The organism is Streptomyces sp. NPDC006012 (assembly GCF_042871185.1).
Taxonomy (GTDB): Bacteria; Actinomycetota; Actinomycetes; order Streptomycetales; family Streptomycetaceae; genus Streptomyces.
The window spans coordinates 1-104495 of record NZ_JBIAIE010000029.1 but is presented as its reverse complement, the minus strand read 5'-3'; the positions used below and the strand labels follow the sequence as shown (position 1 = coordinate 104495).

The window sequence follows — 104495 nt, the reverse complement described above, 5'->3', positions numbered from 1 at the left end:
CCCTCTCGGGCTTTCCTCCGGGCGCTTCCCTTCGGTGTTTCCGACTCTATCAGATCCTTTCGGCGTCTGATTCCCAGTCAGAGGGGGTTGTCTTCTCGGCCGTTGGGCCGTTCCGACGTTTCAAACCTTAGCGGATCCTCTCGGCGATTCCCAATCGGGTCTTGCGTCCCGAGTTGAGCTTGCCGAGTCCCTGAAACGGAGCGAATTGAATTCGGGCACGCCGAAATCGACCCGTTCGGGAGATCGTGCTGGTGGTTTGGTGCCGCTTGCGCGGCGGGAGGTGGTGTCGCTGGACTGTTACGGCCACGCGACAACCCGCAGAACATTACGGGTCCGGTAGGGGGCTGTCAACACCCCTCTGTCAAGATCTTTTAATCGAGGTCGCTCAGGCGTCCGCCCGCGTCCGGCTGGGCGTGCTCCACCCTGCGCAGGAGGCGGGTCAGCACCTCGCCCAGCACGCCCCGCTCCTCCGTCGACAGGTCCTGAAGCAGGTCGGCTTCGAAGACCGAGGCGCGGTGCATGGCTTCCAGCCACTTCTCGCGGCCTTCGTGGGTCAGCTCCACGATGACCCGGACGCGGTTCTGCTCGTCCCGCTCCCGGGTGACCAGCCCCTCCGCCACCATCCGGTCGATGCGGTGGGTCATGGCGGCCGGCGTCAGACCGAGCCGCTTTGCGAGATCGCCGGGGCCCAGGCGGTAGGGGGTGCCGGAGAGAACGAGGGCCTTCAGGACCTCCCACTCCGCGTTGCTGATGCCGAGGGCGGCGGTCTGGCGGCCGTAGGCGACGTTCATCCGGCGGTTCAGGCGGGACAGCGCCGAGACCACCTTCTCGACCTGCGGGTCCAGGTCGTGGAACTCGCGCTGGTAGGCCGCTATCTGCTCGTCGAGGCTCGGCTCGTTGCCGACGGCCGGGCCGTCGGCGTCGGGGGTGTCGGGGTTGTCGCCCATGGTCAGCAGTATCGCACGATGACGCTTGGGCTTAAAGTCCTTGGGGGTGTAGTGTTTACCTTCGAAATTTATCTTCGAAGTCTTCAGTTCTGAGTACTGGGCCGGAGCTGACCGGCCCTACGACTTGAGAGAGGTGAACGTGACCAGGGCGATGGGCGCAGCGATGCGCCGGATACACGTGGGCAACGCACTCAGCGCGTTCGGGCTCGGCTTCACCGTCCCGTACCTGTACGTCTATGTGGCGCAGGTGCGGGGGCTCGGTGCCATGACGGCGGGGACGGTTCTCGCCGTCTTCGCCGTGGCCGCGTTGATCGTGCTGCCGTTCGCCGGCCGGGCGATCGTGCGGCGCGGACCGCTGCCGGTGTTGCTCGGCGCCCTGGTCGTGGCCGCGCTCGGGGCGATGGGACTGGGTCTCGCCGCTGACGCGACGGCCGTCCTGGCCGCCGCGACCGCGCTCGGGGCCGGGCAGGCCGTGATGCAGCCGGCGCTGGCGACGATGATCGTGGACTGCTCGACGGCACAGACGCGGTCGCGGGCGTTCGCGACGCAGTTCTTCCTGCAGAACCTGGGGCTCGGCGTCGGTGGCCTCATCGGCGGTCATCTCGTCGACACCACGCGCGTGTCGTCGTTCACGCTGCTGTTCGCGATCGAGGCGGCGATGTTCCTGTTGCTGGCCGCGGTGCTGTCGACGGTGCGGATACCGCACTCCTCGCCGGCCGGTGGCGGGGCGCAGCCATCCGCGCGGGGCAGCTGGCGGCAGCTGCTGGGCAACCGGGCCATGGTGCAGCTGGGCGTACTGGGCTTCGTGCTGTTCTTCGCCTGCTACGGGCAATTCGATTCGGGGCTGAGCGCATACGGCGTGGAGGCGGCCGGGGTGTCGACGTCCGCGCTGGGTACGGCGCTGGCTGCGAACACGGCGATGATCGTGGTGGCGCAGTTCGCCGTGTTGAAGTTCGTGGAGCGGCGCAGGCGGTCCCGGGTGATCGCCGCCGTGGGGCTGATCTGGGCCGTGGCCTGGATCGCGGCCGGGTACGCGGGGCTGGGGCACGGCAGCCAGGAGGTGGCCACGGCCGCGTTCGTCTCGACGTACGCCCTGTTCGGGCTGGGTGAGGCGATGCTGTCGCCGACCGTCGCGCCGCTGGTGGCCGATCTCGCGCCGGAGGGGATGGCCGGGCAGTACAACTCGGCCTTCGCTCTGGTCAAGCAGCTCGCGCTGGCGGTCGGTCCGGCGGTGGGCGGGCCGATGGCGGCTGCGCTGCACGGGCCGTACATCGTGACGTTCCTGGTGTTCTCCCTGGGGATCACGGTGCTCGCGGTGCGGCTCGGGCGGAGTCTCACGGAGGTCCAGGACCGGCCGTGGATCGCCGCGAGGAGCCGGGTGGTGGCCCAGGGTGCCGCGCAGCACGAGGCGGCGCGGTCCAGTCCGTCCGGTGTGTGACATCCGTGACCGCGGCGGACGAGGCTGCGGTCACGGGAAGTGGGGTGGTCGGGTCGGGATAAGGGGGACGGTCGGGTCGGGAGCGGCTTCGGGTCAGGGGCAGGGGAGTGCGAACTCGCACCAGACGGCTTTTCCGCCGCCCGGGGTTCTGCGTGATCCCCAGCTGGAGGCGATCGTCGCCACGATGGCGATGCCCCGGCCCGACTCGTCCCCCGGTTCGGCGCGACGGCGCCTGGGGAGGTGGTCGTCGCCGTCGGTGACCTCGACGATGAGGCGGCGGTCGGTGCGGCGCAGGCGCAGCCGCATGGGCGGAGTGCCGTGCTGGAGGGAGTTGGCGACCAGTTCGCTGGCCGCCAGGACGCCCAGGTCATGCAGGTCGGTGGGGAATCGCCAGCTCGTCAGGACGCCGGACGCGAACGCACGCGCGCGTGCTGCCGCTTCCACTCCGCCGAGGAGTTCCAGGGCGGCGTTGCGGAAGAGTTCGCCGTCGGTGCCGGTGCGGGCGGGGTGCTGGAGGACCAGGACCGCGACGTCGTCGTCGTGGTCGGCCATGACGCCGGCCGAACGGACCAGGCGGTCGCACATCACCTGAGGGGTGCCGATGGCGCCGGCCAGAGCATGTTCGAGCGCGGCGATCCCCTCGTCGAGGTCCGCGTCCCGGCGCTCGACGAGGCCGTCCGTGTAGAGGACCGCCGTGCAGCCCGGGCCCAGCGGGACCGAGCCGGAGGCGTGGATCCAGCCGCCGGTGCCGAGCGGTGGGCCGGTCGGTTCGTCGGTGCGCAGGACGGTGCCGTTCTCGTCGCGGACCAGGATCGGGAGGTGGCCCGCCGAGGCGTACACCAGCCGGCCCTCGTTCGGGTCGTGGACGGCGTACACACAGGTGGCGATCTGGTTGGCGTCGATCTCGGCGGCAAGGCCGTCGAGGAGCTGGAGGACCTCGTGCGGGGGGAGGTCGAGGCGGGCGTACGCGCGGACCGCGGTGCGCAGCTGGCCCATCACCGCCGCCGCCCGCACCCCTCGGCCCATCACGTCGCCGATCACCAGCGCCGTACGGCCGCCGCCCAGGGTGATGACGTCGTACCAGTCGCCGCCGACCGCGGCCTCCGTGCCGCCGGGCTGGTAGGTGGCCGCGATGCGCAGGTCGTCGGGTTGCTCCAGCTCCTGCGGGAGGAGTGAGCGCTGCAGGGTCACCGCGGTCTCGCGCTGCCGGCGTTCACTGGCGCGAAGGCGTTCGGCGGCCTCGGCGTGGTCAGTGACGTCGGTGGCGAACACGAGGACGCCGGCGCCGTCGCCGTGCTCCGCGGCGGGGGTGCAGGTGAACGTGTAGGACCGGCCGTCGACGGCCTTGCGGGACTTGAGCGTGCGGGGCTTGCCGCTGCGCAGGACCTGGTCGAGGAGGGGCAGCAGGCCCAGTTCGGCCAGCTCCGGGAGGGCTTCGCGGGCCGGCTCCCCCAGGGGGCGGCTGCCGAAGGCGGCGACATAGGCGTCGTTGACGTACGCGATGCGGTGGTCGGTGCCGTGCACCAGGGCGACGAGGGCCGGGACGCGGTCGAGGACGTCGCGGGCGGGGAGTCCGTCGACGGCGGGCACGGGGACCGGATCGTCGGTCAGCTGTTCGGCACGGGCCGCGGGCACGGAGCCTTCCCCCCGCCGGTCCTGGGAGACCGCGTGTTCGGTCCGCGCTGCCGCGCGGCGCTGCGTTCCGGGGAGCCGGGCGCTCCAGCGCGTGAAGTTCACTTGGGAAGAAGCCTCGTGGGTGCTGAGGACGGGCGGGTGCCCGTCCGAGGTCGTGGGGCAGTCTGACAGTGTCTCGGACCGCGGCGACATCCGTCAGACGCCGGGGCGGGCCGTGGAGTTCCTCAGTCCGGTCAGTTCGACCCATTCGGGTCGTCCGAGGGGTCGGGGTGAAGCTTTCCACCGGCCGCGAGTTCGAACTCGGCTCGGGGATGTTCGAGCGAGCCGAGGGAGACGATCTCCCGCTTGAACAGGCCGGAGAGGGTCCATTCGGCGAGGACCCGGGCTTTGCGGTTCCAGGTGGGCACCCTGCTGAGGTGGTAGACGCGGTGCATGAACCACGCAGGGTAGCCCTTCAGCCGGCGTCCGTAGATCTGGGCGACGCCCTTGTGCAGTCCGAGGGAGGCGACGGATCCGGCGTACGAGTGGGCGTACGTCTGCAGGGGTTCGCCGCGCAGGGCGTGGACGATGTTGTCGCCGAGGACCCGGGCCTGGCGGACCGCGTGCTGGGCGTTGGGGGCGGTCAGGGCGCCCGGTTCGCGGGCGGTGACATCGGGGACGGCCGCCGCGTCGCCCGCGGCCCACGTGTGCTCGGCGCCGTCGACGGTCAGCTGGGCGGTGCACTTCAGGCGCCCGCGTGCGGTGCGGGGGAGGTCGGTGGCGTCGAGGAGGGGGTGCGGCTTGACGCCGGCGGTCCAGACGACCGTACGGGTGGGCAGGCGCTGGCCGTCGCTGAGGACGGCGACGCGGCCCGCGCAGGATTCGAGGCGGGTCTCCAGGAGGACCTGGATGTTGCGGCGGCGCAGTTCGGCGACGGTGTAGCGGCCCATCTCCGGGCCGACCTCGGGGAGGATGCGGTCGGCTGCCTCGACGAGGATCCACTTCATGTCCTCGTGCCGGACGTTGTGGTAGTAGCGCGCGGCGTAGCGGGCCATGTCCTCCAGTTCGGCGAGCGCCTCGACGCCTGCGTAGCCGCCGCCCACGAAGACGAAGGTGAGGGCGGCGTCGCGGATGGCCGGGTCACGGGTGGAGGAGGCGATGTCCATCTGCTCGATCACGTGGTTGCGCAGGCCGATGGCCTCCTCGACGGTCTTGAAACCGATGCCGTACTCCGCGAGGCCGGGGACGGGCAGGGTGCGGGAGACCGAGCCGGGGGCGAGGACGAGTTCGTCGTAACCGATCTCGTCGGCGCCGTCGCCCTCTTCGTCGGTGGCGAGGGTGGTGAGGGTCGCGGTGCGTTTCGTGTGGTCGATGGCGGTCACCTCGCCGACGACGACGTGGCACCGGTCAAGGACACGACGCAGCGGTACGACGACGTGACGAGGGGAAATCGAACCGGCGGCTGCTTCCGGCAGGAACGGCTGGTACGTCATGTACGGGTCGGGCGTGACCACAGTGATCTCGACGTCACCCTGCCTGAGCTCCCGTTTCAGCTTCTGTTGCAGGCGCAGGGCGGTGTACATCCCGACGTAGCCGCCGCCGACAACGAGAATGCGCGCACGTTCCTTCACCACCCCATGACGCACCCGGCGCTGGTGTTTGTCCACAGCCCCGGCAATTTGTGTGACCGGCGGTTCTGCGGGCCTGCGCTCGGTCCGGGCCTCGGCCTGGAATGCAAGCGGGCAGGTCAGCGGGGGCGTGCGGGAGGGCACGGGGGTGTGCAATCCGGACGAATGTGCGCCGTACTCCGATCGGGGGGCGCTCCGTGCGGAACCTCCCTCTTCTGAATTGACCCCCTCTCAACTATGTTCGTGTCGACGGGGTGTAGGGGATGTGGTCGAACGGAGCCGCGACGGGCGGTCACGGTCGTGCCACAGTGCCCGTTCCGAGCACTCCGGAATCAGTGGCGCGGTGTCTCCGGGGGGAGACGTCATTAACCGGGGGAACGCTATGCATATTCAGGACACGCATCATTGGTCATCCTCGTCAGCCGTCGCGCCCGGGGGCGCGGCGGGCGGCGGGACGGCGAACGGCTCCACGCTGGGCGGCTCAGCAGTGGGTGGCTCCGCCGTGGGCGGCTCGGCCTTGGGCGCCGGACGTGCGGACGTGCAGCGGACGGCTCCGCTGCGGGTGGACGCCCAGCGCAATCTGGAGCATGTGCTGCGAGCGGCGCGCGAGGTCTTCGGCGAGCTGGGCTACGGCGCTCCGATGGAGGACGTGGCGCGGCGCGCGCGGGTCGGCGTCGGCACGGTGTACCGGCGCTTTCCCAGCAAGGACGTCCTGGTCCGGCGGATAGCCGACGAGGAGACGTCCCGGCTGACCGACCAGGCCCGGGCGGCGCTCAGGCAGGAGGACGAGCCGTGGTCGGCGCTGTCGCGGTTCCTGCGCACGTCGGTGGCCTCGGGCGCGGGACGGCTGCTGCCGCCGCAGGTGCTGCGGGTCGGAGTTCTGGACGAGGCCGCGGCCACGAGCGACGAGGCACGGGTGCCGCAGCAGCGGAGCCAGCCGGGCACGGGTGAGCTGCGGTTGGTGCCGGAGGATTCGGCGGTCGCCGAGGACTCGGGGGCGGCGGCGCTGCTCGATGTGGTGGGCCAGCTCGTGGAGCGGGCACGCGCGGCGGGCGAGCTGCGGCCGGACGTGTCGGTGTCGGACGTCCTGCTGGTGATCGCGACGGCCGCACCCTCGCTGCCGGACGCGGCTCAGCAGGAGGCGGCCTCCGCACGACTGCTGGACATCCTGCTGGACGGGCTGCGATCGCGGCCTGCGTGACGGTCGGGGCTTGCGGGGTTTCGCAGGGTGCGGTCGCGGTCCGGGTGACGGTCGGCGGTTCGCGGGGTTTCGCGGGGCGCGGTCGCGATCCGGGTGACGGTCGGCGGTTCGCGGGGTTTCGCGGGGCGCGGTCGCGATCCGGGTGACGGTCGGCGGCTCATGGGGTGCGGTCGAGGCTCGTGGAGGGGGCGGCTGCACCCGGGCTGCGGTCGAGGCCCGCGTGACGGCCGGTGACTCACGGGGGTGCGGTCGCGGGTCCGTGGCCGGCGATCCATGGGTTGCGGTCGTGATCCGTGTGCGGCCGGAGGCCGTGTGGCGGCACCGTCGGTCGGCTGGAGGGGGAGGCTGGAAACGGAGCGCCAGGACCGGGCAAGTCCCCGTCGAATCAAGCAAGTTGAGTCTGTCCCAGCGGGGGTACGGTCAGTACCACGGGTCGCCAAGTCCGCTCGGACGAGTGGATGACGCGAACCGAGGGTTCTGAGCAAAAGCCAATATGGCACTCTGACCCGGTGATCGGGTCGGGCTGGGCAGGCTGCGGGGGCTTTCCACAATGAGCGTTGACGGGCGGGACGAGTCACGCGCCGAGGGCGACACGGGATCGGAGGGGCCGGACTCGCCGAAGGTGCCGAGCCAGGGCGGCCGGGCGGACGCCAATCGGCCCGTACCCGGGCGAGTCGGGCCGGTGGCGGGCGGTGTCCCGGCGCAGCGCGAGGGCAGCGTCCTGCCGCCGCGGGAACTGCCGCCGGCCGACGGCGAACTCATCGCGCTGATGCGCTCGGGCGACGACAGCGCGTACGAGGAGCTGTACCGCAGGCACGCCGACGCGGTGCGCCGCTACGCCCGGACCTGCTGCCGCGACGCCCACACCGCGGACGACCTGACCGCGGAGGTCTTCGCCCGGATGCTCCAGGCGGTGCGCGGCGGCTCCGGCCCCGAGTACGCCGTGCGCGCCTATCTGCTCACCTCCGTCCGGCGGGTCGCCGCGCACTGGTCGAGCTCGGCCCGGCGTGAGCAACTGGTCGACGACTTCACGGTGTTTGCCGCACAGGCCGCGCGGACGTCCAAGGTCTCCGACGACGACACGCTGGACCTGGGCGCCGATGTGCGCGCCATGCACGAGGCCGAGCAGTCCATGGCCATGCAGGCGTTCCGCTCGCTGCCCGAGCGCTGGCAGGCGGTGCTGTGGCACACCGAGGTGGAGGACGAGTCACCCAGCGATGTCGCCACCCTGTTCGGCCTGGACGCCAACGGCACGCGGGTGCTCGCCAGCCGTGCCCGTGAAGGACTCAAGCAGGCATATCTCCAGGCCCACGTCAGCGCCGCTCTCGTCGGTTCCGAGGGGTGCGCCCGCTATGCCGACCAGCTCGGTACCTACGCCCGGCGCAAGCTGCGCATCCGCGCCGAGCGGGGGCTGCGCAAGCATCTGGAGGAGTGCGCCAGGTGCCGGCTGGCCGCCGCGCAGATCGAGGAGGTGGCGAGCGGTATCCCGGCCGTCGTCCCGGTCGCGGTCATCGGCTGGTTCGCCACCGCCGGGTACGCCAAGGCGCTCGGGCTCATCGCCGGTGGCGCCGGAGTGGGCGCGGCGGGCACGGCCGCGGCGGCGACGAGCGGTGGCTCCGCGGGCGGGAGCGCGGCGGCCTCGGAGGGGGCGAGCGCCCCGATCAAGGCCGGTATCGCGGCGGGTGTGGTCGCGGTGGCCGTCGCCGCGGTGGCGCTCGCGCTGACGAACAGCAGCCATCCGGCGAAGGAGGTGGCCAAGCCGTCACCGTCCCCGTCGGTCGTGCAGCCGGAGCCGCCGACGCCCGACACGCCCGAGCCGAAGCCCGCGCCCAAGGTGCCCGTCTCCCTTCCCCGGCCGGTCCCGACGCCCACGCCCACACCCACGCCGACACCGACACCGACCCCGTCGCCGACACCCAAGCCGAGTCCCAGGCCGACGCCCACCCCCTCCCCCACGCCCACTCCTACCCCCACCCCGACTCCGACTCCGCCGCCCACGCCCGCTCCGCCGCCCGCGCAGACCGTCTACCAGTGGAGCGAGCTGCGCTACGACATCACCGGCGACGGCACCGAACCGGAGATGCGGCTGTTCGGGAGCAGCTGGGTGTGGCAGCGGAACAGCGTGTCCGTCGCCGATCGGACGTACGCGCACGGCGTGACCGTGCACGGCAGGTCCTCCGCGACCATCGACCTCAACCGCACGTGCTCGGCCTACGACGCGTCGGCCGGTGTGGACGACCTGACGCTCGGCACCGGCAAGGTCTATTTCTCCGTCTACGCGGACGGCGTCCGGCTGTGGAAGTCCGGGCTGGTCGCGGGCGGCGACCCGGCCGTCCCCGTCCATGTGAACCTGACCGGGCGCAAGACCGTACGACTGGTGGTCGAGCCGCAGACCGGTGCCCTCGACGCCCTCGCGCTGGCGGACTGGGCCGATTCCAAGCTCACCTGCCAGTAGGGGCGGTGGGGGCGAACACGTTCACCTGACGGTGGGGTCGGAACGCGTTCAGTTACCGCTCGGGGCGGGTCGCTCGGTGGTGGTGGGATGTGCGCGGAGTTGGTCCAGGGCGTCGTCCACGGTGAGCGAGGCGCCACGGGTGCGCTCGGCCGCGCAGCGGTCCTCAGGCAGGTTCTCCCGAGCGGCGGCCTCGATCCGCTCGGCCCGGGCGCGCTCCGGCAGGGGACGGGGCCGGCCGGCCCGCCAGTGGTCGGACGCGGTGAGCAGCCGCAGTGCGCCCGGCAGGTCGCCAAGGGCGGCCAGCAACTGCGCCCCGATGTCCGCGAGCCCCGCGGTGACGGTCTCGGCGCACCGCTGTGCAACCGCCTCCCGCAAGGCATCGACCAGGATCGGCAGGCCGCGTCCGGGCCCGGACTCCGCCGTGGTGATCAGGGCGCCGAGGGCTCCCAGCGCACAGATGAACTGGGGTGGCGGGGTACCCCGCACCGCCCCTGCGCGGGCCGCGTCGCACAGTTCGCGCGCGCGGGCGGCGTCGCCGTCGTCCAGCGCGATGTGCGCCCGCAGCATCAGCGTGAACGCGCGAGCGTCCGCCACCCCGTACCGTTCGGCCGTCTCACCCGCTTCGTCCAGGGCGGCCAGGGCGCCGTCACGGTCGCCGGAGCGGTAGGAGATCTCCGCGAGCCGGGTGAGGAGGAACGGCGACTCGGCCCAGGCACCCACCTCATGGGCGAGCCGCAGTGCCTCCTCGTACTCGCTCCTGGCCTCCTCGAACCGGCCACGGGCCAGAGCCGCCTCCCCGGCCGCGCCGCACACCTGCGCGCGCATCCAGCGATCGCCCACGCGGCGGCTGAGGATCCGCAGCTCCGCCAGGTCGTCGTCGACGCCTCGCAGGTTGCCGGGCGAGTCGACGACCATGTGGGTGCGGAACATCAGGACGACGCCGACCTCCCAGTCACCGCCGTACGCACGGCAGTTGGCGAGTGCCGCGTCCAGGGTCGGCCGGACGCCGACCGGATCGAACTGCGCGGTCAGCGGCCAGACCAGGCCCGGCATCCGGGCCGCCCGCGGACCCCCGTGCCGGAAGGCGTCCCGTACCCGGGTGACGTAGGCCGGCGTCCGGTCGTCCGTCGCGAAGTCCGCGGTGCCGGACTCGCTGACCAGGAACACGTACAGCATCCGCAGGTCCGTGCGCAGGTCATGCAGCGGGTGCGGGGCCTGCCCGTCGGACGCGGCGAGGAAGGCGCCCACCGGGTCGGCGCGCTCGACGAGCCGGGGCAGTTCACCCGCCGGGGCGCCGTCGGCCACGGCGTCCAGGGCGACACCCAGCCGCAGCACGAGACGCGCCCATGCGGCCGCTTCCAGACGGTAGTTGCGCAGCCACCAGAACCAGCCGATGGCGACGACGATCGCTCCGGCGTCCTCTTCCCGGCCGTCGCGCACCGCACGCCGCAGAGCCGCGCGAATGTTGTCGTGCTCGCTCTCCAGGCGGCCGATCCACGGCAGTTGCTCCGCCGAGCGCAGCATCGGCTCGGCCCGCTCGACGAGGTCGTGTGCCCATGCGCAGTGCCGCAGTTCGGCCGCCGCACGCTGTTCGGGTACCTCGTCGGCGCGCTCGACGGCGTACTCGTGGATGGTCTCCAGCATGCGGTAGCGCATGCCACCGGTACTGGTGCCGGTGCCGCCGGTGCCAATACTTCTGCCACTGGTGCCGGTACCTCTGGCGTTGGTGCTCTCCCGGTTGGTGAGGCCGGCCGGGTCCGCGGGGGCGTGCGGGTGGCCGAGGGGCTGGGGGCCGTCGGGGGTGGCCACGATCAGGGACTTGTCGACGAGTGCCCCGATCAGGTCGGCCGCCGGGCCGGTGCACACGGCCTCGGCCGCCGTGAGGTCCCAGCCGCCGGCGAACACCGAGACCTCGCGCAGCATCGTCCGCTCGGCCTCGTCCAGCAGGTCCCAGGACCAGTCGACGACCGCGCGCAGGGTCTGCTGGCGGGGCAGGGCCGTACGGCTTCCGGAGGTGAGGAGGCGGAAGCGGTCGTCGAGCCGGTCGGCGATCTGCCGGGGGGTGAGCAGCCGCAGCCGGGCGGCGGCGAGTTCGACGGCGAGGGGCAGTCCGTCGAGGCGCCGGCAGATCTCGGTGACCGCGTCCTCGTCCCGGAGCGCGGCGGCCGCGTCGGAACGGACGGCGGTCGCGCGCTCCGCGAAGAGGCGGCACGCCTGCTCGGGGGTGAGAGGTTCGACCGGGCGCACCGACTCACCGGGGACGCCCAGGGGTTCACGGCTGGTGGCGAGGATCGTGAGCCCCGGGCAGCGGGTGAGCAGCGTCTCGGCGAGGGTGGCGACGGCGCCGACGACGTGTTCGCAGTTGTCAAGGATCAGGAGTTGGCTGCGCGGGGCGCAGTACTCGACGAGCAGGGCGACGGGGTCGCTCTGCGGGGTCACCAGGTCGTTGGTCATGAGCACGGTCTCGCGCAGACCGAGCGCGCTGACCACCGCGCCGGGCACCGCCTCCGGCTGGTCGAGCGGGGCCAGCTCGACGAGCCACGCCTGCGGAAGCCCCACGGCGGCTTCCTCGGCGAGACGGGTCTTCCCCGAGCCGCCCGGTCCGGTGAGGGTGACGAGGCGGGCCCTGTGCAATTCCGAACGAACGGCTTCGAGTTCGGGTTCCCGGCCGACGAACGAATTCAGCCGGGGGCGGATGTTGCCGGCGCGCTCGGGGGGCTGGGCGGGGGCGGCGGCGGACACGGGCCGCGCCGGTACCTCCGCCGGCGGGCTCTGCGTCAGCAACGTGCGGTGCAGCTCGCGCAGTTCCCGGCCGGGGTCGGTGCCGAGCCCGGCGGAGAGGGTGCGGCGGGCCGTCTCGTACGCGGCGAGGGCGTCACCGCCGCGGCCGGCGTCGCGCAGGGCGCGGACGAGGAGGGCGTGCAGGGACTCGTCGTACGGGTGGGTCGCGGTCAGCTCGCGCAGTTCCGGTACGACGTCGTGGGCGCGGCCGAGCCGCAGCGCCGCCTCGGTCCGGGCCCGGACCGCCTCCAGGCGCAGGGCCTCGGCCCGGGACGCGGCGGTGCGGTCGGGGAGGTCGGCGAGGGCGGGGCCGCGCCAGAGGGCGAGGGCTTCGGTGAGGGTGCGCGAGGCGGCGGCCGGTGCGCCGGTCTCCAGGGCGGCGGTGCCGTCGCGCACCAGCCGTTCGAAGACGAACAGGTCGATGTCGCCGCGGGCCGATTCGAGGCGGTAGCCGCCCGGTACGGACGTGACGGTGTGCCGGCCGAGGGCACGGCGGAGGCGGCCGACGAGGGCCTGGAGAGCAGCCGGGGCGTCCCGGGGCGGATCGTCCGCCCAGACCTCGGCGATCAGGGTCTCGGCGGTGACGGTGCGGCCGGGGCGCAGGGCGAGGGCGGTGAGCAGCGTACGGAGCCTGGGGCCGCCGACGGGGACGCTGCCGCCCGCCTCGTCCGTCGCTTGGGCCACTCCCAGGATTCCGTACCGCACCGGGCCATTGTCCCCGGGCGGCGCCGCCCGGGGCACGGGGGTTTCGCGCAGCAGGGCGGGCGGCTGCGCCGCGCCCATGGGCCGGCACCCATGGGCCGGCCCCAGGCGCACCCCGCCACCCGGTCGCCCGGTCGCCCGGTCACCCGGTCACCCGCCCGAGGCCAGCGCCCCTCGTCTGGGTGCGATCCCCGCCGGGACCGCACGCGCGCGTGCCGGTGTGCCGGTCCAGCAGGTGCCGCGGCGGGCCAGGAGGCGGCGCAGCCACAGCTCCAGGGAGACCAGGTCCGCGAGGCCGTCCAGGGGCAGCGGTTCACCGGCCGCCGCGCCGCGCAGCGCCTTGCGCACCACCCTGGCCTCGATCAGGCCCGCCTCCGCGAGCAGCGGGTCCGTGAAGAGGGAGATCAGCGAGTCCGCGGCGACCCGCAGGCCGGTGCGGGCGGCGGCGGCCGAGGAGGCGTGGGAGGGGGCGCCCCAGCCGGGCGGGAGGTCGGTGACGCCGGCGCCCTCCAGGACCGTACGGAGGATCTCGGCGCGGGCGCCGGGCTGGACCCGCAGGGCCTCGGGCAGGGCGCGGCAGGCGCGGACGACCTGGTTGTCGAGGAAGGGGGCGTGCAGGCGCTGGGAGCGGACCTCGGCGGCCTGTTCCAGGACGCGCAGGTCGGCGGCGTGCCGGGCGAGGGCGGCCCGCGCGCGGTAGTCGCCGGGGCGCTGGCCGGGGCCGACTCCGGAGCGGTTCGCCGCGCTCTGGAGGAGAACCGATACTTCAGCCAGCGCCTCGCCGGTCAGCCAGCGGGCCGCCGGCCCCGGTCTGGCCCAGGTGAGCGCGGCGAGGGAGGCGCCGACCGCGCCACCCGGGTCCTCGAAGCGACGGCGCAGCAGGCGGTCGGCAAGCGTCTCCACGCCCGCGTGGTAGGGCGTCCGGGCCAGCCGCCGGGCCGCGCTGTACACGCGCGCGGGGACCAGCACCGAGCCGTCCGCCTTGGCCAGTGCGGCGACCGGGCGCACCAGGTGGCGCCGCTTGCGGTCCATCAGCAGGTCCGCGAGGCGCGCGGGATGTGCGTCCAGGACCTGCCGGGCGCCGTAGCCGGTGAAGTGGTCGGCGCTGCCCGCGGCCAGGCGCACGCGGTGCCGGGCGGCGGACACCAGGGACGGCCCCGGCTCGTCCGTCAGCGGGCCGTCCAGCTCGCCGTACGGGAGCAGTTCCTCGCCGCCGGTCACCACCACGTGGTGCAGGCGCGGGTTGGCCGCGAGCGTCCCCGCCCGTTCCAGTTCGGCCTCCCGGCCGCGGACGGCGAGGTCGTTGAAGGTGACGGCCAGCAGGCGCTCGCCCGCGCCCGTGCCGTGGCCCAGCAGCGTGCCCGGCCGGCCGGGCAGTCCGGCCGCCAGCAGCGCGAGCGTCCCGGAGGCGGGACCGCCGGACAGGTCGGCGCCGATCCCCGGTACGGGCATCCCGCGCGCGGCACGCCGTTCGGCGGGCCCCATGCCGGGCACCGGGCCCGGGTCCATGTCGAGGCCGGGTACGTGCCGGGGTGCGGCCAGGCGGGTGCGCACGGCCTCCACGAGCGCGTCGCGCACGGCGTCCACGGCGCTGTCCGGGTCGGCGGGCGGCGCCGCCACCGCGAGGGAGGCGACCGGCTCGTACCCGGCGACCTCGTGCGCACCGGCGCGCAGGACCAGCGCATGCCCCGGCGGTACGCGGCGTACGCCCTCGTACGGGGTCGAGTCGTGCAGCGCGGCCGGTACGTCCGGGGCGGCGAGCAGGGCCGCGAGGTGGCCGAAGTCGAGGTTGGCCTCGATGAGATCGGCGAGCGGCAGGGCGGCCGTGGCGTAGGCGGTGCCGCCTGCCCAGGGGGTGCGGAACACCGGGCGGGCGCCGGCGAGGTCGCCGCAGACGGTGATGCGGCGGCCGGCCTTGACCACGGCCGTGTAGCTGCCCGGCCACGCGGTCAGATGGCGCAGTGCGCCTCCGCGCGCGGTGAACAGAGCGCGCCGCAACTCCTCGTCGGAGGCCCCGCAGGTGCCCAGTACGGCGATCCGGCTCTGCGCGTCGGCCTTGACCACGCGCACCTCGTCGGGCCGCCAGTCGCCGACCGCCCACAGCGGGTCGGGGTCGCCCCACAGGAGCTGGGAGCCGATCGGGTGCAGGGTCTCACCGTCGTATCCGGTGGCGCCCGCGGAGCCGGGCCCGGAGATGCCCGCGGCGGCGCTGCTCCATCCCACCAACCACCGCATCGCCGCCTCCACAGGCTGTGGACAACCAGTGCCCCGTACGAACCGGTTCACCATGCTGCCATGAACAACGCGGCCCCGAGGGGCGGTGGCACGGCCTTCGATCGGGGGAACGCAACCACGCGCGCGTGCCCGCGCCGAAGCGGATCCCCAGCGAATCTCCGTGCGGTACAAGGCGGTTGCGACGCGAATGCGCCCCCAAATGCTCCCCAAAAAACGACCTAAGCGCCCCCAACATCCATGGTGGGAGCGGTAGTCACCCACAGGGAATCGGGGTCGAGAATCAGCCAATTCCCTGGCATGGGGACAAGCTCGCGCACGCTCCGTACAGGCTCTGCGCAGCGCACGAGCGGCGCAGCGGAGCGCACAGTCCGGGAGGCGGGCATCGCCTCCCGGACCGGTCCGCCACCCGCGGGGATGTAGGCGGCGGTGTCCCCCAGCCCACTGGATCCAGTACAGCGGGCCGACCCACGCACCAGCCATGGAACCCCTGCCGGGGTGGCCGGAGTAGAGCGCACGCACGGGCGCACGGCCACACGGGCGGGGGCACGTCGCGACGGCCCGTGCACGGTGCGTACAGGACCGTACTCCCGTACGAACCACAATCCCGCCAACCGGAACAATGCCCCTTAACGCTTGGGATGCGGCGAACTACGCTGGGTTTACGAATGCCGCGTGGTTATGCCACCGCGCGGCAGCCGTCTGTGTCGAGGGGTGGCGCATGTCCAGGGAGCAACGCGGGCCGAACGAAAAGCTCGGCACCGTTCTCGCCCTCGCGGGAATCAGCAACGCAGGACTCGCGCGACGCGTCAACGACCTTGGCGCTCAACGCGGGTTGACTCTTCGCTACGACAAGACGTCGGTGGCACGCTGGGTGTCGAAGGGGATGGTGCCGCAGGGAGCGGCGCCGCACCTCATCGCCGCCGCCATCGGCCAGAAGCTCGGCCGTCCGGTGCCGCTCCACGAGATCGGCCTGGCGGACGCGGATCCCGCCCCCGAAGTGGGTCTCGCCTTCCCCAGAGACGTGGGACAGGCGGTGAAGTCGGCGACGGAGCTGTACCGTCTCGATCTCGCCGGACGCCGGGCCGGCTCCGGCGGCATCTGGCAGTCGCTGGCGGGTTCGTTCGCGGTGAGCGCATACGCAACGCCCGCCTCACGCTGGCTGATAACCCCTGCCGACAGCTCGGTGGCACGTGAGGCGAACCCGTCGGAGGGCTCCGGGGCACCGATCAAAGTCGGCCACAGCGATGTGCAGAAGCTGCGGGAGGCCGCCGAGGACGCCAGACGCTGGGACTCCAAGTACGGAGGCGGCGACTGGCGTTCGTCCATGGTGCCGGAGTGCCTGCGGGTGGAGGCGGCACCGCTGCTGCTCGGCTCGTACGCCGACGAGGTCGGCCGGGCCCTGTTCGGCGCCGCCGCCGAACTCACCCGGCTCGCGGGCTGGATGGCCTTCGACACCGGCCAGCAGGAGGCCGCGCAGCGCTACTACATCCAGGCGCTGCGGCTCGCACGCGCGGCGGCCGACGTCCCCCTGGGCGGGTACGTCCTGGCCTCCATGTCCCTCCAGGCGACCTACCGGGGCTTCGGCGACGAGGGCGTCGACCTCGCGCAGGCCGCGCTGGAACGCAACCGGGGCCTGGCCACCGCCCGCACCATGAGCTTCTTCCGCCTGGTCGAGGCACGCGCGCACGCGCGCGCCAGTGACGCGCAGGCCGCCGGCGCGGCCCTGAAGGCGGCCGAGGGCTGGCTGGAGCGGTCCCGGGAGGGCGACAACGACCCGTCCTGGCTCGGCTTCTACTCCTACGACCGGTTCGCCGCCGACGCCGCCGAGTGCTACCGCGACCTGAAGGCACCGCGCCAGGTCCGCCGCTTCACCGAGCAGGCGCTGTCGAAGCCGACGGAGGAGTTCGTGCGCTCGCACGGCCTCCGGCTCGTCGTCTCCGCGGTCGCCGAGCTGGAGTCGGGCAATCTGGACGCGGCGTGCGAGCAGGGCGTGCGGGCCGTGGAGGTCGCGGGCCGCATCTCGTCGGCCCGGACGACCGAGTACGTGAAGGACCTGCTGCACCGGCTGGAACCGTACGGGGACGAGCCGCAGGTGGTCGAGTTGCGCGAGCGGGCCCGGCCGCTGCTCATGGCTCCCGCGTAGGGACAGCGAGGGGTCCCCCGGGCCGGGGCGGCTTTCACCCGGCCCGGGGGATGTCTGCTGACGGGTCGCGGGGGTCCTCGCTCGGTCCCCCGCGCCCCTCAGGTCTGCCGGCCTGCCCTGCGCAGGACGGGGAGCGGGCCGCCGCGCGGGGACGGCACTCAGCGTCCGCCGGGATGTCGCGCAGGTCCCCGCGCCCCTCGGTCCGCTGCCCGGCCCCGCGTTTGAAGCCGCTGTCAGTGGCGCAGTGCACTATCGGAAGCGGGAGGTGGTGCAGGTGCGGCCGGGAATCGCGTACGACTGTGACGTGCTGGTGGTCGGCGGCGGGATCATCGGTCTGTCGACGGCGTACGCGATCACGCGGGCCGTGCCGGGCACCCGGGTGACGGTGCTGGAGAAGGAGGCCGGTCCGGCCCGGCACCAGACGGGGCGCAACAGCGGGGTCATCCACAGCGGGATCTACTACCGCCCGGGCTCGCTCAAGGCGCGGTACGCGGTGCGGGGCGCGGCCGAGATGGTGAAGTTCTGCGCGGAGTACGGCATCGAGCACGCCGTCACCGGCAAGCTGATCGTCGCCACGGAGCGGGCCGAGCTGCCCCGGCTGCACACGCTCGTGCAGCGCGGCCGGGAGAACGGCATCCCGGTGCGGGAGCTGGGCCCCGCCCAGATCAGCGAGTACGAGCCGCAGGTGCGGGGACTCGCCGCCATACACGTCGGGACGACGGGGGTCTGCGACTTCGCCGGGGTCGCCCGGCAGCTGGCCAGGGAGTCCGGGGCGGAGATCCGGTACGGGGCGCGGGTCGTGCGGGTCGACCGCCGTCCGGAGCGCGGCGTCGCGGTCCTGACCTCGTCCGGGGACGTCGTGCGCGGCCGGGTCCTGGTGAACTGCGCCGGGCTGTACTGCGACGAGGTGGCCCGGCTGACCGGGGACGAGCCCGGGATGCGGATCGTGCCGTTCCGGGGCGAGTACTACGAGCTGGCGCGGCCCGAACTGGTGCGGGGTCTGGTGTATCCGGTGCCGGACCCGGCGTTCCCGTTCCTCGGGGTGCATCTCACCCGCGGGATCGACTCCGGCGTGCACGTCGGCCCGGGCGCGGTCCCGGCGCTGGCCCGGGAGGGGTACGGCTGGGGGACCGTACGGCCGGGCGAGATGGCCGGGACGGTGGCCTGGCCCGGCGCGTGGCGGATGGCCGGGCGGCACTGGCGGTACGGGGCGGGGGAGATTCGCCGGTCGGTGTCGAAGCGGGCGTTCCTGGCGGAGGTGCGCAGACTCCTGCCGGCCGCGACACGGGACGACCTGGTGCGGGCCGGAGCGGGGGTGCGGGCGCAGGCGGTGCTGCGGGACGGGACACTGGTGGACGACTTCCTGATCCGCGAGGGGGCACGGGCGGTCCACGTGCTGAACGCACCCTCACCTGCGGCCACGGCCTCCCTGCCGATCGGGAGGGAGGTGGCGCGCCGGACGCTGGCCGCGCTCGGGGCACCGTGAACCAGAACCGCGCACACAAACCACCACTAAAATCGACTCACTGTGGCTGACTCCGTGAACACCCCCGAAACTCCCAGCGCCCACCCGACCGCACCCGGTGAGCTGCCGCACCCGCATGCCCCGGTCGTCTCCGTCCGGCACGGCCGGGCCAAGGGCGAGCCGCGGTTCCCGGACGGCCCCCGCGCCGATCCCGCCGGATCGCACTTCGAGCGGCGGATCCGCAGCTTCCAGCCGCGCCGCAGCCGGGTGACCGCCGGGCAGGCGGACGGGCTCCAGCGGCTGTGGCCCAAGTGGGGGCTGGACATCGACGGCGGGCGGATCATCGACCTGGAGGAGCTGTTCGGGAACGAACGGCCCGTCGTGCTGGAGATCGGCTTCGGGATGGGCGAGGCCACCGTGCAGATGGCCGCCGAGGACCCGGGGACCGACATCCTCGCCGTGGACGTGCACACCCCGGGACAGGGCAACCTGCTCAACCTCGCCGACCAGAACGGGCTGTCCAATATCCGGGTGGCGAACGGGGACGCCATCATCCTGCTCCGCGAGATGCTGCGCCCCGGGTCGCTCGCCGGGCTGCGCGTCTACTTCCCCGACCCCTGGCCCAAGAAGCGGCACCACAAGCGCCGGCTGATCCAGCCGGAGTTCCTCACCCTGGCCGCCTCGCGCCTCGCACCGGGCGCGCTCGTACACTGCGCGACGGACTGGGAACCGTACGCCGAGCAGATGCTCGACGTGCTGACCGCGCACCCGGACTTCGAGAACACGCGGGCGGACGGCGGTTTCGCGCCCCGGCCCGGGTTCCGGCCGCTGACCCGTTTCGAGAGCCAGGGACTGGACAAGGGTCATGTGGTGAACGATCTGCTGTTCCGCCGCGTACCGCACCCGGGGCAGCGGCGAGAGCAGTGATGACAGCGGTTCCCCCACCGGATTCATCAACAGGTGATCGTTAGGGTCGATGCCGTGGCCACCTCCTCCCCGTATCCGATATACCCCACCGGCGCCCCGGGCCCGGAGTTCCGGCCGGTGCGCTGGTGGCAGCGCGGGTGGGTGCGGTACGGGGCGCTGATCGCCCTGCTCGCCGTCTCCGGGCTGGTCATCCTGGCGCTGGTGCGCGAGCAGACCGGTACGGAGGGGTTCCTCGTCGGCATCGGACTCGCCGTGCTGCCCGTACCGCTGCTGCTGGCCGCCTTCCGGTGGCTCGACCGGGTCGAGCCCGGACCCTGGCGGAACCTGCTGTTCGCGTTCGCCTGGGGGGCGTGCGCGGCGGCGCTGATCGCCATCGTCGCCAACAGCTTCGCCACGAAATGGATAGCCACCGCGACCGCGGACCCGAGCAACGCGAACACCCTCGGTGCGACCGTCATAGCGCCCGTCATCGAGGAGTCCGCCAAGGCCGCGGCCGTCCTCCTGGTCTTCCTCTTCCGCCGGCGCAACTTCACCGGGATCATCGACGGGATGGTGATAGCCGGGGTCGCCGCCACCGGTTTCGCGTTCACCGAGAACATCCTCTACCTCGGTACGGCCTTCGGCACCGACCAGCTCACCGGTGACCACGGCATCGCCTCCGTCACCGCCGCCACCTTCTTCGTGCGCGTCATCATGTCGCCGTTCGCGCACCCCCTCTTCACCGTCCTCACCGGCATCGGCTTCGGCATCGCCGCGCGCGCCGCGGACCGCCGGCAGGTGCGGCGGGTCCTGCTGCCGCTGTGCGGGCTGCTGCTGGCGATGGGCATGCACGCGTTGTGGAACGGCTCGTCCGCCTTCGGCCGGTTCGGGTTCTTCGTGGTCTACGCGGTGTTCATGGTGCCCGTGTTCGGCCTGCTGACCTGGCTGGCGATCTGGAGCCGGCAGCGTGAACTGCGGACCGTGCGGGAGGAGCTGCCGGCGTATGTGTACGCGGGCTGGCTGGGGCCCGCCGAGCCGTTCGCGCTGGGTTCGATGGGCGCGCGGCGGCTGGCCCGGGACTACGCGGACCACCACCTCGGCAAGCAGGCGGCGCGGACCGTGGCCCAGTACGCGGTGTACGCGACGTCTCTGGCGTTCCTGCGGCAGCGCGGGCAGCGGGGGCGGGCCGGTGCGGACTTCGTCGTGCGGGAGCGGGAACTGCTGGCGGAACTGTGGCAGCGCCGGCAGGTGGCGCGGCCGGCCCTGGAGTACGCGGCACGGGCGACCGCCCGGCACCAGGGGCCGGGCCCCTGGCCGGGCACCTGGCCGCCGGCGCAGTGGCCGGGTACGCCGGGTACCTGGCCAGGGCAGTGGCCGGGGCAGTCACCGGAGCAGCCGTCGGGTACCTGGCCGGTGCAGTCGCCGGGTGGCCGGCCGGGTTCCGGCCCCTCGACGCCGTACGGCTACTCCGTACCGCCCGCCGGCCGTCCCACGGTGCCGTATCCGACGTACAACCCCTACCGGACCTGACGGTGGACACCGTGATGAGCCGCGGGCGGCGGCCATGAGAAAGACCGGGAAGGTCAGGCCGAGGCCCGGGTGAGGCGGTCCACCTCTTCCGTCGTCAGGTTCAGGTCCGCCACGGCGAGCAGCGCCGGGAGCTGGTCCAGCTTCCGGGCCGAGGCGATCGGCGCGACCACGGTCGGCTGGGCCGCGAGCCAGGCCAGGGCCACGGTGGGGACGGCGACGCCGTGGGCCGCGGCGACCTCGTCCAGGGCCGCGAGGACCCGCCGGCCGCGCTCGGTCTCCGCTAGCTCGGCCAGGTTCCCGCCACGCCCGCTGTCCACGGTCGCACCGGGGCGGTACTTGCCCGTGAGGAAGCCGGCGGCCAGGCCGTAGTACGGCAGGACCCCGAGCCCGGCGCGGGCGGCGACGTCCTGCAGGGGACCCTCGTAGGTGTCGCGCGAGACCAGGTTGTAGTGGGGCTGGAGCGCCACGTACCGGGCCAGTCCCTCGCGGTCGGAGAAGTCCAGGGACTCCTGGAGCCGCTCCGCGCTGATGTTGGACGCGGCGATGTGCCGCACCTTGCCGGCCCGCACCAGTTCGTCGAGCGCGCCGATGATCTCCTCGACCGGCACGTCCGGCTGGTCGAAGTGCGTGTAGTAGAGGTCGATGTGGTCGGTCTGCAGACGCCGCAGCGAGGCGTCCGCCGCGGCCTTGATGTTGGCCGCGGACAGTCCCTGGAATTCGGGATGCTGGCCGACCTTGGTGGCGATCAGGACGTCCGCACGGTTACCGCGTGCGGTGATCCAGTTGCCGATGACCGACTCGGACTCGCCGCCCTTGTTCCCCTCGATCCACGACGAGTACGTGTCGGCGGTGTCGATGAGGTTGCCGCCGGCCTCGGTGAAGGCGTCCAGGACGGCGAAGGACGTCGGTTCGTCGGCGGTCCAGCCGAAGACGTTGCCGCCGAGGACGAGCGGGAAGATCTCCAGGTCGGAGGAGCCGAGTCTGTGTAGGGAAGTCATGGTCATCATCAACGCACTCGCCGGAGGTCACCATTCCGCCGACGGACGCAAAGACCCCGTAAAAACACCTGACCGGCAGCCCTGGCGTCGGGGGGATGCCGTCAGGACCGCCGGGGATCAGGGGTGGGTCAGGGGGTGAGGCCCTTGTCGCGCAGCCAGGCCATCGGGTCGATGCCGCTGGACTGGCCGCCCGGGTGGACCTCCAGGTGGAGGTGCGGGCCGGTGACGTTGCCGGTGGCTCCCACGCGGCCGATGAAGTCCCCGGTGGTGACCTTCTGTCCGACGCTCACATTGATCGAGGACTGGTGGCAGAACCAGAGTTCGGTGCCGTCGTCGAGGGTGAGGATCGTGCGGTAGCCGTAGGAGCCGGCCCAGCCCGCCTCGGTGATCGTGCCACTGTGGACGGCCTTGATCAGCGCGCCCGTGGGAGCGGCGAAGTCGAGGCCGGTGTGGTAGCCGGAGGACCACATGGAGCCCGGCTGGCCGAAGGTGCCGGTGAGCGTGTACGAGGGGGTCGGCAGCGTGAACTGCTTGGCCAGCGCGGCCAGGCGCTCCTCCTCGGCCTTCTTCTTGGCGGCGGCCTCCGCCTTCTCCTTGGCGGCGGCGGCCTTGGCCGCGGCATCCTTCTCCGCCTTGGCGGCCGCTGCGGCGACCTGCTTGTCGGCGGCGGACACGGCGGCGGCGACGGCCTTGGTGTCGGCCTGGCCCTGCTGCTGCTCGGCCTGGGCCATGATGCGGTGGCGCAGCGCCTCGCCGGCGTCGGCGGTGCCGTCGGCGGTGTCGGCCTCGGTCACGCCGACGCGGCTCAGTGCGGTCGTGGAGCCCTTGGGGGCGTGCGAGGACGAGTCGTCGCCGAGCAGGGAGCCGACGGAGGGCAGGTCCGGCATGGAGATGGACACCGGGGGCTTGCCGGTGTTGGCGCTGGCCATGCCGCCCGCGCCGACGGCGGCGATGACGCCGACGCCGAGGACCGTGGAGCTACGGGCGAGTCCGCCGCGCTGCTTGGCGACGCGGTGCCGGCCGCGTATCGGGCGGACGGAGTCCTCGGTGGGGTTCCATTCCCCCCAGGTGCCCTGGGCCTCGTCGGCGCAGTAGCCGCCGTAGGCAAAGGTCTCGGTGCCGTACTGGCTCGGCGTGAACGGGGCTTCTGGGGCAGGCCGATTGGACGCCACGCAGGCGTACTCCTTTCCTTCCTCCGCCTACCGGGTTAGCTGACGGGTTCGGAGCAGGAAGGTCTCCTACGCGCTTGTACCGGCCGTGTCTCCACGGTGGTGTCCGCGCGATTCACCCCAAGATGGTGGTTCCCCGGTTCCCTTACGAGATTCGGCGCGTGAGCACGGAGCCGTCTCGGGTGACGGCTGGGACGACCGCGCTGCGTTATCGAACGTTAATAGACCCGGCGGCCAGATTCCAAGCCGTTCAGCTTGATCCTTAACGCAATCCGGTGCGGACTTACCGGTCATGCGCGGCGAAAAACGGGCGACTTGACCTCGGCTGCATCAAAAATCTGAAACCCGAGCGGACCTGACGGAGTTTCAGTTGTTATGCGGAGGGGGTTCGCCCGATCACCCGCCGTGACAATGACCAAGGGGCGATGTACGAGACCGCTGAATACGATGTGCGGGACCGCAAAAAAACTCAGGGCCGGAATCCTTGGAACTGGATTCCGGCCCTGAGCCTTCAGTAGCGGGGACAGGATTTGAACCTGCGACCTCTGGGTTATGAGCCCAGCGAGCTACCGAGCTGCTCCACCCCGCGTCGGTGATGACAACTATACGCCATGCGCAGGACAGCAAACGCACGCACGCCGGTACGGCTCCCGCCCGGTCGAGCGGGAGCCGGTGCGGTTCCCGCTCAGGCGAGCGGGAGAAGCCGTGCGGTTCCCGCTCAGTCGAGCAGATGTCGGTTCGGTTCCTTGGCCGCCGCCTCGTACTCGGGCAGTACGACGACGTCGACGCCCGCGGCCGTCAGCAGCCCGCTCCCGTCGGCACCCGCGACGAACGTGTCGGGCTCCCGCCAGGCGGTGACCACCCGTCGTACCCCCGCGTCCAGGATCAGCCGGGCGCAGGGCGCGGGGCGGGAGGCCCGGCGGGCGCACGGTTCCAGGCTGCTGTAGACGGTGGCCGAGGCCAGCCGCGGATCCGCCGGGTCGATCTTGGCGAGCGCGGCCTCCTCCGCGTGGACCACGGAGTCGTCCGCCTCCCGGGAGAACCCGCGGGCCAGCTCCGTACCGTCCGCGGCCACCACCACCGCGCCCACGCTGAACGCGGTCCGCGAGGGCGGGCACAGCGCCGCCAGCTCGCAGGCGATCCGCATCCAGTGCCGGTCCGCGGCGGCGGCCGTCCCGCCGGTTCCGGGCGCGGTCGGCTCGTACCGCAGCAGGACGACGTCGTCGATCCGCCGGGTCTCCAGCAGCCTGAGGCGTCCGCGCTGGTACTCCCCCGGCCCGAACAGCCGGGGCGCCCCGGGGGCCCCGACCAGCAGCGGCGCGACGACGAGCTGGAGTTCGTCGGCGAGACCCTGCCCCAGCAACTGGGTGTGAACGGTCCCGCCGCCCTCGACCATCAGCCGCCGCACCCCGCGCTCCTCGTACAGGTGCCCAAGGAGCGCCCGCCAGTCGATGCCGGGGCCGGGGCCCAGCGGGACGACGTCGGCCGCGAGTCCGGCGCGCAGCGCCCGCTCGGCGCCCCCGTCCGTCGTGAAGAGGACCTTCTCGCCGCCGGTGTGCCAGAACCTGGCGTCCGGGTCGAGGTCGCCCGAACCGCTGACCGTGACCTTGAGCGGGTACTCCGGACGGCCGGCCGCGAGCCGGGCGGCCCGCCGTTCGGCCGCGTTGACCAGGAGCCGGGGGTTGTCGGCGCGGATCGTGCCCGCGCCGATCAGGATCGCGTCGGCGGACGCCCGCACCGCGTCGACCCGGTCGAAGTCGGCCGGAGAGGAGAGCATGAGCCGCTCCGGGCCGGTGTCGTCCAGACAGCCGTCGAGGGAGACGGCGGCGGACAGCAGGACGTGCGGGAAGGGCATCTGCGTACTCCAGTGGGGAGACGTGCGGGCGGGGCGGCCGGTCCGGGCGGCGAGGCACCGGGGTGCGGGTGGACGGCGTACGAGTCGGGCTTGCTGAACTCGTGGCTTGCTCGACTACGGGCTTGCTTCAAAGGTGAAGCAAAATTACACGGGCCGGCGGGCGGTCTGCGGGCGCGGCCGTCGCGGGTGCGGTCAGGGGCTTCGTCAGGGATGTTCCGGGGACGCCGGCCGGGACGCGGTCACCGCCGCCGGCCCGGCAGCAGCCGCGCGGGCAGCAGTGCCAGGGCGAGCAGGCCCGCCGCGACGGCGTACGCGATCCGGAAACCCGCCGGGTCCGGTCCTGCGGCGCCCAGCACCACCGTGAGCAGCGCCGTCCCCACGGAGGCGCACAGCTGCGAGTTGATGTTCAGGGCCGTGCTCGCCGCGGCCACCCGGTCGTTCGGCAGGTCACGGGTGGCCGTCGTCATCGTCGGCATCAGCACCATGCCGGTGCCGATGCCCATCACCGTGGACGCGGCCACGACCCGCCAGGGCGCCACGCCGTCCTCGCCGACCTGAAGGGCGGTCAGCGCCATGCCGAGCGCGCCCACCGCCGTCCCGGCGGCGACCAGGCGCCGGGGCGGGACCCGGTCGACGATCCGGGCCGCCACCTGCATCGTCGTACCGACGGCGAGTGCGACGGGTATGCCCAGCAGCCCGGTGTCCGTCGCGCTGACGCCGCGCTGCTGCTGCCAGTACAGCGGCCCGAGCAGGGCCGAGCCGAAGTAGCCGCAGGTGAACAGGGCGAGGGTGGCGATTCCGGCGCCGAAGGTGCGCTCGCGCAGCAGCCGCAGGTCCAGCAGCGGTGCGCGGACGGTCAGCGCCCGGCGTACGAAGGCGGCGGCCAGCACCAGGCCGGCCAGGGCGGGCACGAGCGCCCCCGGCGCGGCGAAGTCACCCCGCGCGCCGCCCCGGGCGAGCCCGAACAGCAGCAGGGCCAGGCCCGGGGAGAGCATCAGCAGGCCGGGGACGTCCAGGGCGGGCGCCGCCGCCCGGCGCGGTGCCTCGGCCGGCAGCAGTCCGGCGGCGAGCACCAGGGCGAGCACCCCGACGGGCAGGTTGACCAGGAAGATCCAGTGCCAGGACGCGACGTCGACGAGCCAGCCGCCGAGCACCGGCCCGGCCACCGGCCCGACCAGGACGGGCAGCCCGAGCAGCGCCATCGACCGGCCGAGCCGCGCGCGGTCCGCGACGCGCAGGACCATCGCCATCCCGACCGGCATCAGCAGCCCGCCGCCCAGCCCCTGCACCGCGCGGAAGGCGATCAGACCGGCCGCGTTCCAGGCGCAGGCGGCGAGCAGCGAGCCGAGCGTGAACAGGACGAGCGCGGTCAGATAGGTGCGCCGGGCGCCGACGCGGCCCATCGCCCACGCGGCCACCGGGATGACGGCGGCGAGCGCCAGGGTGTACGCGGTGGCCGTCCACTGGATCGTCTCCAGCGGGGCGCCGAACGACTCCGAGAGGCTCGGCAGCGCGACGTTGACGATCGTCATGTCGAGCACGGACATCATGGAGCCGGTGATGACGACGGCGAGGATGCGGCGCAGCGCGGTGCCGTCCGGCGCGGCGTCGGCCGGGGCGGCACGGGAGGGGACCTGGCCGGCCTCGGACGCTGTCATGCCGGCCCGCCCTCAGCCCGCGTAGGGCCGGTCGGTGCGGGCGGTCCGCAACGCCCGTCCCCACCAGGAGAGCTGACCGAGCATGCCCTTCGCGGCGCCCGTGCACACGGCCGCGTCGCGCGGTGTGCCGTCCTCGTCGAGCCCGGACCAGGGGCCGTGCAGGCTGACCGAGTCGCGCATCGTCACCGCGTGCAACTCGGCGAAGACCAGGCGCAGTTGCTCGACCGCGCGCAGACCGCCGCCGATGCCGCCGTACGAGACGAAGCCGACCGGCTTGGCCTGCCACTGCACGTGGTGCCAGTCGATGAAGTTCTTCAGCGCGGCCGGGAAGCTGTGGTTGTACTCGGGGGTGACGACGACGAAGGCGTCGGCGTCGGCCATGCGCGGTGAGACGTCCGCCAGCGCGGCGACGGCCTCGTCGCTCGGCGTGCCGCCCCAGTCGGGCATGACCAGCGGCAGGTCGAGGCCGGCGAGATCGATGACGTCGAGGTCGAATCCGGCGTCGGCGGCGATGGCACCGGTGAACCAGTCGGCGACGGCCCGGCCCTGGCGTCCCGTGCGGACGCTGCCGACGACGACGGCGAGGCGGAGCGGTGACGCGTCGGGTGCGGGCCGGCGGACGGTCGCGGACGCGACGGCTGACGTGGGCACGGGCATGGGTGTCCCCCTCTGGGTGGCCGACCGGTGGCCCGGAGCGGGCCGCCCTCCGGTAAAGTACAACGGGCGTTGTAAAACTACAACGCCCGTTGTACCTCGGTGGCCGCGCCCAGGCGGTCGCGCACCACCGGCGGTACGCCACGTCCATCCCGAGGAGGCGGCGCGTGGGCAGCAGCAACGAGGCCCGGCTGGAACAGGCGCGGCGCGAGGTCCCGCCGCGCCGACTGGCGAAACAGATCGCCATCGCGGGCGCGTCCTGCACGGTCTTCGGCCGCGAGGGCTACACCCGCGCTTCCGTGGACGCGCTGGCGGCGGCCGCCGGCGTCTCCACGCGGACGCTCTACAACCACTTCCCCGGCGGCAAGGCCGACCTGTTCCGCACGGTCGTCACCTGGACCTCGGCCGAGGTACGGGATGCCCAGCTCGACCGCCTGCACACCGTGCTGGACCCGAGGCGCCCGCCCTGCCCGGAGAACCTGGAACGCGACCTGGTCGCCCTCGCCCGCGCCTTCATCGACCTCATGACCGAGTTCCCCGACCACTTCGCCCTCGTCCGCCACATCCACGCCGAGGCCGACCACGTACCCGCCGACGTCCTGGCGGCCTGGCAGGAGGCGGGCCCGGTGCCGGTCGGCCGCGCCCTGGCCGACGCCATGGCGGCCCTCGCGGAGGCGGGCCTGATCGACGTACACGGGGACGCGGCCCTGGCCGGGTCCCACTTCACGGCCCTGATCTCGCACGCGATCACCCAGCTCTCCCACTACGGCGTACGGCCGCTGCCCCCGAAGGACACGGAACTGCTGATCAGGGGCGGGGTGGGGGCGTTCCTCAGGGCGTACGCCGCACGCTGACGGACCGGGGGACGAGAGACCGGGAGTCGAAAGACCGGGGGACGGCGGACGCGGCGCTCCGGGCGGCGGCCGTTCTCGGGGGTGGGAACGGGCAGGCGGCTGTCCGAACCGGCGAGCGGCGTCGCTCGCCGGTTCAGACAGCCGCCTGCCGGTGAGCGACGCCGCTCGTTCTCCTCCCGTGGAGCGCCGCGCGTACGCCTGCGAAGCACCCCGCGTGCCCACGGATCACGTCAGTCCCCGCCACGCGCGTGGTACACCTCCGTCGCCACCGCAGCCATCAGTTCGGGGTCCAGCACGGAGGTGTCGGCGAGCCGGGCCGGGGCGGTCAGGGAGTTGAGCAGTGCTTTGGTGACCCGCAGCGCCGGGGCGGGGCGCCGTATCACGGGCTTGGCCCACGCCGTGACGGCGGCGTCGAGCCCGTCCGCGGGTACGACTTTCTGCAGGATCGACATGCTCAGCGCTTCGTGGGCGCCGAAGGTACGGCCGGAGAGGATGAGTTCGCGGACCCGGGCGGCTCCGGCCTCGTTGATGAGGCGGGGCAGCAGCCCGCCCCATGCGGTGGGCAGTCCCAGGGCGAGTTCGGGCAGCCGGAAGGTCGCGGTGTCGGATCCGGCCCTCAGGTCACAGGCGAGGGCGAGCGCGACCCCCGCGCCGACGGCCTTGCCGTGGACACGGGCGATCGTGACGGCGGGGTTGGCCGCCAGGGCGTCGCACACGCGCCGCGCCTTGGCACCGGAGGTGCGGATGCCGCCGCCGGCCGGGTCGCCGGCCAGGTGCTGTGCGTACTCGGTCCGGTCGCCGCCCAGGCAGAAGTCGTCACCGGCAGCCGCGAGCACCACGACCTTGACGGCTTCGTCCTGGTCGCCGAGCACGGTCAGGAGGTCGTCCAGCATGGCGTCGCTGACAACGTTGCCGTGCTCGGGTTCGTACAACTCGATGGTCTGCAGTGGTCCCTGCCGGTACGTGCGCAGGGTCCTGAGCCTCCGGTCCACGGGGAGATCGGCGGGGAGATCCGTAGGGGGAGCCGTGGAGAGATCCGTAGCGGGAGCTGTGGAGAGGTCCGTGGAGCGATCCGTCGAAGGGGCCGTCATAGCGTCACTTTCAAGGAAGTCGCGCGCCGGAAGACCATACGGGGGGCATAGGTGGGGGAGCCGATCGGCCGCAGCGTCGGGAATCGATTCAGTGTCTGGCTCAGCAACTGGCGGGCTTCGAGACGTGCGAGGCCCGCTCCGAGGCAGTAGTGCGCTCCGCCGCCGAAGGTGAGGTGGCTGCCGCCTCGGTGGATGTCGAACACGTGCGGGTCCTCGTTGCGGCGCGGGTCGTGGTTGGCCGCACCGAACATGACGTGGACCACGGTGTCCTTGGCGATGGGCACTCCGGCCAGGACGGTGTCGTCGCCGGCCACACGCGAGTTGAGGTGGATGGGCGGGTCGTAGCGCAAGGTCTCGTCGATCGCGCCGTCGAGGTGGTCGGGGTTCTGGCGCAGCCATTCGGCGCGCGCGGGATCCTGGGTCACGAACGCCACCGCGTTGGTCAGCAGCGTCACGGTGGTCTCGACCGAGGCGACGGTGACGAACATCGTCAGGTCGTAGACCGCCTGGTCCGCCCGCGCCCGGTCGTCGGGGTACCGGTCGTCCCAGAAGCGGATCAGGCCGGAGAGCGCGTCGTCGCCGGGCCGCTTGCGCCGCTGCCGGATGAGGTCCGTGAAGAAGGCCCGCATATCAAGGGTGGCCTGGGCCGAGACCGCCAACTCACTCTTGGTGGGCAGCAGTTCCTGGGCGAACGCCTGCCGTTGGGTGAAGTCCAGGACGTGCGCGAAGTGCTCCGGCTCGATGCCGAGCCACTGGCCGACAGTGCGCACGGGAAGCTGCTCGCTGACGGTCGCCACGAAATCGGCCTCGCCGTCGTCGCGCAGCCGCCGGCCGAGGTCGTCCAGGAGCCGGGTGACGTGGGCGGCGATCTGAGAGCTGAGGCCGTCGAGGCCACGACGGTCGAACGGGTTGTTCAGGGAACGGCGATGGACCGTGTGGACGGGGGCGTTGAGTCGGGAGAGGGTGCGGGTCATCTCCTGGGTGGCGGGAGCCTGCCAGCGCTCGGGATTCGGCTGACGCTCCTGCCAGGCGAAGTCGGGTGCGAGCCAGGTCCTGCCGCGCAGAACCTGGTCACACGCATCGAATCCGGTGACGAAATGGGCGCCGCCCCACGGGGCGGCCACGACGTCACCCATCGCTCGCAGTTCCTGCCAGAGAGGCAGGGGGTTGGCCTGTCCCTCCGGAGAGCGAAGGCGGCGGAGAAGGGAGATGACGGCTCGGCGGTCGGTGGTGGTGCCGCGTATGTCGCCAACGGCGGTCACGCAAAGCTCCTTCTGGCTGGCTGGGCGTTACCGGTACCGCCGGAACCTACCCGTCCCCTCTCTGCTGTCATGCACCCCAGTGTGTTGCTCCGGTCACATGCCGCTCATTACGCACGGAAGATGTCCAGGAAACTGCTCCAGAACCCCTTCTTCCTCCCCTCCTGCCACTGGGAGTTGGCCTGGGCGTTCTGCAGGGCCTGGTCCCCCCCGGCCGACTGGGGCAGGTTCTGGATCGCGGCCGCGACGCGGTTGGCCGGAGTGGGGCTGAAGGCGACGGGCAGCGTCACCAGCGCGCGGTGGAACGGCCCGGGGCGCCACTGGAGTTCCGTCTCGGGCACCGCCAGGGTGATGTCGGGCAGCGCGTTGAGGAGCTGCTCGATCGCGGTGATCGCGATGACCTGCGCCGGGTCCTTGGCCGGGCAGGCATGCGGACCGGCTCCCCACGCCAGGTGGGCGCCCCTGCTGTTCGCGCGCCGGGCCTCGGCGAGCGCCGGGTCGCTGTTGGCGCCGGCGAAGGAGATGACCACCGGAGTGTTGGCCGGGGCCACGACTCCGTCCAGGTCGACGTCCTGGACCGGGTAGTGGGTGGCGTAGTTGGCGATGGGGGTCAGGTTCCACAGCACGTGATCGATGGCTTCCTCGATCATCATGCCGCTCTGCCGGCCGCCCGAGCCGGTCAGCAGCAGGAGCAGGACGTTGCCGATCAGGTTGCGCTCCGGCTCGACGCTGGCGCCCATCATCATGACCAGCTGGTCCTTCAGCTCCTCGTCGGTCAGGCCGGCCGGGTGCTGGATCAGCCACGAGGTCAAGTCGTCGCCCTGCTGCCGCCGCTTCAGGGCGATCAGCTCCATGAGACAGGAGTTGAGCTGATCGTTCGCGCGCAGCGCGTCCTTGCCGTCGAAGATCGCCGACATGGCGGCGGTGAGGGTGTCACCGATGTCCGCGGGGCAGCCGAAGATCTTGTTGAACAGCAGCAGCGGCAGCAGCTTCGCGTAGTCGTTGAGGAGGTCGGCGCGGCCTCGCTCGCTGAACTGGTCGATGAGGTAGTCGGCGATCGGCTGGACGTCCCGGCGGATCCGGGTGATGTTGAGCTTGGCGAGGCTGTCGGTGACGGCCTTGCGCAGCCGAAGGTGCACGGCACCGTCGGTGAACAGGCAGTTGGGCCGGTACGCCATCATCGGCAGCACGGGGCTGTCCATGCCGATGAGCCCTTCGTTCAGGGCCTTCCAGCGGCGGGCGTCACGGGCGAAGAGGGACGAGTTCTGCAGCACGCGCAGTGCCATCTCGTGGCCGACGACCAGGGTCGCGTCGACTCCCGGGGCGAGTTCCACGGGTCCGGCCGGACCGTGGGCGCGCAACTGGTCGTAGACCCGCTGCGGGTCCGCGGCGAACGTCGTGTCGTGCATGGGGCATCTGGCGCCGGTGGCAGCTGGCGCTGTCTGACGGTCCATGTTGGTCCTTAGTGCGTGGGGGGGAGCGGGGTGTCGACGAGACGCGAATCAGGCCGCGCGCTCTAGGAGGTGGCGCACGAGTCCGATCAGCGCGCGGGCCGACGACACGCGGTCCCGGGCGTCGCAGTAGATGACGGGGGTGTCGGGCAGCAGGTCCAGGGCCTCCCGAACCTCCGCCTCCTGGTACACCTTCTCCGGCTGGAAGCCGTTGACGGCGATGGCGTACTCCAGGCCGTACCCCTCGATCAGATCGATGACGGGGAAGGACTCCTCCAGCCGGCCGGGGTCGACGAGCAGCAGCGCGCCGAGCGCGCCGCGGGCCATGTCCTCCCACAGCTGCATGAAGCGCTGCTGACCCGGCGTACCGAACAGGTACAGCACCAGTTCGTCGCTCAGCGTCAGACGGCCGAAGTCCAGGGCGACGGTCGTCGTGGTCTTGTCCGTCACCCCTTTGAGGTCGTCCACGTGGAGCGAGGCCTTCGTCATCTTCTCCTCGGTACGCAGCGGAGTGATCTCCGACAGCGAGCCGATGAGGGTCGTCTTGCCCACGGCGAAATGACCGACGACCAGGATCTTGGCCGCGTTGGTCACGCCGCTGGAGACGTAGATGGATCCGGCGGCCGTCTCAGCCGATGAGGGATTGGAGCCCATGGAGAACCTTCTCTAGGGTCGCTCTGTCAACGTTCTCGGCCCGGGGCGGCTCCGCGCGGCGGAGCAGGTACCCCTGTTCCAGTAAGTCGGTGAGCAGCAACCGGGTCACACCCACCGGCAGACCCAGGTGGCCGGCCACCTCGGCGACCGCCAGATAGCCTCCCGAGCACAGGTCCCAGATCGCCCTGACCTCGGGGCCGGCCCCCAGCGGAAGGGTTCGCTCGGGGGCCAGGATGACCAGGGTGTGCAGCGCCAGTTCATCGGACGACGGCAGGGTCCGGCCGCCGGTGATGACATAGGAGCGGACGAAATCGCTGGTGACAGACGTTTCCTCGTTGGGTGTCGTCATGCGCCCACACCGTGGTCCGTACGGGGTGCCACGCTCATCGCCTTGCTCAGCGCGGTCACCGTCTTCTGCATCCGGAAGGACATCGCCTCCATGTCCACGTCGAGGGCGGCCGAGACGGCGAGGTAGGAGCCCTGTCCCGCCGCGATGAGGAAGATCCAGCCGTCGTCGTACTCCAGCAGCGTCTGCTTCCAGAAGCCGTGTCCGCCGCCGGAGAACCCCGCGACCGCGCGGCTCAGCGACTGCATGGAGCTCATCGCCGCCGCGTTGGTCTCGGCGTCGTCCCGGGAGATGTCGTCCGAACGGTGCAGCAGCAGGCCGTCGCCCGATACGAGGATCCCGTGGCGGGCTCCACGGACCTCCAGGACGTCGTTCAGCACCCACGACAGGTCGGTGTTCACTGCTGAGGTCCTTCCGTGGTGTTCAGGGTCCGCCCGCTCCGGGTGCCGCGCGCGAACGCTCCGAGACGTGATGCGGTCACCTCGCTGGCCGGCTCGGGGGCCGGCTCGGAGGACGCAGGGTCGGGTGTGGGTACCACCGCGATGGGGCCTTGGCGCCGACGGCGCTTCGGCAGACCTCCCGTGGTCGTGCCCACGACGTGCGAGGGGCCGACCGGGACCGGGGCCAGCCGCTGCCGGGCGGGCTGGTCCTCCTCGATGTCCTCGGGTTCCGGGGCCGGTGCGGGAACGTCCACCGCCAGGAGACTTTCCGGGACACGGATCACGGCACGCACTCCTCCATAGGGGGACACCGAACCGACGGAGACCGAGAAGCCGTAGCGCGCGGCGAGCATGCCGCACACCGCGAACCCGAAGCGCGGCGGATCACCGAGGCCGGTGATGTCGACCGCGCTCTCGGCGGACAGCAGGCGTGCCGCCCGGTCCTTGGTCTCCTGGTCCATGCCCAGACCGGCGTCGTCCACGATGAAGCAGACGCCGGTGGGCACGGCCTGGATGTTGACCTCGACCGGGGTGCCGGGCGCGCTGTACGTGGTCGCGTTGTCCAGCAGTTCGGCCAGCACGACGGCCACGGGTTCCACCGCCTTGCTGGCGACGGACACGCTGACCTGCGAGTGGACGCTGACCCGGTTGAAGTCCTTGATCCGGCCCTGGGCGCTGCGGGCGACGTCGTACACGGTGGCGAGGCCGTCGCGCCGGCCCAGCCAGCCGCCGCACAGCACCGCGATGCCCTTCGCACGGCGGCCGAACTGGCTTCCGGTGTGGTCGACGGCCATCAGGTCGGCGAGGACTTCCGACTCGTTGCCGTACTTCTTCAGCAGCCTGTCGAGCATCAACTGCTGTTCCTCGGCGAGGGACTGCAGCGTTCCCATGGCCGACTTCAGCACGGCCTTGGTCGCCGACTCGGCGTCCGCGCGCACGTCGGAGAGATCCCGGTGATGCTGATCGTTCAGGGTGGCGACGTGACCCTGGAGTTGTGCGACCTGACCATGGGCGAGGCCCAGGCCGCTCTCCAAGTCACCTTGTTTTCTTCGGAGTACGAGATTGGTTCTGCGCGCGCGCGGCAGAGCGAACGCCGCGGCGGCGAGCACCACGATCAGGATCCACAGAAGCGGATCCTGGAGAATTGACTTCATGAGACTCTCTTCAACTCGCATCGTGCCGGACGTGCGGTTGGTCCACTGTGCAGCGGAAGGCCCGGCCCACAGGAGCCCTGTGGACCTACAGGCGGACCAAGCCTTACTCCTTAGCGATGGGGCTTTAGAGACTGTCCCCCGTACGCGTACATGACGCGCCGTCAGCCTACGAAAAGTGCGATGATCGTATCAGGGGCAATGGACCCAGGGCCAAGACTTCACTGCTCCTGAACATCCCCCGGCCCTCACGTCCGGATCGTCCACCGAGGTCGTCCACAAAGGACCGTAAAGGATCGTAGAGGATTCGCCTCGGACCGTGCTGGCCCGGCCCAGGCCACGATCGATGCGGCGGTCGATGCAGCAGATCAGGGCAGAACAGGGCGGCGGACAGCACCCGCTCCAGCACCTGCCGCGGACCGGCCGGCCGATGAACCCGCACACCGCCCGACGCCCTGTGACCGCCTCGTGAACATCCGGCATCACCCACCCCATCCCCCTGCTCCGCCTGTCCACACGCGGACAGACCAGGGTCGCGAACAGTTCAGGATCACGAACGGTCCGGGATCGCGAACGGTCCGGGCAGTCCGGGGTCGGCGAGGGTGACATCGACGTGCCCGAGCCCGCGGCAGCATCCGGCCCGACGTCAAGCCCCCGCACACCCGCTCACGCATCGCTCCCGCACGAGCCCGAAACAAAGTCGGCGCCCGAGTCGACCGAAGCCGACCCGGACGCCGCGTAGCAGGTCAGAGGCTGTCCCCCGCCTGCCAAGCCGTAGGCCCTGTCGGACTCGAACCGACAACCAATGGATTAAAAGTCCACTGCTCTGCCAATTGAGCTAAGGGCCCGGGCGATGTTGCCTCCCCGAGCATAGCCGCACGTGGCCGTATCGCCGATCGGGTATCGGGGACACGGCCGCGTCGGCGGGACGGAAGGGGCCGGTACGGACCGGAATCGGGGGGCAGGGCAGGCGGGCCGCGGCGGTGGGACGTCGTCGGGCCGTCAGGGATCCGCCGGTTCCGGGGCCGCCGGACGGGGCTCGTCCCGGGGCTCGTCCGGGGACGGGCCCCGGTTCCGTGCGTGGCCGGGGGCGAGGAACCAGTGCCGGGCCGAGGCCAGCCACCAGGCCGCGGCGAAGCCGAGGACGACCAGGACCGCGACCGGTGCGTAGTTGAAGGTCTCCCAGGTGACCGGGGAGACCTGGGGCAGCATGAAGAGGACCGTGATCACGCCGACCCAGGCCACCGCGACGATTCCGATCGGCTGCGACCACCGGCCCAGGTGCCACGGCCCGCGCTCGAACGCCGCGCCCTTGCGGACCCGCAGCAGCGTCGGGACGACGTACGCGATGTAGAGGCCGATCACGGCGATCGAGGTCACGGCCGCGTACGCGGTCTCGTTGATCAGGTAGGGCAGGCCGAGCACGAGCGCGCCCGCCGCCGCCAGCCAGACCGCCGCCACCGGGGTGCGGGTGCGCGGGCTCACCGTGTGCCAGACGCGCGAGAAGGGCAGTGCCCCGTCCCGCGAAAAGGCGTAGATCATACGGCTGTTGGCGGTCACCGAGGCCATCCCGCAGAACAGTTGCGCGCCGATCACCACGAGCAGCAGCAGCTTGCCCGCGGTCGCGCCGAGCGCGTCCAGCAGGATCTGCGCGGGTGGCGCCCCCGTCGGCGACGCCAGCTCCTTGTCGTACGACTGGATCGCGAAGGTGAACCCGAGGAGAAGCACGAAACCGGCCACCCAGGACGTCCAGATGGAGCGGACGATGCCTTGGGGACCCGCCGTCGAGGCGTCGTGCGTCTCCTCCGTCATGTGGGCGGAGGCGTCGTAGCCGGTGAAGGTGTACTGCGCCATCAGCAGGCCGATCAGCACCACGTACATGCCGCTGCCCCAGCCCGTGTTGTTGACGAACTCGGTGAACACGAAGGACGCCGACTGGTGCCGGTCCGGTACGAAGGCCAGCGCGCCGACGATCAGACCGACGCCGAGCACGTGCCACCACACGCTCACGCCGTTGAGGAAGGCGACGATGCGGACGCCGAAGGTGTTCAGCAGTCCGTGCAGCAGCAGGATCGCGGCGAACAGCAGGATGGTGCGGCCCGGGGTGACCTCGAAGCCGAACTGCAGGTTCAGGTAGGCGCCGAGGAAGGACGCCGCACCGAAGTCGATGCCCGCGGTCACCGCGACCTGGCCGAGGACGTTGAACCAGCCCGTGAACCAGGCCCAGGCGGCGGCCGAACGCGGCGGCGCCAGGCGGTGCGCCCAGAAGTACAGGCCCGCCGACGTCGGATAGGCCGAGCAGATCTCGGCCATCGACAGGCCCACGAACAACGTCATCAGGCCGACCGCCACCCATCCCCAGGTGATCACCGCCGGGCCGCCGGTGTTCATCCCGAAGAGGTAGAGCGTCAGACAGCCGGACAGGACCGAGATGATCGTGAAGGACACGGCGTAGTTGGAGAACGCCGACATCCGGCGGGCGAGGACCTGGGTGTAGCCGAGCTGGGCCAGCCGTTCCTCGTCCGACGGCCCGCTCTCCCTAGCGTCATCTGTCATGTCCCCAGCGATTCCCTCGTCCATGGCGTGACATGCGCCACAGGGTGGCCGGGAATCGGCGGATACGACAGGGGAGTGAGAAGACAGAGGGCCCGCACGAGCGCGTCGTGCGGGCCCTTCGTCCGTCGGCGTCCCTCGGCGTCCGCCGGGGTTCGCCCTTCGTCCGTCGTCTGACGACGTCTGTCTGCGTCCGCCGGCCTCCGTCGACGGTGAACGGCGACGTCAGCCGTCAGCTGCTGTCAGCCGTCAGCCGTTGCGCTTCCAGCGCGGCTTGTCGTCGCGGCGGCCGACGGAGCCGGAGCCGGAGCCGGAGCCGCGGTGGTCGTCGCGGCGGGCGTACGGGCGGTCGTGGTTGCCGGCCCGGAAGCCGGGGCGGTCGCCCTGGCGGTCCCGGTTGAACGGACGGTCACTGCCACGGTGTCCGCCCCGGTCGTCCCGGCGGAAGCCACCGCGCTCGTCACGACGCTCGAAGGAACGCCCACCGCGGTCACGGTCACGGTCGAAGGAACGGTCACGGTCGAACGGACGACGGTCGTCACGGCGGTCATCACGACGGTCGTCGCGACGCTCGTCACGACGGAAACCGCCACGGTCGTCACCACGCTCGAAGCCACGGCCGCCCCGGTCGTCCCGGCGGAAGCCACCGCGCTCGTCACGACGCTCGAAGGAACGCCCACCGCGGTCACGGTCACGGTCGAAGGAACGGTCACGGTCGAACGGACGACGGTCGTCACGGCGGTCATCACGACGGTCGTCGCGACGCTCGTCACGACGGAAACCGCCACGGTCGTCACGACGCTCGAAGCCACGGTCCCGGTCGCGGTCCCGATCCCGGTTGAAACCGCCGCGCTCGCCACGGTCCGCACGCTCGCGACGCTCGTACGAGCCCGAGCCCGCCGGGCGCTCGGCGCGCTCGGGCCGGTCGACGTCCTGCGCCGTCGGCTGCTCCGGCACCGACACCTCGGCCACCGCCTCCGCCGCGGACGCCTCCGCGGCCTCGGCGAGCGCCGCCGCCGGGTCCTCGCCCCGCTCCCGGGCGGCCCTGGCGACCAGCCGGTCGGCCTCCTCGCGCAGCTCGCCTGCGCGCCGCTGGGCGCGCTCCAGCTGCTTGGCGAGCTGGGTGACCTCGCGCTCCGCCTGCTGGGCGGCGTTGCCCGCGGACTCGGCCTGGACCTCGGTCATCGAGCGGGCGCCGGTGATCTCGGCGACCTCCGGGTCGAAGACGGCACTGCCCTGGATGATGTGGCGCGCGGCGTCCACGCCCGCGTCCTCCATCAGCCGGAAGATCTGCCGCCGCTGGTGCGGCAGCGAGAGGGAGACGACCGTGCCGGTGCGGCCCGCGCGGGCGGTGCGGCCGGCCCGGTGCAGGTAGTCCTTGTGATCACCGGCGGGGTCGACGTTCAGGACCAGGTCGATGCCGTCCACGTGAATACCGCGGGCGGCGACGTCCGTGGCGACCAGGACGTTGACGTACCCGTCCTTGAAGTCGGCCAGCGTCCGGGTGCGGGCGCCCTGGGTCATGCCGCCGTGCAGCGCGTCGGACTTCACGCCCGCGTCGCGCAGCTGCTCGGCGACACGGTCGGCGCCCATCTGCGTACGGACGAAGATGATGGTGCGGCCCTTGCGGGCGGCGATGGCCGCGGTGACCGGCGCCTTGTCCTTGGGCTTCACGATCAGGATGTGGTGGGACATCGTCGTGACGGCGCCCTGGGCGGCGTCCACCTCGTGCGAGACGGGCGAGGTGAGATAGCGGTCGACGAGGGTCTGGATCTCGTTCTCCATGGTGGCGGAGAACAGCATGCGCTGGCCGCCCGCCGGGACCTTGTCGAGGAGTTCGGTGACCTCGGGCAGGAAGCCCAGGTCGGACATCTGGTCGGCCTCGTCGAGCACGGCGATCTGGACGTCGTCCAGGGAGCAGGCACCACGGTCGATGATGTCGCGCAGGCGGCCCGGGGTGGCCACCAGGATGTCGACGCCCCTCTCCAGGGCGTAGATCTGGTTGCCCATGGACGTACCGCCGCAGACGACCTTCATCTTCAGGCCGAGGACATCGCCGTACGGCTGGAGCGCGTCGGCGACCTGCATGGCCAGCTCACGGGTCGGGGTGAGGATGACGGCCCGGGGGCGCTTCTTCTCGGTGCGGCCGCCCGCGAGCCTGGCCAGGGTGGGCAGACCGAAGGAGAGGGTCTTGCCGGAACCGGTCCGGCCGCGGCCGAGGATGTCCTTGCCGGCCAGGGCGTCCGGGATGGTCGCGGCCTGGATCGGGAAGGGGACGCTCACACCGTTCTGCGCGAGCTTGCGCACGATGCCCTCGGGCAGACCGAGGTCGGCGAAGCTGATCTGGGGGGCGTCACCGGACTCGGCGGCCTCGGCGTTCCCTGCGTTCTCTTCGTTCCCTGCGTTCTCTGCCTGGTCTGCGTGCTCGATGCTCTCGGGCGCTGCGACGTTGTCGGACCCGTCCACGTGATCGTTCTCGGACGCCACGACGTGATCAGTACTGGACACGGACATGCGAATGCGAAACCTTCCGGAGTCTCGTCGGCACGCACCCGTCAACTCCGTGATGTGCAATACGACCGCCTCAATGCGGTCAGCCACGGCAAAGGAGAGAACGCGCCACACGGCGCGCTCTGCGTTGGCGCCGGGCAAATGGGATCAAACGATCTACCACCATACGCACCCTCCACCCTCGAAGGCAAACCGAGCCCGAACCCCCGGACGGCCACCCGGTCCGGGCTACGCGGGCCGGCCGGCCCGCGGCGCCGGCTCACGCTGCACGAGCTGCGGGGAGGGATCTTCGTGCGCCGAGGAGGACGGCTCCGCCGTCGGCGGCAGAGTCGGCGACGAGGACGGTTCGACGGTCGGCGTCGGGGTCGGCTCCTCGGTGTACGGATCGGACGGCTGCTCCTCGGTCGGCAGCGGATCCCCCGGCTTCTGCGTGTGCCACGGCCCGGACGCCGTGGCGGGTGCGCGGTGCCGCCCCGACGGCGGCTGCGACGCGGACGCCGACTCCCCCGGCTCCGCCTCGCCACGCTCCTCGCGCCGGTCGCCGCCGGCCGCCGGGCCGCCGTACCCGGCACCGGCGCCGGGCACCGCCGCTCCCCCGTCGGGCGCCTTGCCGCCCTCCTGCCCGGTGGACCGCGACGGCCCGGGGCGCGCGGTGTCCGCGCCGACGCTCACGCAGCCGGCGGCCGCGGAGACGGCCAGTACCGTGGCGGCGAAACGGACTGGTACGTACAAGGGGCGCACGGTAGCCACCTCCGAGGGCGGGCAGGCGAAGAAGTCGACCTGACCAACTCCCGCCGCCCGCAAGAAGACACGCGGGCGCCGCTCACCCGTAGCCGAGTGCGTGCAGACGCGCGTCGTCGATCCCGAAATGATGGGCGATTTCGTGCACCACGGTCACCTCGGTCTCCGCCACGACCTCCTCCCGCGTCCCGCACATCCGCAACGTCGGCCCCCGGTAGACCGTGATCCGGTCCGGCAGCACACCCGCGTACCACTCACCGCGCTCGGTCAGCGGCGTCCCCTCGTACAGCCCGAGCAGTTCGGGGTCGTCGGCGGGCGGCTCGTCCTCGACGAACACCGCGACGTTGTCCATCAGCCGCGTCAGCTCGGGCGGAATCCGGTCGAGCGCCTCGGCGACCAGTTCCTCGAACTCCTCGCGCGTCATCTCCAGCACAGGGCCATTGTCGGGCACGGGAGGGCCGTACGAGGGTCACGGACCGCCGCATATCCGCTTCGGTGGCCGGGCATACGGGACCAATGGTCCGCGTCCGCTACTCCGTACCGAAGCGCCTCGTCTCCCTGTCCGAACGCTTCCGCGTGTCCAAGCGCGCCCCCATGCCGCCCGCCCTCGAACTCACCGCCCGGCCGCGCCCCTGGGCCCGCGCCCTCGGCCTCACGGCGGTCGTCCTGGCCGGCGCCTGGCTGGGCCTGCTGATCGTCGGCAACGTACGGGCGTCCGTCGGGCCCATGAACACGACGATGACCCTGCGCCCCTCGCTCACCGGCGGGACGAAGATCAACGTGTCGCCGCTCGGCGCGCTGGCCCTCGACAGCCATGTCGCGCCCGTCCGCCTCGACGTGAACGTCGACCAACTGGACCCGGTGCGCTCCCAGGCGCTGGTCGACCACCCCGAGCGGCTGTCCGGCCTCCAGGACGAAGTCACCCGGGACGTCGAGCACGGCACCCTCGACCTCGCCGTGCGCTCCTGCATCGCCGTCGTCGCCGGCGCCACCGCGCTCGGCCTGGCCGTCTACCGCCGCCCGGGCCGCGCCCTCACCGCCGGCGGCCTGGCGCTGGCCCTCCTCGCCGCCTCCGGCGCGACCGCGTTCGCCACCTGGAATCCCAAGTCGGTCCTGGAGCCGAAGTTCTCGGGCCTGCTCTCCTCCGCACCCTCCGTGGTCGGCAACGCCCGCAGCATCGTCACCGAATTCGACGTCTACCAGAAGGAATTGGCCCGCCTGGTGACGAACGTGACCAAGCTCTACGACGTCACCTCCACGCTCCCGGCCTACCAGCCGGACCCGACCACCATCCGGGTCCTGCACGTCTCCGACATCCATCTCAACCCGGCGAGCTGGAAGATCATCGCCTCGCTGGTGGCGCAGTACAAGGTGAACGTGATCGTCGACTCCGGCGACACCATGGACCACGGCACCACGGCGGAGAACGGCTTCCTGGACCCGATCGCCCAGCTGGGCGTGGCCTACGTCTGGGTCCGCGGCAACCACGACTCCCGTGCGACCCAGGACTATCTGGAGCGCATGAAGAACGTGCACGTCCTGGACGACGGCCGGGCACGGACCGTGGCCGGCCTGCGCTTCGCGGGCATGGGCGACCCGCAGTTCACCCCCGACCGCTCGGCCGCACCCGGCGGCGACCAGGCAGAACAGCTGGCCGGAGACCGGTTGGCCTCCGCACTGCGCGACCAGCGGGCCGCCGGGACTCCGGTGGACGTCGCCATCGCGCACGAGCCCTCGGCGGCCCGGGAGACGGACGGCGAAGTGCCGATCGTCCTGGCCGGCCACCTCCACCACGAGCAGACGGAGGTCTTGCGGTACGGCACCCGGCTGCGCGTCGAGGGATCGACCGGCGGCAGCGGCCTGCGTGCCGTGGAGGGCAAGTACCCGGACCCGATCGAAGCCTCGATCCTCTACTTCGACCGGGACACCCGGCGCCTCCAGGCATGGGACGAGATCGAACTGGGCGGACTCGGCCTGACCACCGCCGAGGTCAGCCGCCATCTCCCGGAGGAGAACCTGCCCGGCGCGAGCCCGGCCACGCCGTCTCCCGGCACCCCCACACCGCCCACGGCCCCCTCCCGGACCCCCGCCCCCTCCGCCTCGTAAACCGTTTTGGCGATACCCCCCGCCATCCCATATGCTTCTCACGTCCCCGACGCGCTGAGAAGCGCCCAGGCGGGCCGATAGCCCTCATCGTCTAGCGGCCTAGGACGCCGCCCTTTCAAGGCGGTAGCACGGGTTCGAATCCCGTTGGGGGCACGCAATTCGTTACATATATGAATTTATTCGCATATGTAAATATGGTCCTGTGGAGCAGTTTGGAGTGCTCGCCACCCTGTCAAGGTGGAGGCCGCGGGTTCAAATCCCGTCAGGACCGCTGAGGTTCCTCGTGAATCTCGTGGCTGGGTAGCTCAGTTGGTACGAGCGATCGCCTGAAAAGCGATAGGTCGCCGGTTCGATCCCGGCCCCAGCCACCACCTTGAGAACGTCCCGGGTGGCATGCCGTCCGGGACGTTCTCGTTGCATACGCCAGCAAGGGCCCACTCATGGCGGCAGTCGACCCCGAGGGTTTCCGGTGCTGACACGGTGCTGACGTATGCACCGGAGTGCCGTGATTCCGGGCTGCCGAGCCCCTCCCGCTCCCGCGCAGAACCCGTGCTCCTCCGGAGTACGAGGCCGAGCCGCAGCACCGCGTACCGGTGGCGCTCGGGAGCTGCCGCTCCGCGAGGGCGACCAGGTGCACACCGGTGACCAGTCGCACGAACCCCTTGACGAGCGTCGGCAGCGGACCGGAAGCGACAGATCCACTCGTGGGTCTTGCGCAGGGAAGGCATCGATCGAGATGACGCATCCGGCACGGTGAACTACCGTGCCGCCGTGGATCAGTTGACCCCCCAAGACCCTGTCCGAATAGGTCCGTACCGTCTGATCTCCCGGCTGGGTGAGGGAGGCATGGGACTGGTGTACCTGGGCCGTTCCGATGCCGGGCGCACCGTCGCGGTCAAGGTCGTCCAGGCGGAGCACGCTCAGCATCCGGAATTCCGCCAGCGGTTCGCCCGCGAGGTAGCGGCCGCCCGGCGGGTGGGCGGCGCCTGGACAGCGGCCGTGCTCGACGCCGACACCGACGCCGCCGTTCCCTGGGTGGCGACGCAGTACGTTCCCGGGCCCGACCTGACCCGTGTGGTGGGCCGTGACTTCGGGCCGTTGCCCGAGGATTCCGTGCGGATACTGGCCCATCGCCTCGCGCTCGCCCTGACCGCGGTGCACGGCGCGGGCCTGATCCACCGGGACCTCAAACCGTCCAACGTGCTGGTGACGGTGGACGGGCCGCGCGTGATCGACTTCGGTATCGCGCGAGCCATGGACACGCTCGGCCCGGACAGCCTGCTCACGCGTACCGGCATGCTGATCGGGTCCCCGGGTTTCATGTCGCCCGAGCAGGTGCGCGGACTCGAACTCACCGCTGCCAGCGACGTGTTCTGCCTGGGCGCGGTCCTCGTGTACACCGCCACGGGGCGGCTGCTGTTCGGTGCCGGGGGCACCGGACTCAACGCCCATCTGTTCCGGGTCGCCGAGGACGCGGCGGACCTGACCGGGGTCCCGGAGTCGCTGCGGGATCTCGTCGGCGCGTGCCTCGCCAAGGACCCGGCCGAGCGCCCCACCCTCCAGGAGGTCGCCGACCGGACCGCCTCGGGCGCCGACGAGGTATGGCTGCCGAGCGCGATCCTGGCCCAACTGGGCCGCCACGCCGCCCACTTGCTGGACTTCGCACCCCAGACGTCAGCCGGACCCGCTCCGGCCGGGTCACCATCGAACCCACCCGTACGACCCGGGCGGCTGCAGCCCTCCGTCTCCCCGCAGACCCTGTACACACCCACCGCTGCGGCGCCCCCGGAGGCCCCGCGCACCTTCGGGCCGCCCCCGGCCATGGACGAGGACCCCGCACGCCCGTCTCCCGCCCCGACCCGGGCGCCGGATCCACGCCGCTGGCGAGGCCTGGCCGCCACGGTGTTCGCCCAGCTCGTCGTGGTCCTCGACGCCGCGAGTCTGCACGCGGCGGCCCCTTCCCTCGCCCGCGACCTCGCCATGCTCACCACGGACTCGCTGTTCGCCGCCTACGGTGTGGCCTTGGTCGCACTGCTGCTGCTCGGCGGACACCTCGCGGACCGGCTGGGCCGCAAACGGACACTCATGACGGGGCTGTCTGCAGTAGCGGTGGCAGCGGTTGTCGGCGCGCTCGCCCCGAGCCCCGGCCTACTCATTGCGGCCCTCGCCTTGCAGGGCGCCGGTGCCGCGCTGGTGGCACCCGCCGCGCTCGCGCTGGTGACGGCCCACTTCGTCGAACCCAAGGAGCGTGGCCGGGCCTTCGGTATCTACGCCGCGGTCACGTTCGGCGGCTGGCCCGTGGGGTTGGCCTGGGGCGGGGTGATATCCGAGTCCGTGGGCTGGCGCAGCTGCCTGTACGCCAACGTCCTCCTCGTACTGATCGCCCTCCTCATCGCGGCCAACCGGGTGCACGACCGCGCGGGGCCCGGCGGAGACGGACCCGGGCTCGCAACGCCGAGCCTGCTGTTCGGCTCCGCGGGCGCCCTGCTCACGGGCTTCGAGTTGTACGGGGTGGGCCATCACAGCTGGGCAGCCCCCTCGGCCCTGGCTCCGCTCGGCATCGGCGTCATCCTGCTCGCGATGGCGGGCGTTCCGCACGCCGCGCGCGCATTCGCCCGCCATCGCGACCGGATCGGCAGCCTGGTCGTCCTGTGGCTGGGCACGGCGGGCCTGTTCGCGCTCTTTCCTGTGATGTCGCTCTCTCTGGGGCCTGCCATGGGCTTGTCGCCGGCAGCGGCCGGCGTGGCCGTGCTGCCAGCGGGCGTTGCCTTCGTCATCGGCGCCACCCGGATAGCCCCCGGCCTGCTGCAGCGCATGGCGCCGCGAAGGCTGATCGCGGCGGGCCTGCTGGCGGCCGCCGTGGGGCTGCTGCCCCTGGGCGGCATCGGATCCGGCAGGGCGTTCGCCTTCGTGCTGACCGGGTCGGTGCTGGCCGGACTCGGTCTGGGTACGGCCATGGCGCCGCTGTTCTCCGTGGCCACGGCGGGCCCGGCGGACCGGGGCCGCGGCGGTGTCGCGGCGGTGACCACCACCGCCCTCCAGTTGGGCACGGCCCTCGGCGTCGCCCTGTTCAGCCGCGCCGAGGTCCCCACCCGGGAAGGCCTCGACACCAGTGCCCTGTACGGCGCCGCCGGCCTCGCCCTCGTCGCGGGCCTCTGCGCGGCGGTGCTGATCACGACCGCCGCCCCGGCGGGCTCCCGGACCCTCGCCCAGGCAGGCTCGCGCCTCCCCGAGTAGCGCAGCACCGGCCGAGGTCGACTCGTCGCGAGGGTTCGCCCGCCGTGTCGCCGGCCGCGCCGCGGGGATGGACACCGGTTCACGTGCATCACATGAGCGCCACCGGCGACGAGAAGAAGGCTGTGCATCCTTCGGCGCCCGGTCCGTCGCGGCCCCGTCCAAGTCCCGGTACGGAGCGGGTGCCCCTCACCCGGTCACGGCCGTCATGGCCGCCACGATGCGTGGCAGAAGTACGGCGTTGGCACTGCCGAGTGACACCCTCACCGCCTGTGGTCGGCCCTGCTCGTGGATCCAGACCAGGCCGTTCGCGACCTCGACACCGGTCAGCGAGCGCCAGTTGGCATCCATGACCCCGCGCAGCGTGAGCCCGTCGCGGTGCACGCGCACCTCGCCGACGGTGATCGACCCGCCCCGCCGGATGAGGTCGAGGTACTTCGCCAGGAGCCGGGGTTCGATGATGCGCTGGACGAAGTCGACGAGGGCCAGCCACTCCGCGGGGTCCGTGGGCCGCTTCCCGCCCCTGCTCCAGCTCAGATTGCGCAGGCCTTCCGGCGAGTCCGTGTACGTGCCCACGCCGAAGGTGTACGTGGTGGTGTACATGGACGGAAACAGGAAGCCCTGGTGCTTGGTACGGGAGACCGGATACCGGACCCACTCGACCTCGTCCCAGTCCAGCGTGTGCCGCCCGTAGGTGATGCGGTGCCGGTCGGCAACCATATGCGTCGACCAACCGACCTTGCTGTCCACGAAGGGGCGCTCGGCCGGCTCGGGACGCGGGCGCTCCACCTGCGCAGGCTCCACACGCGCGGGTTCCGGACGCGCGGGTTCCGGACGCGCGGGTTCCGGACGCGCAGGTTCCGGACGCGGGCGCTCAGCACGCGCGCCGCGTGCTCCCGTATAGCCCGTCAGCCATGTCGGCACCTCGGTCCGCGGGTAGGCGGCGAGGTCGTTGCGGTAGTGCGACGGGGCGAGCAACTGACCGTCGGGCAGGCGCTCGTCACCGTAGTCGTACTCGGTGGAGACCTGCGCACGCCCGTCCGCAGCCTTGGTGACGTTGAGCAGCAGGCGCAGCCACGGGCCGGCCGGCATGGCGGCCGCGAGGTGCCGCTGGCGGCGTACGAGAAGTGCGATCTGCTCGGGGACCCGTACGTCCATCGGCCGTTCGCGGTTCCAGAACGACACGTCGGCCGTCTCGGCGGACACCGTGCACGAGAAGACCGCGGTCATGCGGTCCCACTGCGCCGGCCCGAGCAGGGCCAGTTGCTGCGCAGTCTCATGGGTGAGCGCGGATACCCGGCCCGCGATCAACTCTTCGGACGGGGCGGAGACGACGGTGAATCCCGCGACGGCGCCCGGCTGCCCCGACCGGGCGTCGAGGCGCTCGAACTCCTCCTTGAGGCCGTTCATGAACGACTCCTCGACGGGTGCGCGCCGTACGAAGGCCTCCTCGGCTGTGAACAGGGCCCGTACCTGTTCGGGTGGGATCGCGGTGGTGACCTCCTTGATCCGCCCCACGTCGCTGATCAGGAACACGGATCGGTCGAGCGGCAGGTCGAGGAAGGCCATCGGGTCGCTGTCATCGATGTCGACGGGTGTGTACACGCTCCACCCGGCGGCGAACCGGTCCGCCTCCAGGCCGTGCACCGGATAGTCGAGACCGCGCGCGCTGATGTGTTCCTGGACCAGGACGACGGCGCGCGCCGCGTCGATGCGCCCGCCGGCCCCCGCCGCAGGAGCCTTGCCGAGCGGATGGCTCTCATCCGTCCCGTCGGGCCCCGGATAGTGGTGGGTGAGGTCGAACCACAGACGCAGCTCGTCGGCGGTCACGGCGTCGGTACCGGCGCACACGAGGTCCCAAGTCCCGCCATGGTCACGGGCATAGAGACTCACGGACGCGTCCTGGGCCACGGCCACGTAGTCGCACGCGTGGAGGTCGCCGTACGAGGCGACCACTGCCAGCGGGGGCGGGGTGGTGCGGGCCTCCTGCGCGATCGGCTCACCTCCGACTCCGACGGCGGTCAACACATGGCGGGTCATCAGCACGGCTCCCTTCGCCACCTCAAACGGTGACCGTAGCCCAAGGCGACCATCATGGAGAAGGGGAGCGACCGCTCGCTCCGGTGCGCTCGGTCCGTGTTTGCTGCGGCCGTGAGGGCCGGGCCGTCGGGATGGGCCGTAGACAGTCACGTTCGCACATTTGTGCGACGACTGTGGCCCTGTCGACGCCCTCGCAGTCGTGCCCTCCATCGGAAACCGACCCACCCCACACCCGCTTCAGACTCTGGCGGCCGTTCCGCTCCCCCGGATCCACCGTGCACGATCCCGGAGAGCTGTGTGCGCACACGTGATGTGGCCGGTCACTTCCGCTCCGGAGGATCGCCTCTGCGACCGGTGCCCGTCTCCCCGGCAGGCGTGGCCCCTCGCCTCCGGCATCGACCCCCACGCCTAGCCGCCGGCTACACCGCCGCACCTGGTGGAGCAACGCCGGATATGGCCGGCCCGTCATCACTTGGACGAGCTGCCCCGGCCTGAGCCTGAGGTCCGCCGACCCCACGGGCCGCCTGCGGGCCGCACAGGCGCTGGTGGCCGTGCTGACATGTCAGCAGGGGACCCGGATCGAGGCGGACCGAGCGGGACTCAGGAGGACGGAAACAGGTGGATTGTCCCGGTTCTCCGGCAAAGCTGCAGGTCAGCGCGATAACGATGTCGGGTTCGAATCCCGTTGGGGTCACGCAACACGGTGTGCAACACTGTTGCACACCACGCAAGGTCCTGTGGAGCAGTTTGGAGTGCTCGCCACCCTGTCAAGGTGGAGGCCGCGGGTTCAAATCCCGTCAGGACCGCCAGGGTTTCACGTGAAACCCAGTGGCTGGGTAGCTGCTCTGGTGCTGTAACCGGGTCCAACCGGCCCCGGGCGTACACAAATGGCCGGACATCAGGCCGCATCAGGCCGGAACCTACCGCTCGGAGGCACCAAAGCGATGGAGTTCCACCTGGACTCCGCGTTGCCGGGCCAGCTCCGCGATGCCCTCCACGGCATCCGCCAGCGCGACCCGGAGCCGGTCGAGCTCAGGCCGGCGCCGCTCCCTGTCGGGTGCGGCGTCGACTGCCCGCCAGGCTGCACGGTACGCCTCCTCCAGCGGACCGACCCTCTCGTCATACGCGATTATTTCGTCCAGCGAGAGGGCCGGTCGGCGGCTCCGTACGGTGGCCATGTCCAGCTGAGCGGTGACCGAGATGAGGTCACCGACCAGCCGCACGTGGGCCACGCCGATCTTCCGACTCAGCAAGATGTCGGCCAGCACCGCGTTCCAATGCTCTTCTCCGTCCAACATCAGTTCCCCATCTCCCTCATTCGAGCGAGTCTCGCGGCAGGACCACTCCAAGACGGCGAACCTATCCGCTCACAGCACCAGACGTGCCCGCTGCGTGCCCGATGGAGCGGGACCACAGGGGGACCGGCGGAGAACCACGGTCAATCCGACGCAAGCTCCCAGGTCAGGACAGCCGCAGGTCAGGCAGCATCCGCGTACGGGATCTTCCGAACCGGGCGCACCTGACGGCAGCCTGCCGGCAACGGCAGCGAACGCCGCTGCACGCAGAGCCCGCCAGTTCCCCCGGCGCGTCGGTGTCGCCCGAGTCGGTGGACGGTGGCGGTTGAGGTGGGCGAATCCGGGCGGGGCCGGTCGTTCAACTCGGTTTCCGGGCCGCCTCGGTCGGTGGCCGGCGGTCCTGGAGTCGTCCGCGCCGAACCAAGTCAGCGTGTGGTGGTAATCGGGGCAGGGTTAAATCGTTCGCCATCGATTTCCCCGGGATGAGATCCTGGACGGCGTATGTCTGCATATCCTGCTCCCGCCCCAGGCGCCCTGGCCCCCCGGCTGACCGAGTTGTCGCTGCGTGACGCGCACCGACTCGGGCGGCGGCTGGAAGGTGCGCGCAAGATCCGTAAGCCGGAGGCGCGTGCCACCGTCCTCGTCGAGATCGAGGCGGACATCGCACGGGCCGAGGAGCGTGCCACCGCACGCCGGGCACGCGTACCGGACGTCTCGTACCCCGAACAGCTGCCGGTCAGCCAGAAGAAGGACGAGATCGCCGAGGCCATCCGCGATCACCAGGTCGTGATCATCGCCGGTGAGACGGGTTCCGGCAAAACCACGCAGATCCCCAAGATCTGCCTGGAGCTGGGCCGCGGGGTGCGCGGGATGATCGGGCACACCCAGCCCCGCCGGATCGCGGCGCGCACGGTCGCCGAGCGGGTGGCCGACGAGCTGAGGACGCCCCTGGGGGAGTCGGTCGGCTGGAAGGTGCGTTTCACCGACCAGGTGAACCAGGACGCCACCTTCATCAAGCTCATGACGGACGGCATCCTGCTCGCCGAGATCCAGACCGACCGCGAGCTGCGCGCCTACGACACGATCATCATCGACGAGGCCCACGAGCGGTCGCTGAACATCGACTTCCTGCTCGGGTACCTGGCACAGCTGCTGCCGCGGCGGCCGGACCTGAAGGTCGTCATCACCTCGGCGACCATCGATCCGGAGCGGTTCTCACGGCACTTCGGCGACGCGCCGATCGTCGAGGTCAGCGGCCGGACGTACCCGGTGGAGGTGCGCTACCGGCCGCTGCTTGAGGAATACGTCGAGGACGCAGCGGACGCAGCGGACACAGCGGACACAGCGGACGCCGACCGGGACCAGATCACCGCGATCACGGACGCGGTGGGGGAGCTGATGGCGGAAGGCCCGGGCGACGTCCTGGTCTTCCTGTCCGGTGAGCGGGAGATCCGGGACACCGCGGACGCGCTGGAGAAGAAGAAGACACCGCGCGGCGCCGGCGCCGACTGGCAGCGCACGGAGATCCTGCCGCTCTACGCCCGGCTCTCGCACGCCGAGCAGCACCGGGTCTTCCAGCCGCACTCCGGCCGCCGGATCGTGCTGGCGACCAACGTCGCCGAGACCTCCCTCACCGTGCCGGGCATCAAGTACGTCATCGACCCGGGCTTCGCCCGCATCTCCCGGTACAGCCACCGTACGAAGGTGCAGCGGCTGCCCATCGAGCCGGTCTCCCAGGCGAGCGCGAACCAGCGCAAGGGCCGCTGCGGCCGTACGTCCGACGGCATCTGCATCCGGCTGTACTCCGAGGACGACTTCAACGCCCGGCCGGAGTTCACCGACGCCGAGATCCTGCGTACGAACCTGGCGTCCGTCATCCTGCAGATGACCGCGGCGGGCCTCGGCGACATCGAGAAGTTCCCGTTCATCGACCCGCCGGACCACCGCAACATCCGTGACGGCGTGCAGCTGCTCCAGGAGCTGGGCGCGCTCGACCCGGTCCAGAAGGAGCCCCGCAAGCGGCTGACGCAGACCGGCCGGAAGCTGGCCCAGCTGCCCGTCGACCCGCGGCTGGCCCGGATGGTCCTGGAGGCCGACCGCAACGGCTGTGTGCGCGAGGTCATGGTCATAGCGGCCGCGCTGTCCATCCAGGACCCGCGGGAGCGCCCCGCGGACAAGCAGACCCAGGCCGACCAGCAGCACGCCCGGTTCAAGGACGAGACGAGTGACTTCCTCGCCTACCTCAACCTGTGGCGCTACGTCCGGGAGCAGCAGAAGGAACGGGGTTCTTCGTCGTTCCGCCGGATGTGCAAGCAGGAGTTCCTGAACTTCCTGCGCATCCGCGAGTGGCAGGACATCTACACACAGCTGCGGACCGTCGCGAAACAGATGGACATCCACCTCAACGAGGAGGACGCCTCCGACGACCTGATCCATGTGTCGCTGCTCGCGGGTCTGCTCTCGCACATCGGCATGAAGGACGTGAAGACCACCGGCGGGGAGAGCGGGAAGGGCACCGGGAAGAACGAGTACCTGGGCGCCCGCAACGCGAAATTCGCGATCTTCCCGGGTTCCGCGCTGTTCAAGAAGCCGCCGCGGTTCGTGATGTCGGCGGAGCTGGTGGAGACGAGCCGGCTGTGGGCGCGGGTCAACGCCAGGATCGAGCCGGAATGGGTCGAACCGCTCGCCGCGCACCTGGTGAAGCGGACGTACGGCGAACCGCACTGGGAGAAGGACCAGGCGGCGGTGATGGCGTACGAGAAGGTGACGCTGTACGGCCTACCGATCGTCGCGGACCGCAAGGTCAACTACGGCCGGATCGACCCGGAGGCGAGCCGCGAGCTGTTCATCCGCAACGCGCTCGTCGAGGGCGACTGGCGCACCCCTCACAAGTTCTTCGCGGACAACCGCAAGCTGCTCAGCGAGGTCGAGGAGCTGGAGCACCGGGCGCGGCGCCGGAACATCGTCGTGGACGACGAGACGCTGTACGACTTCTACGACCAGCGCGTGCCGGAGCAGGTGGTGTCCGGGGCGCATTTCGACTCCTGGTGGAAGCAGAAGCGGCACGAGCAGCCGGACTTCCTCGACTTCGAGCGGGAGATGCTGATCCGTGAGTCGGCGGAGGCGGTCACGAAGACCGACTATCCGGACTCCTGGCGTCAGGGCCCGCTCAAGTTCCGGGTGACGTACCAGTTCGAGCCGGGCGCGGACGCGGACGGCGTCACCGTGCACATTCCGCTCCAGGTGCTCAACCAGGTCACGGCCGAGGGCTTCGACTGGCAGATCCCGGGCCTGCGGGAAGAGGTGGTCATGGAGCTGATCCGGTCGCTGCCGAAACCGATCCGGCGGCATTACGTGCCCGCGCCGAACTATGCGAAGGCGTTCCTGGAGCGGGCCGTGCCCCTGCAGGAGCCGTTGCCGGTCACGATGGCGCGTGAGCTGAAGCGCATGGTGGGGGTGCCGATCGAGGCGGACGACTTTGACTGGTCGAAGGTCCCCGACCACTTGAAGATCACGTTCCGTATCGTCGACGAGCGGCGTCGCGGGCTCGCGGAGGACAAGGACCTGGAGGCGCTGCGGCTGCAGCTGAAGCCGAAGGCCAGAAAGGCGCTTTCGCAGGCCGCGGCGGCGACCGCGGAGCGGACCGGCGTCGCGTCGCTGGAGCGCTCGGGTCTGACCGACTGGACGATCGGTTCGCTGACCCGCGTCTTCGAGACACGCCGGGCCGGACAGCCGGTCAAGGCGTATCCGGCGCTGGTGGACGACGGCGACACGGTGTCCGTGCGGCTGTTCGACACGGAGGCGGAGCAGGCCGAGGCGATGTGGCGGGGCATGCGCCGGCTGATCCTGCGCAACATCCCGGTGAACCCGGCGAAGTTCGCCGCCGACCGGCTGACGAACCCGCAGAAGCTCGCCCTGTCCGCGAACCCGCACGGCTCCGTGCAGGCACTGTTCGACGACTGCGCGATGGCCGCGGCGGACCGGCTGATCGCCGATTTCGGCGGCCCGGTGTGGGACGAGGAGTCGTACCGGAAGCTGTACGACAAGGTGCGCGCGGAGATCGTCGACACGACCGTCCGCGCGGTCGGCCAGGTGCAGCAGGTGCTGGCCGCCTGGCAGTCGTGCGAGCGCCGTCTGAAGGCGGTGCGCAGCCCCGCCCTGCTGCCGAACCTGGCGGATGTCAGGGCCCAGCTGGACGGGCTGGTGAAGCCCGGTTTCGTGACCTGGGCGGGGGTGCGGCGGCTGCCCGATCTGCTGCGCTATCTGGTGGCGGCGGACCGCCGGCTCCAGCAGATGGCGACGGGCGTCCAGCGGGACAGCACGCGGATGGCGAAGGTGCACGAGATGCAGGACGAGTACGCGTGGCTGCTGGAGCAGTTCCCGCAGGGCCGTCCGGTGCCCGCCTCGGCTCTGGACATCCGGTGGATGATCGAGGAGCTGCGGGTCAGCTATTTCGCGCACGCCCTCGGGACGGCGTACCCGGTCTCGGACAAGCGGATCGTGAAGGCGATCGACGCGGCCGTACCGTAGTCGCGTTGCCACGCTGGGTGAGTTCGACCAAGGGACGCGCCCTCCTGTAGAGTCTCTTCTCGCAGCGCAACGCACGAATGGCGCCGCGGATCTCCCCCAGTTTTCAAGGCTTCTGGGAGGGATCGTCTGGTCCTGTGGAGCAGTTTGGAGTGCTCGCCACCCTGTCAAGGTGGAGGCCGCGGGTTCAAATCCCGTCAGGACCGCAGTACGGAAGGGCCCGCCCCGGGTGAGGGGCGGGCCCTTCTCGGGTTCCTGCGGCTCCGTGCGGCCATTCCCCCTTCCCGGCCGCTCTCCTGCCGCCGCGCCGCTTGTACCAGCCGCGCCACCCTTGTGCGACCGCCGCGCCTACGGCTCCTGCGCGCCGAGTCGCCGGCTTCCACGCGCCGCACCGCCGACTCCCGCACCGCCGGCCCCCACATCCCCGCGCCACCCCCACGCCGTCCCGCCGCCTGGCCGGTTCGCGCGGCCGGTTCGCGCGGCCGGTTCGCGCGGCCGGATGGGGCCGGGGCGGCCTTGACGGCGTCACATTCCGCGGGTACCCAGAGAAGAGGGCCCGCTCCCCTCGTACGGGCCCGTGGAGGTGGCACATGGCCGCAGTTGCCAGGCACGAGACACGGGCGCTCCTGCGGGCGCATCTGGCGGCTGCCACGTCCTACCGGCATCTGACCCGCCACTGCGCGGTCTGCCACCGTCTGCTGCGCCTGGCGATGGATTCCGCCCCGTCGGCCGCCGCAGTCCCCAAGGACGCCACCACGGACGAGAGCGCCCTCCCGGCATGACCGCCGTCGGCCCAACAGCCGTACCACCGTGGGCCGGTGGGGCACCGAGGAGCGCTTCGGCGCGAGCCGCGGACAGGGCTCCTAGCGCACACAGACCGGCGGCAACAAGATCCTGAACATGTGACGGGTGTCACCGAAGGAGTTTTTGAAAAGGTAGCGCTTACGTCCGCCCTACAACTAGTCGATTTAATATGTGCAATTGCACCACTCTTCCGCCTCGTTCGCGGCGGTTCCGACACCCCTCCCCAGACTCCGACAAGGCCGCTCACCAACCCGCGCCGTTCCGGCCGCCGGCGCACAAAAAAGATCGCGCTGGACCCGGCGGAGTCCAGCGCGATCTACGACGCACCCTGTGTCACTGCCTAGAACATGTGCGATCGGCCTGGGCGTGGGCCCTGTTGGGGCAGGTCCCGCGTCGCTTGGAACTAGGGTTCGGGCGCCGCAGCCAGTTGGGGGACCAGCCGTTTTGCCCGGTTATGGAGTTGTTCAGGCTTCGCTGCGCTGCTGCGGAATGCCCGCGAGCAGTGCGCGGACCTCAGCCTCGCGGTAGCGGCGGTGCCCGCCGAGCGTACGGATGGACGTGAGCTTTCCGGCCTTCGCCCACCGCGTGACCGTCTTCGGGTCGACGCGGAACATCGTGGCGACCTCAGCCGGGGTCAGCAGCGGCTCGGCATCAGGGGTGCGAGCGGTCATGAGCGGCCTCCTCGGGAGAACCGACGTTCTCGGTTCTTTCCTCTAAATTCTGCACCTTGACCCGCGTTGCCCGATATGGCGGACGCGAGTCGAGTCGGTTATAGGACGAACGGCTTGTCCTCGGCACTACAACTACACCATCTGTCCAGCCGCGTCGGCCAAACCGATGGAATTGCCCTCCCAGGTGTTCATCAGCGACGGAAGCCGATGGACCATGTCATAGCGGACAGTCACGCAGGTGTGACGATCAGTCACACTGGCGTTCAGCTGTCACCAGACCCCCCTAAAGCGAGCAATGCGGAGCACTTCCCGGACTCCTTGTCCTATTTTGGCACGAGGAGGGGTAAGAGACGCAAGAGCCGCTTAAGTGCGGTCCATCACCTTTGCGGGATCTTGATGACCCTTGGGGTAAAAGGCCGGATCAGGACCAACGTCCCATCAGGTAGGGAAGTGCCGTCGACCGTACGACGTCCCCGCCGTCACGGCCGTGACCCAGATCACTTTTGACACTTCGTCAGTTTGCGGAGCGGAGATCCCGGACCGTCCGCCAGCGCTCCACGAGCCGGGCGTACGCCTCACCCGCGGCCTCCCCGTCGCCCCGGCGCAGCGCGTCGATGCCCTCGGCCACGTCCGCGGCCGAGTGGTCCCCGGCCAGTTCACCCGGCGGCACCGCGTGCACCAGACCGCCGTAGTCCAACTCCACCAGCGAGCGCGGATGGAACTCCTCCAGCCAGCGTCCGACGTCCAGCACGCCGTCGATCAACGGCCCCTCGTCGACCGCCTCCTTGAGCGTGCGCAGCGCCCGCGCCACCCGGCGCCGGGCCTGCACCATCGGCGTGCGGTAGCGCAGCAGCGGCGGTGCCTTCTCGTCCGTGCCCTCGGCGTACTCCCGCTCCTCGTCGGCGACCAGGACGAACCAGCTCAGCGGCACCTGCCAGGTGGCCGTGCGGATCCACGGCCGGGCGTCGGGGTTGCGGACCAGCCAGCGCTCGTAGTCCTGGGCGGCCTGGCGGCGCACGACCGGCGGCAGCACCGCGTCCAGGACCGCCTGCGGCAGATCCCCGGCCAGTTCCCCCAGCGCCTCCCAGCCCCGCAGCCGGGTACGCCAGGGGCAGACGCAGACCACTCCGTCGACCTCCAGCACGAACGCGTCACCGCTCTCGTGCACCGGCACCGGGATGGGCGGGGTGGGCAGCAAGTCGGCCAGGGAGCGGCGCAGTTCGTCCTGGTAGGACGGGCGGTCGGGGCGGCGGGCGTAGCGGGCCCAGTGGCCGCGCTCCGGCTCCGGGAAGGCGGCCAGCGGCTCGTACACACGCAGGTACGCCGCATAGGGGACGATCACCGAGGACACCTTGGGCACGCCTGCTCCCTCCCCATCGGACCCTGCTCGAAACCCGTGCGCGGCCCGCGCGCGGACCCCGCCCGAGCCGCGCTCGAACGGACGGGAACCACTGCAAATCGTGCCACGCCCTGGGGCCAGCCGACGACGCGCCGAAGTGATCCTGAACACTGTACGGATGGCGGGCGGCCCAGGCTCTACGCTCGTGCCACGGCACCCCGCCACCCCTACGGGAGCCGCGTCTCCACCCGCCGCTACTTACCCGGGAGTCACCACAGTGACCGACGTGACCAACGGCGTCCTGCACACCCTGTTCCACTCGGACCAAGGTGGACATGAGCAAGTCGTGCTCTGTCAGGACCGTGCCAGCGGACTCAAGGCCGTCATCGCCCTCCACTCCACCGCCCTGGGTCCCGCGCTCGGCGGAACCCGCTTCTACCCGTACGCGAGCGAGGAGGAGGCCGTCGCCGACGCCCTGAACCTCGCACGCGGAATGTCGTACAAGAACGCCATGGCCGGACTCGACCACGGCGGCGGGAAGGCCGTGATCATCGGCGACCCGGAGCGGGACAAGACCGAGGCACTGCTGCTCGCCTACGGGCGCTTCGTGGCCTCGCTCGGCGGGCAGTACGTCACCGCCTGCGACGTCGGCACCTACGTGGCCGACATGGACGTGGTGGCTCGCGAGTGCCGCTGGACCACCGGCCGCTCCCAGGAGAACGGCGGCGCGGGCGACTCCTCCGTACTCACCGCCTTCGGCGTCTACCAGGGCATGCGCGCCTCGGCCCAGCACCTCTGGGGCGGCCCTTCGCTGCGCGGGCGCCGGGTCGGCATCGCGGGCATCGGCAAGGTCGGCCGGCATCTGGTGCGGCACCTGCGGGACGAGGGCGCCGAGGTCGTGATCACGGACGTGCGCGAGGACGCCGTACGCCACATCCTCGACCGCTACCCCAAGGGCGTGACCGCGGTCGCCGACACCGAGGCGCTGATCGGGGTCGAGGGCCTGGACGTGTACGCCCCCTGCGCGCTCGGCGGCGCGCTCAGCGACACCAGCGTGCCCGTGCTCACCGCCAAGGTGGTCTGCGGAGCCGCCAACAACCAGCTCGCCCACCCGGGCGTGGAGAAGGACCTCGCCGACCGCGGGATCCTCTACGCGCCGGACTACGTGGTGAACGCCGGCGGCGTCATCCAGGTCGCCGACGAGCTGCACGGTTTCGACTTCGACCGCTGCCAGGCGAAGGCCGCGAAGATCTTCGACACCACGCTGGCCATATTCGCACGCGCAAAGGACGACGGGATTCCGCCGGCTGCCGCGGCCGACCGGATCGCGGAGCAGCGGATGGCGGAGGCGCGCACCCGGCACTGAGCGACCCGCGGGGCGCGGGGTGCTGTGCGGTCGTACGCGTACGGGAGCCCTCGGGGCCGGGGGTGCCTGTGCGGCCCCGCACAGTGGCACGGCCCGCACCCCTTAGGGGACGGCTCCGATCGCACACACGAGCGGTACCCGCCGGGCGGAAGTTGGAGAGAACTCTCACTTCGTCCGGCGGGTCGCCCCCCGATAAGTGGTTAAAATCGCCATTGACCAGCGAGGACGGGGCGCCTCGAAGGTCCGGTGCACACGCGCGTACTGCGGGCGACGTACCGTATGGGCGCGGGCTCAGGTACCGTGGGAGCCCTACGGACCGGCCTCTCTGCGGAGAGTCCGTTCCGGATCATGAACGCGTGTCAGACTCTGGGGCCGTCGAGCCCCGTCGTTGAGGGGGTCGAGCCATGGGGCGCGGCCGGGCCAAGGCCAAGCAGACGAAGGTCGCCCGCCAGCTGAAGTACAACAGCGGTGGGACGGACCTCTCACGCCTGGCCGAGGAGCTGGGCGCATCGACGTCGAACCAGTCGCCGAACGGCGACCGCTTCGAGGAAGATGGGCAAGACGAGGAATTGTATTCACGCTACGCCGACCTCTATGAGGACGACGACGAGGAGGACGAGGACGGCCAGTCCTCGCAACACCGTCGCGGCGCGTGACGCTTGCAGCAGCGGTCCAGCCGCTTCTACCCGGTCCGGGGCGCTTAGCGCCGGGCCGGGTTTCGTGCTGTCGTCACAGGCACCCGGCCCCGCATGGTCGCCGGACGGGGACTACGCGTAGTCGCCCACCAGTTCCGCACCCGTGGTGTGCTCGCCCCGGTCGGTGATCTCACCGGCCACCCAGGCCGGCACCCCGCGGTCGGCCAGGGTCGCCAGCGCCACGTCCGTCGACTCGGCCGGCACCACCGCGATCATGCCGACGCCCATGTTGAGCGCCCGCTCCAGCTCCAGGCGTGCCACGTCACCGACGTTGCCCACCAGGTCGAAGACCGGGCCGGGGGTCCAGGTGGAGCGGTCCACGACCGCGTGCAGGCCGTCCGGGATCACCCGGGCCAGGTTGGCGGCGAGCCCGCCGCCGGTGATGTGGCTGAAGGCGTGCACCTCGGTGGTGCGGATCAGGGCCAGGCAGTCCAGCGAGTAGATCCTCGTCGGCTCCAGGAGTTCTTCGCCGAGGGTGCGGCCGAACTCCTCGACCCGGGCGTCGAGGGACAGCCGGGCCTGGTTCAGCAGCACGTGACGGACCAGGGAGTACCCGTTCGAGTGAAGCCCGGACGCTGCCATGGCGATCACCGTGTCACCCGTGCGGATGCGATCCGCGCCCAGCAGCCGGTCGGCCTCCACGACGCCCGTACCGGCGCCGGCGACGTCGAAGTCGTCCTCGCCCAGCAGCCCGGGGTGCTCGGCCGTCTCACCGCCCACCAGGGCACAGCCGGCCAGCACACAGCCCTCGGCGATGCCCTTCACGATGGCGGCGACCCGCTCGGGGTGCACCTTGCCCACGCAGATGTAGTCGGTCATGAACAGCGGCTCGGCGCCGCACACCGCGATGTCGTCCATGACCATGGCGACCAGGTCGTGGCCGATGGTGTCGTAGACGCCCAGCCGGCGGGCGATCTCGACCTTCGTGCCCACGCCGTCCGTGGCGGACGCCAGCAGCGGCCGCTCGTAGCGCTTCAGGGCCGAGGCGTCGAAGAGGCCGGCGAAGCCGCCGAGGCCGCCGAGGACCTCGGGTCGCCGGGTCTTCTTCACCCACTCCTTCATCAGCTCGACGGCGCGGTCGCCCGCTTCGATGTCGACGCCCGCGGCTGCGTAGCTGGCACCAGTGGTCTCAGGCATGACTGTGACTTTCGTGTCGTACGACAGGTGTTACGGGCGACGGATAGCGTCCACCGCGGCCGGCACGGCCGGGCCTGCGGCCAGCTCGGTCTCCAGGAGCTGCTTGCCGAGCAGCTCGGGGTCCGGCAGCTCCATCGGGTACTCACCGTCGAAGCAGGCGCGGCACAGGTCCGGCTTGGCGATGGTGGTCGCCTCGATCATCCCGTCGATGGAGATGTAGGAGAGGGAGTCGGCGCCCAGCGAGACGCCGATCTCCTCGATGCTCATGCCGTTGGCGATCAGCTCCGCGCGGGTGGCGAAGTCGATGCCGAAGAAGCAGGGCCACTTGACGGGGGGCGAGGAGATCCGGATGTGGACCTCGGCCGCGCCCGCCTCGCGGAGCATGCGGACCAGGGCGCGCTGGGTGTTGCCGCGCACGATCGAGTCGTCGACGACGACCAGGCGCTTGCCCCTGATGACTTCCTTGAGCGGGTTCAGCTTCAGGCGGATGCCGAGCTGGCGGATGGTCTGCGAGGGCTGGATGAAGGTCCGGCCGACGTAGGCGTTCTTGACGAGGCCGGCGCCGAAGGGGATCCCGCTCGCCTCCGCGTAGCCGATGGCGGCGGGGGTGCCGGACTCCGGGGTCGCTATCACCAGGTCGGCGTCGGCGGGGGCCTCCTTGGCGAGGCGGCGGCCCATCTCGACGCGGGAGAGGTACACGTTCCGGCCGGCGATGTCGGTGTCCGGGCGGGCCAGGTACACGTACTCGAAGACACAGCCCTTGGGCTTTGCTTCCGCGAATCGCGAGGACCGCAGGCCGTTCTCGTCGATGGCCACGAACTCGCCGGGCTCGATCTCCCGGACGAAGCTGGCGCCCGTGATGTCGAGGGCGGCGGTCTCGGAGGCGACCACCCAGCCGCGCTCCAGACGGCCGAGCACCAGCGGGCGGATGCCCTGCGGGTCGCGGGCCGCGTAGAGGGTGTGCTCGTCCATGAAGACGAGCGAGAAGGCGCCCCGGACCTTGGGCAGGACCGTGTGCGCGGCGTCCTCGATGGTCAGCGGCTTGCCGTCGTCGTCGACCTGGGCGGCGAGGAGCGCCGTGAGCATGTCGGTGTCGTTGGTGGCCGCGACCCGGGTCGAGCGGCCGTTGGTGTCCTTCGGCAGCTCGGCGACCATCTCGGCGAGCTGCACCGTGTTGACCAGGTTGCCGTTGTGGCCCAGGGCGATGGACCCGTGCGCCGTGGCACGGAATGTCGGCTGGGCGTTCTCCCACACGGAGGCACCCGTGGTCGAGTAGCGGGCGTGACCGACCGCGATGTGACCCTGGAGCGAACCGAGCGAGGTCTCGTCGAAGACCTGGGAGACGAGCCCCATGTCCTTGAAGACGAGGATCTGGGAGCCGTTGCTGACCGCGATTCCCGCGGATTCCTGACCCCGGTGCTGGAGGGCGTAGAGCCCGAAGTACGTGAGCTTTGCGACCTCTTCGCCCGGAGCCCAGACACCGAAGACGCCACATGCGTCCTGGGGGCCTTTCTCGCCGGGGAGCAGATCGTGATTGAGTCGACCGTCACCACGTGGCACGGCACCGAGTGTAGGCGAGATCGACCACTGGTCCGAATTGGCTAACGGCTCTCTGATGCCGCGACGGCATCGGCCCGCCCTGCCTCAAGGTTCCGCAACCGCACTGAAGCTCTCGCCGTTTTCCCTGGTCAGCGTGAGAATGCGGTGATCGATTCGGTACTCGGCCGAGCCGCCGAAAAAGCGCAGCAGGCGCCTTTCCACATGCATGAGTGAGGCGTCGCACATCATTCGGGTGGTGACGGGAGTGCCCAGAGTGATACGGGAGTCGCGGACCGTGGCATCGGCGGACACGCTGTTGCAGCCGAGGCGGCCGGTGACCTTTCCGTTGTCCTTACCGAGGACGAGGTAGGCCGTGGCGCCCCGGGGCAGGGAGGTCGCGGTGCCGTCCGCGCCGAATGCCGTGATCGTCCACTTCGTCCCGCGCAACGGGGCGTCCGGCTCGTCGGTCAGCCGGACGGTGTCCCCGGACCGGCTGGTGAGGACCAGGTCGCCGCCGCGCACCCGGGCGGTGAGCGGGTCGTCGGCGAGGGTCCGGGCGAGTATCCGCTCGAAGCCCATGGGGTCCGCCGGGCCCTTGGGGTCCCTGGGGTCCTTCGCACACGCCATCATCGTCGTCTCGGCGTTGCCGACGCGGAGCCGGTCGCCGTCGAAGGCGGCCGTGGCGCTGAACTGGTTGCAGCCGTAGCTGCCCCGGATCCGGCCGTCGGAGAACTCGGCGTAGGTGCCGGCCGGCGCGCGCCGGGTCGCACCGTCCGCGGTGACGCTGCCGACGTTCCAGTGGACGCCGGTGACGGCCTCCCGTACGGAGCCGGATCCGGAGTCGGAGCCGCCGTCCGCGCGCTCGCTGCCGCAGGCCGCGAGCGGCAGCAGGGCGACGGCGGCCAGGAGCATCGTTCGCTGCCTTTTGCTGTCCATGGTGCTTCGACGCGGCAGCCGCGCCGTCGGTTCACTACGCCATCAGCGGCAGCAGCCCGCCGAGGTCCGCACGCTCCCCGCTCGCGCTGACCTTCGCGTCCGCCAGGGCGTCCGCCCAGGCCAGCCGCCCGCCGGCCAGCCGGATCCAGGTGAGCGGGTCGGTCTCGACGACGTTCGGCGGCGTACCGCGGGTGTGCCGGGGGCCTTCGACGCACTGCACGACGGCGTACGGCGGGATGCGCACCTCGGTGGAGCCGCCGGGGGCGCGCACGGCGAGCGCGTCGGCCAGCAGCCGGGTGGCCGCGGCGAGGGCCTGCCGGTCCTGCGGCACGGTGAGGCCGGGCACGGCGGCGTTCAGGTCGTCGGTGTGGACGACGAGTTCGACGGTACGGGTGACGAGGTAGTCGGTGAGCGGCAGCGCACCCGCGTTGGTCTGAAGGAGACGGGTGCCCGGGTGGGCGTCGAGCTGAGCGCCGAGGTTCTGCTCGACCTCGGCGAGGTAGGCACCGAGGTCGGGGTGGCGCTCGGCGAGCTGCCGGGTGAACGCGTCGATGGCGGCGGCGTTGGTGGAGGTGGCGAACGGCCAGTCGAGGAGCGTGCCCTCCGGCCGCGGCGGCTCCGGCCGGTCGAGCGAGCGCCCGACGGCCGTGACCGCCATCCCGATGTGCGCGACGAGTTCGCGCACGGTCCAGTCGCCGAGCCGCGTGGGAAGGGCGAGCTGCTCGGGGCCGAGCGTGCGGGCGGCCTCCCGTACGTTGCCGAGCTGGGCGAGGACCGCCGCGCGGGTTCTGGCGGGGTCGTAGGTCCGGGTGCGCTTCTTGGCCGGTGGCATGGCGGTGAGCCTAGGCGCTCCGCGGGCAGCACCACGATCTGCCGGCGCTCTCCCCCGAATTCTCGGCTCCGCTCGAACCGGGGTACACCGCGTCAGCGCCTCGATCCCTCGAACCGCCAGTACCTGATCCGCCAGTACCTCGAACGGCCGCTTCCCCGACCCGTCAGTTCCTCAACCGCACCGCGAACGCGTACACCCGGGTGATCTGGCCACTGCTGTCGTTGTCGTCGGAGACCATGTACAGCGGGCGCCAGTCCTTGTACTTGCCGGACGTCCAGGGGGCACCGAGGGCCATGCCCTCCGCGTTGTCGACCAGCGGGTGGAGGGTCGACGACGCCCCAGTCCCAGTCCTTGGCCGTGCGCTCGTTCACACCGACCTGCCGGGCAGCCACCCGACGCGCGACACCAGCGGCCCGAAGCCGCTCGTACTCGTCCCGCCGAGAATGCCTCCGCGGCAGGCGCACCGAGCTCCGTCCGGCCTTCCTGGCCCAGCCGAAAGCGGTGTTCCGGTTCACCCCCAGCTCACACGCCACCACGGTCACATTCCCCACGACATCCAGCCGTGCAAGGAAACGCTCCCGCAACCCAGCAAGATCGTCCCGCCCAAAGCCCACAGTCCTCGCAACTCCCACAGATCACGGGTGTTGCGAGGACCGTTAGAACCCAAGAAGACGGGCGGGGCCGGCGGGGCCTTTACACGCCGACGAAGCCGGGGCTCACCGGCGAAGCCGGGGCTCACCGGCGAAGCCGAGGCTTGCCGGGCCATCCGGTCTAGGCGAGCAGCGCCGGGATGGTCCCTTCGTGGTCCTCGCGCAGTTCGGCCAGGGGCAGTTCGAACTCGCCCTGCAGCGCCACCGTGTCACCGTCCACGACACCGATGCGGGCGACCGGAAGGCCGCGGGCACCGCACATGTCGTTGAAGCGGACCTCCTCGGAACGCGGTACGGCGACGACCGCGCGGCCCGCCGACTCGGAGAAGAGGAAGGTGAAGGCGTCCAGCCCGTCGGGTACGACCAGCCGCGCGCCCTTGCCGCCGAGCAGCGCCGACTCGACGACCGCCTGGATCAGACCGCCGTCCGACAGGTCGTGCGCGGAGTCGATCATGCCGTCGCGGGAGGCGGAGATCAGGATCTCGGCCAGCAGGCGTTCGCGCTCCAGGTCCACGGCCGGCGGCAGACCGCCGAGGTGGTCGTGGACCACCTGGGACCAGGCCGAGCCGCCGAACTCCTCACGGGTGTCGCCGAGGAGGTAGAGCAGCTGGCCCTCCTCCTGGAAGGCGACCGGCGTGCGGCGGGCCACGTCGTCGATGACACCCAGCACCGCCACCACCGGCGTGGGGTGGATGGCCGCCTCACCGGTCTGGTTGTAGAGGGAGACGTTGCCGCCGGTCACCGGCGTGCCCAGCTGGAGGCAGCCGTCCGCGAGGCCGCGCACCGCCTCGGCGAACTGCCACATCACCGCCGGGTCCTCGGGCGAGCCGAAGTTCAGGCAGTCGGAGACCGCGAGGGGCTTCGCGCCGGTCGCCGCCACATTGCGGTACGCCTCCGCCAGCGCCAGCTGCGCGCCCGTGTACGGGTCGAGCTTGGCGTAACGGCCGTTGCCGTCGGTGGCGATGGCGACGCCGAGGCCGGTCTCCTCGTCGACGCGGATCATGCCGGAGTCCTCGGGCTGGGCGAGCACCGTGTTGCCCTGCACGAAGTGGTCGTACTGCGAGGTGATCCAGGTCTTGGACGCCTGGTTCGGGGAGGCCACCAGGGCGCGGACCTGCTCGCGCAGCTCCTCGCCGGTCACCGGCCGGGGCAGCTTGTTCGCGTCGTCCGCCTGGAGGTCGTCCTGCCAGGACGGGCGCGCGTACGGGCGCTCGTAGACCGGGCCCTCGTGCGCGACGGTGCGCGGGTCGACGTCGACGATCTTGCCGCCGTGCCAGTAGATCTCCAGGCGGTCGCCGTCGGTGACCTCGCCGATCACCGTGGCGATGACGTCCCACTTGGCGCAGATCTCCAGGAAGCGGTCGACCTTCTCGGGCTCGACGACCGCGCACATCCGTTCCTGCGACTCGCTCATGAGGATTTCCTCGGGCGAGAGGGTGGAGTCGCGCAGCGGCACGTCGTCCAGGGTCACCCGCATGCCGCCGGAGCCGTTGGAGGCCAGCTCGGAGGTGGCGCAGGACAGGCCCGCGGCCCCGAGGTCCTGGATGCCGACCACCAGCTTCTCCTGGAACGCCTCCAGGGTGCACTCGATGAGCAGCTTCTCCTGGAAGGGGTCGCCGACCTGGACGGCCGGCCGCTTGGAGGGCTTGGCGTCGTCGAAGGTCTCGGAGGCCAGGATGGAGGCGCCGCCGATACCGTCGCCGCCGGTCCGGGCCCCGTACAGGATGACCTTGTTGCCGGCGCCGGACGCCTTCGCGAGGTGGATGTCCTCGTGCCGCATCACTCCGATGGCACCTGCGTTGACCAGCGGGTTGCCCTGGTAACAGGCGTCGAAGACGACCTCGCCGCCGATGTTGGGCAGGCCCAGGCAGTTGCCGTAGCCGCCGATGCCGGCGACGACGCCGGGCAGCACCCGCTTGGTGTCGGGGTGGTCGGCCGCGCCGAACCGCAGCGGGTCGACGACCGCGACCGGGCGGGCGCCCATCGCGATGATGTCGCGGACGATGCCGCCGACGCCGGTGGCCGCGCCCTGGTAGGGCTCGACGTACGAGGGGTGGTTGTGCGACTCGACCTTGAAGGTCACGGCGTAGCCCTGGCCGACGTCCACGACGCCGGCGTTCTCACCGATGCCGACGAGCAGGGCGTCGGACTCGGGGGCCTTCTCGCCGAACTGCCGCAGATGCACCTTGCTGCTCTTGTACGAGCAGTGCTCGGACCACATCACCGAGTACATCGCGAGTTCGGCGCCGGTCGGGCGGCGGCCCAGGATCTCGACGACCCGCTCGTACTCGTCCTTCTTCAGTCCGAGTTCGGCCCAGGGCAGCTCGACGTCGGGGGTCTGGGCCGCGTGCTCGACGGTGTCCAGAGGAGTCCGGCTCATGCGGCCACCAGCTTCTTGAGGATCGAGGTGAAGAACGGGAGGCCGTCGGTACGGCCGGTACCGATCAGCGGCTCCACGGCGTGCTCGGGGTGCGGCATGAGGCCGACGACGTTCCCGGCCTCGTTGGTGACGCCGGCGATGTCCCGGAGCGAACCGTTCGGGTTGCCGTATCCGTCGGCGGCCTCGCCGGCGGTGACGTAGCGGAAGGCAACCCGGCCCTCGGCCTCCAGCTGGTCGAGCGTGTACTCGTCGGCGACGTACCGGCCGTCCATGTTCTTCAGCGGGATGCTGATCTCCTGGCCGTCGCGGTAGTCGCCGGTCCAGGCGGTCTGCGCGTTCTCCACCCGCAGCTTCTGCTCGCGGCAGATGAAATGCAGGTGGTTGTTGCCGAGCATCGCGCCCGGCAGCAGGTGGGCCTCGGTGAGGACCTGGAAGCCGTTGCAGATGCCGAGCACCGGAAGTCCGGCCCGCGCCTGTTCGATCACGGTCTCCATGACCGGCGAGAACCGGGAGATGGCACCGGCCCGCAGGTAGTCGCCGTAGGAGAAGCCGCCGGGCAGCACCACCGCGTCGACCTGCTTGAGGTCTTTGTCCTTGTGCCACAGGGCGACCGGCTCGGCGCCCGCGAGGCGGACCGCACGCCGGGTGTCCTGGTCGTCGAGGCTGCCCGGAAAAGTGACGACGCCAATACGAGCGGTCACTTGGCGGCCTCCGCCACTTCCGCCGCTTCTTCGACCTTGACGGTGAAGTCCTCGATCACGGTGTTGGCGAGGAAGGATTCCGCGAGTTCGTGGATGCGGGCGAGTGCGGCCTCGTCGACCGGCCCGTCAACTTCCAGTTCGAATCGCTTTCCCTGACGTACATCGGAGATGCCTTCGAAACCCAGGCGCGGCAGCGCACGCTGGACCGCCTGGCCCTGGGGGTCGAGGATCTCCGGCTTGAGCATGACGTCGACTACGACGCGTGCCACTGGCACTCCCGGTGTGTGGTGCTGAGCTGGTTCCCTCAGACTACCGGCACAAAAATTCTACGCGAGTAGAGTTGTAGGAACCTACGTGACTGCCATCACGATCCCGCATCGAAGGGGAGCATCTGTGAAAAGTTCCGGGAAAGATCCTCGGGCTGGCCCGACTAAGCTATTGCCCCCGGACACGCTGAAGGATTTAGTCGGGCTTCACATTTCATTGCCGGGCACTGTACAAATGAATTGGCAATAGCCGATACTCGGCACGTCATCACAGCTGAGCTGTATGAGTGCCGCACGAAGGGACCGATATTCGTGGCGCAGAAGGTCGTGGTCACTCTCTTTGACGACATCGACGGCTCGGAAGCGGCGGAAACCATCGCCTTCGGACTCGACGGCAAGTCGTACGAGATCGACCTGAACCAAGCCAATGCCAAGAAACTGCGTAAGGCCCTTGAGCCCTACGTGACGGCCGGCCGCAAGCGGTCGAGGTCGGGCAAGGCGTACCGGCAGACGGAGGTCGCGCCCGATCCGGCGGCCGTCCGTGCCTGGGCCCAGGCGAACAAGATGGACGTGCCCGCACGAGGCCGGATCCCCAAGAAGGTCTACGAGGCGTTCAGCGCCGCGCAGTGAGCGCGGCCGACACCCGGCCATCCGCCCCTCGGCTCAACCGACTTGCGCTGTACCCCTCCTGATCAGCTAGAGTCTGGAGCACGCCGAGGGGCGAGGCCGAAAGGCCAAAACCACCTCAGTCGTGCGGGTGTAGTTCAGTAGTAGAACATCCTCCTTCCAGGAGGAAGGCGCAGTGTGCAATTCCTGTCACCCGCTCTGCATCGCCATCTGATCCGAAGGATCAGGTAAGGTGGTGCCGCACCGGTCGGTGGGAGCCGATCGGGGGCAGTGCGGACGTAGCTCAGTTGGTAGAGCGCAACCTTGCCAAGGTTGAGGTCGCGAGTTCGAGCCTCGTCGTCCGCTCGGGAATGAGACCCCGGTCCATCGGACCGGGGTTTTTTCTTGTCCCTAGCTGTTCACAGCTGCCCCCGGCTGCCCACAACTGTCCGCAGCTACCCACAGCCGTCCGCCGTCATTGCCGACGGATGTGTGCGCGCCGCTCCGCGTGGCCCTGACATTTGTCATGCCGGGCGATGACATCACGCACTGCTGCCCGGCCCGATCCGCCGGGACGCTGATGTCATGGACGACAACGAGCACGAACACGTGATTGAGGTCACTGACCTCCGTCGTGTCTACGGGGGCGGGTTCGAAGCCGTGCGCGGGATCAGCTTCTCCGTGGCCCGCGGGGAGATCTTCGCGCTGCTGGGCACCAACGGGGCCGGCAAGACATCGACGGTCGAGGTACTCGAAGGGCTCGCGGCACCGGCCGGCGGCCGGGTGCGCGTCCTCGGCCACGACCCCCACCTGGAACGGGCCGCCGTACGCCCGCGCACCGGCGTCATGCTCCAGGAGGGCGGCTTCCCCGCCGAACTGACCGTCGCCGAGACCGCCCGGATGTGGGCGGACTGCGCCGGCCGGGCACGCCGGGGGCGGGCCGGGGCACTGGCACTGGTCGGCCTGGAGGAGAAGGCCGGCGTACGGGTCAAACAGTTGTCCGGGGGTGAACGGCGCCGCCTCGACCTGGCCCTCGCCGTCCTCGGCGAGCCCGAGGTGCTGTTCCTGGACGAGCCGACCACCGGCCTCGACGTCGAGGGCCGCCGGGACACCTGGGAGCTGGTGCGGGCGCTGCGCGACGCCGGTACCACCGTGCTGCTGACCACGCACTACCTGGAGGAGGCGGAGAACCTCGCCGACCGGCTCGCGATCATGCACGAAGGACGCATCGCCACCACCGGGACCCCGGCCGAGGTGACCGCCGAGCGGCCCTCCCGGATCTCGTTCGACCTGCCCGCGGGCTACTTCCTCGGCGACCTGCCGCCCCTGGACGCACTGGGGGTGTGCGGGCACGAGACGGCCGGACGGACGGTCCGGCTGCAGACCCGGCAGTTGCAACGCGCGGCCACCGGACTGCTGGTGTGGGCCGAGCGGAGCAAGGTCGAACTGCACGGCCTCGACGTCCGGTCGGCATCTCTGGAGGAGGCGTTCCTCGGCATCGCACGGGAGCGGGCGCAGGTGCGGGAGCAGGAGCAGGAGCAGGACCGGGAACGGGAGCGGGAGCAGGTGCGGGAGCTGGAGCAGGACCCGGAACGGGAGCAGGAGGCAGCCGCATGAGCGCACGGACCGGCACGAACACCCCGGCCGCCCGCCCCGGCCCGGCGAACCGGCCGAGCGTCCCTGTCCGGCGCGGCTCCCCGTCGCTCCGGCCCTCGGCCCGGCGGCTGCGCGCCCTCGCCCGGGCCGAGTTCACCCTCCTCGGCCGCAACCGGACCGCGATGGTCACGGCGCTGCTCGTGCCGCTCGCGCTGCCGTTCAGCCTGCGGCCCGCGCTCGGCCAGACGGACCTCAAGGGGCACGGTCTGCGCATCGGCGTGGTCATGCTGACCGCGGCGATCGGCTTCACCTTCCTGTTCGCCGTGTACACGTCCGTGGTGAGCGCGTTCGTCGCCCGCCGTGAGGAACTGGTCCTCAAACGCCTGCGGACCGGCGAACTCGGCGACACGGAGATCCTCACCGGCACGGCCCTGCCCGCCATGAGCCTCGGCCTCGCCCAGGCGCTGGTGCTGTCCGTGGGCTGCGCGGCGCTCCTCGACACCGGGGCACCCAAGGCGGTGTACCTCACCGTCCTCGGTGTCCTGTCCGGCCTCGTCCTGTGTGCCGCGCTCGGGGCCCTCACCGCCACCGTCACCAGGACCGCGGAGAGCGCTCAGGTCACCGCGCTGCCACTGATCTTCGTATCCATGATCGGCTCGGGGGTCGTGATCCCCACCGACGTGATGCCCGACCGCCTGGCCGCCGTCTGCGAACTCCTCCCGCTCTCCCCGGCCGTCCGGCTGGTCCGGGGCGGCTGGACCGGCGAACTGGACGCGCCCCAGGCCCTGGGCACCCTGGGCCTCGCGCTGGCCTGGGCCTTGGTGGCGGTGTTTGCTGTACGACGGTGGTTCCGCTGGGAACCGCGGCGCTGAGGGAGGGGTGGGGCGGACTACGGCGGGCCGAGGGCGGGCGGGGGCGCCGATGTCCTTGGGGACGATGCCGGTGGACGACAACAGGCCGGTGAGCAGGGAGACGAGGAGATGAGCAAGGGGAACGGCTGGTGGCGGCGCAAGAGCACGCCGGCCAAGGTGGAGACCTACACCCGCTGGTCGTTCCACGGTTTTTCGGTGATGGAGTTCGCCGTACTCGGACTGCCGCTGTTCGGGATCGTGGATCCGGCCCTCGCCGGCTGGCTCGTCGGCATGCTGCTGGTGCACTCGGTGCTCGGCGCCGTCACCGTCTCCCACGCGCTGGACTGGGCCCGCGGCCGGCGCCCGCAGCCGACGCGGCTGCACTGGGCGTACGGCGCCGTGACCTTCGGGATCGCGCTGGCCTCGCTCGGCATCCAGGAGTACTGGCCCGGCGGCAGGGAGGTCGACGCGGCCACGGGGACGGTCTTCGGCGGCGTGCTGAGCTTCGGCGCCGGAATGATGGCGCTCGGCGTGCGCAACCGGCGGCGCGTGTTCGCGATCGTGGTCGGCTTCGCACTCGGCGCCGGGCTGGTCGCCTTCCCGCTGGGCATGCCCGCTCCCGCCACCCTGATCACCGTCCTCGCGATTCTCGTCGGGGCCGGGCTCTACTCCTTCACCTGCGTCTTCTCCGTCTGGCTGCTCAACGCGGTCTACGAACTCGACGAGGCCCGCGACACCCGGGCCCGGCTCGCCGTCGCCGAGGAAAGGCTGCGGTTCGGCCGGGACCTGCACGACGTCCTGGGGCGCAACCTCTCGGTGATCGCGCTCAAGAGCGAGCTGGCCGTGCGGCTCGCGCGGCGCGAACGGCCGGAGGCCGTGGAGCAGATGATCGAGGTGCAGCGCATCGCACGGGAGTCGCAGCGGGAGGTCCGGGAGGTCGTACGCGGCTACCGGGACGCCGACCTCGCCGTCGAACTCACCGGCGCCCAGGGCGTGTTGACCGCGGCCGGGATCGACTGCGAGGTGACGGGCGAGGCCACGGGGCTGCCCGCCGAGGTCCAGTCGGCACTGGGCTGGGTGGTGCGCGAGGCGACCACCAATGTGCTGCGGCACGGGAATGCCGGGCGGTGCCGTGTCGAGTTGGGACTGCGCGGCGGGCGGGTGGTGCTGACCGTGGAGAACGACGGACGGTCCGTGGCCACGAACGGGAGCGGTGCAGGTAGCGGCAGCGGGGGTTCCGGGCTCGCGGGACTGCGGGAGCGGCTGGCCTCGGTGGACGGGACCCTGGAGGCGGGCGCCGTCGGGACGGACGGGTTCCGGCTGGTGGCGGAGGTGCCCTTGGCGAGTGAGGGCGGCGCGACGACCGAGGGCGGCGTGACGATCAAGAGCCGTGTGACGGCCAAGGGCGGCGCCACGCCCGAGAACGGCATGACGACCAAGGGCGGCGCCACACCCGAGAAGGGCGCGGCGGCTGAAAGCGGCATGACGGCCGAGAGAGGAGTGGGGCGATGAGTTCTCCGGTACGGCTGCTGCTCGCCGACGACGAACATCTCATCCGGGGCGCACTGGCCGCGCTGCTCGCCCTGGAGGACGACCTCCTCGTCGTGGCGGAGGCGGCCAGCGGGCCGGAGGCGCTGGCGATGGCCCGCGCCCACCGCCCGGACGTGGCCGTCCTGGATCTGCAGATGCCGGGCGCCGACGGTGTGAAGGTCGCCACATCCGTGCGGGCCGAACTGCCGGAGTGCCAGGTGCTGATCGTCACCGGGCACGGCAGGCCCGGGCATCTGAAACGGTCTCTCGCAGCGGGCGTGCGCGGCTTCGTCCCGAAGACGGTCAGCGCCCAGCGGCTCGCCGAGATCATCCGTACCGTGCACGCCGGAAACCGCTACGTCGACCCGGAGTTGGCCGCCGACGCGATCTCCGCCGGGGACTCTCCGCTGACCGCGCGGGAAGCCGAGGTGCTGGAGCTCGCGGCGGACGGGGCGCCGGTCGCGGAGATCGCCGAGCGGGCCGCGCTGTCCCAGGGGACCGTGCGGAACTACCTGTCGTCCGCCGTGACGAAACTCGGGGCGGACAACCGGCATGCGGCGGTTCGTCTCGCTCGGGAGCGAGGTTGGGTATAGTTGCTCACGCGCTACGGCGCATGCGGACGTAGCTCAGTTGGTAGAGCGCAACCTTGCCAAGGTTGAGGTCGCGAGTTCGAGCCTCGTCGTCCGCTCCAGAAAGAAGCCCCCCGGCCGGTGCCGGGGGGCTTCTTCGTGGCCGTTCGAGATGCGCGATCTTGACCTTCGTAGCCATGCACGATCATTCAAGGTCATTCTCGGTCATTCACGGCCATTCGAGGTTCGCGATCTGGACAATCGCGGTCGTTCGAGAGTCGTGGTCACGCGCGGTCGGGGGCTCCGTCGCCGCCGGGGGCTGTGGCCGGGGGCGGTGCGCCCTACGACCAGCTCAGGCCCGTCAGAACCTCGTACGCCTCCAGATACTTCGCCCGGGTCGCCGTCACGATCTCCTCCGGCAGCGGCGGCGGAGGCTGCTCGCTCCTGCGGTCCCAGCCGGAGGCGGCGGAGGTCAGCCAGTCACGCACGAACTGCTTGTCGTACGACGACTGCGCCCGGCCCGGCTGCCACTGCGCGGCCGGCCAGAACCGGGAGGAGTCCGGGGTGAGGACCTCGTCGGCGAGAACGAGAGTGTCCCCGTCGAAGCCGAACTCGAACTTGGTGTCCGCGAGGATGATCCCGCGCTCGCGGGCGATGTCCCGGGCCCGGCCGTAGACGGCGACGGTGGCCTGGCGCAGCTGGGCCGCGGTCTCCGCGCCGACCTGGCGGGCGACCTCCTCGAAGGAGACGTTCTCGTCGTGCTCGCCGACCTCGGCCTTGGTGGCCGGGGTGAAGATCGGGCCGGGCAGTTCGGAGCCGTCGACCAGGCCCTCGGGCAGGGCGAGGCCGCAGACGGTCCGGGACTCGTCGTACTCGATCAGGCCCGAGCCCGTGAGGTAGCCGCGGGCCACGCACTCCACCGGGATCATCCGCAGGGACTTGCAGACGAGGGTGCGGCCCGCCCAGTCGGCGGGGGCGCCCGCGGGCAGTTCCGTGCTCAGCACGTGGTTCGGAACAAGGTCGGTGAGCTGGTCGAACCACCAGAGGGAGAGCTGGGTGAGCACCCGGCCCTTGTCGGGGATCTCGGTCGGCAGCACCCAGTCGTACGCGGACATGCGGTCACTGGCGACCATCACGAGGTCACCCGCCTCGTTCTGGTACAGCTCGCGCACCTTTCCGGTGTGCAGATGCACCAGGCCCGGAACCTGGATCGGTTCGGGCTTTTCAACGAATCCGGACACGGTTCCTCCCCGTGGTTCTGTCCAATGGGTCGATTGTCCCGTATCGGACAGGAGCCGCCGACAGGGGGTCGACTGATGTGGATCAGTCGGCGGGGAATCAGTCGGCGGCGGGGAGTCGGGAGAGGGGCAGTCGGCAGGCGCAGCGGGCAGCGGGCGGGGGAGCAAGGGCAGCGGGCAGCGGGTGCAGCGGCAGCCGGTACGGGGTCAGTCGCGCTTGCAGATGCGGTCCAGCAGGTTGGCCGTCGCGCGCTGGACACGGCTGTCCACGTGGCCGGGGCGGTCCAGGGCCGGGGACCAGGCGAACGTGCCGGACGCGAAGACGATCGCGCCGGAGGGCGCCCGGTACAGCGAGGTCTCCTGGTGGCGCAGAGCGCCGTCGTTGTCGGTGTACGGCGAGTGGGCGAGCAGGATGCGCTCCTCGTGATCGGGCAGCGGGGTGCGCGGGAAGTAGCGGTCCGCCTCGCCCGCCACCAGACCGGCCAGTTCGTCGCCCTCGTGCGCGCCGGTGGCCTCCCACAGCCAGTGGCCCGCGTTGCGCACGACCAGCGGCCGGGGTTCGGGGACGCGGCCCGCGTACTGGATGCCGACGAGCTGTTGCTCGGGCCGGTCGATCTCGCGCCAGAGCGCCGACCGGCCCGGCCCCTTGCGCTTGCGGCAGGTGAGCAACCGGTCGGGGACGCCGGTCGGGGCGGGGCCCAACTCCACCTGCCAGTACATGGTGTTGGCGGACAGGAAGACCAGCGAGGTGCCGTTCTCCCGGGCCAACTCGACGGTGCGGCGCATGCTGGTCGACCAGTACTCGTCGTGGCCGGGGAAGACCAGTCCCCGGTACCGGGTGGGGTCGATGCGGCCGGCGTGCAGGTCGCGGGCGTCGGCGTAGGCGAGGTCGTAGCCGTAGCGCTCGGCCCAGCGGATGAAGTCGTAGGCGTGGCCCACGTGCAGGGGCAGGCCCGCGCCCGCGTACGGGCGGTCGAAGGAGACCGTGTTCGCCGCCTCGGACTCGCCGAGCAGCCCGCCCTCGTCGTCCCAAGCGTGGTAGAGGCTGGCGCCGGTGTGACCGTCCTCCGGATAGAGGTTGTACGCCTGCCAGGTGATGTCGGGCAGCAGCAGGAGCAGATCGGCGGGGTGGTTGTCGCGGATCGTGAAGGGCACGTGGGAGCGGTAGCCGTCGGCGGTGGTGAGGACGGCGACATAGGCGCCGATGCTCCAGTACGACGGGATCTGGAGCCGCCAGGACAGCCACCAGTGGTGGCAGGAGACCGTACGGTCAGCGGTCAGCGGCGGGGGCTGGACGATGCCGGAGAGCCGGGGGCTGGTGGTGATCTTGGCGGCGCCGTCGCCCCCGTAGTGGCCGATCCGGTAGATGTCGACGCCGAACTCCTGCGGCGGATCGACCGTGATGTGGAAGTCGAGGGCCTCGCCCGGTGCGGCCGCGCCGGTCGACGTGAAGCCCTTGATCTGTCGGTGCACGTCGTCGGCCGAGCGGGGGCCGCCGGCCGAACGCGGCGCCGGGAGCCGGCTGTTGCTGCCGTCGGCGGGCCGCTGCGGAATCGGGTCCACGTACCAGGGGACGACGTGGCCCGTGTCGTCGAAATAGGTCTCGCTGCCCCGCAGCCAGGGTACGGGGCCCTGCCCGAAGGGATCACTGACGGCGTGTGCGAGTGCGCCGGACTCCCAGCGGCGGATGTGTTCGGACCCCATGGTCGCTCCCCTCCCTCGTGCCCCCGTGGTGCGCCGTCCGCGCTGCCGCGTACCGCCTGCCCCGGCCGTGTGCGCGAACCGTCCCAGCACATCACATTCTGCACGCGTGTAGTCACTATTCGTTGCGAATTGACCGAAAGTGGAACGTAGCCCTCCGTTAGGTCGGCCGCCTGTCTTGTCTGCTGTCCACAGGCGCCTGCCGGCATCTGACGGGCAAGTGGGACGGCATCTGGCCGGGCGGGAGGGCGTCTGACGGGCAAGTGAGGGGCGTCTGACGGGCGTCGGCAGCGTTCACAGACGCCTCGACCGCGACTCACGGCCGTCGACCGCGACTCACGGCCGTCGACCGCGGCTCGCAGCCGTCGACCGCGGCTCGCAGCCGTCGACGGCCGCTCATGGGCGTCGACCGCGGCTCACGTTCGCCGGCCGCCGTTCCCAGCCGTCCGGGAGTGGCCGGGAGGCCCACGGGAGGTCGCGTGCCGGGTGCCCCGAGCGGGCCGGGGCGGGAAGCCGACGGCGGCGGAGCCCGTCAGACCAGCCGTACCGGCTTCTCCGGCCGTATGCCTGATTCGGCCAGCCAGGTGCGCAGCGGGGCCGAGTCACCGTCCTCGGTCAGGCTGAGCACTCTGGAACCCAGGTCGACGGCCCGCTCACCGTTGAGGATCAGGGACGGGCCGTCCAGCCAGTCCAGGCCGGGGGCGGCACCCGCGGTGTCCACCGCGGCGCAGCAGACCATCGCCGCCACGTGGTCGGCGAGCAGTTCGCGGGCCGAACGCGGTGGCTGGAGCGGGAAGAGTGGCAGGGCGCCGTCGTCCCAAAGGGCGGTGTCGGGGCCCTGGCCGGGGGTGGCCCGACCGGTCGCGGCGGCGTCCGCCGTGGCCGAGGCTTCCTCGCGCGCCACTTCGGCGCTGAGCCGGGCGGCGAGCGTCGCGCCGTGCCGGGTCTCGGCGGCGGTGTCGGAGTCGGCGGCGTCGGCGGCGGCGTCCGTACGTCTGCTGCTTCCCGTGTCTGAACCCGTACCCGGGTTTGAGAGGTACCCGTCGGCTGTCTCCACCTGCTCCGGTGGCTCCGTGACGCGCCCCGCGGGCCGGCCGTCTCCGGGGCTCGCCCACGCCGCGCCCGCCACCGGACGCCCATCGGCGCGGACGTCATGATCAGTCCGGACGTCATGATCAGTCCGGGCAACATGGTCCGCACGGCCGTCATGGTCCGCCCGGCCGTCATGGTCCGCACGGCCATCATGGTGGGCCCGGCCATCGTGATCGGCCCGGGCGGTATCGGTGGAGTGGTCCGGCGGTGGCATCGACAGGTGGTCGAGGACGCGGGCCAGAGTGGGGCCCTCCGGATACCGGGCGGTGAGGGCCGGGGCCGGACGTACACCCAGTGCGTCCAGAACGCGGTGGAGGCGGGCCGCGTCCATGCGCCACTTGCGGTCGACGACCTCCTCCGGATACTCCTGCCAGTCGACCGGGGCCCAGTCGGGTCCCCCCTCCGCCGGGCCGCCGTGGAACAGCCGGGCGGCGAGCAGCGAGGCGGCCTCGTCCACGGTGCCGGGCTCCTCCAGCAGGTCGCAGGCGGGGCGCTCGCCGAGACGGGAGGCGTAGCCCTCGGCCAACCGGTCGCGCCGGGACAGTTCGGTGAGCGCCGCGACGACGCCCGCGTCCAGCCGGGACGGCCAGCGGCCCATCCGCCAGGCGGGGAGCGCGACGCGGGTCAGCAGCCGGTCCCAGCCCGCGTACGCCAGTCCCACCTGCTCCTGGGCGACGATCCGCAGCCCGTAGTCCACGGCCTGGGCCCGCTCGGCGGCAGCCGCCGCCACCCCTCGCTCCATCTCCGCGGCATGCACCCGGCAGCCGCGCAGCAACAGTCGGGCCACCCAGCCGACGCCCGCCAGCACGGTCCGGGAGAGCGGGTCGCGGCCGGGCGCCGCCGTCACCGCCACCGCCGCGTCAAGACCGCGGACGAAACGGCGGGCCGCCGCTATGTCGGGGTGCGCCGAAGGTCCCGTACCGGCGATGACCGGGGCGAGGACCGCGCGCAGTTCGCCGACCCGCATCCACCACAGGAACGGGGAGCCGATGACGAGGACGGGCGCGGCGGGCGTACGCCGGTTCGCGCGCTGTGCCGGGGCCGTCAGTTCGTCCCGGCGGCTCGGCGCGGGCGGGCCGTGCGCGGGGTGCGTGCGGTCCTCCAGCCAGCTGTCGCAGTCCGGGGTGAGCGCTATGGCGGACGGCACCGGAACGTCCAGCCGGTCGGCGAGGTCGCGCACCATCCGGTACAGGTCCGGGGCGGAGCCCTCGGAGATCGGGATCGTCGGGCTCACGGCCGGGCGCGCGCGGGCCACGACCAGCGCGACGACCGCCGCGGCCAGCAGCACCAGCAGGGCGACCGCCACCACGACGCCGCGCGCGGTGTCCCAGCCGTCGCCCACGAGATGGCCGGTGGTGCCACCGGTCAGCAGGATCACCGCCGCCGCCGCGGGCAGCAGCGCCACGGCCAGCGCCCGGCCGCGCACCCGCAGCACGGCAATGGCCCGGGAGCGCGCGGCCTGCGCGCCCGCCTCCACACCCATACCGGTCACGACCGGACGTCACCCCCTCACTGTCCTGGCGCTTTCCTGGCCTTGCTCACTCCCCCACTGTGGCACCCGCCACTGACATCGCAATGCCGGTGGGCCAAGTGCCGGAACGCTTGCGCCGCACCCTAGTTGGGGCCCCGGCCCCCGTCAGCCGGATAGGACATCGCTCACTCGATGGAATGGCTCTGGTCAAAGGTGAATGACGGACAGCAAAGATCAGGCCCCGGATTTCCGCCCGGGGCCTGTCTGCTCTGCGTCGAACGGCGGCTCTCAGACGCCGGCCGCCTTCGCCGCGATGTCCCTGCGGTGCTGGGAGCCGTCCAGCCCGATGCGGGCGACGGACGCGTACGCGCGGTCGCGGGCCTCGGTCAGGTCCGAGCCGGTGGCGGTGATGGACAGGACCCGCCCGCCGGCGCTGACGATCGCGTCGCCGTCGCGCCTGGTCCCGGCGTGCAGGACGTACGCCTGCGGGGCGTCCTTGGCGGCCACCTCGTCGAGGCCGGTGATCGGGTCGCCGGTGCGCGGGCTGCCCGGATAGTTGTGCGAGGCGACGACCACGGTGACCGCGGCATCCTCGCTCCAGCGCAGCGGCTCCAGATCGTCGAGGGTGCCCCGGGCGGCGGCGAGCAGCACACCGGCCAGCGGTGTCTTCAGCCGGGCCAGCACCACCTGGGTCTCGGGGTCGCCGAAACGGGCGTTGAACTCGATGACCCGGACACCGCGCGAGGTGATCGCGAGGCCGGCGTAGAGCAGCCCGGAGAAGGGCGTGCCGCGGCGGCGCAGCTCGTCGACGGTCGGCTGCAGAACGGTCTGCAGGACCTCCTCCACCAGCTTGGGATCGGCCCACGGCAGCGGCGAGTACGCACCCATTCCGCCGGTGTTGGGCCCCTCGTCCCCGTCCAGGGCGCGCTTGAAGTCCTGCGCGGGCTGGAGCGGGACGACGGTCTCGCCGTCGGTGATCGCGAACAGCGACACCTCGGGGCCGTCGAGGAACTCCTCGACCACCACCCGCTCGCAGACGGCGGCGTGCGCCTTCGCGGCGTCGAGGTCGCGGGTGACGACGACGCCCTTGCCCGCGGCGAGCCCGTCGTCCTTGACGACGTACGGCGCACCGAAGGCGTCGAGCGCCGTGGCGGCCTCGTCGGCGCTGGTGCAGACGTACGAACGGGCGGTGGGCACCCCGGCCGCCGCCATCACGTCCTTGGCGAAGGCTTTGGACCCTTCGATCCGCGCGGCCTGCGCGGACGGGCCGAACACCGGAATGCCGGCGGCCCGCACGGCGTCGGCGACCCCGGCGACCAGCGGGGCCTCCGGTCCGACGACCACGAGCTCGGCGCCGAGTGCGGTGGCCAGCGCGGACACGGCCGCGCCGTCCAGGGCGTCGACCTGGTGCAACTCGGCGACCTCGGCGATGCCGGCGTTGCCGGGGGCGCAGTGCAGCGCGGTGACCGCGGGGTCGAGGGACAGGGAGCGGCACAGGGCGTGTTCGCGGGCGCCGTTGCCGATGACGAGGACCTTCACGGGGTCAGCCTAACCGGCACGGGGGAACCGATTTGTAGGGGCTTCCGAGGACCGGGACACGGCGGCATCAGACGAATCTCCAAAAGGAACCCCGAAAAAGGGCGTGCGTCCCGGTACTCCAGCCTTCCGCAGCCTTCCGCGCCGGTACCGCACCCCTTCGTACCGGTGCCCTTCTGCGTCCGGGCCCACGCCGTCCCACACGGTCCAAGTAGTGCTACTCGTGCTACTCGTTCTGCTCCCTCTGTCCCCTCTGCCCGTCCTACTCGTTGGTGATCTCCTCCACCACCGTCGCCCCCAGTTCGCGCACGATCAGTTCGTGACCGGAGAGGGCCGACTCGTCGAGGTCGGGATCGTCGTCCTCCGGGATGTCGTCCTCGGGGGCGACCGGGGGCGGTTCGGGGGCGGCCGCAGGCGGTGAGGACGGGGGCTGAGCGGCCGACGCGGCGGTCTGCGGTCTGCCCTGGGCCGCCGGCGGCGCGGCGGTCGGCTGGGGCGCGGCGGGGCGCTGGGAAGCCCCGGCACCCGGCACGCCGTAGCCACCGCCACCACCGCCGACGCCTGTTCCCGCTCCCGCGCCTCCGCCACCTCCACCGCCGCCGTAGCCCTGGGGGCCGCCGGTGGGCGCGGCCGAGCCACCCGACGGGTCGACGATCGCCTCGACCTTCCACTGCACGTTGAACTGCTCGGCCAGCGCCTGCCGCAGCACATCCTCGGAGCCGCTGCTCGCGAAGTTGTCACGGGCCCCGGCGTTGACGAAGCCGAGTTGGAGGGTGGTGCCGTCGAAGCCCGCGACCTGGGCGTTCTGACTGAGCAGGATCCAGGTGAAGCGGCGGCGGTTCTTGACGGCCTCCAGGATGTTCGGCCAGAGCATGCGCGGGTCGAGGCCGCCGGGGCCCGGGGCCGCAGGGGCCTGGGGGACAGCGGCGGGCGGAGCCTGCGGAGGGGCGGCGGGCGGGGCCGGGGGCTGCTGCCCACCGCCCGTCGGAGCCGCGGTGGGCCAGCCGCCGGGCCGTCGGCCACCACCCGCGGGCGCCGCGGTGGGCCAGCCGCCCGGGGTCGCCGCGGAGGCTGGAGGGGCCGTGGGGGCCTGCGCGGCGGCCGGTGCGGGCGTAGTCGGGGCGGTCTGCGCGGTGGGCGCGGGAGCAGCAGGAGCCTGCGCGTTTTCAGCCGCTGCAGTCGTGGGCGCCGCGGGTGACGCGGGCGCCGCGCCGGACGGCGTGACGGGTGGCGTGACAGGCGGCGTCATGGAGGACGCGCCACCCCCTGGTGCCCGTACGCCGGCGCGCGCAGCAGCGGGACCACCGCCTCCCAGGTGAGCCCCGCCTCCCATGTGGGCGTCGCTTCCCATGTGGGCGTCGGGACCGGGAACGTACCCCGCCGCGGGTGCGCCGCCGCCACCGGAGAAGTTGACGCCGCGCTCCAGCCGGTCGAGACGGGCCATGACGGAACGCTCGTCCCCGTAGGCCGCGGGCAGCAGCACGCGCGCGCAGATGAGTTCGAGCTGGAGGCGGGGCGAGGTGGCGCCGCGCATCTCGGTCAGCCCCTCGTTGACGAGGTCGGCGGCACGGCTCAGCTCGGCCGCCCCGAAGGTGCCTGCCTGGGCCTGCATGCGCTCGATGACATCCGCCGGGGCGTCGATGAGCCCCTTCTCCACGGCGTCCGGCACCGCGGCGAGGATCACCAGGTCACGCAGCCGCTCCAGCAGATCGGCGACGAACCGGCGGGGGTCGTTGCCCCCTTCGATCACCCGGTCCACGACCTCGAAGGCGGCCGCCCCGTCACCGGTGGCGAATGCCTCCACGACGGAGTCGAGCAGCGACCCGTCCGTGTACCCGAGCAGCGAGGTGGCCATGTCGTACGTGACGCCGTCGACGCTCGCGCCTGCGAGCAGCTGGTCCATGACGGACATGGAGTCACGCACCGATCCGGCCCCGGCGCGCACGACGAGCGGAAGCACTCCATCCGCAACCGGGATGTCCTCCTTCTGGCACACCTCCCCGAGGTATTCCCGCAGAGTGCCGGGCGGCACGAGCCGGAACGGGTAGTGATGCGTACGCGACCGAATGGTCCCGATGACCTTCTCGGGCTCGGTGGTGGCGAAGATGAACTTGAGATGCTCCGGCGGCTCCTCGACGACCTTCAGCAGAGCGTTGAAGCCGGCCGGCGTGACCATGTGGGCCTCGTCGATGATGTAGATCTTGTACCGGCTGCTCGCGGGCCCGAAGAATGCCTTCTCGCGCAGGTCACGGGCGTCGTCCACGCCTCCGTGGGACGCGGCGTCGATCTCGATGACGTCGATGGAACCGGGCCCGTTCCTTGCCAGGTCCCGACAGGACTGGCACTCGCCGCACGGCGTGGGCGTCGGCCCCTGCTCACAGTTCAGACAGCGGGCCAGGATGCGCGCGCTGGTCGTCTTGCCACACCCGCGCGGCCCGCTGAACAGGTACGCGTGATTGACCCGGTTGTTCCGCAGCGCCTGCTGCAGCGGGTCGGTGACATGCTCCTGCCCGATGACCTCGGCGAAGGTCTCCGGGCGATAGCGGCGGTACAGCGCGAGAGACGACACGCATACGAGGTTATAGGCGCCCACCGACAACGATCCCCGCCACGGCCTCCCACCTGGGCCTGGGCACAGAAACGCCCCCCACGCACCCGCCAGAGCCAACCTACCCTTGCTGCCTTCCGGCCCTGGGGGAGTTCAGTCAGATAGCGCCGCGTGAGGGGCTTCGCACAGGTTACCCGATCTCCGCCCCAGGAACGAGTTCGCGAGCACTCCTCAGGATCATGTAATGTTTCCGGCGGAGGATTCGCCTAGAGGCCTAGGGCGCACGCTTGGAAAGCGTGTTGGGGGCAACCCCTCACGAGTTCGAATCTCGTATCCTCCGCCGGCTCAGAGGCCCGGACCATGATCATGGTCCGGGCCTCTGGCGTTCGTCCGTCTCAGTTTCCGTCTCAGTCGGCTTTCCGGGCCGTGTCGGGCGGCTCCCAGAGGGCGCCTCCGACTTGCTGCGCGACCTTCCGGAGAAGCGTTCCGGTGATGTGCATGTACCGGGCCCACATCCGTGCCGCTCCCCCGGGCTCCCAGCCCATGATCGCGTCGACCACGACATCCGGGCCCGTGATGTGGTGCTCTTGTGCTCGCGCCGGGTCTGCTGCCGCCTGGGGAAGTAGCCCGCCTTCCTGCCGCAGTGATCGTCTCCGCACCCGTGCACGTACTTGGGCCGGAGCCGGTTCTTGCGGATACGAACTGATCGTGAGCGAGCTGCGCGCGAACGCCATCCTCCACACGGCCAGCGGTCTGGAGTCCGGCCGCTTCCACCTCGCCCTTGCCGTCTCCCAAAAGTGATCGCCCTCTCGGTCACCGACGCCGGAGGCGCCACGACTGCCCCGAAGATCGAGGACCAGGACCAGGAGCAGGAGGAGCAGGCCGAGGACGCCGAGCACGGCCGGGGCTTGGGCCTGGTCAGCGTCATCGCCCACCGGGTCGTGGTCCACGACAGCGACGGCGGTCACACCGTCACCGCGGAACCCTTCACGCAGCCCGGGCTGGGAGGGGGCCGCCAGCACTCCGTGCATCGTTCGACGCATACTCGGCGCCCCAGGCAGACAGATGGGTCGCGGTCGCCCTCCGCACGATCTCTCCCGCACTCGGCCCCGACGCATCCCAGGAAGCCTGGGACTGGCTCTACAACGGCCGCATCCAGACCAGACGCGCCCTACTGCGCTCCGAACCCTGCACCGTGTCCGTCACCCAGAGCACCACCCGCATCACCTGGACCATCCGACCCGTACTCTTCCTGCCGCTGGCCCATCGCCTAGGACGCCGAACTGACAGCCTGCGCGTACACCTTCAAGCCCCACACCGCGCAGTAGGTCCGAGGTTCGGCCACAAGGCAACGGGTATGGAGGATCCGCGCTCGTCGCGCACAAGGGAGGGGAGATGCTGACGATTCTCATCTCGGTCCTTGCGGTCCTCGTATCGCTCGGCTCCTTAGTCGTCGCGTATGCATCCAACCGCCGCTCCCACATGCCTGTGTTGCAGTTCATGTGGGAGAGCGGGCAAAGCAGCTCTGGTGAGCCGAAATGGTGGCTCGTCAACGTTGGAACGGGTCCTGCCACCAACATCGTCGTAGCACAGACCTTGAGGACTAGCCTGAAAAGGGATCTTGGTGACGAGATCTGGTACAACCCGGTGTTGGTGCCGTCAATCCCGGCTGGCGGGAAGCTTGGTTTGACGTGGCTTGGCGGAACCATGGGTTTGGATTGCGGGTTGGGAGTCAGCTACACGGACGTCGAGCGCTACTTCTACACCACCAAGTGCGGAGATGACGTCTCGATGTTCTTCATCGGGCTGCATCTTCCCCGTTGGCCGCTGTTGAAGCTGCACGACAACAAGGCCGTCAAAACGTGGTGGGGTGTGGAAGATCTCTCCGGTCCTCAGTGGTCCCCGGCCGCAGCCGATCATGTAAAGCGACGCTGGTGGCTGCCCTCACGCTTCGGTCTCTCTCGTCGCCTCGGTGGTTGGGCCGATCCAGTGCTCTCGTACCGCCCCGCTGAAAGATCAACTTCGCTCCCCAACCTGTCGGATCCCAGCGACTGAGTTGCCACTTTCTCTACTGGTTTCAAGGGCTGCCGGCCGATGTGAGCCAGATCGAGGTACTCGTCTTCCCGGAGCGCCGGGCGCTCACGAGCGAAGGTGATCCACTCGTCGAAACCGATCGGGTGCTCCTCGCTGCCCATCGCGTCCGCTGCCCTCGTGAGGTGAAGTTCGTATCCCATGGCGGGGATCATTCACCAGGGCTCTGGCATGGCGCGCCGTCCGCTGGCCTCCGTCTCACTTTCCGTCTCATTCAGCTTGGTTCAAAGACGTTCAACGGAGACTCGCAGCCGTCCCAAGGTTGACGCCCCGCGAGTGGGAGACCAGAGGCATGCGGGGCGGCGCTGACCAGGCTCCGCGGCATGCCCGAGTCAGTCTCTGGCCCTCGCTGCCGACCCTTGATCAACAAACTCCGACCCGGCCCCGTGAGAACAGTGAAAGTCGCAAGACGGACGGGGGCATGGCGAACCGAGGTGATCTTCCCCAGGAGCACGAGAGAGGACGCGCGCCGCTCCAGATGTGCCCGGCCCCCAGGCTGGCGCTTCCCCTCAGAAGTCGCCCGATATCACAGCAGGTCACAGCCCCGGAGTGAATCTTTTCGTTCACATATTCGAGACGGTGAAGGCTGTGCGGCGCGTGCTGATGCGCGCGAGGTCGGCCTCCCTCGCCTGTCCGTCGCTCCGCCCGGAGCGCACACCTCCGTCTTCGAGGACGGCCCGGGCGCGGGGCGAGCCCTGGCTCCCCCGCGACCCGGCGCAGCGTTCAGTACTGCTCGGTCTCCATGAAACCCGTGCCCGCGTTGTCGTCCGCGCCGAAGGCGGCGGCGGTCGGGTCGAATCCGGGCGGGCTGTCCTTCAGGGCCAGACCCATCCCGGCCAGCTTCGCCTTGACCTCGTCGATCGACTTCGCACCGAAGTTGCGAATGTCCAGCAGATCGGCTTCGGAACGCGCCAGGAGCTCGCCCACGGAGTGGACGCCCTCCCGCTTGAGGCAGTTGTACGACCGAACGGTGAGCTCCAGCTCCTCGATCGGCAGGGCGAGGTCCGCGGCCAGGGCGGCGTCCGTCGGGGACGGGCCCATGTCGATGCCCTCGGCTTCGACATTGAGTTCACGCGCCAGACCGAACAGCTCGACCAGAGTCTTGCCGGCCGACGCCATGGCGTCACGGGGACGCATGGCCTGCTTGGTCTCGACGTCGACGATCAGCTTGTCGAAGTCGGTGCGCTGCTCGACACGGGTGGCCTCGACCTTGTACATGACCTTGAGCACGGGGCTGTAGATCGAGTCGACCGGAACACGGCCGATCTCCTGGCCCACCTGCTTGTTCTGCACGGCGGAGACATAGCCGCGACCGCGCTCGACGGTCAGCTCCATCTCCAGCTTGCCCTTGCCGTTGAGCATGGCGAGGACCAGATCGGGGTTGTGTACCTCGACACCGGCCGGGGGCGCGATGTCGGCGGCGGTGACCAGACCCGGGCCCTGCTTGCGCAGGTACATCACGACCGGCTCGTCGTGCTCCGAGGAGACGACGAGCTGCTTGATGTTGAGGATCAGGTCGGTGACGTCCTCCTTGACTCCCGGCACGGTGGTGAACTCGTGCAGGACGCCGTCGACGCGGATGCTGGTGACAGCAGCGCCGGGGATCGACGACAGGAGGGTACGGCGGAGAGAGTTGCCGAGGGTGTAGCCGAAGCCCGGCTCCAGCGGCTCGATCACGAACCGGGAGCGGAACTCGTCGACGACCTCTTCGGTCAACGAGGGACGCTGAGCAATCAGCACGGGGTATTGCCTCCAGTGTTTGGCGCCAGCTAGGCGACGCCGTAGACACCACGAAGGGTACGGGCGGTACGGCCGCCCATGAGGCCGAACCGCCCGACCCCGCCCGTCCGCCGAGCATGCCGGCAGGCCCGGCGGACGGCTGGAGTGAACTCCAGCGATCAGATGCTCCTGTCCCTGAAAGTCACCAGCCGCACAGTCCGTAGGCGCATACTGGGCACAATGACAAAGCCTGATGCACCGAAGCGCCATCTGCCTACCAGCCCCTTCAAGGCCCCGGCCATCCCGGCTCCCAAGCACTTCGCCCTGGGTGACCAGGTCACACACGACATGTACGGCCTCGGCCGGGTGATCGGCATCGAGGAGGGAATCGCGGCGCTCGTGGATTTCGGCTCGACGCAGGTGCGGGTCCTGAGCCCGTACGCCAAGATGACCAAGCTGTAGACCGCCGTACCCGATCACGGCACACCAGGCCCTTCAGGGACCTGTAATGAAAGCGAGACCTCTCATCAATCCGACGTCGCTGTTCTCCGCCCCGGACAGACAGCCCAGCTGTGCGGCTGCGGCCTCGCCGCCGCCCACGACGACCCCCTTCCAGGCCCCGGACTTCGGGGAGGACGAGACCTTCCCGTACGAGGACGTACCGGCGCCCGCGTCGGGCAGGCGTCCCGCGCGGCCCGAAGCGGCTTAGCTCCCGCCGGCGCGGCCGTGTCGGGTCATGTGTCGGTTCGCGCCTCGGTTTCCGTGTCCGCTCGCGTCTCGGTTCGCGTCTCGGTTTCCGTATCGGTCAGCCCCGTTCGCCGTCGTTCAGCCGGGACCGTGTGCTGGGCCCTTCGCGTACCCGGCCTGCCCCGACGGCGCCCCGGCATCGTCGTCATCGACGAGGTTCCGTAAGCGGATTGGCGGCCGTTCCCTCGGTGTTCAGCAGCACGATCACCGAGTCGGTGTCGAGTCCCAGTGCCGTGCGGCGGGCGTCGGCGCCCGGCCCGGTGAGGATCGCGCGGAGGCCGGCGAGTGCGGCGGCGCCGCAGGGGCCCGCGGAGACGCCCAGTGCGGCCAGACGGGCGGCGGCACGGGCGGTGTCCGCGTCGGAGACGGCCACCGCGGCGTCCAGCCCGTGGTTCAGGTAGGGCCACGCGATGCTGGACGGAGTGCCGCAGTTCAGGCCGGCCATGATGGTGTCGCCGGTGGTGACGGAGACGGGTGTGCCGTGGATCAGGCTCGTCAGGACGCAGGCCGCGGTCTGCGGCTCCACCGACAGCAGCGCCGGCGCCCGCACGGCGGGACGGCTGCGGTAGTGGGTGACGACGGCCTGGGCCAGGGAGCCCACGCCCACCGGTATGGAGACCAGGTCCGGTCCCTCGCCGACGCCGTCGGCCCTGAGCTGTTCGTCGATCTCGGCGCAGAGAGTGGAGTAGCCCTCGACGATCCATCCCGGGATCCGTTCGTAACCGGGCCAGGCGGTGTCCTGGACGAGGATCGCGAACGGCTCCGCGGCCTCCTCGGCGGCCCGCCGTACCGCCTCGTCGTACGGACCCTGGACCTCGGTGACCGTCGCCCGCTCGGCGACGATGGCCGCCAGCGCCTGCGGGTGCACGCCCCGGGGGACGAAGACGTGGGCGCGCTGTCCCAGCAGGCGGGCCATGCGGGCCACCGCCCGGCCGTGGTTTCCGTCGGTGGCTGTGACCAAGGTGACCGGGGAGATGGGCGGGACTGACGTGACGGACGTGATGGGCACGGTGGGCGCAGTGGCTGCTGCGGTCCGTTCGGTGAGGGCCCGGTGGATCGCCCAGGACGCGCCGAGTGCCTTGAACGCGGGCAGTCCCAGGCGGCACGACTCGTCCTTGACGTAGACCCGGCCGACCGTCGACTCCGCCTCCAGTCCGGGGAGCCGGGTCAGCGGGGTGGGCGCGTAGTCGGGCAGGGCGGCGTGGAAATCCCGTATCCCGCCGGGGGTGGGTGCACAGCGCCAGGCGCGGGCGGCGGGCCGCACGGTCCAGGGGGGCGCGGGAAGCGCGGAGGAGGAAGAAGGGGGCTCGGCCACAGATTCAGGGTCGGGCAACCGGTCGCGTCCGGTCCAGTGAATGCCTGCGATCAATACTCGTGATTCCCGAGGCATTCGGGGGGGGGCATTCGTCAGGCTTCCGTCAGGAATTTGTCAGGCATTGGGCAGTAATAGCGATCGACGGCGGAGAAAGCGGTGCGGCAATGCCTTCGGCACCTCACGGACCGTCCGCAACGCCCGTACCCCGTACGGGCGGCCGCACTACGATCGCCGTCCATGGACTGGCTGGAGCGCACGGCGAACCTACGGCAGTGGACCAGAAGCGGAACCCGTGCTCCGCACAAGCCGCTGCTTTTCCTGTACGCCCTCGGCCGGTACCAGCGGTCCGGCGACGGTGCGCTGCGCTACAGCGCCGTGGAGGCCGACCTGCGGCGGCTGCTCGCCGAGTACGGCCCGGCAGGCCGGACGTCGCCCGCCTACCCGTTCCACCACCTGGTGAGCGACGGGGTGTGGGAGGTGCGCACCGACCGCGGATCGGGCAGTCCGGGCACCGGGGTGGGTGAGCTGCGGGCCACCGGAGCCGCGGGGCGGCTCGCGCCGGAACTGCGGGCCGCGCTGCGCCGGGAGCCGTCGCTGCTCGGCCGGCTCGCGCGGACCCTGCTCGACCTGAACTTTCCCCCCTCCCTGCACGGGGAACTGTGCGAGGCGGTCGGCCTGGAGCTGGAGGCGGAGCCGGTACCTGCGGCCGAGCTTCTCCGGGCCGTGCCGCGGCAGCGGCAGCGGGATCCGCGGATGCGGGAGCGGGTCCTGACGGCGTACGAGTACCGGTGCGCGTTCTGCGGCTACGACGGCCGGATCGGTGCGGTGCCGGTCGGGCTGGAGGCCGCGCATGTGCGGTGGTGGGCGTTCGACGGGCCGGACGAGGTCGACAACGGACTGTGCCTGTGCTCGCTGCACCACAAGCTGTTCGACAAGGGTGTCCTCGGCATCGGGGACGGTCATCGCATCCTGGTCTCCCAGCGCTTCGTCGGCCACAGCCCCGCCGCCCGCGAACACGTCCTGGCACTCGCGGGACGCCCGCTCATCGGCCCCCAGCCGGGCGCCCGGACCGTCGCGCCGGACCACCGGTCCTGGCACACCAGCCAGGTCTTCCACGGCGACCCGCGGCCGGCAGCCGCCGTATGACCTCGGCGTCGGCGGGCGGCGCCGCGCCCCGTCCCGGCCTTTCGCCGCGCGGGAAGACAAGGCGGGGCGACGACGCTCGTACAACGCGTCCCAGCTGAGCAGCCGGGGCGGGTGCACAGGGAGCAGGAGCAGCAAAAAAGCAGGTGACAGGGGCGCGGGGAACGGATTCCGGCGAGTGCGTGCGGTCGCACGGGCCGGTGCGCGGGCGCTGAGCGCGAGCGGAACAAGAGAGACAAAGAGAACGACAAAGAGATACAGGGAGGGTGTCGGTATGACCGTGACACTGATCACCGGAGCGAACAAGGGGCTGGGCTACGAGACCGCCCGCCGGTTGGTCGCGCAGGGGCACACCGTCTACGTCGGCGCCCGGAGCACCGAGCGCGGGGAGGCGGCCGCGGGCCGGCTCGGGGCACGGTTCGTACGGCTCGACGTGACCGACGACGACTCGGTGCGGTCCGCGCTGAACGTGATCGAAGAGGCGGAGGGACGCCTGGACGTCCTGGTCAACAATGCCGGGACCACGGGGGGCCCGCCCGGAGCCGAGGGCATCACCGGCGCCGGTGCGCTGCGCGTGTTCGACACGAACGCCATCGGCGTGGTCCGCACCACCCAGGCCGCGCTGCCGCTGCTGCGCAAGTCGGACAACCCGGTCGTGGTGAACGTCTCCAGCGGCCTCGGCTCGTTCTGGGCCGTCACCAACCCCGGGCTCATGGAGTCGCGGGACGCCTACGTGGTCTACGCGGCGAGCAAGGCCGCGGTCTCGATGCTGACGGTGCAGTACGCCAAGGCGCTTCCGGGATTCAAGGTGAACGCGGTCGAGCCGGGTTACACCGCCACCGACCTCTCCGGTGGCCCCGGAAACGGCGGCCGGCCGGTCGAGGAGAATGCCGAGGTCATCGTGCGAATGGCAACCCTCGGGCCGGACGGTCCCACCGGTACGTTCCAGCAGAACTCCGGGGAACTGCCCTGGTGAGCCACCCGGGGCCGGAGAGGGTGCGTCACCTCAACGGGTGAACAGCGCCCGGCACCGGTCCCCGGGCCGAAAACCCACGTGATCGCGGCTTCCGGGCCGCGTACGGCCACTCGGCACCGGCCCGGGCCGGACCCGGGGATGCACGGCGGCGAGGCGCTCGGGTGGTCCGTTCAGCCGATCCGGTGTTACCTGGTGCGAGGGGACACACCGGTATGAGTGAGGACTCACCGGGGCAAAGGAGGCCGAAATATGCGCAGGAAACCGGTCATGCGAACCTTGGCCGCCACTCTCCTCGCAGGCGGTGCAATCGTCGGAACGGGAGCGGCAGCCAGCCCGGCCTCAGCCGCGGTGCCCACGCACGGTGTCGCGGCGCTGTCCCACAGCAGCCTGCCGAACGGCGGCGGCGGCGGTAGATGCCGCGGCGGCCGTGGCTGCGGGTTCGGGGTCGGATACGGCTTCGGCTACGCGCCGTTCGGGTTCAGCCCCTTCGGGTACGGGGTCGGGTACGGCTTCGGGTACGGCTACGGCAACGGGTACGGCTACGGCTACGGCAACAACAGCCCGGTGGTGATCGTCGTCCGGTGACGGATCGACGGCATCGGGAGCGCCGGCCCACGGCGAGTGCCTGACAGAGCGGAAAGCGGAGGCTCCGGCCGGACGGCCGGAGCCTCCGTGCTGCCGGAACCTTCGCGCCGCCGGAGCCTCCGTGCCGGTGGGATCCTCGGCGGGTAATCGGTTCAAGAGCGGGCCCCGGGAAGAGGAGTTTCACCAATATTTCACCGACTCGGGTTTCCCTGCTGTTACGGAGTCCGCCTGAATCGTTTTGGTGGGTCACTCCCCGCTATCTGCGATAGCCGCGATTACGTCACTCGAAGGAGGGTGGCGTAGGGTGGCTGTTCTAATAACTGTCTGATTCCATGCCGGAGTTGACGGTTGGTCCGCGCTGCGCGCCGTGTGTCCCCACCTGCATGCCCGAGAGGACTCCGATGCCCGAAACCCCGCCCTATGCAGTGCGTTCAGAGCCCGGCCGGGTGACGGCGACGGCTACGGCGCAGCACAGACACGCCAGGCCCCCCACTCGGGACACGCCGAATGATTCGGCCATTCGCTCTCAGCACTCGTCCGTCGTCCGGCTCGCGGTGCTGCCCGCGACGCTCATGGCGCTCCTCGCGCTCGTCGTGGTGTTCGTCGTCCTGCGCACCCAGGCGGGGACCGCCGACGCGACCACCTGGGCCGTACTCACCAGCGGCGCCGTCCTCGGCTGCGCCGTGCTCGCCGGTGCCTGGCACTACGGCCGCGCCGCGAACCGCTCGGTGGCACAGGGATACGCGTCGCTGCGCAAGGTCATCGCGGGTGCCCAGGCCGACCTCCAGGACGTGCTGCGCCGGCTGGAGCAGGGCGAGCAGATGGAGCAGCCGCCGTTCACGCACCAGGCCCCGTCGCAGAAAGATCCGCTCGCCCGCATCGCGTACGAGATCAACGTCGGCATGTGGCAGGCCCGGACCGCGGTCGCGCGGACGGCGCAGTTCTCCCGCGCCTCCTCACCGGACAGCGAGGAGAAGGTCGAGGTCTTCGTCAACCTCGCCCGGCGCCTGCAGTCGCTCGTGCACCGCGCGATCAACATGCTCGACCAGCTGGAGAACGAGGTCGAGGACCCGGACCTGCTCAAGGGCCTCTTCCACGTCGACCATCTGGCCACCCGCATCCGCCGCCACGCGGAGAACGTCGCCGTGCTCGGCGGCTCGGTGTCCCGTCGGCAGTGGACCCGCCCGGTGACCCTGACCGAGGTGCTGCGTTCGTCGATCGCCGAGGTCGAGCACTACTCGCGGGTCAAGCTGGTGCCGCCGATCGAGGGCACCCTGCGCGGCCACGCCGTCGCCGACGTCATCCACCTGCTGGCCGAACTCGTCGAGAACGCCACGATGTTCTCCGAGCCGCACACCCAAGTCCTGCTGCGCGCCCAGCGGGTGACCGCCGGGCTCGCCATCGAGGTCGAGGACCGCGGCCTGGGCATGACCCTGCAGGAGCAGACGCGCATCAACACGCTGCTCGCCGAACCGGACCGGATCGACCTCAGCAAGCTGCTCGCCGACGGCCGTATCGGCCTGTACGTGGTGTCCGCGCTGGCCCGCCGGCACGGCATCGCGGTACGGCTGCAGAGCAATATCTACGGCGGTATCCAGGCCATCCTGGTCATTCCGCGCGGCCTGATCGGCGAGGAGCCGGGCGAGGCCACGGCCCAGGCGTCCGGCGAGGTACCCCCGCACGCCCAGGCCCAGGTCCCGCAGGCCCAGGTCCCGCAGACGCAGCCCCAGGCCCACGCCGAGATCCCCCAGCCGCAGGCCCAGACCCAGGTTCCGCAGGCGCAGGCGCAGGTCCAGATTCCCGCGCAGCGCCAGGCCCACGCCCAGGTCCCGCAGGCGCAGGCCCAGATGCCCATGCAGACCCAGGCCCAGATCGCGCAGGCGCAGGCCCAGGCACAGATACCCGCGGGCCACGGGCACGGACTCGGGCACGAGCACACGAGTCAGCTGCCCGCCGCGCAGCACCAGGCCGGGCCCGCCGCAGCCGCCCAGGCCGGTGCCCAGCAGCCCGGCATGCCGCAGACCCGGACCGCCGCCGCACCCGCGCAGCACTACGCCCCGCCCGCGGCGGCACCCTACGACCACGGTTCCCCGTACGGCGGCGGCAACGCCCTCGACGACCGGCCCCGGTTGCCGCAGCGCCGCGCGCAGGAACACCTGGTGGCGGAGTTGCGCAACGGCCCCGTCACCCGCCGGGACGACGATCACGAGGTGGAGCACGATCCTGGACTGATGGCCAGCTTCCAGCGCGGAGTCAGCCTCGCCGACCACGAACCCGATGAGCCTCCCTTCGACAGCTCTCGCTGACCTCAGGCTCGGTACTTGTAGCAAGGAGAAGAACGCCACCGTGAGCGACATGCATGCCGGCCAGTCGAAGAATCTGGACTGGCTCCTGGCCGGCCTCGTCCAGCGGGTCCCCTATACCCGCAGTGCCCTTCTGCTGTCTTCCGACGGGCTGGCGAAAGCCTACGACGGGCTGGAAACAGTTGCCGAAGCAGAACACCTGGCCGCCCTGGCGTCCGGCCTGCACTCGCTCGCCCGCAGCGCGGGCATGCAGTTCGCCCAGGGTGCCGATGTGCGGCAGGTGGTGGTCGAACTGGACTCCGCGCTGCTGTTCGTGTGCGCGGCGGGTTCCGGGGCATGCCTGGCGGTCCTCGCCGACCGGGAGGCCGACGCGGCGGTGCTCGGCTACGAGATGGCCATGCTGGTCAAGAGCGTTCGCCCGTACCTCGCCACGCCGATCCGCCAGCAGGCGGCCGGCGTCTCGATGGATCCGGGGCGCTGAGAATGACGGACGCCGAGGACGCTTCGTGGCTCGATGACGACGCCGGGCGGTTAGTACGTCCGTACACGGTCAGCAACGGTCGCACCCAGCCCTCGTCCCACTTCGACCTGCTCACCATGGTGATGGCCACCGGGACCCGGCCGCACACCTACCTCGGCCCGGACTACGACCAGGTCCTCGCGCTGTGCGGGGTGCCCATGTCGGTGGCCGAGGTGTCCGCCCATCTGCGGCTGCCGGCCGTCATCACCAAAGTTCTGCTCTCCGACCTCGTGACGCACCAGGCGCTCACCACCCGGGCACCGCACGTCGTAGAGGCGGCCTCCCCGACCGACCGAAACCTCCTGGAGGCGGTGCTGCATGGCCTTCGCAAGCGGCTCTGACCCCTTTCCGACCGCCCTGAAGATCCTCATCGCCGGAGGCTTCGGGGTCGGCAAAACCACCTTCGTCGGAGCGGTCAGCGAGATCGAGCCCCTGAGCACCGAGGAGTTGCTGACCTCGGTCAGCGCTCGCACGGACAGCCTGGTGGGCATCGAGGACAAGTCGACCACGACGGTGGCGATGGACTTCGGCCGTATCACGCTGAGCGCGGACCACATCCTGTATCTGTTCGGCACGCCCGGGCAGGAACGGTTCTGGTTCATGTGGGACGAGTTGTCCAACGGGGCGCTGGGCGCGGTGGTCCTCGCCGACACCCGGCGCCTGGACCACTGCTTCGCCGCCGTCGACTTCTTCGAGCGGCGCGGCATCAGGTTCATCGTGGCGGTCAACGAGTTCGACGGCGCCTACCGCTACGACGCCGACGAGGTACGTGCGGCCCTCGCGCTCAAACCCGACACACCCGTCGTGATGTGCGACGCGCGGCAGTGCAACTCCGGAACCCGCGTGTTGATCGATCTCGTCAAGCACCTGCTCGTATCGGCTCCCGGCAATGTGCCCGCGGAGCTCAACCCGTCGCGCTGAACCCTCAGCCCGACCGAATGGAGCCCTGCATGTCAGCCCCGGTTCCCTACAACACCTCCTACGACCCGACCAGCCATCTGCTGCTCACCCCGGAGGACCGGGACGCGCCCGCCCGGGTGGCCCGGCTGCGCGAACTGGGCCTGGGGGAACTCCCCATGCCGGAGTTCGACGAGTTCGCGCGCAATCTCGCGCACACCACCGGCGCCCCGTTCTCGATGGTCAACTTCATCGACGAGAACCGGCAGTACTTCGCCGGTCTGTACGCCGCCGGCCGGCCGGGCGTGCAACTGGAGTCGCCGCAGCAGCAGCCCCAGGTGGGCCGGACGATGACCCGTGACCAGGGCTACTGCCCGCACGTCGTGGTCCGCAAGAAGGCGCTGGTGCTGGAGGACGTCTGCGACTATCCGCGGTTCGCCGGGAACCCCGTCGTGGACGAGATCGGCATCCGCTCCTACATGGGCGCCCCGCTGATCGACCGGAAGACCGGTATGGCCCTGGGCACGATCTGCGTCGTGGACACGGACACCCACCCGTGGGGCCGGGAGGGTCTGGCGACCATCAAGTCGCTGGCCGAGCAGCTCTCCGACCGGATCCACCAGTTGGAGACCCGGGGCACCATCTGAGCCGTACCGGTACGGGGCGGGGTGCCGCCGCGTGCGGCCGGGCCCTGAAACCGGATGTGCGAGAGCCGCGGACACGACCCCGTGTCCGCGGCTCCCTTGCGTGACACCGTGTCCGCGGCTCCCTTTCGCTTTCCTACAGGTCCCTATCGCTCAAGCGGATCCCCGCTGCTCGGCCACTCACCCGAATCCCTGCCGCTCACAAGAATGCTGCCGTCAGGCCGGGTGGCCGACCGTCTCCAGCTGGCCCAGCCGGCGGCGCGGTTCGACGGTGCGGACGAGGTCGGCCAGCCGCTCGGACCACTGGCCCTTCTCGGTGCCCAGGGCGACCTCGCCGAGTCTCAGCAACTGGATGTCGGAGGTACCGGCAGGGGCGTAGATGTGCTGGGCGTCGCGCAGATAGCGCTCCACCGGACGGTCGGTGAACAGGCCGCTCGCGGCATGGATCTCCATGGCATCGCGGGCCGACTCGACGGACGTCTCGTAATTGACGTATTTGGCATTCATCAATTCCGCATCGCAGGGCAGCCCCTGATCGAGCAGATGCACGGCGTGGTAAGCGGCCAGCCGGGCCGTCATCAGGCGGGACTTCATCCTGCCGAGCTTCAGTTTGATGCTGTTGAGCTGGGCCAGCGGGGCGCCGTACCGCTCGCGCTCGATGCACAGGGCGGTGGTCTCCTCAAAAGCGGCCTGGTGGATGCCGAGCGAGACCGCCGTCAGGTTCGGCCGGCCGTACAGCACGCTCGACGAGTAGGCGACGGCCAGGCCCTTGCCCTCCCCGCCGAGCAGATTGGCCGCCGGCACCCGGCAGTTGTCGAAGATCAGCTCACCGAAGCTGAAGCCGTGCAGGCCCATCGCCCTCTGGTGGGGAGCGAGCGAGAAACCCGGGCGGTCGGACTCGACGAGAAAGGCGGACAGCCCCTTCGAACCCTCGCCGGTGCGTACCACCACACCGTGCACGTCGCCGACGTGGCTGTTGCCCACGAAGACCTTGCGGCCGTTGAGTATGTAGTCGTCGCCGTCGCGGACGGCGGTGCTGGCCATGCCGAGGACGTGGCCGCCCGACTCCGGCTCGGTGGTCGCGATCGTCGGCAGGCAGTCGCCCGCGGCGATGCGCGGCAGCCAGGTCCGTTTCTGCAGCGCGTTGCCGAAATGGATGATCTTGGCTACGCCCAACTGGGAGGCCTGCACCATCGCCCCCATCGCCCCGCAGACGCGGGCGAGTTCTTCAATGATGATGGTCTTGGCCAGATGTCCGGCCCCCATCCCGCCGTACTCCCGGCCGATGGTCACGCCGATCCAGCCCTGCCGGGCGATGAGCCCGGACAGTTCGTACGCGACCGCACGAGAAGTTTCCATATCGGATATTCGCGGACGCACTTCTCGCTCGGCGAACTCCCGCACGTGGCGCCGCAGATCCTCGTGCCACCCGCTGGTGAAATAGCGTTCCAAAACCCCTCCAACACGCTGCCTCCGAACCCGGCTGGATCCAGAGGTCGTTCGCAGGCAGTGGTTCCTCGCCTCAGGCTGACCGCCCAAAGAATTGTCTAGTTATCGATCCATCTCAGCCAAGATCAGTTGGAGAAGTTGACTGGAATACGGCATCTTGCGCTCCCTCGTGTGGGTGCGGTACGGCGGCCCGCCTGCTCACAACCGAACACACTACGGAGTGAAACCACTCATGGATGAACAGGGGTTACCAAGATCGGGACGCAGGCTAGCCCACCAGGCAATTGCCTGGTGGGCTAGCCGGATAGGGCGCCGACAATCAGTCACCAACCGCATGGCCGATAAGAGAGTCGGTTCCGCTTTCTTCGCACGATCCACCGACGTAGATCGGCCAAGGTTCGGGAACGGTCAGCGGTGGACGGGCCGCTCGGAGGCGGGGGCGTCCCCGGGCGCGGCACCGGACGCGGTCCGCGACGGCGGTTCCAGGGTGTCGCGGGACCGCACGTCCGGCGGCACCCTGGGGTCGCCGGGCGCGGTGACGCGGCCGGGGCCCGCGTCCTGGGACGCCGGGACCGGCGTCGGCACCGTGGTCCGGACCGGAGACGGGGTCGCAGACGGCGCCGGCGTCCGCATGGTCGAGGACGGCGGGGCCAACGGAACCGTCGGGGAAGCGGGGGCGGACGAGGCCGACAGGTGCAGGGGCAGCGCGACGAGGGCGGCCACCGCACAGGTCAGGCCGGCGCCGGCCGCGGCACGGAGCAGCCGGCGGCGGGCCGCGGCCCGGCGGACCGCCGCGTAGCGGCCGGGGGGCGGCCCTAGGTGCTCGGCCGGGGGCCGCAGGATCACCGCGAGCGGGTCGTCGGGCGCGAACTCCGGGTCGTCGTCAAACCGTGTGGTCAAGGCTTCTCCTCAGGTGGACGCGGAGCAGTTCCCGGGCCGCGTGCAGATCGGCCTTGACGGTTCCTTCCTTGCGTCCGGTCAGCACGGACACCTCCCGGATCGGCATGTCAGCGTAGTAGTGGAGGAGGATCGGGACGCGCAGTCGTTCCGGCAGGGACTGCACCAGGAGACGTACCGAAGGATCCGGCGCCTCGGCGTGCGGGCGGACGGCGGCCTCCGTGCGGGCCCGGCGTACGGCCCTGCGCTCGCGCTCCAGTTTGCGCCAGTGGTCGCGGACGAGGTTGGCCGCGGTGACGTACAGGAAACCGCGGGGCTCGTCGACGGACGTCCAGCGGGCCCAGAGCCGGGTGAACGCCTCCGAGGCGATCTCGTGCGCCGTCTCGTCGTCGTCGACGAGCCGGCGGCACCAGCCGGCGAGACGTGGGTACAGGGCGGCGAACAGTTCGGACGCTGCCGTGTCGCGGGACCGTTTCAACGCTCTCCTGGGTCGTACTGCCCCTCGGGGGCACCGGTGGGGGGTGGGACGGTGGCGCCCGAGGGGAAAGATGCCGGGCCCGCGGTGTCGCGTTCCGCGGGCCCGGCCGCGGCCCCGGGCGCCGGCGGGTCAGGGCACGGTGGCGCGGAGCGCGGCGAACACGAGCACGTTGTCGGAGTAGCCGTCACCGGTACGGGGCCCGCCGCAGGTGATGAGCCGCAACTCGGGCCGGTCCACGTCGCCGTAGACCTCGTCCGCCGGGAAGTCCGCCTTGGGGACCGTCCGTACGCGGGTGACGGCGAACTCCGCCTGTGTGCCGTTCTCCAGGGCCGCCACGATCTTCTCGCCGGCGCGCAGCCGGGCCAGGTGGCGGAAGACGCCGTCCCCGTAGGAGCCGACCGTGACATGGCCGAGGACGACCGACGGCCCCACCTGGCCGGGCGTCGGCGAGTTCCGGTACCAGCCCGCCCGGTCGTGCGCGGTGACCGGGGGGACCTGGACGGTGCCGTCGGGCGCCAGGCCCAGTTGCAGCAGCGGGGTGTCGACGCCGATGGCCGGGATCCGCAGCCGGACCGGGACCGAACGGCCGAGCGGCCGGGGCGCGTTGCCCGCGCCCCCGGCCGTGGCGGGCGACCCGCCCGCCACGGCCCCGCCGCCACCGGCCCCGGCCGCCTTCCCTGCTCCGTCCCCGCGGTCCCCGCCGTTCCCCCCGCAGCCCGCGAGCAGCATGGCCAGCGCCGCGGTGGCGAAGGAGCGCCTGGAGAGCGCGGTCATGCCCCGGTGGTCCCGGCGGCCCGCCGACGGCGTACGACGAAGACCGCACCGCCCGCCGCGACGAGCGCCGCGGCGGCGCCCCCGCCGAGCAGCCCGTCCCACGAACCGGACGCCGAGGACGGCGCCACCACTCCGGTGTCGGGCGCCCCCTTGGGCACGACGGTGACCTGGCCCGGCGCCCGTGTCGCGGGCGAGGGAACCGGGCTCGGAGCGGACGTACCTGCCCTGGTCTGGGCCGGATCGGTGCCCTTCGGCGAGGACGGAACGGGGGTGGCGTCCCTCGGCGAGGACGGAACGGGGGTGGCGTCCCTCGGCGAGGACGGAACGGGGGTGGCGTCCCTGGGCTGGGCCGGAACGGGGGTGGCGTCCCTGGCCGGGGCCGGCACCGGCGTGGCCGGCCCGTCGGCGAACGCGGGCGCGGCGCCCGCCAGCACGGCAGTGGCGGCAAATGCCGCGAGGGTCAGAACAGTTCGGCGCATCGGATCGGTTCCTCTCGTCTCTCCGCCCGTGGTCGGCGGGCGGTGGTGGATCGAGCGGAGAGACGAGCCGGCAGGGGAACGGGTTGTAAAAGGATGGCAAAGTCCGGAAGGGGGCGGGAGGACGCGACCCGGCACCACACGGCCACCCGGCCGAACGGCACACCCGCTCCTTGACGCGCGACCCGGGCCGGCGCACGGCAGCATCGGACCATGGACGTGACACTGCACCTCGCCCAGGATCCCGAGGCCGACGCACTGCTCGGCCGCAGTCCGCTCGCCGCGCTGATCGGCATGCTGCTGGACCAGCAGGTGCCGATGGAGTGGGCGTTCCAGGGGCCGGCGACCATCGCGCGACGACTCGGCACCGACGACCTGGACGCCCACGAGATCGCCGCCCAGAACCCGGAGTCCTTCGCCGCACTGCTCACCGGGAAACCGGCCGTGCACCGCTACCCCGGCGCCATGGCGAAGCGGATCCAGCAGCTGTGCCAGTACCTCGTCGACCACTACGACGGAGACACCGAGGCCGTCTGGCGGGACGTCACCGGCGGGGCCGAACTGCTGAAGCGGCTGGAGGACCTGCCCGGGTTCGGACGGCAGAAGGCACAGATCTTCCTCGCACTGCTGGGCAAACAGCTCGGAGTACGCCCCGAGGGCTGGCGCGAGGCCGCCGGCGCGTACGGGGAGGCGAAGTCCCACCGCTCCGTCGCCGACATCACCGGGCCCGCGTCGCTGGCCAAGGTGCGGGCGTACAAGCAGGAAATGAAGGCGGAGGCGAAGACGGCGAAGACGGTCACCGGAACGACGCCGACGACGGCCGGTAGGACGGCGAAGAAGGCCGGCACGGCGAAGCGGACGGGCGGTACGACGGAGAAGGCCGGTGGGACGGCGAAGAAGGCCGGTGGGGCGGAGAGGGCCAAGACCGCCGAGAAGCCGGGGAAGCCCGAGAAGGGCGGGAAGCCCGAGAAGTCATCCGGTCTGTCAGGGAAGCCCGGGAGATCGACCCCCGGGACCCCCCGAAGCTCCCGAAGCTCTGGAAAATAGCGTCAGGCCGGTGTGTCAGCCGGGTGGCCCGTCCCGGGTGGCGGGTCACCCGGGGCCGGTCCAAGCATGGAGCATGACCGAGCCACCGAGCAGCGGCTCCAACTGGGGCCCCGAGTACGACGACCGCAAGGTCCACGCGACCCACCCCGCAACCGCGACCGGCCGCCACGAACCCGAACCGCCATTCGAGGGACCACTGCACGCCCTGTCGCGCGCCGCCTGGCAGGTCGTCCTGCTCACCGGCGTCGCCTCGTTCATCCTGGGCATCCTCGTCCTGGTCTGGCCAGGCGTCTCGTTGCTCATCGCCGGTGTGCTGTTCGGCATCTACCTGGTGGTGAGCGGCATCTTCCAGTTGTCCGCCGCCTTCGGCACGCACAAGGCGACCTCGCTGCGCGTGCTCGCCTTCATCAGCGGCGCGCTGTCGATCGTGCTGGGCCTGTTCTGCTTCCGCGGGCCGTTGCAGTCGCTCCTGCTGCTCGCCCTGTGGATCGGCATCGGCTGGCTGATCCGCGGCATCACCCAGACCCTGGCCGCGGCCTCCGACGGCGCCATGCCCGCGCGGGGCTGGCAGATCTTCCTCGGGGTCATCACCTTCATCGCCGGGATCGTGCTGATCGTCTCGCCGTTCGATTCGATCGCCATCCTCACCGTGGTCGCCGGGGCCTGGCTGGTCGCCGTCGGCATCGTCGAGATCATCGCGTCCATCGGCATCCACAACCACGCCCGCCAGGTGCCCCGCGTCGTGTGACGACGCTCCGCACGCCGCGCGAGCGGATCCCGCAGCCATCGCGATGAACGCCGAACGCCCCGCGGGGAGACGACCTTCCATGAGCAGCGCGCGCACCTCCCAGTCCGGCCGGGCCTGGCTGCGGGTGCTCGTGCTGCTGCTGGCGCTGCTGCTGCCGGGCGCCCACACCGAGGCGCACGCGGCACCGCTCGTCGCCGGCGGCGTCGTCCAGCACGACGGCTTCGACACGGCCCTGCGGCCACCGTCCCGGGCCACCCACCACCCCCTGGCGGCCGTGCGCCCCGCACCCCTCGCCAACCCGCCTGCCACCGACCCGCACGGGCGTCCCCTCCCTCTGTCGCCCCTGTCGCCCCGGCCGCCGCACGCCCTGCGCGCCCGTTGTTCCGTGGTCCTGCGCTGCTGAGACGGACCCGCCCTCCCCCGGTCCGTCAGTACCCCAGGCAGTACACACGAGGAACCACGAGGAACACGGCCATGCCCTCAGACCCGTACGCGGTCCTGCGCGCCCTCCTGCGCGCGGAGGCCCTGCGCAGCGCACCGAAACCGGATACGGACAAACCGAAGCCGCAGCAGCAACCCGCGAAGCGGCCACGCGGCTGGCGCGATTGAGCCGTCGGCACGAACACGATCGACATCATCGACACGGTGGACGCGATCGACGCGATGGGGCCGGACGTCATACGGGACCCGTCCCCATCACGTCGGCTCCATCACCTCGGCTCCATCACCGCCATGGGATCGCCTGCGATCGTCCGTGCGCCCTAACCGCCCCACCCCACACATCCGCATCCCCACACCTCCGCATCCCCGCAGCCCGCGCCCACGAAGCTCAAGGCCACCCCCGAAACTCAACGCCTCACACGCAGCTCAACGCCTCCCACGCAGCTCAACGGCCCCCCGTGAAGCCCAACGCGCGCCCCCCGAACCTCAACGCCTCCTGCGGGCCGTGCCGAACAGGGTGCGGGTGATCTCCCGCCCGAGCTGCGTGCCCACGGAACGGGCGAGGGACTTGAACATGCCACTGTCCACGACTTGTTCGACCAGGGTCGGCTCCTGCTTCGGCGCCCTGCCCCGCGCCGGGGCCTGCGGCTGATCCGTCCGCTGCCGCTCCTGCGCCGCCGTCAGTTTCTCGTACGCCGACTCGCGGTCCACAGCCTGTGCATAACGCCCGTACAACGGCGACTCCCGCACGGCCCGGTCCAGGACGGCGGCGTCGACCGGGCCCATCAGGGACTCCGGCGCGCGCAACCGGGTCGCGGCGACCGGGGTCGGGGCCCCCTTCTCGCTGAGTACGGTGACCACGGCCTCGCCGGTGCCGAGGCCGGTGAGCAGTTCTTCGAGGTCGTACGCCGAGTTCGGGAACGTCTTCACGGTGGCCCTCAGGGCCTTCTGGTCCTCCGGAGTGAAGGCCCGCAGCGCGTGCTGGACCCGGTTGCCGAGCTGCGCGAGGACGTCGGACGGCACGTCCTTCGGGGTCTGGGTGACGAAGAAGACACCGACCCCTTTCGAGCGAATGAGCCGCACGGTCTGCGTGATCGAGTCCAGGAACGCCTTGGACGCGCCGTCGAACAGCAGGTGTGCCTCGTCGAAGAAGAAGACCAGCTTCGGCTTGTCCACGTCGCCGACCTCGGGAAGGTCGTGGAAGAGATCGGCGAGCAGCCACATCAGGAAGGTCGAGAACAACTGCGGCCGGTCCTGCACGGCGGGCAGTTCGAGGACGGAGACGATGCCGCGGCCGTCGTCCGCGGCGCGCAGGAAGTCGCCCGGTTCGAACTCCGGTTCACCGAAGAAGTCGGCCATGCCCTGCGCCTCGAAGGCGGTGAGGGAGCGCAGGATCACCCCGGCCGTCGCCGTCGACAGGCCACCGATCGTCTTCAGTTCCGCCCGGCCCTCGTCGGAGGTCAGGAACGCGACGACCGCCCTGAGGTCCTTGAGGTCGAACAGTTCGAGGCCCTTGGTGTCGGCGTAGTGGAAAATCAGGCCGAGCGACTGCTCCTGGGTCTGGTTGAGCCCGAGCACCTTGGACAGCAGTACGGGGCCGAAGCTGGTGACCGTGGCCCGGACCGGGATGCCGTGACCCACGCCGCCGAGGGCGAAGAACTCGGCGGGGAAGCCCGTCGCCGTCCACTGCTGGTGCACGTCCGCCGCGCGACCCTGCACCCGAGCGTCCCCGGTGCCCGGCGCCGAGATCCCGGACAGATCCCCCTTCACGTCGGCCAGGAACACCGGGACCCCCTGCGCCGACAACTGCTCGGCGATCAGCTGCAGGGTCTTGGTCTTGCCGGTGCCGGTGGCACCCGCGACCAGACCGTGCCGGTTGAGCATCGGGAGCGGGATGCGGATCTGCGCGTCGGGCAGGCACAGTCCGTCCCACAGCAGGGCGCCGAGATCCAGCGCCGGGCCGGCGAAGGCGTACCCGGCGGCGATCTCCAAGGCGTCCTTCGGCAGGGCGGGAGCGCTCCCGCGCGTCTCCCGGGACGCGGCCGACCGCGCGGTCTCGCTGTCACTCATCTCGGACCCCTGTTCCCGATATGCCCTGATTTAGGACGCCTTTTCCAGCGTCGCACTCCGCCGCCACGGCTGCGCCCGGAACGTGTTGACCGGTAGGCTTTCCGTGTGATCTTCAAGCGCATCGGAAACGGCCGGCCGTACCCCGACCACGGCCGGGAGAGCACCCGGCAGTGGGCGGACGTCGCACCGCGCCCGGTCCGCCTCGATCAGCTCGTGACGACCAAGGGCCAACTCGACCTGGAAACGCTCCTTGCCGAGGACTCGACCTTCTACGGCGACCTCTTCGCGCACGTAGTGAAGTGGCAGGGCGACCTCTACCTGGAGGACGGCCTGCACCGAGCGGTCCGTGCGGCCCTCCAGCAGCGCCAGGTGCTGCACGCACGCGTGCTCGAACTGGGCTGACCCGCAACCCTGGGCCGAACCACTGGCCCGCAACCCCGGGCCGAACCACGGGCCCACCAGCCGGCCGAACCACGGGTCCCCACCCCGGACCCATCGGACACTTCCGGCCGGGCCGTTGACCCTTTCGGGTTCTCCTGCCCGCCATGGAATGATCATCTAGTAGGCACGGCAGCCCAGGCCCACTACGCTGCGGCCATGAGCATGCTGACTCCCCCCGGCATGGGCGGCAAGTACCGGATCACGGGGGACAAGTTCCCCAGGATGCGCCCTCGGCGGCGACGCGGCAGGCTCGTGTTCGGATTGATGGCCGTGGTCGCCGTACTAGCCCTGATCGGCTGGGGCACCTGGCAGCTCATCGACGTCTTCACCGGCGGGAACAAAGCCTCGGCGGCGAACGCCGAGCCGGACTGCCCCACCGGAACCGCCGCCTCGGCGAGCCCGGCCGCGGCAGTCCCCCGGCCCGCCAGCATCACCGTGAACATCTACAACGCCACGACGCGCACCGGCCTCGCGAAGAGCACCGCGGACGAGCTGAAGAAACGCGGCTTCAAGATCGGCGAGGTCGGCAACGCGCCGTCCCAGTTCGACCAGAAGATCAAGGGCACCGGCGTACTGCTCGGCCCCGTCTCCGCGCGAAACAGCACGCTGCCCGTCCTCGCCACCCAACTCGGCGACGCAGAGCGTCGTACCGACACCGGACGCAAGGGCACCGCCCTGGACCTGATCATCGGCACCGCCTTCAGGGGTCTCGCGACCCCGGCGGACGCCGAAAAGGCGCTTGCCGCGCTGACCACGCCCAAGACGGCGCCCGTCACGTCGAAGAACGACTGCTGAAGCACCCCCGCGGTCGCCCGCGGCGGGAAGGGGACGGGGCGGGGGGTGTCCGCCCGCAGCGGCCGGCATCCGTCACCGGATCCTCACCATCGGGCGTCGCCGCCGGTCCGAGGACGGACACCCCCCGCCCCCGCCCCCCCCCCCCCCCCCACACCCCGGCGCGACCCCACCCCCCCCCCCCCCCCCCCCCGCGCCCCCGGCCCCCCCCGCCCCCCCCCCCCCCCCCACGGCCCCCCCCCCCCCCCCCCCCCCC

The 104495-nt window shown here is 71.2% G+C and carries 81 protein-coding genes, 11 tRNA genes, 1 other RNA gene, 3 pseudogenes and 1 riboswitch; of the genes and pseudogenes, 47 read left to right on the top strand and 49 right to left on the bottom strand.

The window, feature by feature from the left end; all coding sequences use genetic code 11:
- Nucleotides 1–371: 371 nt before the first annotated feature.
- Nucleotides 372–947 (bottom strand): MarR family winged helix-turn-helix transcriptional regulator, encoded by a 576-nt coding sequence (locus ACFYPJ_RS33545; protein ID WP_389025298.1) that lies wholly within the window; start codon nt 945–947, stop codon nt 372–374.
- Nucleotides 948–1086: 139 nt separating this feature from the next.
- On the opposite strand from ACFYPJ_RS33545, the gene ACFYPJ_RS33540 reads away from it, so the two are divergent.
- On the top strand, nt 1087–2385 hold the full coding sequence (locus tag ACFYPJ_RS33540; protein ID WP_389025296.1) for an MFS transporter: 1299 nt from the start codon (nt 1087–1089) through the stop codon (nt 2383–2385).
- A gap of 93 nt (nt 2386–2478) precedes the next feature.
- On the opposite strand, the gene ACFYPJ_RS33535 is transcribed toward ACFYPJ_RS33540, so the two are convergent.
- Together ACFYPJ_RS33535 and ACFYPJ_RS33530 are read right to left on the bottom strand one after the other, a co-directional pair.
- A complete protein-coding gene (locus tag ACFYPJ_RS33535) occupies nt 2479–4122 on the bottom strand; it encodes a SpoIIE family protein phosphatase (protein WP_389025294.1) in 1644 nt (547 codons plus the stop codon).
- Nucleotides 4123–4253: 131 nt separating this feature from the next.
- Nucleotides 4254–5633 carry an NAD(P)/FAD-dependent oxidoreductase gene (locus tag ACFYPJ_RS33530; RefSeq protein WP_389025305.1) on the bottom strand — a complete coding sequence of 460 codons (1380 nt, stop codon included), beginning with the start codon at nt 5631–5633 and terminating at the stop codon, nt 4254–4256.
- A 376-nt stretch (nt 5634–6009) separates the two neighbouring features.
- On the opposite strand from ACFYPJ_RS33530, the gene ACFYPJ_RS33525 reads away from it, so the two are divergent.
- Together ACFYPJ_RS33525 and ACFYPJ_RS33520 are read left to right on the top strand one after the other, a co-directional pair.
- Nucleotides 6010–6828, top strand: a complete 819-nt coding sequence (locus ACFYPJ_RS33525; RefSeq protein ID WP_389025293.1) for a TetR/AcrR family transcriptional regulator — start codon at nt 6010–6012, stop codon at nt 6826–6828.
- A gap of 550 nt (nt 6829–7378) precedes the next feature.
- Nucleotides 7379–9283 carry a sigma-70 family RNA polymerase sigma factor gene (locus ACFYPJ_RS33520; protein WP_389025291.1) on the top strand — a complete coding sequence of 635 codons (1905 nt, stop codon included), beginning with the start codon at nt 7379–7381 and terminating at the stop codon, nt 9281–9283.
- A 48-nt stretch (nt 9284–9331) separates the two neighbouring features.
- Here ACFYPJ_RS33520 and ACFYPJ_RS33515 read toward each other — a convergent pair whose 3' ends face one another.
- Both ACFYPJ_RS33515 and ACFYPJ_RS33510 read right to left on the bottom strand, forming a co-directional pair.
- The gene (locus tag ACFYPJ_RS33515) at nt 9332–12769 is read right to left on the bottom strand and encodes a BTAD domain-containing putative transcriptional regulator (protein WP_389025303.1); all 3438 of its coding nucleotides are present in this window, start codon (nt 12767–12769) and stop codon (nt 9332–9334) included.
- A gap of 147 nt (nt 12770–12916) precedes the next feature.
- Nucleotides 12917–15001 carry an asparagine synthase-related protein gene (locus ACFYPJ_RS33510; protein WP_389025289.1) on the bottom strand — a complete coding sequence of 695 codons (2085 nt, stop codon included), beginning with the start codon at nt 14999–15001 and terminating at the stop codon, nt 12917–12919.
- A gap of 718 nt (nt 15002–15719) precedes the next feature.
- On the opposite strand from ACFYPJ_RS33510, the gene ACFYPJ_RS33505 reads away from it, so the two are divergent.
- From ACFYPJ_RS33505 to ACFYPJ_RS33490, 4 genes are all read left to right on the top strand, one after another.
- Complete coding sequence (locus tag ACFYPJ_RS33505; protein WP_389025287.1) at nt 15720–17144, top strand: MFS transporter; 1425 nt, start codon at nt 15720–15722, stop codon at nt 17142–17144.
- A 244-nt stretch (nt 17145–17388) separates the two neighbouring features.
- Nucleotides 17389–18630 carry an L-2-hydroxyglutarate oxidase gene (gene lhgO, locus ACFYPJ_RS33500; protein ID WP_389025285.1) on the top strand — a complete coding sequence of 414 codons (1242 nt, stop codon included), beginning with the start codon at nt 17389–17391 and terminating at the stop codon, nt 18628–18630.
- 42 nt (nt 18631–18672) lie between these two features.
- On the top strand, nt 18673–19536 hold the full coding sequence (gene trmB, locus ACFYPJ_RS33495) for a tRNA (guanosine(46)-N7)-methyltransferase TrmB (protein ID WP_389025283.1): 864 nt from the start codon (nt 18673–18675) through the stop codon (nt 19534–19536).
- 54 nt (nt 19537–19590) lie between these two features.
- Nucleotides 19591–21045, top strand: coding sequence for a PrsW family intramembrane metalloprotease (locus ACFYPJ_RS33490; protein WP_389025281.1), 1455 nt, complete (start codon nt 19591–19593; stop codon nt 21043–21045).
- A gap of 53 nt (nt 21046–21098) precedes the next feature.
- Here the strand turns inward: ACFYPJ_RS33490 and ACFYPJ_RS33485 are convergent, their stop codons facing one another.
- The 6 genes from ACFYPJ_RS33485 to ACFYPJ_RS33460 all read right to left on the bottom strand — a co-directional run bounded on the left by ACFYPJ_RS33485 (nt 21099) and on the right by ACFYPJ_RS33460 (nt 27382).
- Nucleotides 21099–22043 (bottom strand): aldo/keto reductase, encoded by a 945-nt coding sequence (locus tag ACFYPJ_RS33485; protein WP_389025279.1) that lies wholly within the window; start codon nt 22041–22043, stop codon nt 21099–21101.
- A gap of 128 nt (nt 22044–22171) precedes the next feature.
- The gene (locus ACFYPJ_RS33480) at nt 22172–23215 is read right to left on the bottom strand and encodes a M23 family metallopeptidase (protein ID WP_389025277.1); all 1044 of its coding nucleotides are present in this window, start codon (nt 23213–23215) and stop codon (nt 22172–22174) included.
- Between the two features lie 7 nt (nt 23216–23222).
- A riboswitch (cyclic di-AMP (ydaO/yuaA leader) is annotated at nt 23223–23382 on the bottom strand.
- 345 nt (nt 23383–23727) lie between these two features.
- Nucleotides 23728–23801 (bottom strand) — tRNA-Met (locus ACFYPJ_RS33475).
- A gap of 129 nt (nt 23802–23930) precedes the next feature.
- Nucleotides 23931–25067 carry a dihydrofolate reductase family protein gene (locus ACFYPJ_RS33470; protein WP_389025275.1) on the bottom strand — a complete coding sequence of 379 codons (1137 nt, stop codon included), beginning with the start codon at nt 25065–25067 and terminating at the stop codon, nt 23931–23933.
- 239 nt (nt 25068–25306) lie between these two features.
- On the bottom strand, nt 25307–26725 hold the full coding sequence (locus ACFYPJ_RS33465; RefSeq protein ID WP_389025273.1) for a DHA2 family efflux MFS transporter permease subunit: 1419 nt from the start codon (nt 26723–26725) through the stop codon (nt 25307–25309).
- A 12-nt stretch (nt 26726–26737) separates the two neighbouring features.
- Nucleotides 26738–27382 (bottom strand): NADPH-dependent FMN reductase, encoded by a 645-nt coding sequence (locus tag ACFYPJ_RS33460; RefSeq protein WP_389025271.1) that lies wholly within the window; start codon nt 27380–27382, stop codon nt 26738–26740.
- Between the two features lie 164 nt (nt 27383–27546).
- On the opposite strand from ACFYPJ_RS33460, the gene ACFYPJ_RS33455 reads away from it, so the two are divergent.
- Nucleotides 27547–28233 carry a TetR/AcrR family transcriptional regulator gene (locus tag ACFYPJ_RS33455; RefSeq protein ID WP_389025269.1) on the top strand — a complete coding sequence of 229 codons (687 nt, stop codon included), beginning with the start codon at nt 27547–27549 and terminating at the stop codon, nt 28231–28233.
- Between the two features lie 230 nt (nt 28234–28463).
- Here ACFYPJ_RS33455 and ACFYPJ_RS33450 read toward each other — a convergent pair whose 3' ends face one another.
- The 12 genes from ACFYPJ_RS33450 to ACFYPJ_RS33395 form a co-directional block, all read right to left on the bottom strand.
- On the bottom strand, nt 28464–29324 hold the full coding sequence (locus ACFYPJ_RS33450) for an enoyl-CoA hydratase/isomerase family protein (RefSeq protein WP_389025268.1): 861 nt from the start codon (nt 29322–29324) through the stop codon (nt 28464–28466).
- A complete protein-coding gene (locus ACFYPJ_RS33445) occupies nt 29321–30586 on the bottom strand; it encodes a cytochrome P450 (protein WP_389025266.1) in 1266 nt (421 codons plus the stop codon). Before ACFYPJ_RS33445 ends, ACFYPJ_RS33450 begins: the two co-directional genes overlap by 4 nt.
- 107 nt (nt 30587–30693) lie before the next feature.
- Entirely contained in the window at nt 30694–31992 is a 1299-nt protein-coding gene (locus tag ACFYPJ_RS33440; RefSeq protein ID WP_389025264.1) for a cytochrome P450, read from the bottom strand.
- A 93-nt stretch (nt 31993–32085) separates the two neighbouring features.
- On the bottom strand, nt 32086–32688 hold the full coding sequence (locus ACFYPJ_RS33435) for an ATP/GTP-binding protein (RefSeq protein ID WP_389025262.1): 603 nt from the start codon (nt 32686–32688) through the stop codon (nt 32086–32088).
- Nucleotides 32663–33037, bottom strand: coding sequence for a DUF742 domain-containing protein (locus tag ACFYPJ_RS33430; RefSeq protein WP_389025260.1), 375 nt, complete (start codon nt 33035–33037; stop codon nt 32663–32665). Before ACFYPJ_RS33430 ends, ACFYPJ_RS33435 begins: the two co-directional genes overlap by 26 nt.
- Nucleotides 33034–33435 (bottom strand): roadblock/LC7 domain-containing protein, encoded by a 402-nt coding sequence (locus tag ACFYPJ_RS33425; protein WP_389025258.1) that lies wholly within the window; start codon nt 33433–33435, stop codon nt 33034–33036. Before ACFYPJ_RS33425 ends, ACFYPJ_RS33430 begins: the two co-directional genes overlap by 4 nt.
- On the bottom strand, nt 33432–34628 hold the full coding sequence (locus ACFYPJ_RS33420) for an ATP-binding protein (RefSeq protein ID WP_389025257.1): 1197 nt from the start codon (nt 34626–34628) through the stop codon (nt 33432–33434). Before ACFYPJ_RS33420 ends, ACFYPJ_RS33425 begins: the two co-directional genes overlap by 4 nt.
- A gap of 772 nt (nt 34629–35400) precedes the next feature.
- A tRNA-Lys gene (locus tag ACFYPJ_RS33415) sits at nt 35401–35473 on the bottom strand.
- Between the two features lie 154 nt (nt 35474–35627).
- Nucleotides 35628–37181 (bottom strand): amino acid permease, encoded by a 1554-nt coding sequence (locus ACFYPJ_RS33410; protein WP_389025255.1) that lies wholly within the window; start codon nt 37179–37181, stop codon nt 35628–35630.
- A 246-nt stretch (nt 37182–37427) separates the two neighbouring features.
- Nucleotides 37428–39692 (bottom strand): DEAD/DEAH box helicase, encoded by a 2265-nt coding sequence (locus ACFYPJ_RS33405; RefSeq protein WP_389025253.1) that lies wholly within the window; start codon nt 39690–39692, stop codon nt 37428–37430.
- Between the two features lie 225 nt (nt 39693–39917).
- Nucleotides 39918–40430: a hypothetical protein gene (locus ACFYPJ_RS33400; protein ID WP_389025251.1), complete on the bottom strand. Its 513-nt coding sequence runs from the start codon at nt 40428–40430 to the stop codon at nt 39918–39920.
- A gap of 82 nt (nt 40431–40512) precedes the next feature.
- On the bottom strand, nt 40513–40863 hold the full coding sequence (locus tag ACFYPJ_RS33395) for a metallopeptidase family protein (protein WP_389025250.1): 351 nt from the start codon (nt 40861–40863) through the stop codon (nt 40513–40515).
- Nucleotides 40864–40946: 83 nt separating this feature from the next.
- On the opposite strand from ACFYPJ_RS33395, the gene ACFYPJ_RS33390 reads away from it, so the two are divergent.
- The 5 genes from ACFYPJ_RS33390 (at nt 40947) to ACFYPJ_RS33370 (ending at nt 45773) form a co-directional block, all read left to right on the top strand.
- Nucleotides 40947–42536, top strand: a complete 1590-nt coding sequence (locus ACFYPJ_RS33390; RefSeq protein WP_389025248.1) for a metallophosphoesterase — start codon at nt 40947–40949, stop codon at nt 42534–42536.
- A gap of 80 nt (nt 42537–42616) precedes the next feature.
- Nucleotides 42617–42689 (top strand) — tRNA-Glu (locus tag ACFYPJ_RS33385).
- 43 nt (nt 42690–42732) lie between these two features.
- Nucleotides 42733–42807: transfer RNA gene (locus ACFYPJ_RS33380), tRNA-Asp, on the top strand.
- Nucleotides 42808–42830: 23 nt separating this feature from the next.
- Nucleotides 42831–42907 (top strand) — tRNA-Phe (locus tag ACFYPJ_RS33375).
- Nucleotides 42908–43289: 382 nt separating this feature from the next.
- Nucleotides 43290–45773, top strand: a complete 2484-nt coding sequence (locus ACFYPJ_RS33370) for an MFS transporter (protein ID WP_389025246.1) — start codon at nt 43290–43292, stop codon at nt 45771–45773.
- Nucleotides 45774–45959: 186 nt separating this feature from the next.
- Here the strand turns inward: ACFYPJ_RS33370 and ACFYPJ_RS33365 are convergent, their stop codons facing one another.
- A complete protein-coding gene (locus ACFYPJ_RS33365; protein ID WP_389025245.1) occupies nt 45960–47810 on the bottom strand; it encodes a hypothetical protein in 1851 nt (616 codons plus the stop codon).
- A gap of 731 nt (nt 47811–48541) precedes the next feature.
- On the opposite strand from ACFYPJ_RS33365, the gene ACFYPJ_RS33360 reads away from it, so the two are divergent.
- Nucleotides 48542–48619, top strand: a tRNA-Asp gene (locus tag ACFYPJ_RS33360).
- 111 nt (nt 48620–48730) lie between these two features.
- On the opposite strand, the gene ACFYPJ_RS33355 is transcribed toward ACFYPJ_RS33360, so the two are convergent.
- Nucleotides 48731–49108 (bottom strand): hypothetical protein, encoded by a 378-nt coding sequence (locus ACFYPJ_RS33355; RefSeq protein ID WP_389025243.1) that lies wholly within the window; start codon nt 49106–49108, stop codon nt 48731–48733.
- Nucleotides 49109–49606: 498 nt separating this feature from the next.
- On the opposite strand from ACFYPJ_RS33355, the gene hrpA reads away from it, so the two are divergent.
- From hrpA to ACFYPJ_RS33340, 3 genes are all read left to right on the top strand, one after another.
- A complete protein-coding gene (gene hrpA, locus ACFYPJ_RS33350) occupies nt 49607–53635 on the top strand; it encodes an ATP-dependent RNA helicase HrpA (protein WP_389025241.1) in 4029 nt (1342 codons plus the stop codon).
- Nucleotides 53636–53763: 128 nt separating this feature from the next.
- Nucleotides 53764–53838: transfer RNA gene (locus ACFYPJ_RS33345), tRNA-Asp, on the top strand.
- Nucleotides 53839–54222: 384 nt separating this feature from the next.
- Complete coding sequence (locus ACFYPJ_RS33340; RefSeq protein ID WP_389025239.1) at nt 54223–54414, top strand: DUF6274 family protein; 192 nt, start codon at nt 54223–54225, stop codon at nt 54412–54414.
- Nucleotides 54415–54900: 486 nt separating this feature from the next.
- On the opposite strand, the gene bldC is transcribed toward ACFYPJ_RS33340, so the two are convergent.
- Nucleotides 54901–55107 (bottom strand): developmental transcriptional regulator BldC, encoded by a 207-nt coding sequence (gene bldC, locus ACFYPJ_RS33335; RefSeq protein WP_003949541.1) that lies wholly within the window; start codon nt 55105–55107, stop codon nt 54901–54903.
- Between the two features lie 514 nt (nt 55108–55621).
- Nucleotides 55622–56467 carry a hypothetical protein gene (locus tag ACFYPJ_RS33330; protein ID WP_389025237.1) on the bottom strand — a complete coding sequence of 282 codons (846 nt, stop codon included), beginning with the start codon at nt 56465–56467 and terminating at the stop codon, nt 55622–55624.
- A gap of 256 nt (nt 56468–56723) precedes the next feature.
- Between ACFYPJ_RS33330 and ACFYPJ_RS33325 the strand changes: the two genes are divergently transcribed.
- Together ACFYPJ_RS33325 and ACFYPJ_RS33320 are read left to right on the top strand one after the other, a co-directional pair.
- Nucleotides 56724–57812, top strand: coding sequence for a Leu/Phe/Val dehydrogenase (locus ACFYPJ_RS33325; protein ID WP_389025235.1), 1089 nt, complete (start codon nt 56724–56726; stop codon nt 57810–57812).
- A gap of 404 nt (nt 57813–58216) precedes the next feature.
- Nucleotides 58217–58468: a DUF3073 domain-containing protein gene (locus tag ACFYPJ_RS33320; protein WP_389025233.1), complete on the top strand. Its 252-nt coding sequence runs from the start codon at nt 58217–58219 to the stop codon at nt 58466–58468.
- A 111-nt stretch (nt 58469–58579) separates the two neighbouring features.
- Here the strand turns inward: ACFYPJ_RS33320 and purM are convergent, their stop codons facing one another.
- The 8 genes from purM to purS form a co-directional block, all read right to left on the bottom strand.
- Entirely contained in the window at nt 58580–59644 is a 1065-nt protein-coding gene (gene purM / locus ACFYPJ_RS33315; protein WP_389025231.1) for a phosphoribosylformylglycinamidine cyclo-ligase, read from the bottom strand.
- Between the two features lie 30 nt (nt 59645–59674).
- Nucleotides 59675–61204, bottom strand: a complete 1530-nt coding sequence (gene purF, locus ACFYPJ_RS33310; protein ID WP_389025229.1) for an amidophosphoribosyltransferase — start codon at nt 61202–61204, stop codon at nt 59675–59677.
- An 84-nt stretch (nt 61205–61288) separates the two neighbouring features.
- Nucleotides 61289–62119 (bottom strand): META domain-containing protein, encoded by an 831-nt coding sequence (locus ACFYPJ_RS33305; RefSeq protein ID WP_389025227.1) that lies wholly within the window; start codon nt 62117–62119, stop codon nt 61289–61291.
- Nucleotides 62120–62153: 34 nt separating this feature from the next.
- Nucleotides 62154–62951, bottom strand: a complete 798-nt coding sequence (locus ACFYPJ_RS33300; protein WP_389025225.1) for a sterol carrier family protein — start codon at nt 62949–62951, stop codon at nt 62154–62156.
- 163 nt (nt 62952–63114) lie between these two features.
- Nucleotides 63115–63246: a hypothetical protein gene (locus ACFYPJ_RS33295; protein WP_389025223.1), complete on the bottom strand. Its 132-nt coding sequence runs from the start codon at nt 63244–63246 to the stop codon at nt 63115–63117.
- A gap of 476 nt (nt 63247–63722) precedes the next feature.
- Complete coding sequence (gene purL, locus ACFYPJ_RS33290) at nt 63723–65981, bottom strand: phosphoribosylformylglycinamidine synthase subunit PurL (RefSeq protein ID WP_389025221.1); 2259 nt, start codon at nt 65979–65981, stop codon at nt 63723–63725.
- Nucleotides 65978–66682: a phosphoribosylformylglycinamidine synthase subunit PurQ gene (purQ, locus tag ACFYPJ_RS33285; protein WP_389025219.1), complete on the bottom strand. Its 705-nt coding sequence runs from the start codon at nt 66680–66682 to the stop codon at nt 65978–65980. The genes purL and purQ overlap by 4 nt, the downstream gene beginning before the upstream one ends.
- Nucleotides 66679–66951 carry a phosphoribosylformylglycinamidine synthase subunit PurS gene (gene purS / locus ACFYPJ_RS33280; RefSeq protein WP_055707133.1) on the bottom strand — a complete coding sequence of 91 codons (273 nt, stop codon included), beginning with the start codon at nt 66949–66951 and terminating at the stop codon, nt 66679–66681. Before purS ends, purQ begins: the two co-directional genes overlap by 4 nt.
- 309 nt (nt 66952–67260) lie before the next feature.
- Here purS and ACFYPJ_RS33275 point away from each other — a divergent pair, with 309 nt between their 5' ends.
- The 8 genes from ACFYPJ_RS33275 to ACFYPJ_RS33240 all read left to right on the top strand — a co-directional run bounded on the left by ACFYPJ_RS33275 (nt 67261) and on the right by ACFYPJ_RS33240 (nt 72222).
- The gene (locus ACFYPJ_RS33275; protein WP_389025217.1) at nt 67261–67578 is read left to right on the top strand and encodes an Lsr2 family protein; all 318 of its coding nucleotides are present in this window, start codon (nt 67261–67263) and stop codon (nt 67576–67578) included.
- A gap of 123 nt (nt 67579–67701) precedes the next feature.
- Nucleotides 67702–67773, top strand: a tRNA-Gly gene (locus ACFYPJ_RS33270).
- 74 nt (nt 67774–67847) lie between these two features.
- Nucleotides 67848–67920, top strand: a tRNA-Gly gene (locus ACFYPJ_RS33265).
- A 219-nt stretch (nt 67921–68139) separates the two neighbouring features.
- Complete coding sequence (locus tag ACFYPJ_RS33260) at nt 68140–69171, top strand: ABC transporter ATP-binding protein (RefSeq protein ID WP_389025215.1); 1032 nt, start codon at nt 68140–68142, stop codon at nt 69169–69171.
- Nucleotides 69168–70022 (top strand): ABC transporter permease, encoded by an 855-nt coding sequence (locus ACFYPJ_RS33255; RefSeq protein ID WP_389025214.1) that lies wholly within the window; start codon nt 69168–69170, stop codon nt 70020–70022. The genes ACFYPJ_RS33260 and ACFYPJ_RS33255 overlap by 4 nt, the downstream gene beginning before the upstream one ends.
- A gap of 108 nt (nt 70023–70130) precedes the next feature.
- A complete protein-coding gene (locus ACFYPJ_RS33250) occupies nt 70131–71513 on the top strand; it encodes a histidine kinase (protein WP_389025212.1) in 1383 nt (460 codons plus the stop codon).
- Nucleotides 71510–72124 (top strand): response regulator, encoded by a 615-nt coding sequence (locus tag ACFYPJ_RS33245; protein ID WP_389025210.1) that lies wholly within the window; start codon nt 71510–71512, stop codon nt 72122–72124. Before ACFYPJ_RS33250 ends, ACFYPJ_RS33245 begins: the two co-directional genes overlap by 4 nt.
- Before the next feature lie 22 nt (nt 72125–72146).
- Nucleotides 72147–72222: transfer RNA gene (locus ACFYPJ_RS33240), tRNA-Gly, on the top strand.
- Between the two features lie 219 nt (nt 72223–72441).
- Here the strand turns inward: ACFYPJ_RS33240 and ACFYPJ_RS33235 are convergent.
- The 6 genes from ACFYPJ_RS33235 to ffs form a co-directional block, all read right to left on the bottom strand.
- Nucleotides 72442–73341 carry a phosphoribosylaminoimidazolesuccinocarboxamide synthase gene (locus ACFYPJ_RS33235; protein ID WP_389025208.1) on the bottom strand — a complete coding sequence of 300 codons (900 nt, stop codon included), beginning with the start codon at nt 73339–73341 and terminating at the stop codon, nt 72442–72444.
- Nucleotides 73342–73545: 204 nt separating this feature from the next.
- Nucleotides 73546–75042, bottom strand: a complete 1497-nt coding sequence (locus ACFYPJ_RS33230) for a N,N-dimethylformamidase beta subunit family domain-containing protein (RefSeq protein ID WP_389025206.1) — start codon at nt 75040–75042, stop codon at nt 73546–73548.
- A 529-nt stretch (nt 75043–75571) separates the two neighbouring features.
- Nucleotides 75572–77614 carry a hypothetical protein gene (locus ACFYPJ_RS33225; protein WP_389025301.1) on the bottom strand — a complete coding sequence of 681 codons (2043 nt, stop codon included), beginning with the start codon at nt 77612–77614 and terminating at the stop codon, nt 75572–75574.
- Nucleotides 77615–77890: 276 nt separating this feature from the next.
- The gene (purD, locus tag ACFYPJ_RS33220; protein ID WP_389025204.1) at nt 77891–79141 is read right to left on the bottom strand and encodes a phosphoribosylamine--glycine ligase; all 1251 of its coding nucleotides are present in this window, start codon (nt 79139–79141) and stop codon (nt 77891–77893) included.
- 259 nt (nt 79142–79400) lie between these two features.
- A complete protein-coding gene (locus ACFYPJ_RS33215; RefSeq protein WP_389025202.1) occupies nt 79401–81707 on the bottom strand; it encodes a DNA polymerase III subunit gamma and tau in 2307 nt (768 codons plus the stop codon).
- Between the two features lie 67 nt (nt 81708–81774).
- An RNA gene (ffs, locus tag ACFYPJ_RS33210) (signal recognition particle sRNA small type) lies at nt 81775–81869 on the bottom strand.
- A gap of 72 nt (nt 81870–81941) precedes the next feature.
- On the opposite strand from ffs, the gene ACFYPJ_RS33205 reads away from it, so the two are divergent.
- The 4 genes and pseudogenes from ACFYPJ_RS33205 to ACFYPJ_RS33190 all read left to right on the top strand — a co-directional run bounded on the left by ACFYPJ_RS33205 (nt 81942) and on the right by ACFYPJ_RS33190 (nt 83741).
- Nucleotides 81942–82026 (top strand) — tRNA-Ser (locus ACFYPJ_RS33205).
- Between the two features lie 236 nt (nt 82027–82262).
- Nucleotides 82263–82696: pseudogene (locus tag ACFYPJ_RS33200) on the top strand (ATP-binding protein); the annotation flags it as partial.
- 5 nt (nt 82697–82701) lie between these two features.
- Nucleotides 82702–83014 (top strand): annotated as a pseudogene (locus tag ACFYPJ_RS33195) (hypothetical protein); the annotation flags it as partial.
- A 67-nt stretch (nt 83015–83081) separates the two neighbouring features.
- The gene (locus tag ACFYPJ_RS33190; RefSeq protein ID WP_389025200.1) at nt 83082–83741 is read left to right on the top strand and encodes a hypothetical protein; all 660 of its coding nucleotides are present in this window, start codon (nt 83082–83084) and stop codon (nt 83739–83741) included.
- 759 nt (nt 83742–84500) lie between these two features.
- On the opposite strand, the gene ACFYPJ_RS33185 is transcribed toward ACFYPJ_RS33190, so the two are convergent.
- Complete coding sequence (locus ACFYPJ_RS33185; protein WP_389025198.1) at nt 84501–85517, bottom strand: DNA-directed RNA polymerase subunit alpha; 1017 nt, start codon at nt 85515–85517, stop codon at nt 84501–84503.
- A gap of 219 nt (nt 85518–85736) precedes the next feature.
- Here ACFYPJ_RS33185 and ACFYPJ_RS33180 point away from each other — a divergent pair, with 219 nt between their 5' ends.
- Both ACFYPJ_RS33180 and ACFYPJ_RS33175 read left to right on the top strand, forming a co-directional pair.
- On the top strand, nt 85737–85958 hold the full coding sequence (locus ACFYPJ_RS33180) for a hypothetical protein (RefSeq protein WP_389025196.1): 222 nt from the start codon (nt 85737–85739) through the stop codon (nt 85956–85958).
- Between the two features lie 46 nt (nt 85959–86004).
- Entirely contained in the window at nt 86005–86205 is a 201-nt protein-coding gene (locus tag ACFYPJ_RS33175; protein WP_389025194.1) for a hypothetical protein, read from the top strand.
- Between the two features lie 183 nt (nt 86206–86388).
- Here ACFYPJ_RS33175 and ACFYPJ_RS33170 read toward each other — a convergent pair whose 3' ends face one another.
- A complete protein-coding gene (locus ACFYPJ_RS33170) occupies nt 86389–87558 on the bottom strand; it encodes a diaminopropionate ammonia-lyase (RefSeq protein ID WP_389025193.1) in 1170 nt (389 codons plus the stop codon).
- Between the two features lie 237 nt (nt 87559–87795).
- On the opposite strand from ACFYPJ_RS33170, the gene ACFYPJ_RS33165 reads away from it, so the two are divergent.
- The 8 genes from ACFYPJ_RS33165 (at nt 87796) to ACFYPJ_RS33130 (ending at nt 94629) form a co-directional block, all read left to right on the top strand.
- Nucleotides 87796–88704, top strand: a complete 909-nt coding sequence (locus ACFYPJ_RS33165; RefSeq protein ID WP_389025191.1) for a phosphorothioated DNA-binding restriction endonuclease — start codon at nt 87796–87798, stop codon at nt 88702–88704.
- 271 nt (nt 88705–88975) lie between these two features.
- Nucleotides 88976–89677: an SDR family NAD(P)-dependent oxidoreductase gene (locus ACFYPJ_RS33160; protein WP_389025189.1), complete on the top strand. Its 702-nt coding sequence runs from the start codon at nt 88976–88978 to the stop codon at nt 89675–89677.
- A 267-nt stretch (nt 89678–89944) separates the two neighbouring features.
- Nucleotides 89945–90262 carry a hypothetical protein gene (locus ACFYPJ_RS33155; RefSeq protein WP_389025187.1) on the top strand — a complete coding sequence of 106 codons (318 nt, stop codon included), beginning with the start codon at nt 89945–89947 and terminating at the stop codon, nt 90260–90262.
- 554 nt (nt 90263–90816) lie between these two features.
- The gene (locus ACFYPJ_RS33150; RefSeq protein WP_389025185.1) at nt 90817–92568 is read left to right on the top strand and encodes a sensor histidine kinase; all 1752 of its coding nucleotides are present in this window, start codon (nt 90817–90819) and stop codon (nt 92566–92568) included.
- Nucleotides 92569–92617: 49 nt separating this feature from the next.
- Nucleotides 92618–93046 (top strand): roadblock/LC7 domain-containing protein, encoded by a 429-nt coding sequence (locus tag ACFYPJ_RS33145; protein ID WP_389025299.1) that lies wholly within the window; start codon nt 92618–92620, stop codon nt 93044–93046.
- Between the two features lie 2 nt (nt 93047–93048).
- Complete coding sequence (locus ACFYPJ_RS33140; protein WP_389025183.1) at nt 93049–93426, top strand: DUF742 domain-containing protein; 378 nt, start codon at nt 93049–93051, stop codon at nt 93424–93426.
- Complete coding sequence (locus tag ACFYPJ_RS33135) at nt 93404–94006, top strand: ATP/GTP-binding protein (protein ID WP_389025181.1); 603 nt, start codon at nt 93404–93406, stop codon at nt 94004–94006. Before ACFYPJ_RS33140 ends, ACFYPJ_RS33135 begins: the two co-directional genes overlap by 23 nt.
- A 29-nt stretch (nt 94007–94035) precedes the next feature.
- Nucleotides 94036–94629: a GAF domain-containing protein gene (locus ACFYPJ_RS33130; RefSeq protein WP_389025179.1), complete on the top strand. Its 594-nt coding sequence runs from the start codon at nt 94036–94038 to the stop codon at nt 94627–94629.
- 213 nt (nt 94630–94842) lie between these two features.
- Here the strand turns inward: ACFYPJ_RS33130 and ACFYPJ_RS33125 are convergent, their stop codons facing one another.
- The 5 genes from ACFYPJ_RS33125 to ACFYPJ_RS33105 all read right to left on the bottom strand — a co-directional run bounded on the left by ACFYPJ_RS33125 (nt 94843) and on the right by ACFYPJ_RS33105 (nt 98703).
- Nucleotides 94843–96078, bottom strand: coding sequence for an acyl-CoA dehydrogenase family protein (locus tag ACFYPJ_RS33125; RefSeq protein ID WP_389025178.1), 1236 nt, complete (start codon nt 96076–96078; stop codon nt 94843–94845).
- 405 nt (nt 96079–96483) lie between these two features.
- Nucleotides 96484–96975: a hypothetical protein gene (locus ACFYPJ_RS33120; RefSeq protein WP_389025176.1), complete on the bottom strand. Its 492-nt coding sequence runs from the start codon at nt 96973–96975 to the stop codon at nt 96484–96486.
- A complete protein-coding gene (locus ACFYPJ_RS33115; RefSeq protein ID WP_389025174.1) occupies nt 96959–97450 on the bottom strand; it encodes an RNA polymerase sigma factor in 492 nt (163 codons plus the stop codon). The genes ACFYPJ_RS33120 and ACFYPJ_RS33115 overlap by 17 nt, the downstream gene beginning before the upstream one ends.
- Before the next feature lie 129 nt (nt 97451–97579).
- On the bottom strand, nt 97580–98224 hold the full coding sequence (locus tag ACFYPJ_RS33110; protein WP_389025172.1) for a class F sortase: 645 nt from the start codon (nt 98222–98224) through the stop codon (nt 97580–97582).
- Nucleotides 98221–98703, bottom strand: a complete 483-nt coding sequence (locus ACFYPJ_RS33105) for a sortase-dependent protein (protein ID WP_389025170.1) — start codon at nt 98701–98703, stop codon at nt 98221–98223. The genes ACFYPJ_RS33110 and ACFYPJ_RS33105 overlap by 4 nt, the downstream gene beginning before the upstream one ends.
- 210 nt (nt 98704–98913) lie before the next feature.
- Here ACFYPJ_RS33105 and ACFYPJ_RS33100 point away from each other — a divergent pair.
- The 4 genes and pseudogenes from ACFYPJ_RS33100 to ACFYPJ_RS33085 form a co-directional block, all read left to right on the top strand.
- Nucleotides 98914–99495: pseudogene (locus ACFYPJ_RS33100) on the top strand (HhH-GPD-type base excision DNA repair protein); the annotation flags it as partial.
- A 325-nt stretch (nt 99496–99820) separates the two neighbouring features.
- Nucleotides 99821–100495, top strand: coding sequence for an HdeD family acid-resistance protein (locus tag ACFYPJ_RS33095; RefSeq protein WP_389025168.1), 675 nt, complete (start codon nt 99821–99823; stop codon nt 100493–100495).
- A gap of 79 nt (nt 100496–100574) precedes the next feature.
- The gene (locus ACFYPJ_RS33090; protein WP_389025166.1) at nt 100575–100898 is read left to right on the top strand and encodes a hypothetical protein; all 324 of its coding nucleotides are present in this window, start codon (nt 100575–100577) and stop codon (nt 100896–100898) included.
- Between the two features lie 71 nt (nt 100899–100969).
- On the top strand, nt 100970–101104 hold the full coding sequence (locus ACFYPJ_RS33085; RefSeq protein ID WP_389025164.1) for a hypothetical protein: 135 nt from the start codon (nt 100970–100972) through the stop codon (nt 101102–101104).
- 318 nt (nt 101105–101422) lie between these two features.
- On the opposite strand, the gene ACFYPJ_RS33080 is transcribed toward ACFYPJ_RS33085, so the two are convergent.
- The gene (locus ACFYPJ_RS33080; RefSeq protein ID WP_389025162.1) at nt 101423–103006 is read right to left on the bottom strand and encodes a helicase HerA-like domain-containing protein; all 1584 of its coding nucleotides are present in this window, start codon (nt 103004–103006) and stop codon (nt 101423–101425) included.
- A 105-nt stretch (nt 103007–103111) separates the two neighbouring features.
- Here ACFYPJ_RS33080 and ACFYPJ_RS33075 point away from each other — a divergent pair, with 105 nt between their 5' ends.
- Both ACFYPJ_RS33075 and ACFYPJ_RS33070 read left to right on the top strand, forming a co-directional pair.
- On the top strand, nt 103112–103408 hold the full coding sequence (locus tag ACFYPJ_RS33075; protein WP_003955420.1) for a type II toxin-antitoxin system VapB family antitoxin: 297 nt from the start codon (nt 103112–103114) through the stop codon (nt 103406–103408).
- Between the two features lie 195 nt (nt 103409–103603).
- The gene (locus ACFYPJ_RS33070) at nt 103604–104242 is read left to right on the top strand and encodes a LytR C-terminal domain-containing protein (protein ID WP_389025161.1); all 639 of its coding nucleotides are present in this window, start codon (nt 103604–103606) and stop codon (nt 104240–104242) included.
- Nucleotides 104243–104495 lie beyond the last annotated feature (253 nt).

Coding starts and splice junctions, on each gene's coding strand:
- ACFYPJ_RS33545 (WP_389025298.1), bottom strand. CDS start 947: ATGGGCGACAACCCCGACACCCCCGACGCCGACGGCCCGGCCGTCGGC.
- ACFYPJ_RS33525 (WP_389025293.1), top strand. CDS start 6,010: ATGCATATTCAGGACACGCATCATTGGTCATCCTCGTCAGCCGTCGCG.
- ACFYPJ_RS33520 (WP_389025291.1), top strand. CDS start 7,379: ATGAGCGTTGACGGGCGGGACGAGTCACGCGCCGAGGGCGACACGGGA.
- ACFYPJ_RS33510 (WP_389025289.1), bottom strand. CDS start 15,001: ATGCGGTGGTTGGTGGGATGGAGCAGCGCCGCCGCGGGCATCTCCGGG.
- ACFYPJ_RS33505 (WP_389025287.1), top strand. CDS start 15,720: ATGTCCAGGGAGCAACGCGGGCCGAACGAAAAGCTCGGCACCGTTCTC.
- ACFYPJ_RS33485 (WP_389025279.1), bottom strand. CDS start 22,043: ATGACTTCCCTACACAGACTCGGCTCCTCCGACCTGGAGATCTTCCCG.
- ACFYPJ_RS33470 (WP_389025275.1), bottom strand. CDS start 25,067: ATGCCCTTCCCGCACGTCCTGCTGTCCGCCGCCGTCTCCCTCGACGGC.
- ACFYPJ_RS33465 (WP_389025273.1), bottom strand. CDS start 26,725: ATGACAGCGTCCGAGGCCGGCCAGGTCCCCTCCCGTGCCGCCCCGGCC.
- ACFYPJ_RS33460 (WP_389025271.1), bottom strand. CDS start 27,382: ATGCCCGTGCCCACGTCAGCCGTCGCGTCCGCGACCGTCCGCCGGCCC.
- ACFYPJ_RS33450 (WP_389025268.1), bottom strand. CDS start 29,324: ATGACGGCCCCTTCGACGGATCGCTCCACGGACCTCTCCACAGCTCCC.
- ACFYPJ_RS33440 (WP_389025264.1), bottom strand. CDS start 31,992: ATGCACGACACGACGTTCGCCGCGGACCCGCAGCGGGTCTACGACCAG.
- ACFYPJ_RS33435 (WP_389025262.1), bottom strand. CDS start 32,688: ATGGGCTCCAATCCCTCATCGGCTGAGACGGCCGCCGGATCCATCTAC.
- ACFYPJ_RS33430 (WP_389025260.1), bottom strand. CDS start 33,037: ATGACGACACCCAACGAGGAAACGTCTGTCACCAGCGATTTCGTCCGC.
- ACFYPJ_RS33420 (WP_389025257.1), bottom strand. CDS start 34,628: ATGAAGTCAATTCTCCAGGATCCGCTTCTGTGGATCCTGATCGTGGTG.
- ACFYPJ_RS33410 (WP_389025255.1), bottom strand. CDS start 37,181: ATGACAGATGACGCTAGGGAGAGCGGGCCGTCGGACGAGGAACGGCTG.
- ACFYPJ_RS33405 (WP_389025253.1), bottom strand. CDS start 39,692: ATGTCCGTGTCCAGTACTGATCACGTCGTGGCGTCCGAGAACGATCAC.
- ACFYPJ_RS33390 (WP_389025248.1), top strand. CDS start 40,947: ATGGTCCGCGTCCGCTACTCCGTACCGAAGCGCCTCGTCTCCCTGTCC.
- ACFYPJ_RS33365 (WP_389025245.1), bottom strand. CDS start 47,810: ATGACCCGCCATGTGTTGACCGCCGTCGGAGTCGGAGGTGAGCCGATC.
- ACFYPJ_RS33355 (WP_389025243.1), bottom strand. CDS start 49,108: ATGTTGGACGGAGAAGAGCATTGGAACGCGGTGCTGGCCGACATCTTG.
- hrpA (WP_389025241.1), top strand. CDS start 49,607: ATGTCTGCATATCCTGCTCCCGCCCCAGGCGCCCTGGCCCCCCGGCTG.
- ACFYPJ_RS33340 (WP_389025239.1), top strand. CDS start 54,223: ATGGCCGCAGTTGCCAGGCACGAGACACGGGCGCTCCTGCGGGCGCAT.
- bldC (WP_003949541.1), bottom strand. CDS start 55,107: ATGACCGCTCGCACCCCTGATGCCGAGCCGCTGCTGACCCCGGCTGAG.
- ACFYPJ_RS33320 (WP_389025233.1), top strand. CDS start 58,217: ATGGGGCGCGGCCGGGCCAAGGCCAAGCAGACGAAGGTCGCCCGCCAG.
- purM (WP_389025231.1), bottom strand. CDS start 59,644: ATGCCTGAGACCACTGGTGCCAGCTACGCAGCCGCGGGCGTCGACATC.
- ACFYPJ_RS33305 (WP_389025227.1), bottom strand. CDS start 62,119: ATGGACAGCAAAAGGCAGCGAACGATGCTCCTGGCCGCCGTCGCCCTG.
- ACFYPJ_RS33300 (WP_389025225.1), bottom strand. CDS start 62,951: ATGCCACCGGCCAAGAAGCGCACCCGGACCTACGACCCCGCCAGAACC.
- ACFYPJ_RS33295 (WP_389025223.1), bottom strand. CDS start 63,246: ATGGCCCTCGGTGCCCCCTGGACGTCCGGCAAGTACAAGGACTGGCGC.
- purL (WP_389025221.1), bottom strand. CDS start 65,981: ATGAGCCGGACTCCTCTGGACACCGTCGAGCACGCGGCCCAGACCCCC.
- ACFYPJ_RS33260 (WP_389025215.1), top strand. CDS start 68,140: ATGGACGACAACGAGCACGAACACGTGATTGAGGTCACTGACCTCCGT.
- ACFYPJ_RS33255 (WP_389025214.1), top strand. CDS start 69,168: ATGAGCGCACGGACCGGCACGAACACCCCGGCCGCCCGCCCCGGCCCG.
- ACFYPJ_RS33250 (WP_389025212.1), top strand. CDS start 70,131: ATGAGCAAGGGGAACGGCTGGTGGCGGCGCAAGAGCACGCCGGCCAAG.
- ACFYPJ_RS33245 (WP_389025210.1), top strand. CDS start 71,510: ATGAGTTCTCCGGTACGGCTGCTGCTCGCCGACGACGAACATCTCATC.
- ACFYPJ_RS33230 (WP_389025206.1), bottom strand. CDS start 75,042: ATGGGGTCCGAACACATCCGCCGCTGGGAGTCCGGCGCACTCGCACAC.
- ACFYPJ_RS33225 (WP_389025301.1), bottom strand. CDS start 77,614: ATGGGTGTGGAGGCGGGCGCGCAGGCCGCGCGCTCCCGGGCCATTGCC.
- ACFYPJ_RS33190 (WP_389025200.1), top strand. CDS start 83,082: ATGCTGACGATTCTCATCTCGGTCCTTGCGGTCCTCGTATCGCTCGGC.
- ACFYPJ_RS33180 (WP_389025196.1), top strand. CDS start 85,737: ATGACAAAGCCTGATGCACCGAAGCGCCATCTGCCTACCAGCCCCTTC.
- ACFYPJ_RS33175 (WP_389025194.1), top strand. CDS start 86,005: ATGAAAGCGAGACCTCTCATCAATCCGACGTCGCTGTTCTCCGCCCCG.
- ACFYPJ_RS33165 (WP_389025191.1), top strand. CDS start 87,796: ATGGACTGGCTGGAGCGCACGGCGAACCTACGGCAGTGGACCAGAAGC.
- ACFYPJ_RS33160 (WP_389025189.1), top strand. CDS start 88,976: ATGACCGTGACACTGATCACCGGAGCGAACAAGGGGCTGGGCTACGAG.
- ACFYPJ_RS33155 (WP_389025187.1), top strand. CDS start 89,945: ATGCGAACCTTGGCCGCCACTCTCCTCGCAGGCGGTGCAATCGTCGGA.
- ACFYPJ_RS33145 (WP_389025299.1), top strand. CDS start 92,618: ATGCATGCCGGCCAGTCGAAGAATCTGGACTGGCTCCTGGCCGGCCTC.
- ACFYPJ_RS33140 (WP_389025183.1), top strand. CDS start 93,049: ATGACGGACGCCGAGGACGCTTCGTGGCTCGATGACGACGCCGGGCGG.
- ACFYPJ_RS33135 (WP_389025181.1), top strand. CDS start 93,404: ATGGCCTTCGCAAGCGGCTCTGACCCCTTTCCGACCGCCCTGAAGATC.
- ACFYPJ_RS33130 (WP_389025179.1), top strand. CDS start 94,036: ATGTCAGCCCCGGTTCCCTACAACACCTCCTACGACCCGACCAGCCAT.
- ACFYPJ_RS33110 (WP_389025172.1), bottom strand. CDS start 98,224: ATGACCGCGCTCTCCAGGCGCTCCTTCGCCACCGCGGCGCTGGCCATG.
- ACFYPJ_RS33105 (WP_389025170.1), bottom strand. CDS start 98,703: ATGCGCCGAACTGTTCTGACCCTCGCGGCATTTGCCGCCACTGCCGTG.
- ACFYPJ_RS33095 (WP_389025168.1), top strand. CDS start 99,821: ATGACCGAGCCACCGAGCAGCGGCTCCAACTGGGGCCCCGAGTACGAC.
- ACFYPJ_RS33090 (WP_389025166.1), top strand. CDS start 100,575: ATGAGCAGCGCGCGCACCTCCCAGTCCGGCCGGGCCTGGCTGCGGGTG.
- ACFYPJ_RS33085 (WP_389025164.1), top strand. CDS start 100,970: ATGCCCTCAGACCCGTACGCGGTCCTGCGCGCCCTCCTGCGCGCGGAG.
- ACFYPJ_RS33080 (WP_389025162.1), bottom strand. CDS start 103,006: ATGAGTGACAGCGAGACCGCGCGGTCGGCCGCGTCCCGGGAGACGCGC.
- ACFYPJ_RS33070 (WP_389025161.1), top strand. CDS start 103,604: ATGAGCATGCTGACTCCCCCCGGCATGGGCGGCAAGTACCGGATCACG.